The sequence below is a fragment of the Slackia faecicanis genome (assembly GCF_003725295.1).
GTDB classification, from domain to species: Bacteria; Actinomycetota; Coriobacteriia; order Coriobacteriales; family Eggerthellaceae; genus Slackia; species Slackia faecicanis.
In genome coordinates, this window is record NZ_QICB01000002.1 from 346,030 (window position 1) to 456,624 (window position 110,595).

The following is a 110,595-nucleotide window of genomic DNA, read 5'->3' on the forward strand; positions in this document are numbered from 1 at the left end:
TCAGCATATTCAACCCGATGGCGAGCAGGAGCAGGCTTCCCGCACAGACCATCTCGTTAATCACCGCATCGGTCAGAAACGGCGCCAAAAGACTCGCTCCCAAGCTCAACGCCGCTTCGTAGGCGAATACGGCGAGTCCGGAGAACGGCACGCCCACGCCGAGCGTCGTGGCCATCACCATGACGACCACCATATCGATGACCGCCTTGGCGAACAGCGTGGAATGGTCAAGCTGCAACCCGCTTTGCAGCGAGCCGAGCACCGCCATAGAACCGATGCAGATGAACAGCGACGACGAAATGAAGCCGTCGGAAAAATTCCCGAGCGCCGTCGAGCCTTGGAACGCATGGTCGATCTTCGCCTGCACCCAATCGCCGAAACGGTGGATCCACGCATCGATGTCGATAAGAAAGCCGACCAAGCCGCCGATGACGATCGATAGGACCGTCACCACCACATCGCCCCCCTTGACCATGCCTTGCACAGCCACCAAGATGACGCACAAGCCCAAGCCTTTCATCAAGAAATCGCCCAGGTCGTTCGGCATGCGGCGCTTGAACAGCAGGCCGAGCACGCCGCCGAAAACGGTGGCGACTCCGTTGACGAGCGATCCCAGAATGATCATGCGCGTCCCTTTCAACCGATATCGCAAGACCCGGCGAGCGAATGCGCTTCGCCCGTCGCACGCGGCGGATAGACGAAGCCGCGCATGCAAAAGGCGCGGCAACGAACCGCGCCTTGAATATTCTACTCTTCGATGCCGGCTTCGGACTTCTTCGAACGCGACGACACCTTGCGCTTGACCACCTTGGGCTCGTCGAACGTCGCTGCGATTTCCTTATCGAGCTTGGTCAGGATGGGCAGCGTGCCCAAAAGGATGCCGCCGATCGACACGACCACGCCCGCGATGATGAACCAATTCGCCACGCCGGTGAATTCGGCGCAAGCGCCCGCGAGGGCCAGGCCGATCGGCGAGGAAAGCGCCGACACCGTGGTGAACAGGCCCATGACGCGGCCCATTTTCTCAGGCGGAACGCGCTTCTGGAGCACCGCGAGAAGCGGGCCGTTGAAAAACGCCTCGATAACGCCGGAAACGCCGGTCAGGATGACGAAAAAGATGAACATGTCCGGCGTGAGCAGGCCCGTCAGCACCAAGATGATGCCCGCGAAAAAGCCCGACAGCGCGACCAGGCGCAGCAGACGATGGCCGCCGCCCCAGACGAACAGGATGCCCATGCCGACGAGCGAGGTGACGCCGTAGGCGGCCTCGACCACCGAAGCCATGTAGCCGTCGCCGTTGAACTGGTCGTACGTCATAAGCGGGAAGAGCGAGTTGATACCCGCATACATGGCCATGACGCCCATGACGATGGCGGCCATGACCAGCAGGCCGCGGTCGGCGTTCAGCGTGGCGAAACCGGCCTTGAGGCTCTTGATGGGGTGACGGGCCTCGTCGCTGGTGTCGTGGAAATCGGGGATCTTCGCCGTGGCGATCGTGGCGACGGCCAACGCGCAGCCCAAGGCGTTCAGGAACAGCACCATCTGGAAGCCGATGACGGTGTACAGGAAGATGCCGAACACCGGGCCCACGATCAGGGCCATGGACCACAGGCTCTGATTGAGCGTGTTGATGCGCACCAGATGACGCTTGGGAACGAGCAGCGGCATGGTGGATTCCATGGCGGGAATATGGAACGCCTGGCCGACACTGCGCAAAGCGCTCATGACAAGCACCAGCTCGACCGACACATGGCCCATGAAGATGATCATGCCCATGAGCAACGCCATGGCGCCAACGAAGGCATCGGCGGCCATAAGCACGTACTTTCTGTTGAATCGGTCGGCTACCACGCCGCCGATCGGAGACAAAAGACCCTGCGGCAGCATGGAACACAGCGAGGCGATGGCCAGCATGAGCGCCGAATCGGTGGTCTCGGTGACGTACCACACGCCCGCATACATGGACGAATACGCCGTCAGAATCGAAAACGCCTGGCCGATCCAAATCGTGATGACGATTCGCTTCCAGTTCTGAGGAAGCCCCGGCTCCTTCGCTTTCGATACGTCCTTCTTTTTCTGCTCGGTTTCCTCCGCCGCCTGCTTCTCGATTGCGCTCATACGACCTTCCGTTTACGCTCGAATATCTCCTTTTACCTGATACTAGCAAGCGCCCGAAGACGCCGCCATATCGAATGGCCGGGCAGGCCGGCGATTCCAGATTCCCTTCATTTCGGCAAACGTGGAACATGCGCCATGAAGCGGCATTATGCGGAGAAACGAAAACGGGCTCGCCGCAGGTCCGCGCGCCTCCGCCCAAGGCCGGCGCAAGCCGTCGTCGAAAATCCCACAGCGCCGCCATCGCCCGCTGCGCACGTCCGCGCCCCAAAACGCAACCGCGCCGAAAGCCGACGGGTCCGAAGCCGCTGGCTCCGACGCCGACAGGCCAAAGCCACTGGCGAAAGCCGACGAAGCCGAAAGCCGTCTCGCACACCGTGCGGCCGCCGCGTCCGGAAGCGTCCGCCCCGACGGCGTGTCTTCAAACGTCACGCGCACTTTCGACCTGCAGCACGGCAGCGGCGCCATCTACGCCTTGCGCCCGCCGCCATATGCGCTTTTCCTGCCGGCCGCGAAAGCGCTTCCCTTGCGCGCCGTTTTCTTCAGATCGGCCAGAACGTCCTTTTCGGCCGTGCCCTCGATCTGGGAGCGAAGCTTGACCACCTGGTCGCGCAAGCGCGCGGCCTCTTCGAAATCCATGCTGGCGGAAGCCGCCGCCATGTCTTCTTCCATGCTGGCGATCACGCGCATGACCTCCGAGCGAGAAAGCTCGGCAAGGGTCTTGTTCACCTCTTCAGCCGACCCCACCTTCTCGCCATCGCCGTCCGACATGAAGCCCATGACGTCGTTGATCGCCTTGCGCACCGTTTGCGGCGTAATGCCGTGCTCTTCGTTGTATTGCATCTGCAAGGCACGACGGCGGCGCGTTTCGGAAATAGCGCGGTCCATGGAGTCGGTGACCTTGTCCGCATACATGATCACCTGGCCCGATGCATTGCGTGCCGCGCGGCCGATCGTCTGGATGAGGCTGCGATGGTTGCGCAAAAAGCCCTCTTTGTCGGCATCCAGAATGGCCACCAGGCTCACTTCGGGCAAGTCGAGACCCTCGCGCAGCAGGTTGATGCCCACCAGCACGTCGAATTCACCCCTGCGCAATGCGCTGAGAATCTCGACGCGTTCGAGCGTCGCGATGTCGGAATGCATATAGCGCGCACGGACGCCCTGGTCGAGCAGGTGGTCCGTCAGATCTTCCGCCATCTTCTTGGTCAGCGTCGTGATCAAGACGCGCTCATCGCGCGCGGCGCGCTCTTTCGACTCCTCGATGATGTCGTCGATCTGGCTTGCGATAGGCCGCACGATGATTTCGGGATCGAGCAGGCCCGTAGGACGGATGATCTGCTCCACCTGATTCTGGGTGACCTTCTCTTCGTAATCGCCCGGCGTGGCGGACACGTAGATGAACTGCGGAATGCGCTGCTCGAATTCGTCGAAGCGCAGCGGTCGGTTATCCAGGCAGCTGGGCAGGCGGAAGCCATGCTCGGCCAACGTGACCTTGCGGCTGCGGTCGCCCTCGTGCATGCCGCGGATCTGCGGCACGGTGACATGGCTTTCGTCGATGATGCACAGAAAATCGTCGGGGAAATAGTCGAGCAGCGTATAGGCGGGTTCTCCCGGGTTGCGACCGTCCAAGTGCCGCGAGTAGTTTTCGATGCCGCTGCAAAATCCCATGGTTTCGAGCATTTCAAGATCGTAGTTCACGCGCATTTCCAGGCGCTGGGCTTCGAGCAGCTTGCCTTCCTCTTTGAACTGCGCCAAACGGTCGCGCAGCTCTTCCTGAATGCTTTTGATGGCGCGATCCATCTTCGGCCGGGCCGTGACGTAGTGCGACGCAGGCCAAATGGGAAGCGCCTCGTACTCGTTGAGCACCTCGCCCGTCACGTTGTCTATCTCCTGGATGCTTTCTATCTCATCGCCCCAGAATTCCATGCGCACGGGGTTATCCGCATACGGAGGGAACACATCGAGCGCATCGCCGCGAACGCGGAACGTGCCGCGCTTGAGCTCGTAATCGTTGCGATCGTATTGAATGTCGATAAGCTCGTGGATCACATCGTCGCGCTCTGCCTCTTTCTCTTTGTCGAGAAACACCGCCATGCCCGCGTAATCCATCGGCGAGCCGATGCCGTAGATACAGCTGACCGACGCGACCACGATGATGTCGCGGCGCGACAAAAGGCTCGACGTGGCCGCATGACGCAGCTTCTCGACCTCCTCGTTGATCGAAGCGTCTTTCTCGATGAACGTGTCGGTGGAAGGAACATAGGCCTCGGGCTGGTAGTAATCGTAGTACGACACGAAATACACCACGGCATTGTGGGGGAAGAATTCCTTGAGCTCGGCCGCGAGCTGCGCGGCGAGCGTTTTGTTGGGGGCCATGACCAGCGTGGGCTTCTGCACGGCTTCGATCACCTTCGCCATGGTGAAGGTCTTGCCCGAGCCGGTGACGCCGAGCAGGTTCTGGTAACGCAGCCCGCGACGCACGCCGTCGGCCAAACCCTCGATCGCCTGAGGCTGGTCGCCCGCGGCCTCATAGGGGCTTTCCACGCGAAACGGCGTGGACGCCAGCCTTACCTCGGGAAGCTTGCCTTCCATGGAGGCGCCTTCTATGTTTTGAAGATGAGACGACATGCCTTTGCCCTTCGACTCGAAACGATGCGCGCCCGAAGCCTCGAGCACGCATCGACAGCGTATCACAATTTCATTTTTATGAACATATGTTCGTAAAAATAAGGTATGATGACAGCGTCGCGACAGCTCTTTGACAACCTGAAGCGAAACGCCGCCGAAGCCTCGGGCTACTCTTCGTTCGCCTTCCACGAGGGAATGTATCGGGCGATTTTCGCCATGCCCGCGATGCGACGGCCGTTCAAAACATCCACCAGCCCCTCCACCACCTCGATCGGCACGCCGCCCGACGTGAACGAACGCAACGGCATATCGGCTGCCATCTCGCTCATCAGGGTTTTCATATCGTCGCTCATAAGCTCGACCGTCTTCGCCATAAGAAGGTCCACGATGCGAAACGCCTGCCGCCCGATGAACGTGGCGCTCATATCGCTTACCGGAGAATCGATCGTGAACGGACGAAGGGGCCTGCGCGCAGGAAGCGACGGACCCATGATCTTCACGAACGCCTCGTCCGTGAAGCCCCCGGGCATGACATGCACGTACGAATCGGGAACGTCGGTCGAAACGGACATGTCGGCATTTCGCCCTTCCACGGAAAACGGCGCAGAGCGCTCGTCCAAAACCACGGTCGGCGCCAAACGCCTATCGCAGCTCGATGCGCAAAAGAGAAGCTCGTATGCCCCGGGTTCCACGCGCCAGCGATGCTCCGCCGCATCCCAGAAACGAAACGCCGCTTCATCGATGCGCATGGAAACGCGCCCTTTCTCTCCGGGAGCAAGGGCCGCCGATGCGAAAGCCGCCAGGCGGCGCACTTCGGAGAAACCGCGTCTCTCGACCGGCTGCACGTACAGCTGCACGATTTCGCGGCCCGAGCACGCCCCCGTGTTTTCCACCGCGCACGACGCCTCGAAACCGCCTTCGCAGGGCATCACGCACGGATCGGAATATGCAAACGACGTGTACGACAGCCCGAACCCGAAAGGATACGCAGGCTCGACCCCCGCAGCGTCGAAATACCTATACCCCGTGTAAATGCTTTCTCGATACAAAACCTCGCGGTTCATGTCGGGAAATCCCGTTCCGAGGGCCGTATCGTGCAAACAGACGGGCCATGTTTCGGCAAGCTTTCCCGAAGGGCATGCCCGGCCGAGCAGGATATCGACCGCCGCGCGGCCGCCCTGGCATCCCGACAAATACATCAGAAGCACCGCGGCAGGCTTGTCGCGCCATGGCATTTCCATGGGCGACCCCCCCTGCAGCACGACCACCGTGCGCGGGTTGGCGGCGCATACCGTCTCAATAAGCACGCGATGCCCCTTCGGCATAACCATAAGCTTGCGGTCGAACCCTTCCGATTCGAAGCGGTCGGGAAGGCCGGCGAACACCACGGCCACATCGCTTTTCGCGGCAACATGCGCCGCTTGGGCAAGCATGGCCTCGTCGGTATCGCCCGACACGGAATCGTAGCCGCGCGCATACGACACCTCGACGCCCGCATTGCCGAAGGCGCTCCACGAGTCGTCTAGATGAACGGGGTTGATCTTCGAAGACCCCGCCCCCTGATAGCGCGGAAGAAGCGCGAACGAGCCGATCACGGCCACCGACTCCGTGCCCCGCAGAGGAAGCGTTCCGTCGTTTTCAAGAAGCACCGCGCTCTCGCATGCCGCGCGATAGGCGATATCGGAGTGGTCTTCGTAATCGCACGTATACGCGATTTTGCGGCCGAGCGACGCCTTATGCGCCAGCTCCGCCACGTGTCGAACAGCGCTATCGAGGGCATCGGGAGAAAGCACTCCCTGCGCAAGGGCGGCCTGGAGCGCGCGGGCGTGATCAGGGCGCGGCCCCGGCATGCAAAGGTCCAAACCCGCCGCGACCGATGCGGCGCTTGAACTCATGGCTCCCCAGTCGGTGACCGTCAAGCCGTCGAAGCCCCATTCGTCGCGCAGCACGTCCCTCAAAAGCCACGGGTGCTCCGAGCAGTACACGCCGTTCAGACGGTTGTACCCCGTCATAACCGCCCATGGCTTCGCTTCGCGTATCACGCGCTCGAACGGAGCGAGATATATCTCGCGCAGGGCGCGCTCGTCTATCACCGAATCGCCCACCATGCGCGCATGTTCTTGATTATTGCCCGCGAAGTGCTTGACGCAAGCGCCGACGCCGCGGCTCTGGATGCCGCGCACCATCGCGGCGCCGAGCGCGCCGGCCAAAAACGGGTCTTCGCTGAAATATTCGAAATTCCTGCCGCACAGAGGGCTTCGCTTCATATTGACGCCAGGGCCCAAAACCACATCGACGCCCTGGTCGCGCGCTTCTTCGCCGATAGCGGCGCCCACTTCTTCGACGAGCGCCTCGTCAAAGGAACAGGCCAGTGCGCTCGCCGTGGGAAAGCAGGTCGCGGGAACGCTTTCGTGGATTCCCAGATGGTCTTCGCCCTTCTCCTGCTTGCGAAGCCCATGAGGGCCGTCCGAAAACACCACGGCAGGTACGCCGCACTCCTCGTTCGCGTGCGTCCTCCAGTGCGTCTCCCCCGCAAGCATGCCGACCTTCTCGGCCGCAGACAACGAGGATACGACGGCATCGATATTCATCTCGCCCCCGTTCCACGGGTCCTCGCGCTCGTCAGGCCCAAGCAACCCGTCGCGTTCTCATCAAATGTTCTTGGAGAAATTGTACCTGCTCGCGCTCGTAAAGCGAGCGGGCCGGCGATGCGTTGACGAACGGATGCGCGGCGTGCGCGAAAACAACGATCATCGAATGAAGGCATCCCATATGCGTTCGACGGCCGCACGCGCATCTTCGAAGGACGACGCGTTTTCCACCGCGTAGTCGGCGATCGACTCGCGCTGTTCGTCGGTGGCCTGACGCGCGATGCGAGCGCGCACGTCGGCCTCCGTCTGTTCGCCCCGAGCAAGAGCTCGCTCTATGCGCAGGTCTTCGGGAGCGCTCACCGCAACCACGGCATCGGCCCACGAAAACGCCGCGCGCGTCATATCGCCCGACGTCACTTCCACCACGACCGCGCCATGCGTTGCGCCCAATTCGTCGATGCGGCGAAAACACTCGTCCATGATCGCAGGATGAGTGATGGCATTGAGGGCCGCGGTGTGTTCGGGCGTATCGAATGCGGCGGCGGCCAAAGCAGAACGCACCACCGCTCCGTCGGAATCGAAGACCGCCGGACCGAACGCATTGCGCAGCGCCTCTTTCACCGCCGGCATGAACAACACGTCATGACCGATGTCGTCGAGCTTCACGACGCCCGCGCCCAAATCTTTGAACATTCCGCACACCGTCGACTTGCCGGAGCCGATGCCGCCGATCAAAACGATTTTCTTCATCCTTCGTCACCTCTCAGAAACACGACGCGCTCAAGCCGCCCGTCTCAGAGCGGCAACGCCTCATGACGCAATGCTTCGATCACGCCGGCGGCTACCACCGCATCGCCGTCGTACAAAACGGCATACTGGCCGGGCGCCGTGGTGGCCTGCGGCTCGTCGAGCACCACTTCGAGCGCCGAAACAAAGCCCGCGTTTTTCGAAATCGTCTCGCCCGGCAACGGCTCCATCGCCGCATCCGGAACCGTGGCGCGGCACGCGACGGCGGCCTGACGGTAGCGAAGCTTCACCGAGCACGCATACGAGCCGCCCGATGCAAGCGTTTCGAGAACACGCGAGGCGTGTTCGCCCTGCCATACAAGATCGGAAACGAGCACGCCGGCGATAGACGCGCCCGAAGCGAACGCCACCACCAATTCGTTGCCATGGGCCCGCTTATCCACCACGTAATACGGCTCGGGAGCGCCGCCTATATCGAGGCCCTTGCGCTGCCCGATGGTGTAGCGATGCAATCCCTTATGCCGCCCCACCACGCGGCCGTCGGCCGTCACGATGTTCCCTGGATCGCCAACAAGACCTCGATCGGCAAGAAAGTCCAGATGGGATCCCTGAATGAAGCAGATATCCTGGCTGTCCGACTTCGACGCCACAGGAAGACCCCACTGCGCCGCCAGCTCGCGCACGCGCGCCTTGCCCTCGGCGATAGAGCCCAAGGGAAGCACCAGGCGTGCAAGCTGCTCCTGCGAGAGCATAGAAAGCATGTACGACTGGTCTTTGGCGGCGAACGCAGAGCGGGCGACGGCCAAACGGTCGCCCCGACGGACGATACGGGCATAATGGCCCGTAGCGACGAATCGGCACCCCAGCCCATCGGCGGCCTCGACCAGCGACGGAATCTTGCACGAACGATTACACGCCACGCACGGGCTCGGCGTGCGCCCTTGCGCGTACTCGTCGACGAAAGGATCGACCACGGCACAAGCGAAGCGATCCGTGCAGTCTTTCACCACATGCGGCACACCAAGGCGCTCGGCCACCATGCGCGCATCCTCGACAGCTCGACATGTGTTCTCGTCATCGACGAACACGCAGGTCACGCCCACCACGTCGAAGCCCGCGTCCATCAGCAGGCGCGCGGCGACCGAGGAATCCACCCCGCCGCTCATGCCCAGCGCGACACGCGCGCCCGGCTGCATATCGATATGTTCTACGAATGAAATCACAGCGTCATTCTAGTCTACGGCGCGCCGCCTCAGCCCGCGCAAGCCATTTTCCCTCAAATGCACGGAACCGCGGAAACGAAAAAAGCGACCCCGAAGGGTCGCTTTTCATGAGCGAAGAATCATTCGCGCGAGAACGTGAAGTTACTCGGCGTCAGCAGCCTTCTCGGCCTTCTTCTTGGGCTGACGGGGCTCGGGAGCCTGGATGGACTCGTCGACCTCGATCTCGAAGCCCAGCTCGTCGGCGGCAGCCTTCATAGACAGGCTGATGCGACGACGGTCAGGGTTGATCTCCATGACCTTGACCTTGACCTCCTGGCCGACCTTGACGACCTGAGCCGGGGTGTCGATGTGCTTGGCAGCCATCTCGGAGATGTGCACCAGGCCCTCGACGTTGGAGCCGAGCTCGATGAAGGCGCCGAACGGAACGATCTTGGTGACCTTGCCGTCGACGATGGAGCCCACGGGGTAGGACTCGACGAGCTTCAGCCACGGATCCTCGGTGGTCTGCTTCAGGCCGAGCGAGATGCGCTCACGCTGCAAATCGACGTCGAGAACCTCGACCTCCACCTCGTCGCCGACCTTGACGACCTCGGAGGGATGGTTGACGTGGTTCCAAGAAAGCTCGGAGATGTGAACCAGACCGTCGATGCCGCCCAGGTCCACGAAGGCGCCGAAGTCCACGATGGAGGAAACGGTGCCCTTGAGGCGCATGCCCTTGGCGAGCTTGGAGAGGATTTCGGCGCGCTCGTTCTTGCGGCCCTCCTCCAGCAGCACGCGGCGGGACAGAACGACGTTGTTGCGGTTGCGATCCATCTCGATGACGCGGGCCTCGATCTCGGTGCCCAGGTACATATCCAGATCCTTGACGCGACGAAGGTCGACCAGGGAAGCAGGCAGGAAGCCGCGCAGACCGATGTCGAGGATGAGGCCGCCCTTGACGACTTCGATAACCTCGCCGGTAACAACCTCGCCGGCCTTGAACTTCTCTTCGACCTGGATCCAGGCGCGCTCGTACTCGGCACGCTTCTTGGACAGGATCAGACGACCGTCTTTATCTTCCTTCTGCAGGACGAGGGCCTCGATCTCGTCGCCGAGAGCGACGATATCGGAGGGATCGGCATCCTTGCGGATGGAGAGCTCGCGGGAAGGAATGACGCCTTCGCTCTTGAACCCGATGTCGAGCAGAACCTCGTCATGCTCGAGCTTCACGACAGTGCCCTTGACCAGATCGCCTTCGTCGAAGTCGGTCAGGGTGCCATCGATCATCTCGTTCATCAGGTCGTCGGAGATGTCCTCGAAGTCGATGACGGACGTGTTCTTGATTTCGGTCAAAACGGACCCCTTTCAAGCACGGGGACCCTTCGTCATGGTGGTTGAATTCAACATGTCTCGGGGGCCTACAGTTATCTACCCGCTCGCGGATTCGAGACGGGGCCGTCAGCCGTCGCTGACAAGCCGTTGCATTGTATCACAGGGCCCTTCCCCCACCGACATAAAACATGATCCGAAAAGGCGCGTTCCACGCTTTTTGCAAGAAACGGCACCGTTCGATCACGCATCCGGGCGTAGCCATCGTCCATGGAGCGTGGTTTCGGCGTCCGACGGCGCCGTCGAAACCGATAAGACGGCATCGAGGGCTCCGGCATGCAACATGTTTTTCCGGCATGCAACATGTTTTATTTCCATGGTAAAGGCAGCGGGAAACCCCGTGCGCGACGGCATGCTATGCTTTCTTCCCGTCGAATCCGACCGCGCAAAATCCATTCGTCGCGCAAAGGAGTATCATGGACGCATTGGTCTCTCAGATCATCGAAATAGCCTCCCAGGAGTGGGTGCGGGACATCTTCTGGACCGTAGTGCTGGCGGCTGCCACTTTCGGCGTATCGCACGTGGTGGTCAAAGGCTTGCGAGCGCTGCTTAATCGCGACAGCAATCCGCTGCCCTCGTCGAGCATCATCGTCAATATCGCCCGCGCCGTCATATGGATCATCGGCGGCAGCATCATCCTGGACTCCTGCTTCGGCATCAACCCCAACGCCTTGATCACGGCCCTGGGCGTCGGCGGTATCGCCATCTCGCTGGGCTTCCAGGACACGCTGTCCAACCTCATCGGCGGCATCCAGGTCACCTTCATGGGAATCGTTCGCCCCGGCGACAACATCGAAGTCGGCACCGAGACAGGCGTCGTTCAGGACGTCAGCTGGCGCCACACCACCATCACCAACGCACGCGGCGAAACGGTGATCATCCCCAATTCGATCATCTCGAAGACATCGCTCGTCCAGCTGCCGCCTGTAAACCAGATCAACATCCCCTTCGCCGTCGTCGGAGACAGGCCCATGGATGATGTGAAATCCGAACTGCTCGTCGCATCGAAAGCGGCGGCGGAAGAAGTGTCCCCCGTCACGCAAGACCCCAAAATCTTCTTCTCGGAAGTCACCGAATACGGCTTCAAGGGCAAAATCATCATGCGCGTCGAAGACGCCGCGAAAGCAGGACTTGCCGTCGACGCCGTGGTGCGCGCGATCGCCCCTCTGACGCGCTAGCCGACGCGCCGGCTCCGCCGCGTGCGACAACGAAGCTGACATCTACCTGACGTTTCGTCGACCCTTCTACCACGGTTCGCCATCCACGTCCGTTGCGCACGCTTCATGGCCCATAGTGAATCGAAGCCGACATCGAAACCGTCGGATGCCGTCCGCAGCGGCGGTCGGCACGCACGCACCGCATCACGAACGAAGGGGCCATGGATACCGTCTTCCGCTTCATCGAGAACTACAGCGACAACTTCGCCATCGCAATCGGCCTGTGGCCCATCGCGTCCTTCATGCTGACGCTGCCGATCCTGGCATACCTCTACCGCAGGGACGGGCGCATCAAAGCAGCATCGTTCGTCACAGTCTATCTGACCGTGCTCTACGTCCTGGCCCTCGGCTGCTTCACGCTCTATCCGCTTCCGCAAGGAGACGAAGGGCTCGGCATCACCTACGGGATCGCACCGCAGCTCAACCCGCTCGGCTTCATCGACGACCTGCGAAAGGACGGCATATCGGCCGTTCCGCAGATTCTTGCGAACATAGCGTTCTTCGTTCCTCTGGGATTCATCGCATCGCGCCTGTTGCGCCTGAGCCTTCCCAAATCGATCGTCATCGGCTTGCTCGCCTCGCTCGCGATCGAGTTCACGCAACTTACGGGCTTTTGGGGAATATACCCGTTCGCTTATCGCACATTCGATGTCGACGACCTTGTCTGGAACGCATCGGGCGCCGCGATCGGATGGCTGATAGCAGCCGCCGTCGCGCGTATCCTGCCTCCGGGATCGCTCGCCGAAGAAGACGACGTCTCCGACGACCCCGGCCTTGTACGCCGCTGCGTGGCTCTCTGACTCGACATGATACTGATGGGAATCGTCGTATCGGTCGGCAGCATGGTCGTTCGCTGCATCACCCTTGTCATCGGGTTCGACGATTTCTCCTCCGTCAATGATATGTGGCTGCCCTTGATAAACACCGGAGCGTTTTTGGCCATAGAAGGAGCCGTGCCTTGGCTGAGCGGCGGCCAGACCCCGGGAGGATGGTTCGTGCGCATGACCTGCGAAACATGCAAGCGGGCGCCCTTGCGCAGATTCGCCTTCTATCTGGCGCGACTCGCCACGATCGCCTGCATGCTCTGGTATTTTCCTCCGATAGCGCTCGTCCTGCTCGTGTTCTATGCGTTTAAAAAGAAAATGCCGCACGATTACATATGACGCATGTCAGCATCTACGATCTCATGACCATAAATGCTGACACGTTCGTGTCTGACAAAATGAAAATCAAAACTCTCTAACGTTCATTGTCGCCAACGCCTCGATAGCGTTCGACACATCGCCGCCTATACGATTCGTGCAGTATATATTGGGAAAATCTGCAACGAGATCGGCTTCGACGCCGTCGGTCAGCCTTCGTTTCCATATGTAAATCCTTGTTGTATCAAGTGCACGGAAAAAGTCGATGGAAAAGCACGATGTTTTTTCAGCATACATCGGAAGCAGCGTTCTATCGAAAGGTTTCATCGAAGACCGGTGCTGTCGAATCCTCTTCGCAATGTCATCACTTTTCCCAATATAAACTTGCTTGTATTCGTCAAGAACCATAATGTAATATCCTTCGACACCCTTATACTGTCCGAGGTCGTCAACGGAAACAAATTCCTTGTGTCTTCTTGATGAAATTATCTAGAGCCCTCTCGAAGGACGCTCGATCGAGGCGACCGAAGTACTCCATGTTCAAATCGTAGTTAGCAAGGCACAGTTTTCAATATTCCTGGCATCACTCTTGCCTGTATTCCCTTCCAGACGAATCGGTGTACGCGGCCATCTCCGCCAATGTAGGAAAAAACGGATTCGACGGCTTCGTGCTGATAGGCGCAAAGCCTTCCCTATTGAGCTTGAAGGAATATTTACATTTCACTAATTTCAAGCCAAAATGCTCCATGAAAATCCTTCCGAATTACGTACGAATGGCCCAGGGATATACGCATAAATAGATTCACAATCTCTACTGATGAGATTGTACGATTACGCAAAATGCAACAGCTAGTCGGACATCCTATAGCCGATGCCTACATGGGTCTGGATGTATTTCGGATGCGACGGATCGGCTTCGATTTTCTTGCGCAGCGTGGCCATGAACACGCGCAGGCTCGCCATGTCCGATGTCAACGCGCTGCCCCACACTTCTTTCAAAATGTAATTATGCGTGAGCACTTTGCCGGCATTGCGCGCCAATACGCAGAGCAGCTTGTATTCCATCGGCGTCAAATGCACCTCGTCGCCATCCACCGTCACGCGCGCGGCGGCATAGTCGATGCGCAAGCCGGCGTTGTCATAAACATTTTGTACGACCGCCGCACCGCCCGCATCCCGCCGCTGCACGCGACGCAGCGCAACACGAATGCGCGCGAGCAGCTCGTCGACCGAGAACGGCTTCACGATATAGTCGTCGGCACCGGCATCGAGCGCGGCCACCTTGTCGGCATCTTCCAAGCGCGCCGACACAACCAGAATAGCGACCTGCGACCACGAGCGGATTTTCGCGATCACTTCGGAGCCGTCCATGTCGGGCAAGCCCAGGTCGAGAATGACGAGATCGGGATTCGTCGAGGCCGCCGCCATAAGCCCCGCCGCGCCGCGGTCGACCGACTCGACGCGATAGCCCCGCAGATCGAGTGTCATCACGATCAAGTTGCGCACGGCGGGATCGTCTTCCACTACTAAAATGGAGAAACGTCCGTTTTCCGAAGCGTCGGCCACGACGAACCACTCCCTTTCCTCAATAACGGTTCCCTTCGCCCACGCCATGCATATCGGTCGCCGGCAGCGTGAACCAGAACACGCACCCATGCGGATGCGCGTCGCGCACGCCGATGTGCCCACCGTGGGCCTCGACGATCGACTTGCAAAGCGCAAGACCGAGCCCCATGCCGCGGCGGTGATCGCCCCGCTCATGCGTTCCATTGTAGAACATATCGAAGACATGTCCCTTTTCCGCATCGGGAACGCCGGGGCCATCGTCGGCCACATCGATGCGCAAGCCCGACGCGTGTCTGTGCGCCGAAACGGCGATGCAGCAGCCCTGCGGCGTGTAATTCACCGCGTTGCCAATCAGGTTGACGAGCACCTGCACGATCAGGGCGGCGTCCATGTCGGCAAGAAGGAGCTCGTCCCCGCAATCGACCGTTATCTCGTGACCTTGCGCATGACGCTCGCAATGACGCACAGCCTCTTCCACCGCGTCGGAAACGACCTCGGGCTGGATATGCATATCGAGCCTTCCCTCTTCGGCACGCGTGACCGCCAAGAGATTCTCCACCAGATCGACGAGCCACAGCGAATCGTCCCTGATGTCGCGGTATAGATGGTCCAGCCGATCGGCGCTGAGGCGTCCTGCGCTTTCGAGCAGCACCTCGGCATTGCCCGAAATGCTTGTGAGCGGAGTGCGCAAGTCATGGCTGACCGAACGAAGCAGATTCGAGCGAAGCGATTCGGTCTCCGCCTTCACCTTCATGGCCTGTGTCTCCTGAAACAGCCTGATGCGCTCCATGGTCTGGCCCGCTTCCTCCAAAATCGCTACAAGCAAGTTCTTCTCGAACGGCTCCACCTCGCCGCCATCCGCTATCGCAATCGCCGCCACGCCATGAACGCGGTCTTTACCGTGGATGGGCAGATACAAGCAGGACGAATCGGCAAGGGTATCGGTGGTCGCACCTGCCCGCTCGTCGTTGACGGCCACCCACGCGGCAACCGCCCGCTCCTTCTCGCTTGCCATATCAACAAGCACGCCACCCGAAGCGCCCGCAAGAACCCGACCGAACAAGACGGGGTCGCCAAGACGCGCCTGCGTGTCGACGTCATACACTGCCACCGGGCGTTCGAGCAGCTTAATCGCCTGATCGGCCGCGATTTCTCGACATTGCTCAACGGTGGTTGCACGCCGCAGGCGACGACTCGTGTCAATCAGCACCTCGGTGCGATACGCGCGACGCGCCGAGGCAGCAGCCTGCGTCTTCATACGCACGGTCAGAAGCGACATCACGAAACCACCAAGCGCCAGGCAAGCGAAAATCAACGGATAGCTCAACCCGTTGGCCATGAACGTGAAGCGCGGATAGGTGAAGAAGAAGTTGTAGGCGAACATCCCCAGCAAAGCAGCGGCCAAACTGTAAGTGACCGTATCGGCGAAACGAGCCACCACAAGGATCGAAAGCAGGAACAGCATCGGAACCACCGAAGTGGCGAGTCCCGCCTGGAACAGCGGTACAGCAACCGCACACGACAAGGTCGTAGCTCCGAGCGCAAGACAAACGTCGCGCAAGGAAAAACGCAGGATAGGCGACTGCGCCGAGGCCGCCACCTTGCGCGACGCATCGCGCTCAGGAACCACCGACACCGTAAGCCCCGGCGCAAAACGCATCAGCCGTGCGGCGAACGTCTCGCCACAGCCGAAGAAGCGCCGCGCGTTTCCAGCCGACCCCATGACCACGCGCTCAATGCCTGCGGCGGGTGCATACTGGGCGATCTGAACGGCGGCATCGTCACCCTGCACCGTGACCACATGTGCACCGAGTTCTTCAGCAAGCGCGACATTCGCACGGATGCGGCGCTCCTCCTCATCCCCGAAAGGACGCCCGTCGCAGGTCGGCTCTACCACTAAAGCCGTCAGATTTCCGTGAAATGCCTGCGCCATATTCGCCGCCGCACGAATCGCGCGAACATCTCCCGGACGGTCGCTCACGAAAAGCAGCACGTCCTCGCCTGCGCCGCATTGCCCCTCGCCCACGTCGAGGCCGGCGGCTCGAGGGTTGCGGTTCAGCCTGTCGGCTGTTCGGCGCAGGGCGATTTCGCGCAATGCAGCGAGATTTTTGCGCGAAAAGAAATTCGCCAGCGCGCGCGCCGCCGCATCGCTACGATAAATCTTTCCTGCGTTCAAGCGCTCGATCAAATCGTCGGGCTCGATATCGATCAACTCCACCGATGCGGCCTGATCGAAAATGCGGTCGGGCACGCGCTCGCGCACGGGCACCTGTGTGATGGCGGCCACCTTGTCATTGAGGCTTTCGAGATGCTGCACGTTCATCGTCGTATACACGTTGATACCTGCGCGCAGCAGTTCCTCGACATCCTGATAGCGTTTCTTATGACGGCTGTTGTCGGCGTTGGTATGAGCGAGCTCGTCCACGATGGCGATCTGCGGATGCCTAGCAAGGGCGGCATCGAGGTCGAATTCTCCCAGCACGACGCCTCGATGGTTCACCTGCTTGGCGGGGATGCATTCCAACCCGTCAAGCAAGGCGAGCGTCGCCGGGCGCTGATGCGGCTCGACATAGCCCACCACGATATCGAACCCCTGCGCCGCCGCATCGTGTGCCGCTTCGAGCATGGCGTAGGTCTTGCCCACGCCCGCCGCATAGCCGAAAAAGATTTTCAAGCGACCCGCCGTCTCGTCGTCGCTTTGCTCGTCTTGCTTGATGCGACGCAACAAATCGTCAGGGTCGCGTCTCATGCCGTCAAAATCCACCTGCACTCGCTTTCGTCGAAAACATGCGCCGATTCTACAGACAACCGTCACACGCTACAGAACCCCGTCGAGCATAAGGTTCACCGCAAGCACGTTCACCGCGGCATCACCAAGCACGCCGAACTGCGGTTGCTGCGTGCATTGCACAATGATCGCGCGAATCTCGTCTTGCGACCTGCCCGTCGTGCGCGCCAGACGCTCGACCTGGTATTCGGCCGCTGCGGGCGAGATATGCGGATCGAAGCCCGAACCCGAGCAGGTCACCAGATCGCTCGGCACGGGCGCATCGCCCTGTTCGGGATGAGCCGCACGCACCTTTTCAACGCGCTGGGCCACCGCATCGCCGAATTCGAACGCAGCAGGACTTTCGTTGGTCGGTCCCGCCCACAAGAGCACCGAGCCGTCTTCGTCCGTAAACGTCTCGGCGTTGTAGTTCTGCACGCGTCCCCACATATGCGCATCGTCGCGATACGTCTGGCCAACCAACATGCTGTAACGGTTGCCGTCTGTTCCCTCGACGAAACTGCCGTTCGCCTGATAGGGAAATACGACTTGCGCCACCAGCGTAACCGCTGCAGTATAGACAATACCGCATGCGGCACTTGCAAGCACGAACAGTCCCAAAGCCCGCACCCAATTCGCCATACTCTTCATCATCGGTCCCTTCCGTCTACGCCAGCCCGCATGCGACCAAAATCATGTCGATCGCCTTGATTGCCACAAACGGCAGCGCCACACCGCCCAGGCCGTACACGAGCAGATTGTGCTTGAGCAGCTGCGCACTCGATACCTCGCGATACCTCACGCCCTTAAGCGCCAAAGGAATGAGCACCACGATAATCAGCGCGTTGTAGATGATTGCTGACAGGATCGCCGACTCGGGACTTGCCAGCCGCATCACGTTGAGCGCGTCTAGCTGCGGATACAGGCCCACAAACAGCGCCGGAATAATGGCGAAATACTTCGCCAGGTCGTTGGCGATCGAGAACGTAGTGAGGCTTCCGCGCGTCATGAGCATCTGTTTACCGATGCGCACCACGTCGATGAGCTTGGTGGGGTTTGAATCGAGGTCCACCATGTTTCCCGCCTCTTTGGCGGCCTGCGTGCCCGAGTTCATGGCCACCGCCACGTCGGCCTGGGCGAGCGCAGGCGCGTCGTTGGTGCCGTCGCCGGTCATGGCAACCATGTGGCCCTCGGCCTGATACCGCCTGATTGCGTCGAGTTTGCTTTCGGGCGTCGCCTCGGCCAGAAAGTCGTCCACGCCCGCCTCGGCGGCGATTGCGGCGGCGGTCGTGGGGTTGTCGCCCGTAATCATGATGGTCTTGATGCCCATCTTGCGCAGGCTGGCGAAATTCTCCTTGATGCCCTGCTTCACGATGTCTTTCAAATAGACCACGCCGAGAATCGTATGGTCGCGCGCCACGAGCAGCGGCGTTCCGCCCGCGCGCGAAATCTCTTCGACAGCGCGACGGCAGGCGTCGCCGTACACGCCGCCGTACGATTCAACGTAGGCGCACACCGCATCGGCCGCGCCCTTGCGAATCTCGTGGCCGTCGAAGTCGACGCCGCTCATGCGCGTCTGGGCGGTAAAAGGAATGCTCGTCATGTTCGAGCCCTGCAAATCGCGGCCGCGGATGCCGAAACGCTCCTTCGCAAGCACCACGATCGAGCGACCTTCGGGCGTCTCGTCGGTCAGGCTTGCCAGCTGGGCCGCGTCGGCGAGCTCCTCTTCGGAGGCTCCGTCCACCGGCACGAACGCGCATGCCTGACGGTTGCCCAGCGTGATAGTGCCGGTCTTGTCGAGCATGAGGATATCCACATCGCCCGCCGCCTCAACGGCGCGCCCGCTCATGGCAAGCACGTTGGCGCGATTCAAACGGCTCATACCCGCGATGCCGATGGCCGAAAGCAGCGCGCCGATCGTGGTGGGGGCCAAGCAGACGAACAGGGCGACGAGATTGGTGATCGTGGTGGGGTTCGCCCTGCCCGCAAGCGTCGCGCCGAAATCGCTGAAGGTGAACAGCGCCAGAGTGACCAGCAGAAACACGATTGTCAACGCCACGAGCAGGATCTGCAGGGCGATTTCGTTGGGCGTGCGCTTGCGCGAGGCGGCCTCCACCATTGAAATCATCTGGTCCAAGAAGCTCTTGCCGCGCTCTTGCGTCACGCGCAGCACGAGCCAGTCGGAAAGCAGCGTAGTACCGCCCGTCACGCTCGAACGGTCGCCGCCCGACTCGCGGATCACCGGGGCCGATTCGCCCGTGATCGCCGACTCGTCGACCGACGCCGCCCCGACGATCACCTCGCCGTCGGCGGGAATCTGGTCGCCAGCGCGCACGAACACCACATCTTCGCGACCCAACTCGCTTGAAGAGACCTTCGTGCATTCGCGTTCGTAGAATGCCGAAGGGTCGGCCTCGTGGGTGCCGCGGGCTGCAAGGCAGTCGTTGAGCTTTTTGGCCACGACGTCCTTTTTCGCCGCGCGGAGGCTGTCGGCCTGCGCCTTGCCCCGGCCTTCAGCCAGCGATTCGGCGAAGTTGGCGAACAGCACCGTCAGCCACAGAGTCGCGGCGATCGCGCAGATGTATCCAGGACGAGAGTCGGAAACGCCGGCAAGGCTCAAGAAAAACAGCCCCGTTGTCAGGATGGCCGAAATATACACCATCAGCATGACGGGGTTTTTTGCCTGCTCGCGCGGATCGAGCTTCGAAAACGCCCCCGACACCGCGCGCATCGCCTGCGCGCGGGAGGCGTCGGATGATACGGAATCGGTTTGCACCTTGATCGATCCTTTCTTCTATAGAACCATCTGGAGCTGTTCGGCGATGGGACCGAGCGCCAGCGCGGGAAACATCGACAGCGCCGCTATCAACGCCACGATCAAAATCAACAAGAACACGAACATCGCATTCGACGTGGAAAGCGTGCCCGCCGAAGCCGCCACCTTCTGGCGCGCGGAAAGGCTTCCGGCCAAACACAGCGCCGCGGCCATGGGAACGAAGCGATTCGCGAGCATCTCAAGGCCGAGCACCGTATTAAGAAACGGCGTGTTGCAATCCATGCCCGCAAAGGCCGAGCCGTTGTTGCCGCCCGCCGACGTGGCCGCATAGAGCACTTCGGAAAAACCGTGCGGACCCGCGTTGGAAAGACTGGCGAACGTAGCCGGATCAAGACACATCGCCGCCGCGCCGACCAAGATGACCACGGGCGTGCAGATGGCGAGCACCACCGCCATGCGCATCTCCTTCGGCCCGATCTTCTTGCCCAGGTATTCCGGTGTACGCCCCACCATGAGCCCTGCGATGAACACGGTCAGAGTCACGAAGCCGATCATGGAATACAGACCGCACCCGATGCCGCCGAAGACGATTTCGCCCAGCTGCATGAGCAGCATCGGCACCATGCCGCCCATCGGAGTGAACGAATCGTGCATGGAATTCACCGATCCATTGGAAGCCGCCGTGGTAAACGCCGCCCACAACGCCGAATCGGTCACGCCGAAGCGCGTCTCCTTTCCTTCCATGTTGCCGCCCGACTGACCGTCGGAACCCATATACACTGCGCCGTCCTGCGCGAGCTGCGGCGTGCCTGCCATCTCGAAGGCCGCCACGGCGAACAGCGCCGCGAGAAAAATGACGAACATGGCGGAGAACACCGCCCGTCCTTGACGGCGATCGCCCACGAAGCGTCCGAACGAGAACACGAGCGCCACGGGAATCAAAAGCAGGCTCGCGCATTGCAGCAAATTCGTCAGCGGCGTGGGATTTTCCAGCGCACTCGCGGAATTGACGCCGTTGTAGCCGCCACCGTTGGTGCCGAGTTGCTTGATGGCCACCTGGCTCGCCTGCGGTCCCATGGGAACGACCATCTCGTCGACCGTTTCGACGGCAGCAGGGTCGTCCGCCGCGACTATTTCGCCGTCTTCGGTCACGCCCACCGGCTCCACGAGCTGCGTCGTTTCGTAGTCGGAGAGGTTCTGCGGCGAGCCTTGCGCCACGTCCACGATCGCAAGCACGAGCGAAAGCGGCAAAAGAATACCCAGTACGGCGCGCATGACGTCGACCCAAAACGACCCCAGCCCTTCGCTTTCCTGCGCGACAAGACCGCGGAACAGCGCGAACAGAACCGCCACCCCTACGGCGGGCGTAACGAAATTCTGCACCGTAAGCCCAATTGCCTGCGAGAAATAGCTCAGCGTGGATTCGCCCGCATACGACTGCCAGTTCGTGTTGCTCACAAAGCTCGCGGCAGTGTTGAAGGCCAGATCCCACGAGAGGCCATCAAAACCCTGCGGGTTGAAGGGCAGCACGCCCTGCAGCATCAGAATCGCCATCAGGCCCGCAAACGATACGGTCGAGAAGACCAAGGCGACGAAAAGATATTTCCTCCACCCCATCTGCTCGCCCGGATCGACGCCCAAAAGACGGCATGCGCCGCGCTCGATGGGGGCTGTCACCCGACTCAAAAGATGCCTCTCACCCGCCATCACCTTGTTGATATAGGCTGAAAGAGGAAGTGCGCATGCAAGAAGAAAAGCCACGTAAAGGGCATATTCGGCAATTTCATCGATCACCTTTCATCCCCTCCCTGCAACAATACGTAAAACAGGTAGAGGGTCGCGATCGCGCCTATCGCGCCGACGCATCCCGTCACGACGTCCATAGATGATCCGTTCCTTTCCTCGAATGCGGCCGCAGCCGCGATGATGCCTGCCTCGGATTCCCGCGAACCCGCACCGTACAGGCGGCGCTGCCGTTTTGGGAAACGAAGCCACGCCGGCGGGCATGGAGGCATATGCCGAGCGCCGGCTCGGTGCATACGATAGGAAAGTTCGAGTTAACGCGATGTTAGGAAAAGGACCACACGCATTAAGATTGCATTAAGACGCCGCGCGCTTTCATTCAAGCGCGTCCGAAACAAACGAAACCCGCATTCGCCGAAAAGGCCGAATCCGACCAGCCTGAAGACTAGAGCACGCCCGTCGCCGCATCGCCCAAGCTCATTACGCGCTTGCGCAGAGCGGGGCATGCCTTGAACACGAACGCCCTCCCCTCGTGCTCGCGCACGAGGCAGCCGCGTCGCTCCAATTCGAGAAAGTCGGCGCGCGCGGTGGCATAGGCGACGTCGAACGTCCTTTGATGAGGGCCGATGCGCAAAGCGGCATCGGGTTCTTTGCATAATGCCGAGATGATCGATTTCTGGCGATCGTTCATAGGGAAATCGAACATGGTGCCGATGCGGTCGTTCAGGCGCTTCAGACCGTCGATCGTCTCTTCGAGCCGGTCGATTTCGTTCAGATAGAACTTCGTGTACATGAAGAAATACGACGTGAAGTCGAATCCGAATCCGCGGTCTACCGACCAGCTCTCGAACACCGACTTCATCAAGGGCGTATTGAGGCTGCCGAACGGGTAATAGCCCACGGGAACCCAGCTGAGCACGGGAAAGCCCCACTTCGCCGCAAGCACGTTGCGCAGCAGGACGCCCACCAGCGAATTGAGGCACGGAAACACCTCGAAGTTCCAGAAGTACCATGTGATGTTGATGATGCGCTGGATGGGCCCGAAGCGACGTTCTTCGCCCTCTTCGAGCTGCGCAAGATGGCAGATCGCATCCAAGCACGCCTTGCTATCGGGCGGGGATATGCGATCGTCGATGGGGCAGAGCTTCTCACGTCGAGGAAGAAGGCTGACATCGACGCCGTCGACCAGACGATAGTACAAAGTCTCGATCAGCCCGTGCGTTATTTCTCGTACGCCGAGCGAATCCGCCTCCCTGCTTATCTCGATATAGTTTCCAATAACGCGGTCGAGGGGCGTGCGGGGCGTACGCCGTGCGGCGAAGATGTCGTGGATGCGCCCGTCCGAAACGTCGGCCCCTTCCGCTTCAAGAGCTCGGGCGAGCGTGCGCTCGATCGAGCGGGTCAGAAACGGCGAGCCTTTCAAGACGTCGATGTCTCGATCGAGCGGATAGCCCGCCTTGCAGCGAATCTCGAGCATCTTGGAATCGAAGGAGAGGGCGGTAGTGGTGACGAACCAGCAATCGGCGGTTCGATACGGTTCGTTCGGCATGAATACGGCCGCTTGCTTGCGAATAGCTGTCAGAAGCTTCCAGGTGCCATCTTTGTCATAGCCGTCGGGAAGCTCGTAATCATCCAGGTCGTCGTACAGAAGCAAGCCGCTATCCGACGCGGCGCGCAGGCGACGCAGGCGCTCGTCGTTCATGAGCGTCAGGATTTCGTTCTTGGCGCACTCCGATCTTTCCTGCATACACGCCTCCGATCGCATGTCCGCGCAACGGTCCGAACCGCACGCAACGCACGGCCCTTCCGGGCCGTATCCGAAGCTCCGCCGCACAGGTTCCACGCCATCGTGCACGAGCATCCCGCATCGACGGTGCATACGGGCTACTTTACTATCGATCCCCAACAAAAGCAGTATCGATTAAAATCATATTATCTATCAATTTATTAGATATTGATATTAAAACGAAATCATCTATAGTGAAATCATCGCAAGATTCGGTGTACGGAACACCGAAACCCCACGATAGTAGGGATGTTTGCCACACGGAATCAAGCGACCGCATCGACGAAGGACCGTATTGCGACCACGTTCCGCACAATCACGATGCGTATGGATCGCCTCCTTAAAACCGGGCATCCGGGTCATCGAGAACCCCTTCGAACCGCCGCGACACACGGTTCGAAGGGGTTCCTCATTTCTCCAGCCTTTACGCGACGGACGCGCATGAAGCTTCGTAACGAGCGGTCTGCGGCGAGCCGCCCAAACGATGGAACAAGCCTACTTCGGCGAAGGCCATCGCCCGATCGCGCGTGTCCTTATGAAAAAGCCGTCCGCCCCCGAAGGGACGGACGGCTGTCGTCCATCGCGATAACCTACACGGCCTTGGCCGCTTCGGCGTCTTCGCGCTCGAGCACCTTCTTCATGGCTTCGATCGCGCATTCGATTTGGCCGTCGTCGGGCTCGCGCGTGGTCAGGCGCTGCATCTGCATGCCCGGCCACAGGATGACCTTGACCAACGGATTCTCGGGGTGGCTGCCCGCCCACTTCACCGTGATCTCGTAGCTGATACCCGCGATCAGAGGCATCAGTAGAATGCGTACCGCAATGACAAGCGCCAGCTTGATCGGGCCGTCGGGCACGCCCCACGCCTCGATCAACGCGTTGAGGGGCGTCACCGTATACACCAGAATGGCGATGATCATGACCATGATCAGAAACGCGGTGCCGCAGCGCACATGCAGACGCGGGAAGCTGCGCGCGTTTTCGGGCGTCAGCTCCAGCCCGTGCTCGAAGCAATGGATGGTTTTGTGCTCCGCACCGTGATAGCCGAACATGCGCTTGATGTCTTCCATGCGGCCGATCAGCCAGATGTAGAACACGAAAATCGCCACGCGCACGATGCCGTCCACGATATTCCAAGCAAGCGTGTTGCTGTCGTATTCGCCCACCAGCAGGTTCGCGATGACGGCCGGCGCGATGATGAACAACGCCACGCCCAGCACCAGGCCGAGCACCATGGAAAACGCCATTTCCTTCTTACCGAACTCGAACGAGTCGTCCGCCTTTTCGTCGGAATCGTCGCCCGAGAAATCGACCGTGGAAAGCGCGGCGGCCTCTTCGGCGGGAACGCCCTGGTCGATGCCTTCGGCCGAAGGCGCTTCGGTGTCGGCTCCGGCTTCAGCCTTGGCGGCGTCGTCTTTCGCAGGCTCGCTCGAATCGGAGAACGCATGCAGCGCCGCCACCTCGAGGGCCTTGTAGCCGAGCACCAGGCTTTCGACGAAGGCGCGGCAGCCGCGCACGATCGGCCAGTACAGCCACTTGTTCTTCGAACGGCCGCTGGCGAGGTCGTGCTCTTCGACATAGATCGTGCCCGCGGGCTCGCGCACGGCGGCGGCCCAGTTGTACTTGCCGCGCATCATGACGCCTTCGATCAATGCCTGGCCGCCGACGTGCGTTTTCAGCGCGCCGTCTTCGGAAAACGCGCGCTTCAGATCGCTTTGTTTCTCACTCACTAGGAACGCACCACTTTCGGATACGGTTTTCCGCAGGTCATCTTTCCTTCGCTGCACTTGCCGCGCACGCACGACGGACCCGCGTCCAAGAACACGTACGGCGCCGTGGGACGGACGAGCTCGAGCATCTTCTGGGCGAGCTCGCGGATTTCCCACTGGGCGCGGTTGCAGCAACGCAGCTCGAAGAAGTGCAGCAGCTCGCGCACGTTCATCGTGACCACGATTTTGGTTTCAGCCGCGTTGGGAAGCAGGTAGCGCGCGTCTTCGGCGGGAATGCCCGCTTCGAGCAGCTTCGTGTACGCGGAAACCGCCGCTTCGATCGCCTCGTCGAACAAGGCGCTCGCCTCTTCGTTTTCGGCCACGGTGGCGGGCTTGACGGTCGCAAGGCCGTCTTTGAACTTCACGTAGCGCTGCGACTGCTGGTTGAAGCTGGCCAAACGGTGACGAACCAGCTGATGCGTGAGCGCGCGGGACACGCCATCGATCGCGAACGTGTAGCTCACATGCTCGAGCGTGGAGAAATGGCCGCTCTTCATGATGGTGGAAAGCACACTTTCCACACGCTCGGGCGGCATGGTTTCCATCAGTTCGGACGCGCCGACCGGCGCATAGCACAGGCGCGCGGCGGTTGCGATGGCGCGCTCGGGATCGGGAGTATGGTAAAGAAGCTCGACTTGCATCGGGCCCTCCTTTCTGTTCGAAACGCACCCATCATAGAAGAGCGCCGCGCGGGCGCTCCCCCAAGGCGATGCGTTTCTGTGGAAAGAACACGGGGCAGCGGCCGGAATGCGGTCGCTAACGCAGGTCTTCGATGCCTACCGACGCCAGATACTTTTTCCATTTCTCGAACGACTCGCGGCTGATGCCGTGTTCGAGCTGGCAGGCCTCGTAATTCGCCAGCTCGGGATCGACGCCGATCTTCTCAGTGAGGAAACGAAACAGCAGGTTATGGCGCAGCCACATGGCCGAGCCGTATGCGTAGCCCTCTTCGGTCATGGTGATGTCGCCGTAATACGGCTGCTCGACGTAGCCCTTTTCTTTCAGATTGGCCACGGCCTTGGAAACGGACGCCTTAGACACTCCGAGCTTCGTGGCCACGTCGACGGCGCGCACCGACCCTTTCGAATCACCCGCCAAATCGGCGATGACCTCGAGATAGTCCTCCAAAGAATGGCTGAGTTCGCCGTCCGTGCGCGTTTCGAGCATCGTTTCGGTCTGCATATCAGTCATCTTCGTTCTCCTTGGGCGGTTCATGGGCGGGACGGCCTTCGGTCTTCGGGCGGTCGCAGACGCAGCCCGTGTACGAGCACGTCGAGCAGCGCGGAAGACCGCTTTCAGGGCCTTTCCTCACGATGCGCGCCACGATGAGCAGCGCGCATGCGGCGACCAGCGCCAGAAAAACGAAACCCCACATCCTGACCCTCCTTGTTCAGCTGTCCACCATACCACAACGCCCGCCTGCGTCTTCACGCAAGCGGGCGCCGAAGCGGGCGGGGCCGTGGGCTAGAAAGCCTCGGGACCCTTCGCCGCCTTATCCATATCGGTCACCATCCGGTCGGCCGCCGCGCACGACGCGCACGACGAACATCCGCCGGAACAATGCTCCTTGCAGCCGCACATGCCCTTCTTGCGAAAGGAACGCACGGCCAGGCAGACGCACGCGACCACGATGGCCGAGACGATGGCCGTAGCCAGGTTCATGACGCCGCCTCCTTCCTTCGCGCGCCGCAGCCGCCAGGGCCCGGGCGCGATCCGTGATTACAGTATGCCCTACGCATCCGCCTCGGTCGCGCGGCGCGGGCTTTTCTTCTTCGAGAAATCAGGCATGGGTCGCAACAGCTGGAACAGCATGGCCGCAAGCACTGCGACGGCGGCGGCAGTGCCCAGCGTGAAGCCGCCTCCTGCGAACAGCGTGCCGAACTGATAGATCATGAGCGCGACCGCATAGGCGAACAAGGTCATGTAGCCGATTGCGAACCACGTCCACTTCGCCGACTGCATCTGACGGCGGATGGCGCCGATCGCGGCGAAGCACGGCGCGCACAGCAGGTTGAACGCGCAGAAGGCCATGATGGCGGGCGCGCTTCCCGAGAACATGGCGGCGAAGGCCTGCCACATCGACGCGTCCGTCTCGCCCGCATCGCCCAGGCTCGTGATGATACCCACCGTGGACACCACGTTCTCCTTGGCCACGAGGCCCGTGATCGAGGTCGCCACCGACTGCCAATCGCCGAATCCGAGCGGCGCGAACAGCGGGGCGATCAGGCTCGAGACCATGGCCATGAGGCTGTGGCCGATCGCGCCTTCCGCCTCCATATCGAGCAGGCCGAACGAACCGTCCTGGAACCCGAGGTTCAAAAGCGCCCAGATCACGATGGAGGCGAGGAAGATCACCGTGCCGGCCTTCACGAGGAAGCTCTTCACGCGCTCCCACGTTGCCATGAGCACCGTGCGCGCCGAAGGCAGATGGTACTGCGGAAGCTCCATGATGAACTGCGTGGCCTCGCCCGCGAACATACGGGTCTTGCGCAACATGATGCCCGACACCACGATGGCCGCGACGCCCATGAAGTAGAACAGGGGCGCGACCCACCACACGCCGTCGGTGACCTGGCCCGCAAGCGCGCCGAACACCAGGGCGATAATAGGCAGCTTCGCTCCGCACGGGATCATGGTGGTGGTCATGATGGTCATGCGGCGGTCGCGTTCGTTTTCGATGGTCTTGGTGGCCATGACGGCGGGCACGCCGCAGCCCGACGCGATCAGCATGGGGATGAAGCTTTTGCCCGAAAGGCCGAACTTGCGAAACACGCGGTCCATGATGAAGGCGACGCGCGCCATATAGCCGCAGCCTTCGAGGAAAGCGAGCATCAAGAAGAGCACGATCATCTGGGGCACGAAGCCGAGCACGGCGCCGACGCCCGCCACCACGCCGTCGAGGATCAGCGACTGCAGCCAGGGGGCGCAGCCGATCGCGGTCAGCCATGCGTCCAGATACACGGGAATGCCGGGCAGATAAAAGCCGAAAGCGGCAGGGTCGGGCTCTTCGACCGCCGCCGCGGCCTGGTAATCGGCGTAAGAGAGCGTCTCTTCGCGAACGCCGCCGTCCGATTCGACCTCGAACGGGGCCGTCGCGGCGAGAGAGCGCGCTTGATCGTCGAAAGCGGCCAGCGTATCCTGCGCTTCGGCATAGGCGTCCGCGGCCTCGACATCATCCGGGTCGTCGGGCGCCGGAACGGCCAGCGCGTCGAGCACTTCCTGCGCACGGGAAGAGGCGACGCCCTGCTCGTCGGCGCCGTACAGCGCGGTGACGTACGCCTCGACGCGGGCCTGGGCGTCGTCGTATTCGGCCACGGCCTCTTCGTACTGCGCCGCTCCCGCATAGAGCCATCCGTCGCCGAACACGCCGTCGTTGGCCCAGTCAGTGGCGATCGTGCCGACGGTCGAAACGGAAATGTAGTACACGAGCGTCATCACGAGCACGAAGATGGGCAGGCCCAACCAGCGATTGGTCACGACACGGTCGATCTTCTGCGTCGCGGTCATGCCTTTACGCGATTTCTTGGCCGCGCGGTCCACCAGATGGGCGATTGCGTCGTAGCGCTCGGCGGTCACGATGCTTTCGGCGTCGTCATCGAGGCGCTCTTCGAGGCTCGCGCGAACGGCGGCGGCCGTTTCGAGCGCCGCGGCGTCGGGGCTCAAAGCATCGATGGCGCGCTGCTCCCCCTCCAGAAGCTTGATGGCATACCACCGCGCAAGAGCGGCAGGCGCATTGTCCGCGATCGACGACTCGATGCGCTCGATCGCCTCTTCGACCGCCGCATCGAAGCGCATGCGGCATGCAGCGGGCTTGCCGTCGCGGGCGGCCGCGAGCGCGGCGTCCATCATCTCGGCCACGCCCGCACCCTTCAACGCGCTTATCTCCACCACGGGGCACCCGAGCTGCTCGGACACCTTCGCCACGTCGATCGCATCGCCGTTCTTCTTCACCAGATCGGTCATATTGAGCGCCACCACCACGGGAACGCCCAGTTCGAGCAGCTGGCTGGTCAGATACAGGTTACGTTCGAGATTCGTCGAATCCACCACGTCGACCACCACGTCGGGGCGCTCGCCGATCAGATATTCGCGGCTGACGACCTCTTCGGGCGAATACGGAGAGAGCGAGTAGATGCCCGGCAGGTCCGTGATAACCACGTCCTTGTCGCGCACGTACGTTCCCTGCTTTTTCTCCACCGTGACGCCCGGCCAGTTGCCGACGTACTGCGACGATCCCGTCAGGCTGTTGAACAGCGTCGTCTTGCCGCTGTTGGGATTTCCGGCAAGCGCAATTGCAATCGCCATGCTCGTCCTTCCTTAAAAGTTTTCCTTGGTTAACATAGTGACGAAAAAAGAGCCGCTTCCACGGCCCGGCCGTTGTTCACGACGCGCCCTTACGAAACGGCTTCGACCAGCACGTTTTCGGCTTCGCTTTTACGAAGGGAAAGTTCGTAGCCGCGCACGGACACCTCGATGGGATCGCCCAAAGGCGCGACCTTCCTCACGTAGATTTCAACCCCCTTCGTGATGCCCATATCCATGACGTGGCGCTTGACCGCGCCCTCTCCCGTCAGCTTGACCACGCGGGCGCTCGATCCGACCGCCACGTCGCGCAACGTCAGAGCCTGTTTCTGCTGCATGACATTCCCTTCTCTTTTCGAAAGACGCCGTCGCAGGCGTCGTATTCCCCTTCGAACGACCCGTCTGGGCCGCATGCGCACCACTGCGCCCGTCGGACGCGAAAAACGGCGGCGTGCATGTGCCGCCGAGCCCCTCGCGCGCGAAGGCGGCGCCGCACGCGACCCGTCGGGTGCGGCGAGCGCACGCCCCGCCCGGCGCGCCCGAAACGCCGGGCGCGCCAGATGTCGAAACCCGTCCGAGCATACAAAACGCGCTTCGACGAACGGGACGCTTCGGCAAGCCGGCCGGCTCGGCTACGCGCTCACCGACACCTTCATGGCCGCCTGGCGATCGAGCGCCACCTGGGACCCTTTGATTTCCACGATGAGGTTTCCTGCGGCTTCGCTGACCACCTTCACGCGTGCGCCTTCGACGAACCCGAGGGTTTCGAGATGGCGGCGCGCCTCTTCCGATCCGCGGACCGACACGACCGACGCATCGGCGTTCGGCCCGGCGAATGCGAGCGGAACCGCGGCACAAGACGGATGCGAAACCGATCCGCCGCCCGTACCGAGCGCGGATGCAGACGACTCGCGCACGGCCGGCGCGGGAGAAAACGCCGCGCAACCTTCGGCACGCGACGCATCCGACGCCCTTGCCGTGCCGAACAATCCCCTTGCGCGCAACGCAGCCGCTATCGCCATTTCACACCGTCCTTTATGTAAGCTTTGGATAACTTATGGAGAACATTACCACGCTTTCGCCGAAAAAGGAACCCAAAGGAAACTTTTTTAGCCGGACAGCCGACACGCCAGAAGGATGCCGCTGATTGCGAAGCGGAAGCCGCGAAAGGGCAGCCGCGGGAAGCGACGGCATGAACGCTCGTCCCGGACGAAACAGCGTCTCCCGAAGCCTCGGCGAACGATGCCCCAGCCGCGCGAGCGACACCGTCGCCCTTTCGACACGCGTTTCCTGGCGCTATTGCGCGCACAAAACGACGCTCGAACCCCGAGGAACGCGTATCTCGAACACGGCCGCAGCCTCGCACGACGCGTTCGAAGGCGTCTCGCTTCGGGAAACGACCGTGACCATCGGAACGGGCATGAACGAGGTCTTGCCGCCTTCGCCGCACACGCACGAAAGACACGGCGAAGACACCTCGCCCGGCAAAGACGAAGGCTCCGCCTCGCCGCGGCCCTCCCGCAATCCATCGGCATCGCACGCATCATCCGACGGCTTCGCAACGCGATCGGCGGCGGAAAAGACATCCGAAGCCTCGCCCCTTTCCGACAAAGCGGCGCGAGAGAAATCATGGAGGCATCCATAGCACACGGCCATATCGTCGAAGCATCGAGCTCCGCATACAGGGCATGTTTTCATCAGGCATTCCTTCCTTCGAACGGATTGGTTTCATGAACGGGCCCTTCTTCTGCGGACGGCCCTCGAAGCGTGCGGCCCGGCGGCGGACCGGCGAAAATGCAATCGCCCGGCTCGAACCAATCCCGCTCGCACGAGCGGCGTTCGATCGTCATCCGCGCATGAGGGCATCGAAGCCTTCTCGCCCGAGAAACGCGCCTATAGGCCTCCACCACCACGCCGCCCCCGTCGACGAAGGCGACGTCGATGGGGAACTTCATTCCGAACGTATGGATGTCGCGACAGGGAACGAGCACGACGCAGGCGCCGCACGAGGCGATCTTCGCACTCTTCATTCCGCGCAAACGCTGTCCGACCTTCGTCAGCACGACGAAATCGCAGCGGCCGTTCATACGACCACCCCCTTCCTATACGAGCTCACCGTGAATTCCACGTCATGCCTCAACTCGAACACGCCGGCCCCGAAAACGCGCACGCCCCTGAGAAACGGCGGAGAGAAGCGCGCCGAAGCCGTGTAGCGCACATGGCCCAAACTCGTTCTCTCGCACGTCACCTCGACCGATTCGTGTTCCATGCCCAAGCGCGCCTCGATGCGCTCGCGCACTTCCGCCGCCGCCTGGGGCTCCCATCCATCGTCGGCCTGCATGCGTATCGCATCGCGCGCGGCGCTGTCGAACGCCGCGCAATCACCCGCGAAAACAAGCGCGTTGACCAGGATGAACGTGACTATCGCGATAACGGGCGCCACGACGGCGAACTCGACGGCCATCTGCCCGTCGACGCCGGCCGAACGCGAACGGCCCGCTACGGACCCCCGACGCCCGCCGCATCGAGCACGGACGCCGAGCCCTTTCGCGGCGCGCCCTTGAGCGATGCGACCGCCGTGGCCACGGGACCGTCGCCCAAGGGAGCCACATGCTCGGTGTTCGCCACGAACGGCTTGGCCGCCTCGGTGTTCGCAGGCTCGATGCCCGCGGCCTCCAACATTGCGACCAACGCCTCCCGCGCCCACGACCCCAAACCCGTCGACCCGACGATCGGCATGGAATCCAGCAAGTCCTCCACTCCGGAACATAGCCCCTCCGTTCCCGTCGAATACGCCTTCACCAGCGACGACCACAAAGACAGAATCGCGGGTCCCGCATCGGAAAGCGGCGGTCCTATTTCATCGGCCACGCCGTCGAGCAACGACGAAAGCACGTCTTCCTCGGCGTCTTCGCCCAGCACGCTCGCCGAAACCGCCGCATAGGCCCCCTCATCGGACGCCTCGGACAGAAAAGGCGTCGGCGCCGATTCCTCGACGCTCAACGACAGCGCCGCCAGCGCGCCGTAGCGTCCGGGAGGATACGCCTCGATCCTGCAGCCGCCCAAATCGCCGATCGCATCGCGTATCCGGTCGAACACGCCATCCACCGCGTCTTTCGCGCTCGACTCGGCGGGAAGGGCGCGCTCCATCGCCTCGACGTATTCCCGCGCGGCTTCGGCGACTTTCCGATAGTGGTATTCGAAACCGTTCTCGATCGCCGACGACGCGGCGGCCACCTTGCCGAGCGACGCCGCATCGAAGCCGCACGTCGCACACACTCCGTATGCCCCCGCATCCTGCTGGGCGAGAGAGCCGCGCCCTTCGATGCCCGAAGCGGCGCCCGGACACCCGTCCCACGCATGCAGGCATCCGCCCGCCGCAGGATAGACAGCCTCGGTGTAGAGCTCGGTCTCTTTCATCTCCGCCGTGTTCTTCGGAAGAAGCGGAAAACGGATATCGGGAACCGACGCCCCGTCGTCGGCAGCCCTTCCCTTCACCACCTCGTCGGCGGCGAATTCGTAGAATCGCTTGCGCAACGCGCTGCGGGCCTGTTCCTCGACGCTGCCGTCGGCGGGGGCTTCGGTTGCGGCGCGATGCGGGTAATACGCCTGCGCGCGCTCGAGCGCCACCTTGAACGACCACGCGTTCACGCTGTGATAGAGCGGATTTTCGGAAGGCGGAAGGCCCGCCACCGTATCGGCGCGTTCGTACATGCAATACCCGGGAGCATTGCCGCAATCGTGATCGAAGCCTTTCTCGAGCGCAGCCTGGGCATCGCTTCGCGCCTGCTCGGATTCCTGCGCCGCAGCGGCGATGCCCTCGCTCGCATCGAGCGCCGCATCGGCCGCGCCTGCGGCGGACGACTCACCCACCTCGAGAGGCTCGCCCGTCTGCGGGACCAACTCGACAAGGCCGACCGCGCGCGCCCCGAGCGAATCCGCGTTCTCCTGCATGACGGCCTGCGCATGAACCTGAGCCGCTGCCGGCAAGGCGTCTTGGGCGGCGGAAAGCAGTTCCTTCGCCGTGCGCGCCATTTCGTCGCGCTTTTCGAGAATGCGCTTTCCCGTTCCTATCAACGCCTTGCCCGAAGCCGCCGTCGGCGGCGCGCAGCAGCATGCCGTTCCCACGCCGACCAGCGACAATCCCGTCAACGACATGCTCAGCAACGCCGAGTCGGCCATACGGACCGCTATGACGAATTCGGCCACTTCGTTTTGAGCCGCCAACGCCGCGGCATCGGCCGTCGCCTGCACGCCCGCCGCGCGTGACTGGTTGCGAACCGTCCAGACGCACGCGAACGCAAGGGCGCAGGCCGTCAGAAGGGCCACCGCCGTGCCGAACGTCGTGAATCCGTCGCGACGCGCGAATCCGTCCGTCACGAAACGCCGCTTCTTTTCAGCAGGTCCGTCGCCCATAACGCCCCCTTCCGCAATCAGACCTTCTCGTCCCAACGTCGTATCCACGCCTCGGGGTCGCATCCGCGCTCCGAATTCGAAAGCCATGCGTCTTTCGTTTCGGCGACGCACGACGCCTCTTGGCGATACAGCCCGCGGCCGTCGAGCATGCCCGCGAAACCCATGGCCGCGCCCAGCAACGGAAGGGGCTTGAGCGAATGCCCGATCGACACCGATACCGTTTCGTCGGCCTGCGTTCCCGCGAATTCGACGGTCCATTCCCCTGCATGGAACGCGTCGATGGCGGGCACGGCTTCAAGACGGCGCTCGATATACGCTCGCACCTCGACATCGCTTTGCGACCCCCTCGTCTCGAGCAGGCGGCACCCCTGCGAAGCCGCCGCCTCCATGACTGCCCTGTCGTAGAGCACGATCGCCGGCTGCAGCAGCACCAAGAACAACATCAGCAGGACGGGAGCCAGAAACGCCGCCTCGACGCTCGCCTGGCCCGGCGAAGGCGCGCACGCCGCCGTCGCCTGTCGGCGCAGAGGCGCGCAGGAGCCGCCTGCGCCCCTTTTCCTAGAACAGCACAAGGTCGGACACTCCCCTCATGAGCCTATGCGTCAACGACTCCGTCGCATACGCGGCGAACCCGCCTTCGGAAAGAAACCGCCACAGCGCGCCGAGGGCGATGACCACCGCTATGAACGCAGCGGTGACCAGCGCATATTCGACCGTTCCTTGGCCCTTCGCCGCGCAAGGGCGCCCTGGATGCCCGCACGGAACCGCGTTACAGCCCGTTGATTCCGTTCGCGATCGCATTCCACAGCTCCTCGATCTTGGGCCTGAACAACGTGATCGCGACGATGGCGATCACGACGAGAACACAGGTGGTCTAGTGATAGCTAAAAAGAGCCGCCCGTGAAGGGCGGCTCTTTTCTCTGCTGTTCGATTAATTCTGCTACCAGCCCAGCTCGTCGGCTATCTCGTCAACGGCGTCGGCGTACCGTTCGAGCAGCCCCCTTGCCTCGGGGTTCAGCGTCGTCGCACACAGCTCGGGGCACGATTCGGCCTCGTCTTCGCCGTCAATCGCCACGCCGTCGAGGTCATGGTACGAGACGACGGCCGAAAGGCCCTGCTCCTCGAACTCGCACGGGTTATCGGCGACGAACTCGGCGACGGCCGCGCGGGCCTCTTCGAGGTCGTGGCCGTCGTACACGACATCTGGATCCGCATACGGATTGACGTCCATTTCCCTGATGTCGCCGTCGACCAGGCGAAGCACGCGCTCGCGCGCCGTCACGACGTACGCGACGCCGCCGCCGTGGTACACGTTGTCGCGGTCGTCAGGATAGGCCCACGCGACATCGAAGCCCATGCTTTCGAGGCGGTCGGCGACGGCGATGGCGTTCGCGTTCGCCACGCCGAACGGCCCCTCGTCGCGGCCGAACTCGTCGAACTGCTCCTGGGTCCTGTAATAGGTGAGCTGGACCGCGCCGCGCTCGCCGTATCGGAGCGCGACATCTTCGGCCTGCTTCACGACCGCCCTGCGGGCGCCCTCGACGGCTTCGAGAAACGCCCACGCGTCGGCGGGGGCGTCGCCCCAGTCGGGGTTCTCCCATCGCTTGACGGTCTTGATGTTGACGCCGCACGCGTCGGCGACGTCGCATTGCATGAGGCCGCACCTCTCGCGCCTCGCCCTGAACTCTGCGGACATGCCCATCTAGTTCTCCTTCCATTCGTCGGCCCACCACCACACGATGATCGAGCCGGCCTTGGCCATCTCGTAAACGTAGGTCTGCTCGCCGTGGACGATGCGCACGATCGGCTCGCCCTTGCGGTTGACGACGGTTTCGCACTCTTCGGGATGCAGCTCGGCGTAATGGAGCACGCTGCGGCGCTCGTAGCCGCGCTCTGCGGCCCATGCCGCCTCTGCGGCGGCTTTCGCCTCGGCCGCTTCGATGGCGGCGCGGCGTTCGGCCTCTGCGCGTTCGCGCTCGGCGCGGCGGGCGGCGTCTCGCGCCTCGACCTGCTCGTCTGTCATGGGCGGGAACGCCTCGTCTGCGGCATCTTCGTCGATGCCGTAGAAGTCGGTGCAGTTGCAAAACTTGGAAGTATGATGCCAGCTCTTGTACTCGACGAAGCGGTCGAACAGCTCGGCCTTGGTGCCCTTCGGCACGGCGAATACGAGGTCGTACTCGTCGCAGTAGCTTTCGAGAGCGGCGAGGATGGCCTTCTTGGTCCACTTGCTCTTCGGCATCTCGCCGTCATGGTAGGCTGCGACGGCGTTCTTGCTCATCGACCAGCCGGAATAGCCCGAGTTCATATCGAAACCCATTTCATGCCCCCTTGGCTCGGATCTTCAAAGGGCCTCATGCCCTTACCTGACAGCCTTAGTATATGCCCCCTTGGGGGGCATAGTCAATAGTTTTTTGCTTGACTTTATGGGGGATATGCCATATAGTTAAGCCACCGAAGAAAGGAGTCGGCATGAAAATCACGGTCAAGAGACACAATAATTCGGACCGAAAGAAATTCGGCCTCGATCCGTTCTGGATCGTAGTCGGCGAGTTCGACGGAGAGCTGCCGCCCGAGCGCATCGGATGGTGCGACTGGGACGACCACTTCGTCGTCGAGCTCCCCGAAGGGTGGGGCATCGCTGAGAACAAATACGGGGAAATCCTGGTGCAGGGGCCGTCGGGCGCATTGTGCGACATGGCCGGCACCGAGACGACCCTGACGATCTGCGAGGGGCGCGGCGTCGAGCTTAAGTATCGCGCCGGCGAGGACGGCAAGACCCGCCGCATATAGAAAAGGGAGGGCCGAAGCCCTCCCCCGGCAGCGGCTTCTCGATGCCCTATCAACGCGGCCGGGGCCGCGACGTTTCGCGCATGTTAAGCAAACTATTTCAATCCACGGCCGATCAACGGCCGACAAGCCGCCGGGCGCTGCCTCCCGACACGGGAGACTATACCACCGAAAGGGGGCGCGATGAAAGACGGCGATGCGCAGAAGCGCGCCACGGCCAAGTACAGGGCGGCGAACGTAGCCACGGTGAATGTTAGGTTCTATCCAGCCGACCGCGACGTGTTCGACTGGATGACTGCGAACGGGTACCGCGGGTCATGGGTCCGCGACCTGATTCGCAGAGAGTACGAGCGCGACACAGAAGCCAGCGGCCGCCAATAGGGCGCGTCCATGAATACGACGCAAGGAGGAACACCCCATGGTCACGGATGCTCAAAAAAGGGCGAGCGCGAAATACCAGCGCGAGAAGATGAAGCAGGTGAGCGTCAAATTCTCGCCGAACGAATCCGATATTTACGAATGGGTAAAGTCGCAGGATGGATCGGCTTCGGGGTACCTGAAGAGACTCGCAGAAGAAGACATGAGAAGAAATACTGTATAGTTATACTCTATACAATGCCGTTGATATAGGGTATAATTATATCAACGGCCAAGGGAAAGGAGCCTGGCCATGGACGAGAAGGAGTTCGAGGAAATGACCAAAGAAGAGATGCAGCGGTTCTTGATCATGGAAGCCGCCGACGGAAGGACGAAGGAAGAGGCGATGCAGCGGCTTCTTGACCTGCTCGGCCTGAAGTGGCCAGAAGACACGAAAAACTAGAAAAGACGGGGGGCGCACGCAGCGCCCCCCGTCTTCGTAGTGTACCCGGCTCCCCGGTTAGTTTATAGACGCGTCCGGAAACGTTCCGGACGCGTCTAGATTTCGTCTGGCTTTTGTCCGGATTGCGTCAACAACGCCTCGATGCGCTCAAGGCGCGCCGCCATGTCAGCCTGCTTGGCTGCGATCCACTTGACGTGCTCGTGCGTCGTGAGGTTCATCCCCCGCCCGCTCGGGTCGTCCGTTCGCAGCACCTCGCGGCTCGCGTTGTGCAGCGCGTTGAAGCAGTTGTCGCTGTCTCCGTATCGGTATCCCCACACATCGGCAGGTGCAGCCATGCCATCCCCTTTCGCTTCGATGCCGAACGCGGCGAGTATGCCGCGCGCCAGCTCGTCGGTACGCTCGTTGAACTTCGCGAGGTCGCCCGGGTTGCTGATGAAGCAGCATTCGAGCAGCCTGTAGCTTATCCCGTTCGCGGCGGCGTCGTTCATGTTCTTCAGGTCGCTTCGCGGCCTTATCTTCTGCGCCCTGCCGGGGAACATCCACGAGACGAACTCCGCGAGCGCGGCGTCGTACGCGTCGGGCGCGAAGCCCTGCTTGATCTCGACGTGGCCTCCCCGCGCCCCGGCCCCCGCGCTGTCCATGTGCAGCTCGAGCACCTGCGCGCCCGCCGGAACGTGCGCGCGGTTCATCCATCCGCTCGCGTACCAGTTCACGTCGATGTTCCCCACGACCACGGAATCGCCTCCGAGGGCCTTGATGCGCGCGGCGAGGTGGCGCACGCGCTCGGCCTCGGTGTAGCCGCCGCCCACCGCGCCGCTATCCCCCGCGCCGTGCCCCGCGACCAGGAGCAGCATCATCGCTGCCCCTTCGCGGCGGCGAGGCTGCTTGCGCCGATCAAGACGGCCACGCACGTGCCCATGATGCCCAGCGTCGCGCTCACCTCGTTGGCGAGCGGAAGGCCCCAGACCGCCGCGAGCGCCTGGTACACCCACGAAAGCGTGGGCAAGGCGGCGAGGCCGACCCATTTGAGGGCCGTGTACACCTCGCCCGGGAGCCAGTACGCCGGCGCCTGCGTGATGTCGGTTTCTTCGTCCATGATGGACCTCCTAACGAAAAGCGGGAGCGCGAACGCCCCCGCCGTGCCTACTCTCGGGCCTTGGCTATGTCGATGATCTCGGCCACGCCCGCCTCGATGCGCGTGGTGCGCTCGTCGATCGCGCTCACGCGCTGGCCCATGTGCGCCGAATTGGCCCGGCTCGTGTCCAGCGCGGCGTTCAAGGCCGTGGTCTGAGCCGTCAGCGCCTCGATGGCGCGCGTCTGGCCCGCCTGTATCTCCAGCTGCCTTTCGGTGAGCCTGATGCGGTCGCGCGCCTGCGCATCCTCGTCGGCCTGCGATTTGACGTCCAGCTCCAGCCTGCGCTTGTCGATCTCCGAAGCCGCGCGCTTCGCGTCCCGCCACACCGGCAGCACGTACTTGCCGACCACGAACGCCAGCGCCACGATGCCCGCCACGCCGACCACCCATTCGCCGGACGAGTGGGCCACGGACTGGCCGACCGAGGCCCAGAACTCGCTGCCCGGCTCCATTTACGCCGCCTGGTCGGCCGCGAGCATGCGTTCGACTTCCGACTTCCACAAGCTCGGCACCTGCTCGATTTTCCACGTGCCGGCCTTAACGAGCGTGTAGTAAAGCTTTGCCATTTCGCTTCCTCCTTGTTCGACTATTTCGCTTCCAACGCGGCCACGCGCTCCTGCAGCGCCGCCACGGTGGCTCCAAGTTCCGCGACCGACTCCATGCCGGTCGCCGTCATGACGCCCAGCTCGGCGGCGGCGTTCGCCACCGTGCCGGCCGTCTCGCCGAGGTCTGCCAGGGCGAGCGTGGCGGTCGTGGCCGATTCGTTCGCGCTGTCGGCGGCGTCCTGCGCGTCCTTCGCCGCCTTCTTCGCGTCCGCCGCGCACGCCGCCGCCGTGGACACGTTGACTTCGAGCGCCCGGATGGCGTCGGCGGTGGACTCGTCCAGCTTGCGCACGCAGCGAAGCTTCACGTGCTCGCCCTGCAGGGACACGCTCGCGGCGGCGTAGCCCTCGAAGCGCACCACTTCCTTGCCCCCGGCGGTCACCACCAGCGGGGACTTGGCGAGGTCGAGCGCGGCGTCAAGCGTCGTGCCCGAAAGCACGAACTCGCATTCGTCCGCGCGCTCGGCGTAGCTGATCAGGTTGGTTCCGTTCAGCAGCATGTTTTCCTCCTTAGATTCCAGCGGCCTGCTTGAACTGCTCGTATGTCGCGCCCCAGGTGATTTCCGTCATGGGGCCGTCGGCGATGTCGGCATTCCATCCGTCGGGCTTCTTCGCGGCCTCGCAGAACACTTTCGCAGACGTGTTCGCCCTGCTCATGGACGTGGACACCAGCGGAGCCGTGCCGGTTCTCGCCAGCGTGGACGGCACCCACATGTACAGCGTCCCCGCCGAATCGGTCATGTACGTCTTCGCGATCGAGCCTCCGCCCGACCACGACGAGCAGCCCGTCAGGTCGAAGGCCATGGACACGTTCGCGCGCCCGATGCCGACGACGACGCCGCTGTTGCATTTGACGTCGCCCGCGAAGCGCACGACCAGCTTCCCGCCGTTCTGGATGTTCTTTCCGAGCACGCCGTCGTTCGTCTGGTGCGCGAAATGCGTGACGCCGCCGGGTCCTCCGAACGACACCTCGCGCAGGTCGGGGCATCCGTTGAAGATGTCCGACCCCTTGAACGTGCAGCCGCCGGGGAACGACGCGAAGCGGACGGCGGTGCAGTTCGCGAAACAGTAGCTTTTGAACGTCGCGCCCGGCTCGATTTCGATGGCCGCAAGAGATTCGCAGTAGTTGAACGCGTGCGATTCCACCGTGGCGGTCGAAGGTATGGGCGCCTTCGCTAGGGCCTTGCAGTTGGAAAACGCGCTTGAACCGATCGTCTCCACGTCGGGCATATCCACTTCGCGCAGCGTCGCGCAGCCGTCGAACGCCAGTTGCTCGATGACCTTGACGCCCGGAAGCACGGCCCTGACTGCCCTGTCGGATATGCCTTTCGGCCACACCTCGCGCTCGATTCGCTGGCCGACGCCCTGCGCGGCCGACGTCGCCCCCGTGCCCCCGCACTCCGGCGGCAGCGCGCCGAGCGTGTCGCCGAGGCCCATGCGCCGCCTAATCATGCGCAGCACGTCGCCGTCCTCCAGCATCGCCTTGATGTTCTGGGCGGACGCGATGAAGCGCCCCCCCCCGTGGCTTTTTCTGGCATGTTGACCTCCTTAGATTTCGACGATTGACACCTTGAGGTTGTTCAGTTTTATTTCGTGGCCGAAGTTGACTTCGTAATACGCGGTCGATTTCCCGCACACCAGGATCTTCAGGCCGCTTTCGTCGATCGGCACGTTCCCCGCAAAGCTCGCGAAAAACGATGAGCTTTCTTTGGACGTATTGCCGAAGTCGATTTTCGCGCCGCCGACCGAAAGCCCGCCGAACCACGCGATATCGCTCGATTGGCCTTCGACCCTGTTGGCGCTTCCCGACATTTCGACGGACACGGCGTATACGCCGGGCACGTCCGGCACTATCGCGCCGCCTTTCAGCGAGAACCCGACCGACGGGAACTTGCCCGCGATTCCCACGGCCGCCTCGGCGCTCATGCCCGAGCTTTCCGCGATCCTCGCCGACGCCTCCCCCGCCTTCAGCATGCCGGTCTTCCGGGCATGCGCCCCGACTATCGCCCTCAGATTCCCGGCCGAAACCGGCTCGTTTCCCGTGAGCATATGCGCCCCCTTCCCGAGGGCGCGCGGCCCTCTATTTCGTTCTCTCTATGCAGTACCCGGCCCTCAACTCGACCTCGGAGTAGTAAGAGCCGGATCCCGAAGACGTCTTGTAGAAATAGACGAACTCTATCTTGTCGCCTATTTTGAGATGCGCCCTGTATCCGACAGAGGCCGTCTTCGTCTTGTTCGGCGTGCTGCCCTCCGCCTTGCTCGCGAAAATCGACGCGATGGGAATCTCCGCAACGACGGAGCCGCGGGTGATGCGCATCGTCGCGTCCGCCCTCGCGTTGCCGTCAGAATTACCAAGCAGGCCGAGGCACGCCGTCGCCGTTATCGAGTAATCGCCCTCGACGCTGCATGCCAACGCGTTTTGAGACGCGGCGAAGTCAGACCCCCCCCCGAGGTTCGATATCGTTGCGGCGCCGGTCATCGTGACGTCTCCTTTCTGGCTTCCCGCCGCGCTGCCCGACGTGATGGACAGCACGCGGCCCATGCCGCCGAGCGCGGCCTTCAGGTTCCCCGCGCTGACAGGCTCGTTTCCGGTCAACATACGCCCTCCTTATTTCAATCCAAGGTATTCCAACAGCTCCGCATCGGTCGGATACTGCAATACCAGTCTCTTGATTCCATCCGCGTCCGTGCAGCCCGTGCCGCCGTTGGCGACGGGCAACGCGCCCAGGGTGTCTCCCAGGCCCATGTTCTTGCGCATGAACTTCAGGCCGGCCGGCTGCGTCACCAGCGCCTTGACGTTTGACGCGGCCGACGGCCGCTTGTTCTCGCCCGCCATTACGCGCCACCTCCCGTCACGTACGCGATAAATTCGGCATCGCTCATCCAGGCCGCATCGTACTTGTCGTGGCTGACGAAGCCGCCCGGCTTATCCTTCTTGCCGTCCAGGTAGCCGTCGAATATCGCGCCCAACTCGCCTTGCAAGGCCTGGTGCACCAGGTCGGCCGCATCGTTGGCGTTCTTCGCGGCGGCTTCGGCCTTTGCCACGGCGGCGTCGTTCTTCGCCGTGCGGTCGGCCTCGGCCTTGGCGAACTCGTCGCGGCACCATTTCAGCATCGCTTCGATTTCGCTGCTGTAGGCCTCGGCGACCGCGTTCTTGTCCCCTTGGGCGTTCGGCAGAATCACGACCGCGAACGCCTGCGTGGTCGCGTAGAGCGTCGCGCTCGTCGCCTCCGCGCCGGCCTTGTCTTTCAGCGCGAAGTACGCCACGCCGGCCACGCCGGTCTCCGTGGCGGCGGCTTCGGGCAGCACGTAATCGAGCGACGTCCCCGCCGCGCCCTTCACCTCGTCGGACAAGAGCGCGCCGCGCGGGTGCCGCATCTCGAACATGACGCGGTACCCGGACAGGTCCACCGGCTCGCCGTTGTCGTACATATCGACGTGCAGCGTGGTCGCGTTGCGCTCGCCTTGGCGGATGTATACGGCCTGCGTCTCGCAGGGTTCCTTAGACAGGTCGAGATACAGATTCACCGCGTTCATGCCGCCCCCTCGCTGACCGCGACCGCTATGTCGTGCGTCGTCGCAACCGTCTCGCCCTTCGATACCTCGACGTATCCGAAGAAACGCCCCGGCTCGGAGAAACAGGGCATCGGCCACGACGCCACGCACCCCTCGACCGAGCACGGCGACTCTACGGCCGATTCGCCGTACGGCGCGACGAAACGGGCGGAGGAGCCCGTGAGGTCCACGGGCTCGCCCATGTCCAGAACCGTCGCGGATACGACGCGTCCCGCCTCTCCGACCCTGGCCGCGATCGGCCCGGCCTCCGGGAGCGATTTGTCGAAATCGACGAAAAGCACCGCTACACCCCCTTCAATGCAAGTTCCCTGTCGTCCAGGAATATCTTTCCCTTCTCGACCTTCAAGACGGAGCCGCCTATCGACAGCTGGCCGTCCGTGAGCATCTTCCCGATGTCGCTCGCCTTCTTGTCGGCGTTTGTCGCCTTCTCGTCGGCGGCGGCAGCGAGGCTAGCCGCGCTCTCGGCGGCTCCGACGGCCGGCGCCACGGCGGACACCTGGCGGTAGATCCTCGTCAGCACGTCCGGAAGCACCGACGCGACGGTTCCGAAGGAGCACTCCTTCGTCTCGCCCGTAAGCAGGTCGCGCCGCAGCTCGCCGACGCGCGCCTCTATCCTCAGCTCGGGGACGAACTCGCGGTCGACCACCTGAACGGAATCGCCGAGCCTCACGCCGCGCATCTGCATCGCCGGCACTCCCTTGACCTTGTACGACACCGACGGCGCGGAGTGCGTCGCGAGGTATTCGCGCGTCTTTTTCTCAAGCTCCGCCTTGTCCTTGATCTGCGAGTCCTCGAAAGACCCCTCGGAGTGGACCCTGCCGCCCTTGCCGTCGGACTGGCCCCATCTGTTCTTCTGCTCTTCCGTGCCCTCGACGTACACCCACAGGCGGTTCTTCACGCCGTCCGTCTCGCCGTCGAGGCTGCACCCGTACCCGTAGCAGGCCGTTATGACGTCGTCCGATAGGATGGTCTTCTCGATGCCCTCGATGTCGCGTCCATACTCGAAGCGCACGCCGCGCGATGCGCCGACGCGCTTCACCAGGCTCACCGAGCGCATGTTCACGCCCGTGTGCGTCACGCCGACGTCGGCGCGTATCTCGCATCCCCAGGTGCCGGCTATCTCCAGAATCGCCTTGTACACGTCGGTCTGCTCGAGCACGAGGTCGCGCCGCCCGAAATCGTCCACCTCGCCGACGCCCCACACCGTCCCCTCGAGGACGTGCGACAGGGCCTCGGCGGCGGTCACGTTCTTCATCGAGAAAAGGCGTATCTTCCTGTACCTGAGCCATTGCAGCGACGATTCGCAGACGTAGGCCATCGTCTGGCCGTCGGAGTGCTCCTGGTCGAGCTCGTTGACCACGTGCTCGTGCCATTCGCCGTCGTTCCACAGGATGCGGTCGCCCTTGGAGAGCGGCACGTTCGCGGACACGTCAAGCTCGTCGGTGCTGTTGACCTGCTGTCTGTGCACGGCCGCGGACGCGTCCGCGAGGTCGTGCTGGTAGCCGCCCCATCGGTCGAAGACCATGAACCTCACAGCCAAAGCTCCCTCCATTCGACGGAGAACGGGACGGCGCACCTGACCTCGTGCACGCCGGGCTCCCATTCGGCGTAGTCGTCGAGCGCGTCGAGCATCGCTGGCCTATCGCCCACGGAGCAGGAGTGCGCCGCGCAGTCTATGACCGCCTCGCCGCTGCCGCCGCCGATCAGGCGCATGGTCGCGCCGTCCGATTCGACGGACAGACCGGAGCCGTTCGCCTGCGCCCTGATAACGGGCCTGGCCGGGAGCGTGCCGCCCACGTTGACGAGCATGGGAGCGCCGGCCTTGCCCTTCCTCTCCCTGAGCGCCCCGTAGGTCACGGGGTCGGCGCAGAAGAACGAGAGCGTGCCCGTCGCGCTCCACGCGATGCGCTCGAGGTCGGTGGAGCCGTCTAGGACGGCCATGTTGTACAGGTCGGGCGCGTCGGGGAGCACGAGCTTGCAGGGCGATCGGCGGAACAGCCGCCTTTGCAGCATCCTCCGCGCCCTCTCGAACCCCTCGCGCGTGCCCATTTCCTCGAACGGCCTGTAGATTCTCACGTCGACGTCGATGGTGAGGGCCTCGAGCCTCACGGACGATATGCGCGAGCCGTCGCCCGACCTGTCGTCGGCTCTCACGTCCACGTCGGCCATGACCGGGCGGCGTATGCCCTCGATCATGAGGTCGTCCGAGAAGTCGTGCCCGTCGTAGATCATCGAACTCATGCCAGGCCCTCCGCCCTCATCTTCTTGTCGTTGTTCCTGTTCATCGCGCGCTGCAGCGCGTCGATGTCGCGGTCGTCGCGCACGGTGATGTTGTACACGTCGCCGTCGTAGTGCCTGTAGCCGGCGTCCTTTCCGTACCCGCCGGCGACCTGCGCCCCGAGCCTGAACCCGTAGCCGCCCGCCGGGGCGAAGCCTAGGGCGGTGCCTTCGGCCGCTCCCACGACGCCCTCGGCAACGCCCTCCATGGCCGCGACCGCGTACTTGCCGTCGCGCTCGATGCCGACGGCCATGCCGGCCGGGAGCATCGCGCCGACCTCGTCGCGCATGACCTTCGAGGGAGACGCGATGGCCGCTTCGGCCTGCGCCGCCGCGATGGCGGCCCTCACGACCGACGCAGCGGCCGACGCTATGGCGTCGATACGGCTGCTGATGCCGGCGGCGATTCCGTTCGACGCCATGGCTCCGACGTCGAAGAACGCGGCCTCGAACGAGCCGGCCGCGTCCAGGCCGCTCTCCATCGCGGCCGACACTCCGGCATTGACCGGCCCGGCGTTCGCGGCGAAGCCCTCGCCCATCTTGGCGGCGAGGGTCGAGACGGCTACGGCCGCGCTCTCGGCGACCGTCCCGCTCGCGATGGCCTGCGATATGGCCTGGCCCATCGGCTCCGCAAGTGCTTCGGAGTTCTCGGCGAGAAGCATCACGCCCTCGTCTAGCGCCTGTCCCATGGATTCGGCTATCTGGTCCTTGCCCGCCTTGATGCCCTCGACGAGCGAGTTGACAACCTTGTCGCCGGGCGATAGCGCCTGGAACTGCTCGAGCGCCGACTGCTGCCCCTCGAACATGGACTCGTTGAACAGCTTCACGTAGTCGGCTATCTGGTCGGCAGACTTCCCGGCCATGTCGGCCATGACCTGCCCCCATTTGTCGAAGCCGCCCTCGTATACGGCCTTCCTGAAGGCCTCGCTGTCGATGCTCTCGGGGATCTTCGCGAAGACGCTCTGCAGGTTCTCGGAATACGCCTTGGATTCGGCCATGTTCAGGCGCATGTTCCTCTCCCACTCGTCGAGGGAGGTCTTGCCGTGCTTGGTCATCTGGTCGAAGCCGTTCGACACGTCGGCAACGAACCCCTGCACGCCCGACACGAAGTCGTCCATGGTCACGTTCATGCCGCGAATGTCGCTCGCGCACTGCTCGATCGAGTAGCCCGCCATCTCGAACGCCTTGGAAAGCCCGGCGTCCGAATAGACGGCCTCCTTGACGTCGAGGCACGTCTCGCGGAAGTCGAGCAGCCAGTCCTGCGGCTTGGTGGTGTCGAGGTACTTGAGCGAATTGACGTAGAGCGACCGCTGGTTGATCTCCTGCTCGCGCTCGGCCCTGGCGAGGTCGTCGAAGCAGTCGACCATCTTCTGGACTTCCTGCTCGCTCATGTCGGCCATCTGCGCGACCGCCTCGCGGTAGTCCTCGCCGCCCTCCACGATGCGGTCGACGAACGCCTTGCTGTACTTCACGCCCGTCTTGGCGAACAGCTTGGAGAGCGAGCCGCTCCAGCTCTCGGCCGCGGACATGTCGTTCACGAGGTCGTCCTTGAGCTTGTACATCGAGTTCCACTCGCGCATCTCGGCGACCGTGGAGCCGATGCTGTCCCTGAGCGCGGAGAACTCGTCGTCGGCCTCCTCCGCGCCGCTCGAGACCTTTCCGAGCCTGTCGGCGTACTCGTCGAGCGTGTATCCCGCAGCCTCGAGCTTCTTCATGGAGTCATACACGCCTCCGAGCTCGGGGCGCGTCTTCTCGATGGCCACGACGGACTGCGCGAACGGCCCCCAAAGGGCCTCGGCGAGCTCCGTCGATACCTTCTTCGCCTCATGCGACCTCTCGCGGTATCCCGCGATCATGTCGTCGACGTACTTCTGGAACTCGGCGTCGGCGTCTTCCGCCGCCTGCTCGACGGCGGGAGCCGATTCCTGGAAGCCCGACGCGAGGCCGTCGCTGTAGTCGACCGCGGCGTGGTATCCGTGCTCCCAGGCGCTCTCGCTGACGGCCTTGCCGATTCTGTCCATCGCCTCTAGCGGGGCGCCGGCGTTGCTCTCCATGCCCTCGGCGAATCCGCCAATGAGGGCGGCACCGGAGTACGTGGTGTAGCCGCGTCCCGAGAACGGGCCCTTCTTTGCGGGCGAGAACGGGAAGTAGGCGCGGAGCTGCGCCATGCCCGACTGCGCCGCCGCGATGGCCTGCGAGAAGCCAGACCTGATGCCGGCCGCGAACCCTCCGATGAGGGCGCGGCCGGACGGCACGAGCATGCCCGAGAGGTTTCCGAGCGCGCCGCGTATCCTGCCAGGAAGGGCCGACACGACGGCGACGGCTTGATTCGCCCCCGCCTTGATCGCGTTGACGAACATCTGCATCGCCAGCACGGACTGCTGTGACATCTCGCGCGTGAACGCGGCCATTGCCGCCTGCACGGCGACCACGAGGGCCGCGAACGCCGCAGAAGCGGCCGCGACGAACGCCGCGACGGATGCGGTCGCCGCCGCCATCCCGGCGGAGACGGACGCTGACGCGGCCGCGAACGCCGCCGCCATGGCAGCCGCGGAGACGGATGCCGACGCGAACGATGCCGCGAGGACGGCGGCGGAGGCGGCGGCTACCGCGAATCCCGAAGCGGCCTGGGCCGAAGCGGCCGACGCCGCGAGCAGCGACGGGGCCGAGGCGGCGAGGACGGGTGCGGCCGATGCCGCCGCCGAAGCGAGGGCCGAGAGCCCGGACGCGGCCGCGGGGGACGCGGCGGCGACGACCATGAGGCCCGATGCGAGCATCATCGTCCCCGCTGCCGACGCCGTGACGCCGGCGGCTGCGGCGACGGCCGCGGCGGCGTAGGCTGCGAGGGCGGGAGCGCCGGCCGTGAGCCCTCCGAGCGCGGCGACCGCTGCGGCCGCGAACGCCGTAAGGCCCGCTGCCGCGCCAGGAGCGGCCGAGGCGATCGTCGGAAGGGCCGACGCCATCGCGGTCATTCCCGTCGCGGCGACCATCACGCCGGCCGCGAGCATCATCGTGGCTGCGGCGAGCACCGCCATACCCGCGCCGAGGAGCGTAACTCCCGCGGCCGCGACGGTGACGGCCGCGCCGAACACGACCATGCCGGCGGCGGCGACGACAAGGCCGGCTCCCAGCACCGCGATTCCCGCTCCGGCGACGAGCGACCCCGCGCCGAGGACGGCCATGCCAGCGGCGAGGACCGCCAGGGACGCGCCGGCCGCGGCCCCCGACGCCGCTATGGCGGGGAGAAACGCCGACACGACCGCGCATCCCGCGCCCGCCACCATAAGGGCCGCTCCGAACAGCGCGACAGCGGCCGCTGCCGCAACGACGGCGACGGCTACGGCCGCGACGCCGACGGCCGCTGCAGCCATTCCCACTCCGAGAACGGCCACGGCCGCTCCGGCGAGAAGCGCGCCGGGGGCGAACGCCAGGAGCCCCGCCCCGAGCGCGGCCATCCCGACCGCCGCAGACGCTCCGTGCTCCGATATGACGGGGAGCTGAGCCGCCAGGAGGGACATGCCTGCGCACGCGAGGCCGATTCCGGCACCGACCATGAGCACGGCCGCGCCGAACGCGGCGATTCCGACCGCGCCCGCCGTGAGCGCGGGGCCGACGGCCGACGCGCCCCATGCGAGCGCCCCTATCGCCGCGACCAGGCCGACCATCGCGAACACCGCCCCTGGGCCCGCTGCGGCGAGCTGGATCGCGGAGAACGCGAGCAGCGTCAATCCTCCGGCGGCGAGCAGGACGCCCGCGCCGACGAGGGCGACCGCGCCGCCCAGCGCGATGATCTGCGTCGCGCTCATGGAAGCCGCGCCTCCGACCTTGCCCATCGCGGAAGTCGCGGGCTCCGCCATGGCGGGGAGCCCTCCGAGGGCGTCGGAGAACGACGAGACGAACCCGGCCACGCCCTGCACGACCCTGAACGCGAGGAACCCGGCCGCGAGCGCAGCGACGAACGGCGCGGCGTTGGCGGCGTTGTCCTTGAGCCACGCCATCGCGTCCTTCACCGCGTCTATGACGGGCCTGGCGGCGTCGAGCGCGGCCTTGAGCGCGTCCGCCGCGGCTATCGCCGGGTCCGTGCCGGCGGGAACGCCGAGTATCGCGCCGACGATGCCGCCTATCGCGGCCCCCGCGTCAGAAGCCGCCTGGGAGATTCCCGCGAGCGCGTCTGCGAGCTCCTGCGACGCGCCGTTGAGCTCCATCCTGGCCTTGAACGTCTCGATGCCGTCGGCAACGGCCCCGAACGCCTCCGTTATTCGGGACTTCGCGCCGTCGATCACGGCCACGATGTTCTCCGCGCCTAGGGCCTGGATGATTCCGGCCACGCCCTTCGTGACGGCGTTCTTGGCGTTGGCCATGGCCGTCCCGATGCCGGCCGCGCCCGTCTCGGCCTGCTGCTGGAAGCTCGCGAACCCTTCGCCGCCCTCCGCGTCGAGCCGCACGAGGGTGTCGAGGAAGTCCTGCATCGACGCGTTGCCGTTCTTCAGGGCCTCGTAAAGGTCCTGCTGCCCCGCGCTCGCGCCGAGCATCGACTTGGCCATCTGGTCCATCTGGCCGGGCATCGCCGTGCAGATCGAGCGCCATTCCTCGAGCTCGAATTTGCCCTTGGCCACGCCCTGCGAGAACTGCTCGAGGGCCGCGCCCTGGACCTCGACGGGGGCCGCGCCGGCGAGAACCGCGTCGTTGAACGCGAGCATGATGTCGGTCGCCCTGCCCACGTCCTTCACGGACGGCACGAGGCGCTGGACGCCCGAGGTCATGTCGTCGAGCTTGGTCGGGAGCCCCGACAGGCGGTCGCTCATCTTCTGCGAGGCCTCGGCCGCCGCGTCGAACGAGTACCCGAGGCCTTCCATGACCTTGGGGAAGTTGTTCAACGTGTCGACGCGCGACACCGCCGAGTCGATCGACGACGAGATGGCGGACGCCGCCTTGGAGAACGCCCCCGCGGCGATGTTGCCGACGGCAGACGCGACCGCCGCCGACTTGGCCCTGAATCCTTCGAGCGCGGCCGCGCTCCCCTTCACGCCTTTGTTGAAGTTGGAGCCGTCGAAGGTAGCCTTCGCGCTCAGGGTGTAGTCGGCCATCCCGCCACCTCGCTATTCAGTTTTCATATTCGGTTGTGATGCGCGGGGCCTGCGCCCCATCCCCGCGAACGCCGCCTTGAGGGCGTCGAACTCCTTCTTCGCGACGGGCGGCTCGCGCCTCTCCCCCGCCGCCTTCTTCCACAGTTGCGCCGCCTTGCGGCCCTTCTTCCTCATGACGTTCGCGACCGCGACCTCGACGGCCTGCTGGAGCAGTTCCGACTCCCGCACGGTGCGCGTCTCGAGCTCCTTCCTGACGAACGCGAGCTCGACGGGCGTGAGACTCCCGTACTGTTCGGGGGTCCATCCGAGACGGGCGGCGAAATAGGCGTAATCCGCCTCGTTCCGGAACATCGCCGAGGCCTTGGCCCTTTCGGGCGAGAGCCGACCCGGCACGAAGTACTCGTAGCGGGTCAGCTCCCTCAGGGCCTCTATGCGCTCTGCGTCTTGAAGAAAAAACCGCAGTCTCGCTCGAGCGCGGCCGCGACGGTCTGGAACACCGCGAGGTATCCGTTCTCGTCGATCAGGTTCTCGGCCATTGCGCGGCCTTGCTGCGGGGAGACGTAGCCGCCGCCCTCCACCATGAGGCCGTAGGCCACGAGGTCGCGCAGCTCGGCGAGGCCGAAGCTGCCGCCGTTCTGCGCGAAGCTCGCCATTACGGGGCGATGGCTCGCCTCGTACATCTCAATGCGCTTGAAGGAGTACTTCACCTCGTAGGTCTTGCCGTTTGCCTCGAACTGGGTGCTGATGTCTTCCACTGTCGGTCCTTTCTTGCGTGTGGTCTAGCGCGAACGTCTGTTCCCTTTAGCCTTCCATGAGGGCGAGGGTGTTCGTGATGCTGATGGTCGCCTTCTCGACGTCGGAAGGCTGCGCGGTCTCGCGGCACCAGCACTCGCCCGTGCCCTCGAACTCGACGGACACGGTGGCGTTGTCGTCGCTGGGCGCCTCGAGCTCGTCGCTGGATACCAGGGCGAGGCCCTTGCGGATGGGCACGTACTTCATGCCGTTCTCGATCGCGGTGCGCTCGTAGATGCCGACGCAAAGCGGCGTGCCTTCCTTGAGGGCGGTCACGATCGCCTTGCGGCCCTCGTCATCGGGGACCCAGAGGCCGTCGGTGGACGCGGACCAGGACTTGACGCCAGCGTATCGGACGGCCCAGTCGCCCGTGCCGTCCTTGGTCTGCGTCTCGCTGTTCTCGGCCTCGATGCTCCACGAGAGGCCCTGCTGGCCCGCCACGGCGAGCAGCGTCTTGCCGTCCTTCGCGAACAGGGCGAGGATGATGCTCTTGCCGTGCACCGCCTTGGCGGTGGTGGCGTCGAAGTTGCAACCTACCTTGAGGTCGCCGGTGGTCTGTTCGGGCATTTCTTGTCCTTTCTCACTTGCAGCGGTATCCGTAGCACACGAGGAACCTGTAGGCGAGGACGGCGTGGCCCTCGCCCGATTCGTCGCGCTTGAGCGCCCTCACGCCCTCGCACTCCTGGCCGTAGAGCAGGAACGGCGCGGGAAGGACCAAGTCCTCCGTCATGGCCTCCTGCAGCGCCTTGACCATGGCGAGGACGGGGGCGCTCGAATACGGCTCCGTCTCGCGCGATACGCAGTGGATCTTCACGCTTACCGCGTCGATGAACATGGTTTTAGTGTTTTCCGGCTCCACGGCGTCGAGCTCGACGCTGTAGAGCGGGGACGGCACGTTGTCGGGGAAGTCGTAGCACCTGATCCCCGTGCGCTCCGTCACGTGGTCGATGAGCAGGCCTAGGAACTCGCCTATGTCCAGCCGTTCGAGCATCATCCGAACCTCTCAATCTGCGCGACCAGGTCTTTCTTGAAGATGCGGCGCTGTTTCCTCACGTTGGCGTCCAGGAACCTCTGCCCCTGCACGTATCCGCCGCCCCTCGTGCGGTGGCCGTACTCGACGTGCGGCGCGTACTCCATCGAGTAGCCCGCCTCGGAATCCTCGCCGGCTGGGACCATGGCCAGCGACTTCTTCAGGTCGCCCGTATCCACGGGGGTGCCGCCCTCCGACTTGCCGCGCTCGTACACCTGCGCGATGTTCTTCTCGCACACGGCGTCGAAGCGCACGGAGGACAGGCGGCGCAGGGCGGCAGACAGCTCGGCCACGCCGTGAACCTCAAGCCCCATCCCTCATGCACCTCCCCACCGTGAGCGCGGCCATGGAGCCGCCGCGCGTGAATCGCACGACCTCGTACACCGAGCCGCCGACCCCGACGGCCGCGACCCCTTCGAGCAGCTCCGGGGCGGCTGGGGTGACGAACGTGCGCCGCGCCTCGTCGTAGCGGTTGCCGTCGCCGCCGCCGTCCTTCGGCGCCCACGGCGCGGCCCTCACGAGGACGCTCTCGCCCGTAGGTTCCAGCCGCGTGACGGGATTGCGCGTCGCGTCCTTGCCGACCTCGACGCGACGGTACGTCGCGGCCTTGTACCACTTCACGCCGATCACCTGAAGAACTTGATTCCGGGGCGGCTCGCCGCCTTCTTCATCTGCGCTATGTCGTCCGAATACGCGGCCAGCACGTCGTCGACGAACGAGCTCGACATCGAGCCGCCGTCTGCCGCCGATTCCGACGTGCTGCCCTCGAAGCCTCGCAGCCTCAGGGCCTTGACGGCCGCGTCGACGGCGATCGACCCCGCCTCGGAAGGGAGGTCGCTCGTCCCGACCTTGAGCGCCAGCCTGTCGAGGACGGTCGCGAGCATCTCCTCGATCACGGGGTCCTCGGGGACGTGCTCGCCGTCGAGGTACCTGACCCTTACCCTCCCGACGAGGGCCGACGCGTCCATTCCTAGCCCTCGGCCGCGGCGGATACGGTCGCGATGAGGTGGCCGTAGGGGTTCGGCATGACGGGGACGAACACGGCGCTCGCCTTGGTCCAGGTCGCGACGGGGTCGGGAGTGTCCCAGGTGGTGACGGTGACGAACTGCTGCTGTCGCTTCTCGTCGAACGCGCCGCCCTGCTCGGCCTCCTCGGGGGTCACGCCCCACAGGCCCGCGCCGACCGCGCCGTCCATGCCGAGGGAGGTCATGACGAACGCGCCCTCGGGGAAGAAACGGCGCTGCTCGATGGCGGTGCCGTCCTTCGTGGACGCCAGCATCCCGTATCGCTGCTCGTTGGTCTGCAGGGTCACGCCGAACTGCGATGCGAACAGGGCGTTCACCTGGTCGACGGTCGGCAGGGTTCCCTCGCCCGCCGTGCCGAAGATGGCCTTCTGCACGGCCTTGTTGGTCATGATGGACAGCATCACGGCCTCCGTGGTGATGGCGACGGTGGGGGCGCTGCCGTTGGCCACGAGGGCCAGTCGCCACTTGCGCACGTCGCCGAGGATGTCGGCCTCGGGCTTGCTCCAGTCGCTCTTCACGACGTTCTCGGCGGGCACGCCGTAGTCGACCTCGAAGTCCAGGCCGTTCTCGCGCACGGTCAGCTTGCCGGTCGCGAGGGCCTGCATCTTGGCCAGCTCCGCGCGGGTCACGACGCGCTCGGCCATGCGGGCCACGTCGTCGAAGATGTAGCGGCGCAGGTAGTCGTCCTGCATCTGCATGCCGCGCGTCATTCGCGCCATGTTCTCGGAGAGGTTGATCTTCTCCTTGATCAGCAGCTCCTCGACGCTGACCTTCTCGAACGGGATGCGGGAGCCGATAGCGGCCTCGGTGTCCCACGCGTGGACCTTGGCCACGGCGGGGAGGTTGCCGTTCGCGACGAAGCGCGTGTATTCCTGCTCGATGTACTGGGTCTTGCGGTCGGGGAACAGCGCGCTGCCCATGTAGTTTCGGGCGACCGCGAAATGCTGCGAGAAGTCGAGCAGCTCGCGCTCGGTCACGAGGTTGGAGAGAGTCTTCATATCCGTCCTTTCTTACACCAGGTAGAGGCCCTGCTTGGCGAGCGTGTCCTTCGCCTTGGCGGCTTCGGCGGACACCTTGGAGGCCTTCACGCGGCCCTGAACGACGACGGCCACGGGGTACGCGCCGTAGTCCTTCATGTCGTAGTCCTCAAGGACCACGCCGACGGGAGCCGCCGCCTTGGTCTGCTTGTAATAGTCCTTGCCCGGCACGGGGTCCTTGTCGGCGCTCTTGACGAACTCGCCGTCGACGATCTCGAACCAGCCCTCGGTGTTCGGGTGCTTGCTCACCGTGTCGCTCTGCTTGGCGTAGGTGTCGTCCTTGAACAGCGTTCCTGCCTTGAGCACCTTGGTGCCCGAATCGGCGATTTCCTGGGTCGCCTGCCTCGTCTTCACCACGAGGCCGACTTCGGACTCGAGGACGTTCTCGCTCGAGCCGTACTTCTCGGTCTTGTTGAAGGCCATCTATTTCCCTCCGTTCATGCTCTTGCTGTATTTCTCCGCGAACTCCGCGCCGAACGACGCGCCGCCCTTGCCCTGATCGGCTTTCGGGGGCTCGCGTCGGAGCTGCTTCTGCACGGCCTCGTTGACCGCCTTGGGCCAAATCTCCTTGATTCGGGAGATTGCCGCGCCCGTCGCGTCAGCGTCGGAGCTGACGAACATCGAGAGCAGGTCGTCGCCGAGCACGATGTCGGCCGCCTCGAGCTCTCGTCGCGCGATGGCCGTCTGCTGGGCGAGGTCGCGCTCGGCCTCCAGGGCCTCCTTCTCGGCCTTGAGCTTCTCGGCCTCGTACTTCGCCCTCTGCAGCTCGGTCATGTCCTCGAGCTTCTGCGCCTCAGTCTTCTTCGCCGCCGCCTCGTCCTCGACCTGCTTGCGCACGTCGCGCTCGATCTTGGCCCTGTCGCGGGCGAGGCGCTTCTTCACGATCTCGTCCACGTCGGCGTCGGTGTACTTCCTCGCTTCGCCCTGCTGCCCGGCCTGCTGCTCCTGGCTCTCGCCATGCTGCTGGCCTTCGCCCTGCTGCTGCTCCGCGGCATCGGTCTGCTGGTCTTGCATCGCATCCTCCGTATCCATAGGTTTTTCGCGTGTCCCATGCCTGCACGCTCCGTAGCTTTTAGCGGGTTCCACGCCTGCCCGTTCCGTGGCTTTTAACGTCTTCAACGCTCGGACGCATGAAAAAAGGCACCCCGTCGGATGCCTGGTTTCAACTATGGCGCGGGCGCCGGGACTCGAACCCGGACGCGCGGCTTAGGAGGCCGCTGCGCTATCCGTTGCGCCACGCCCGCATGCTTCGACTACGCCCCAGCCGCCTCGGCGGTGAGCACGTCGCCCTCGTGGGTGATGATCGATTCGAGCTGGGCCGCTTCGAGCATCGCGGAGAAGCGGAACTCCTCGCTCCCGTCCTTCTCGACGATGATCGTCGGCACCTGCCTCACGGGGATCAGCGCGTCGGCCTTGGCGAAACGCGCGTCCCATTCGGGATGCACCTCGACGCAGCCGGGGTACTTCTCCGAGAGCGGGTCCATCACCTCGCGCTTGTACCGCCTGCACGGCGGGCAGTTCTTGTCGCCCAGGTATACGAGCCTCCTCACAGGCCCCCTCCTTTCGCAGCTTTCGCGATGGGCGGGGTCACGGCGTCGCCGCCGTGCCGCGCCACGTATCCGTCTATCCACTCGTCCCAGTCGGCGACGGCCGGGACGTGGCTGCACCTGCACCAGGGATGCAGGGGCGGGAAGTTCACGCCCGGCACCGCCTCGTCGAGCCTTATCGGGTCGCTCTCCTGCTTGTCCTCCAGGGCCTTGCACACGGGGCACGCCCTCGAATCGGCGCAGACGATGCGGCACTCGTCGAAGTCGGCGGCGAACACCTTGCGCTGCGCCTCGTTGAGCAGGAACGTCCCCTCGGTGAACGCCAGGCGGCGGGCGTCGCGAACGGACACGCCGACGAAACGCTCGCACAGGTCGGCGGCTATCCTCTTGAATCCGTCACCCCTCGCCACGGCCTTGGCGAAGTCGTCGTTCAGGTACGCGGCCAGCTTCTCGCGGTTCGCCCAGATGCGCTCGCTGTAGCTCTCCCCCTTGGCCCACGCCGCGCCCACCGTGTCGGACACGACCGGCGCGTTGATCGCGTAGAAGTCGGAGCCGAATCCCAACGCCTCGACGGCGAGGTTCGCGGCCCTTCGCGCCTGCTCCCTGAAGTGCGCATCCAGCTCCTGCTGCTCGATCGCGCCGACCTCTAGCTGCTGTATCCTGATGGCCGTCTGCATGGCCTCCAGGCGGTCGAGCATGTAGACCGTCTCGCGCACGGGGAGGAGGTGCGCCCACTGCGGGTGCTTCGCCGCGAAGTCGTCCATGCGCTCCATGAGCAGCCGCCTGTCGGCGTCGGAGAGCGATTGCAGCAGCGTCCTGTACTCGATCACCGCGCCCTCGCCGTATTCGGCGTAATAGGCCGCTATGTCGCGCTCCAGACGCGCCGCCTCCCTCTCGTAGACCTCGGCGAGACGGGCGTTCAGCCGCGCCTCGTCGCGCTCCAGCTGCTCGAGAAGCGCCCTCTGCCTGCGCGACCAGTAGCCGCTAGCCGGCGAGGACGGCATGCACGATCTCCTCCTTCGTCGCGCCCTTCGGCACGTCGATGCCGCTCTCCTCGGCGAGGGCGCGGAGCTCCTTGACGGTCATGCGGCGCAGGGCGTCGCCGCCGTCTTCGGGCGCTTCGGCGGGTTCCTGCTCGTCGGCGGGTTTCTCCTCGCCGCTCGCCGTTCCTTCGGCGTTGGGCTCGCCGTCCCTGACGGTCAGGAAGGTCGCGTCCGCCCAGCCGTCGGCAAGGCGGCACCAGCCGCCGACCACCTCGAAGCACTGCTCGGAGCCGGGCTCCATCAGGCGCGCGACGGGCGCGGAATACGCCGGCTCCGTCCTCACGTTGAGCCTCTTGCCCTCGTCCTTCGGCTCGTATGCTGCGATCATCGCTCGTCCTCCTTCTCGGCCGCGCCGATTCTCTCCTTCGGGTACGCGTCGGCGTCGGATCCGACGGCCCTCTCCTTGTCTCTCTTCTTGCGCTCCATCTCGGCGGCGGGGTCGTCCACGCACGACAGGAGCGCCAGCTGCGTCTCCTCGGAGACGATGCCCGACAGGCTCCCCGCCACGCTCGCCTCGGCGGCGATGTCCTCGGGCATGTTGCGGCGCATCGTGACCTCGGCGTCTTCCCAGTCGGAGCCCTCGAACGGCTTGTCGGGGTAGTTCGCCAGCAGCCTCAGGCGCTCCTGCACGCCGCGCACGAACTTGCGCTCCTTGTTCCGCGCGAGGTTGCTCATGGGCATCATGCGCATCTTGAGCGCCGTGCCCGACGCGGTGGAGAACGACTCGTCCGTGATGTCGGGCACCATCGCCATCTTGAATATCAGCATCTCGAGGCGGTTGATGAGGTTCTCCTGCGTCGCGTCGGCGTCGGGCTTGGCCATGAAGTACGCCTTAACGGCCGAGCCGTCGTTGTTGTACAGGTTTATGAGCTTGTACTCGCGCAGGTCCTTCTTGAAGTCGTCGGGCAGCTCCGTGCCCTCGATGATCATGTAGGCGTCGGAGAAGTAGTCCACGTCGTTGGCCTTCTCCGAGAGCGCGTTGTTGTACGCCTCGATCAGGTTGAGAACGCCCTCGTACAGGCCGCGCCGCTCGGTGTTCTGCTCGAAGCACACGGCCGGCACGTCTCCGAAGTAGTGCGGGGCCGTCCCCGTGACCTCGATGCCGTCGCCTCCGTCGGCGAAGTCGTAGACGTTCGCGGCGTCCGACCAGCTGCCTACGACGCGGCCCTCCTCGTCGTAGGCGTAGCGGACGAAGGCCACCTTGCGCTTGAGCACCGAGTCGTCGTAGACCATGAACGCCGACAGCGGCGGGAGCGCGACGCTGCGCGGCCTTCCCTCGTCGTCCTGGTACAGCATCTCGTAGGCCTCGCCGAACTTCGCCGCCATCTTGGAGAGGTCGGCGTCGGCGTCGTCCTGGTGGTTTCGCCTCGCGTACGCCTTGAGGTAGGCGTCCTTGGCGGGGTCGGCGTGCCTCACCTCGATGGGGACGCCGATGAAGTAGCCCTCGAACGTCTCGGTGATGTCGTAGGCCATGTCGGCGGCGAGGCGGTTGTCGGGCTTGTAGTCGGGCTTCGCCGCGCGTCCGAAGATGCCGTAGCGCGTCTCGTAGGCGGCGGCGAGGCGTTCGAGCCTCGGAAGGTGGGACTCCCTGTGCTCGTCGATCAGGCGGCGCAGGAGCGTCGCGTCGAGGGCCGTCCCCGAGGGGATGCGGAACTCGTCGGTGACGGGCTCGGCCTTCGCCTGGTCGTAGTAGAAGCTGTGGAACTCGTGCATCACAATCCCTCTTTGAAAAGCTTGAAGCCGGGCCGCGACGCGTAGGCCCTCAAGGCCGAGGCCATGGAGTCGGGCATGTCGTCGTGCGCGGCGTTCTCGTTGTAGTCCAGCACCTCGTTCGCCGCGTCCGCGTCGAGCGGGTACTCGTCGCAGTCGAGCAGACGCAGGCGCGGCCATTCGGCCTTGAGGTGCGTCGAAATCTTGATGAACTTGTTCGTGTTCTCGGAGTATCCGACGCACGGATGGCCGCTCGCCAGGATCTTCTTGCGCAGGTACCCCTTGTCGGCGTTCGTCTCCACCCATACCGAGCCGACGCGCAGGGCCTTGCACGTCCGCAGTATCTCGGGCAGGCAGTCGTCCACGTGGCGTCCTCGCCACAGCCTGATGTAGGCCCTCCACTCGCCATCCTTCATGGACAGGCACGTGAAGGCGGTGCCGTCGGCCCCTCCGTACGCCGCGTCGACGTGGGCGATGCCCTCGGCCAGGTCGGACGGGTCGGAGAAGTAGCGCGGCTCGGAGAACATGGCCTCCTCGTCGGCGATGTGCTTGAGCTTGTAGTTCGCCGCGAACAGCGACACGCTCATGCTCGCCTCGATGCCCGCGAGCTCCTCGCGCGATATGAGCCCCGTGCTGTAGCAGTCCCACCGCTCGATGTCGGGCATCAGCGAGAAGGCGTCGTCCTTGTGCCACGGCGTGCCCGTGTTGTAGATGCGGCCCCCTCGGTTCCTGATGTTCTGCAGCTCCTGGTAGATGAGCTTGATGCGCTCGCGCTCCGCTCCCGACACCCTGTCCTTGACGTTGATGATGTCGTCGGTGAACACGCGGTCGGCGTGCTTGCCCGTGAGGGAGCCGCCGCATCCCAGGCCGACGAGCTGCGCCGCGCCGGAGACGCCCTGCCGCAGGTTCGTCGACACCTCGGAGTACGTCGCCTTCGGAAGGTCGAGGTCGACCCCGTACAGCTCCTTCACCATCGCCCTGAAGTACCCAGACCTCAGGATCGAAGCCGTGGCGGTGAGCACCTCGGCCACGTCGGCGTCGGTCTTGCGCATGAATATGACGCGCTCGGACGGGAACAGCACCATGATGAACGCGAACGCGATCGACAGGCACGTCGTCTTGTAGGAGCCGCGATGGGCCTGGAGCGTGTGGTCGCCCTCGCCGAACACCATGTCGCGTATCCAGCGGTTGTGCAGGTCGGTCAGCTTGTCGTATCCGATGGCGACGGCGATGTCGCGCGGGCATCGGTACACCAGGTCGACGAGGGCCTGTTTATCGCCGGCCATCGTCTTTCGCCTTCGCCGCCGCGACCATCCTCTTGATGTCCGCCGCCGCTGCCGACACGTCCTCCGAGACCTCGACCTTCTCGACGGGCTTCTCCCCGGCGGTGTCGCGCAGGAACGTGAGCGCGGCCACGTCGCCCTTCTTTGCCTTCTTCGCGACAGCGAGCACCGCGGCCTGGCCTACGGTGAGGTTCGCGTCGGGGAAGTCCTCGAAGGCGATGCCGCATATCTCGTCGACGTCGCCCCTCTCGCAGGGCATGTCGAGCACGATGCGGGCTATCTCCTGCATCTGACGCCTTTCTTTCCTCTTAGCGGCCGATGCCTTCCCTGCCTTGCTCGCGTTCGCTCGGCGCTGGCTCGGCGTTAGGTCCTCGCTCCTCACGAGGTTCTGCTCGTTCGCCAACCCTGCTCGCCTCCCGTCGTTCACATCCTGTCCATGGGGCTGCCGTGGTTCCTGAAGCACCACATGACGCCCTCGTACTCAATCCCTGCGGGGCGATTCGCAGGCCTGACCGCGTCCGGGTCTATGCCGAGGGCTACGCAGAACGCGCGTCCGACAACCCTGCCCCTGTGCTCGATCGCCTTCCTTACCAGGTATCGACGCTCGACCATGCTCGCTCCAATCAATCGTCCTCGAATCTCAGCCCCATGAATGCGAGGCGCCTGTGCAGTTCCGGAAGCGACCCGTAGTCCGCGGAGCCGTACACGAGGGCATGGACTATCGCCGTGTCCATCATGTACTGCCACTGCTTAGCGTCCCATCTGTCCGTGCATCGGTCGCCGCGCCACGCGTTGAACCATTCGACGGTCTCGGGAGGCCAATCGGTGTTGCCGGGAAGCGTAGGCTTGTCCCTCTTCTGCAGCCTCTGCGCCATAGCGCCTCGCTCTCATGATCGTGCCCGCCTAGTAGGCGGAGCGGCCGGACGAACGGCCGCGCAAACGGTTGATGCCGCTGCGAACGGCCCCTGCGACTCGGCGCGCTGCGCCGGACACTCGCTGACGGATGTTCATGCTTCCTCCTTTCGGAAAAGAAAAGGACCTCTTGCGAGGTCCTTAGGCCGGTATTCTATATCGGGTCGGCTTACGCCGATGTCCCCTTTTCTATGCGCGCCAGGACGGCGGATCCGTCCATATACAGGTCTCCGTATTTCGCCAGGGCGAAGTCCCTGATGAACTCCTCGACGTCGTTGCTGTCCCTGAAAATGGCGACGATGTGGTACGCGCTGTCCCACACGTTCTCGTATCGATCCCTCCTGGAGTTCACCTCGAAAGCGTCGAGAAGCGCCTGGGCCTCGGCGAAGCAGTCGGCTTCGAGGTCGTCCGTTTGGACGAGGCCCGCGAACGGATCGGGGAACCTCTCGCCCTTCGGCACCTTTGGCTTGAACTGGCGCATCCTTGACACGCCTACGCGCGACTCGAACTCATCTCGGAGCCTGTCGCCGAAGCAGAACCCGTCTTCGTCCGCCCCGGATATTTCCGCGAACCTCGAACGCTCGCCGTCGTCGTGGAAGCAGAAGCAGATCCAGAATCCCGTATCGACGGCGAGCTTGTACCGCTCCTCCTCGCGCTTCTCGCGGTCGCGATACTCTCGCTGGTGATCGGTCAACACGACCTGATCCTTGGCGCCCTTGCTCCCCGGCTTCTCGAACTTAAAGCCCATAGTGTTCCCACCTAAGCTCGTCCGCCTTGATGAACGGATACCATTTCCTGACAATCTCGAAGTCTTCCGGCCTGTTCTCACGCAGCGGTTTCATGAACCGCATGTCCAGGCCGTCGAACGACCTGCCGAACAGTTCGTAGTCGGGAGGAAGACCTATCCCGCGCTCTGCGATAGCGTCCATGCATTCCTTCTTGGTCCAGTCGGCAATGACGGAAGCTTTGCGCGTGGTCTTCTTCATGAGACCGTGGCGCGTGAGCGACGCCCTTCTGTACGGGTTGTCGCACGCGCGTACGCCGTCGCATTCCCAAGTGTCAGGCGGAAGCCCCAAGTCCTCCAAGATAAGAGGACGTTCGTCCTCGTACGTCATTTCGACGAGGCCGGCGGCGTCGATGATGCCGCAATGATCGGGTGACTGGTACACGCAGTTATTGAGCGTCCTGAACCATCGCGGATGCGGGTACTGGTGTATCCGGACGCCAAAAACCGCCTCTATCTTCGCGATGCTCTCCTCGACCATCGGAAGCCTCGGAATGCTCCAGAAGTAGACTGGAACGACCTCGATGCCGTCGCGTTCGAGTGCGATCCATGCCGCAAGGGAATCCTTGCCTAGAGAGCACGCAAGGACGACCGGCCTGCCCTCCGCTTTTAGCGCCTGCCTGACTTCAGCCGAAGTAGGCTGGCCCTTTATTACTGTAGTCACGCGAATACCCCCTGCAAACGCCATTGACTAAGGCGATTTTCGGCATGCATGTACTGGTAGAAGGTCTTTGACCTTCTATTTCCAAATACACCATACCAAGTAACTTTTTACCCTTTTTTACCTTGAGATTATCCATTACTTCGCCACATCGTCTCCTATGACGAACGCCGAATCTGGGGCTTCGCCCTCAGGGAGCAGTGCGAGGTCGTAGCCGCAAACCTTCGCCATTTTGGCCATCGTGTCGCACCTGGGGACGCTTCCGCGGCTGATCGCGCTGTTCACGTACGCATCAGGCTTGCCGAGCTCTCTGCCGATCCTATACAGCGGTATGTCGGATGCCTTGGCGGCCTCCCTTAATGCTTGGTATGCCTCCATCTGGTCACCTCCTTTCAATCACTATGCTTCAGTATATATTGCAATTGCATATTATGCAAATGTGAACATTGTATGAAGAGATAATTTACTATTGCATAGTGTTTGCTATTGCATATACTTTACTTATGCGAAGTCAAACGAAAGGAGCGGCGATGAGCAGCTTTGTATGCAGCGACTACACGGTCTTGGCGATCGTGGAGGGCATGAGGAACCACGGAATCATCGAGAAGACCCGAAGGGACTCGATCGACATGGCGGAGGCCCTCAGGGTTGTTAACGAGCACATGACCTATAGGAGGTGGTGTGTCGGAGACAGGAACCACACCCCCGTGACGGCCGATGTGAGGCCTTACAGCGACGGAGAGGTCCTTGCGGCGATCCAATGCTATCTCTACCAGATCGAGACGGGCGAGGCGATGGATTTCGACTTCATCACGATCGTTTCGGCGGTGAAGATGCTCCGGGGAAAGATTCTCGAGGGCGACGGTTTCCGAAAAGGCAAGGACGGCTACCAGGAGTTCGTGGACGACGGATACGGCGGCTACTGGCAGAACATTGCAGAAGTCTACGAATGGGACCTCACCGAGTAGCACAGATATGGAAGGAGGGGCTTCGGCCCCTCCGGGAAGGCGGGAGACATGGAGCGGAAGAGCATCATCGACAAGATTAAGAAGCTTCGAGAGCACTCCGTAGAGCGGGGCGCCACGGAGGCTGAGGCTATCGCGTTCGCCTTGAAGGCGCAGAAGCTCATCGCCGACAACGGCATCGAGGAATGGGAGCTCGAAGGCGGGGAGCCCGACGAAGTGGCAAGGGTGTACGCCGAAACGAAGATCAGGAGGGCGTGGCTGAGGCTCCTGTTCTCGGTAGTGGCAAAGAACTTCAGATGCAGGCCGGTGCTGACGACGACGGCGGACGGCAAGCGGGACATTCCTACGTTCCTCGGACACAGGAGCGACGCAGAGGCAGCTGCGATCGTGTTCACCCACCTGCTCGAGGTGGGCCACAAGCTCGGGAAGAGGCACGAAGACGACTTCTACACAGACCCCGACGCATACGAGAACTTCGTGAGGGGGTTCGTGTGCGGCGTGGCGATGGAGCTCGAGAAGCAGGCGGAAGCACTCATGCTCACGGTCCCGCAGGACGTCGAGGACCACGTTCGCAAAATGCCCCTCAGGAATGCACCTGCACCGAGGAGGATCAGGGAGAATGCGGCAAGCATGGCGAGGGGATGCGAGGCGGGGCAGGACGCCGTGAGGGCACGCAGGATCGCCGGCTAGGACAGGCCACAGGGGCCGGATGCCATCCGGCCCCATGGACGAAGGGAGCGAAGAAATGCAGAAGCTTGTAACGAAGGCCATCGAGGGCAAGGCCCCAGCGTTGTACGAAACCGACATCGAGGGAAGGGATCCATTCGAGGCGGTCGCCGTGGCCCACTACTTCAGCGTCTTCAACGGGTGGGACTGGTACATGACGGAGTACGACCCTGCCAGCCGCATGGCGTACGGATTCGTCAACGGCCTCGAAGGCGAGTTCGGGTACTTCAGCATCGCGGAGTTCGAGCAGGCGAACAAGGCGGCGGGATTCGAGCTCATAGAGCGCGATGCGTACTGGAGACCGAGGAGACTGTCGGACATAGACCGCATAGGATAACGAAAGCAACAAGGGGGGGCTATTGCCCCCCTTGTTTCGGTTACAGCAGATCGTAGGCAATGTCCAGGCCGCGCTTTAGGTTCTCGTACTCGGTCTTCCTCGAGCACCCTTCCTTCTCTGCGGCCTCCTTTACGGTGAGGCCCGAGACGTATACGTCCCTGAGAGCCCTGCCGGCCCTCGGGTCCAACTCCTGCACTTCGCTGATGAGTCCTTCGACCTCCTTGAACCTATCGGACAGTTCGGCAGTGAACCCGCCTATATCGTCGATCGCGGAGTCCATGCGCAGCATCGCTCCGAGCATCCTGTCGCGCTGCTCGCCGCCCATGGAAAACGTCCCTATCGAGGCCGATATGGACGACCTTGCGGCCTCGGCCTTCTCCAGGAACACGAAAGCGGAGTCGAGGCGGTCGGACGCCGTGCGAAACGACCTCAGGTACCTGCTCACAAGCGTCTGCTCGTCGCTAAGGATCATCTTCATGCGTACCACCTTCCGTCGAACCTGTAGGCCCCGCGCTCGTACGGGACCTCGACAGCCTTGGCATCGAACTCGGACACGGGCATCGACTTCCTGCCCGATTCCTCCTTGTACGCGAGCCATTCGCCCACGGGGAGCAGGAACATCCTGTGGGGCGCCCTGTAGCCGTCCCTGTCGTAGAACTCCACGGCGAGGAACCCGTGGCATCTCGGCCCCATGGCGTCGAACTCGGCCAGCGATTCCTCCTGGTGCTCCTTGACGTTGTAGAAGTCGAGGCGCGGCCTGTTGGACGCCTTGCACTCCACGAGGTACGAATCCTCCCCCGTGGCCACGAGGAAGTCGGCCTCCGTCTCGCTGCCGATCAGCCTGCCGCCGCGCGGCTGCACGCTGTTCGGGATCCTCAGCACGAACCCGTGCGGCTCCATGGCCTCGCGGAACTTCTTCTCGAAACGCTTGCCCGCTCCGTTTCCGTTCATCGTCCCCCTTCCGTCATGGCGATCCGCTCGCCTATCCAGCGCATGACCGGAACAGCCATGGAGTTCCCGCACGCCTTGTAGCGCGGCGTGTCCGGGCACGCCTTGCACCACTTGCGAAGCCTCGTGCGCAGCTTCTTGCGCTCGGCCTCGTCCATGTCCTCCCTCGCCATCCTCTCGAACAGCGCGTCGGGATCGGCCCCCGTCAGGTCGGTGTGGCCGTCCGGGAAGCCCTGCAGGCGCTCGCACTCGACGGGCATCAGGCGGCGAACCTCGTAGGCCGCTCCGCCCATGATCGGAGCCGACCCGCCGACCTTCAGCGCGCCGCACATGTCCACGTCGCACGCCGCCTTGGCGTTGTCGTCGCCCAGGCAGACGGGCGCGAACACCGTCTGCGTCTGGCTCGTCGAAAGCGTGGCGCTCATGTCGTCCTGGACGAGAGCGCCCTTGCCGCCGCCCTCGCAGCCGCATCGGACCTGGAGCGTCTTCGCTACTGCGCCGCCCTCGCCCGCAGGGCCTCGTCCAGCTCGCGCGGCAAGCTCTTGCCTCTTTTCGCGGCTCGACGGAGTATCCCAGCGCAGGCCGTCGGGCTCAAAGAGTATTCGGGCGGCACGTCGCGGGTCACCAAGGCATCCGACAAGAAAGACACGCTCGCGTCGCTGGGCCACGCCGAAGAACTGCGCGTCCAGTACTCTCCATGCCAGGCCGTACCCGAGCGCATCCATCTCGGACAGCAGCTGTCGGAAAGCCTCCCCGTCCTCGCTCGTGAACGCTCCCGGGACGTTTTCCCACACGAAGCATCCAGGCATGATGCATTGAACAGCGCGTATATACTCAAACATGAGGCCGGATTCTCCTGCCAGACCTTCCCGGTTCCCCGCGACGCTGAAAGACTGGCAGGGACTTCCCCCAACCACGACGTCGGGCTTTCGTTTTCCTCTCGCATACTCGCTCCAATCGACTTTGGTTATGTCTCCAAGGTTCGGCACGTCCGGCCATCTGTGGGCCAGCACGGCCGAGGGGAACGCGTCCACCTCGCAGAACGCCACGGGCTCCCAGCCGAGCGGCTCCCACGCGACGGACGCGGCCTCGATGCCGCTGAAAAGCGACAGGTATCTCATAGCTTCGCCTCGCTTCCGTACAATCCTCGATAATGCTCCGGCAGCACGTCGCGCCACTCGACGGCGAGGCCGGCGTGTGCGAGGCGCACCCGGAACTCCTCCAGCCCGTCGTACACGTCCAGCACGCGGCCGGGGTCGAACTCCTCGCGCTCGAGCATGATCTCGCTCAGATGCTTCGCGACGTAGAACAGGTCTACGGCGACCTGCTCCAGCGTGTCGGCGGCGAGGGCTTCGGCCAGGCGCTCGCGTGCCTTGCGCTCTTCCTCCTCGCGCCTGATCAATGCGGCTATGTCCCGCCGCTTCGTCACCTTCATCGCCGCCGCCTTTCCAGCACCCACGCGGCGAGGGCGAGGGCGGCGCAGCAGAACAGCCACACCGCCGCGCCCACTACCGCAGCGGCCGCGAACATGGCAACCGCGCCGACGGCGGCGCCTACGTCCGTCATGCCTCGCCGCCTTCCGTCGCGTACCTCAGGTAGTCGGCGGCTTTCGCGAGGTCGGCGTCGCCGCCCTTGTAGCCCTCGCGCCACACGTACTTGAGCACGCAGCCCTTGCAGTAGCCCCGGAACTCGTCCGGCGTTAGCGCGGCGCGCATCGCGTCTATGCACTCGATGCCGCCGTGGTCGTATCGGCGCGCATCGTCCACGGGCGCGGCGGGCGGCTCGTCTTCGGGCGACCACGACCAGCCGCAAGCGGGGCATACGGCGACGTGCGGGTCGGCTTCGGCGTAGTAGACCTCAACCGGCTCGCCGCAGCGTTGGCAGAAGTCGGGGAACTGGGCGTGCTTCATCGCTCCACCACCTTCGCGCCGCAGTTCGGGCAGTACCGTATCGGGATGGGGCCGCACAGATCGGTTATCGCGTCGCGCAGCGCGAAAGCGCCGCAGCGGCCGCACCTGAAGGCCGACGTGCCTTCATCGCAACATGCCCTCTCGGGCTCCGGCTCGATTAGGTCGGCCAGCTCCATGACGCTCACGGGGTCGTAGCCGTCGATGCATTCGCCCATGTAGAGACCGAGAGCGTCCTCGACAAGCTCCTTGTCAACCTCTCGATGGCTTGACAGCACGCGCAGCCTCGCCGCCACCTCGCGGCGTTCTTCGTTCGTCGGCTTCATCGGCGCCCCCTTTCTTCGCATTCCACCGTGAACCCCGGCGCGGTCGGCGGCGCCTTCGTGATCGCCGCCCACGTCGTGTAGCTCGCCACCTCGGCCGCCTTGTCGGGCGTCACGCCCTCGGCCTTGGCCTCGCGCAGCAGCGCCATGAACAGCGCGTGCGCCTCGCGAGCCTCCGGCGTCTCGAATTCGCCGCGCTCGATGTCCTCGAAACGCCTGACGCTCGCTTCGAGCCTGTCCATGCGCTCTTTCAGCTTCTGCTCGTGCCTCTTGACCGCGTTCTCCACGTATTCGAAGCGTCGGTCCATGCCGGCGCCGAACTCGTTGACGATTCGCTCCGCCGAATCTGTGTGCGAGCATATGGCCTTGTATTTCTCATCGACGCTGTCCTTGTACGCGTCGATCAGGCTCACGCCGTCGGTCGCGGCGTACTCGATGCATCTGAGCACCGCGCGGGCGGCGGGTCGCGCCCCGGCCCTGGTTCCGCCGCGCTTCACCTGCTCGTCGGCGAACGCGTCGGCGAGTTTGTCAACGGCGTTTCGCACCTCGTTGCCCTTCGCCTCGGCATCTTCCTTGGTGCCTCCGGCGGACACGATGCGCGCCACGATGCCCTTCACGGCCTCTTCGTAGTAGTCGTTCTCGTTCGGCGGGATCTTCATTCCTCGTACCTCCCTCTCTCCTCGTTCCTCACTTCCGCCTCCTTCACGGCGCGCGCGAGGTCGTACACCCCGAGCGCCGCCGCGAGGTTGGCGCACGCCGTCACGCAGTCGGCCAGCTCGCCGACCAGCATGTCGCGGATGCCCTCGTCGCGCACGCCGCTCCACTGCTCCCAGGCGCTGAACACCTCGGCGGCTTCCTCGACCACTTTCACGGCCTGCGCCTTGTCCGGCAGCACGCCCGGGAACGCGCGGACGGTTCCGACGTTCACACGCATTTCGCATCCTCCTTACGCATAGGCCACCGCGCATCCTTTCACGCGGTCGTATCCTTCTTTCAGCCGCATGCTCAGGTAGCTTTGCGAGCATCCGACGACGGCGGCGGCGTCCATGAGCCGCGCGTAGCGCACGCCGTCCACCATGACGGGGCGGGTGTGATACTTCGCCGGGTCCATGGGCTTTCGCTCCGTCTTCGCCGGCTCCGGCTTCATGGCCTTGTCGGCGTATTCGACCGTGCGCCCGCCGTAGTCGCGCCGGCCGCTTCGCAGCTCGGACGCGAAATACGTCCGGCTGTACCCCAGCGCGGCGGCTGCGTCCGCGATGCTCTCGTGGCGCACGCCGTCCACCAGCACCGCGCACTTGTGGCCTGGATTGTTCGTCCTCATGGGCGGCGGCTGAACGTCGGCGGCGTAGCGCACCGAGCGGCCGTTGACCTCGGCCGCGCCATCGCGAAGCGACTTCGCCAGCTTGGTCTTGCTCACGCCTACCGCGGGCGCGGCGGCGGCTATGCTCTCGTATTCGACGCTTCCGACCAGCACGGCGCGCTTCTTCCACCCGCGCGCGAGCGACGCGCGGTAGCCCTCGCGCTCTCGGCCGCGCCTCTCCTGGTCGCCGTGCAGCGGCTCCGGCTTCGTCGCGCACGGCTCGCCGGTTCGCGGGTCGAAGTAGGACACGCGCACCGGGCCGGACGTCGCGCCGGAGTGCGCGTCGAGCACAACGCGGCTCGGCTGCAGATACGCGCCGCTCATCGGCGCTCACCTCGATGGCAGAAGCCGTCGGCCTCGGTCGCGAACCAGCCCGCGCCGCCGTGCACCGCGCACGACAGGCCGCGCGGCGTGACGCGGGCGTGGGCGCAGTCGGCGCAGCGCACGGTGGCGGCGGGCGGGGTCATGGGGCGCTCGGCCGGCTCTCCGAAGCCGCCGCTGTACACGTACTCGCGGCACTCGTCGAACAGCGTCCAGCCGGCCTTGTCGATTCGCACGGCCCATACGAACTCGTCGCAGTCGATGCCCTGAACCTCGTCCCCCAGGCTCACCGGCTCGCCGTCGGCGAAGCGCGGCCACTGAACGCCATCCGGCATCAGGTGCGCGGCCATCGCGTCGGCCACGCGCTCGGCGCACGCGTCGCACTCGTCCCCGCCGCATTCGAAGCAGTCCGGGTGCCCGATGCCGAGCAGGTCGGCGGCTTCGGCGCAGTAGTGCGGGTCGCAGCCCTGCACGGCGGAGCGAAGCGCCCTCTCTACGTTATCCATCGTTCCATCCTTTCTCGCGGCTTCTAAGCCGCCGTTTCCTTCGCTGTCGATAATCGGGGCGCGCGCGGCTTTCGCGGCCGTCACGCGCCGCCGTGTAGGCTCTCGGCTATATTCGGCGCATGCCCACGCCGTGAATGTCCACCCACGCCGGCTTGCTCGCGCGGCGAACCAGCGCGGCCGACCGAGCGCGTTGCTTCTGCGCGCCCTGCGCGAGCGCCCTCCGGCGCACGCACGCCTTGCACATGCACCGCTTCATGGCCGGCCCCGCGTCCACGGCCCGCCGTCCACGCTGCACTCCACGACGCCGGCGCCGTAGGCGTTCCACTGGTTCACCGGGCTCGTCACGCGGCGACGTATGTCGCGGCGCAGGCGGTATTCCAGCCGGCCGACCTCGGCGGCGTGCGCGCAGCGGCCGCAGAGCGTCACGTCGAGGTCGCCGAAGGCCACCTGGCGCAGCGCGTCGGAGCCGCCGCAGTGGCGGCACGCCGGCGTTCGGTCGGTCAGCGGGGCGAGGCCGCGCGTCGTCATTCCTCGTCCTCGGAGACGGCGCGGGTGATCCTCGCCAGGCCCATGGAGAGCTCGGCGCGCGAGACTTCGCCCGCATCGAACCCGGAAGCGACGGACAGCATCGCCCTCGCCCCGTGGCGGAACATCTCGACGAAGGCCTCGGACGCGTCGGTCCTGCAATGCGAGGCCGTCTCGTCAACGACCTCGCCGACGGCCTCGTACGCCGCGATCAGGGCGGGGACGTCCTCCCCGGCCTCGCCGACGCGCTGCACGACGATTCTCCTGCCGTCGCGCTGAAGCTCGTAAGCCTCAGGGTGGCGGGCCATGTCGGCTATGTGGCGCGGGCAGCTCTCGTCGTTGCTGACGGCGTACAGCGGGCACATCGAGCAGTCCTCCGACGCGCTGCAACGCGCGAGCGCGGCCATGATGGCCATCTCCACCTCGCCGTCGGTCATGCCCTTCTTCTCGTCGTTCATCCTCTTGCCTCCTTGCGCCCGTAGGGCGAATCGATCACGTATCTTCCGAAGCCGAACAGCCCGGCCTCGTTGGGGTCGCGGCCCTCGAGCAGCGTCCCGTCGAGCCACAGCCGCTCGAACTCGGGGGAATCCCACTCCCACGAGGCCTTGACGGCCCCGGCATGAAACAGGCCGTGGCATCCTGTGGCGTTGCCGCATCCGCAGACCGCCAGAAGCGGTGCGCGGAGCGTGAAGTCGCCCTTCGGCGTGGACAGCCGGAACCTCCCGCCGCCCATGCCCTTCGGCGGGCAGTGGTGGGCCTCCGTGGCGGGACGGCCGCACACGACGCACGCCGCCCCGTCGAGAAGCTCGTGGCGGTCGCCCGACCCCAGGTACCTCGCGCCGACGCACGGCTTGCCCAGGAGGGCGAACGCCTCTGCGCTCCGCCCCTTCAGCGTCCTAGCGTCCATCCATCGCCACCGCCTTCGCGCCCTGGTAGACACGGCGCATGATCGCGTCCACCTGCTCGTAGTCGGCCCCTTCGGCCATGAGGCGGCGCGGGAGCGTCTGCGGCGTGTACTGCGTCGTGAACACGGTCGGCTTCATCCTTCCGTAGCGGAAGTCGAGAAGCGCGAACAGCTTCTCGAGCGCGTCGGCCGTGGGGCGCTCTTTGCCCAAATCGTCGACGCACAGCACGGACACCGAGCGATAGCGGGAAAGCGCCGTCTCCTCGGTGCCCTCGCCCGCCCCGTAGGTCGAGCGGACGGCCCTGAGGACGTCGCCGAACGTGGCGAACAGCACGGGCTTCGACTTCGCGGCGATCTGCAGGGCGGCGCACGCCTCGCGGGTCTTGCCGCATCCCGCCTCGCCGTAGAGCACGAGGTTCGACGGCTCCCCGTTCGCGGCCCCTTCGGCCCATGCGGCCGTCTCGGGCATCGACGGGGCGCAGTTCGCGAACCGCCTCGGCATATCCGAGCGCAGGATCCTTCGGGCCGTCACGTCGGCCTTCCTCCTCGCGGCCTCCTCGTCGGCCGCGGCGAACGCCTCGGGCGGCAGCGAGTCTCGGATGGCCATGGCCATGGCCACGACGTCACCACTCGCGGAAAACGGGCGCTTCATCGGCCTTCGCCTCCTTCCTCTCGTCGAGGCGGCGGCGAACCCATCGCCTGACCGCCGCCTTCCAATCCTTCATCGGAGCGTTCCCGACCTTCCAGCCCTTCGAGGCGTAGAAGTCGACGAACGATTCCGCGTCGAAGAGAGCGGGGTCGATGGGCGGCTCGTGGCCGTCGCAGTAGGCCTTCGCGTACTCCTCGGCCTCGGCGGTGGAAGGGGCGCGGAAACGCGCCCTCTGCCCTTCCTGCTCTCCTTTAATTCCTATTCCTAATTCCTCTTCCTTATTCCCTAGGCCGTTTGCTAGCTGGTTTGCTACGCAGTTTGCTTGCGGCTTTGGTTCCGTTTTTGCTAGCGCGTTTGCTTCGCCGTTTGCTAGGCGGTTTGCTAGAGCGTTTGCTTCCGTTTTCGCTTGGCGGTTCGCTTTGCTCTTGCCGCCCGACGAGCCTGATTCGGCGCGCGCCCTGCTCTTCTCGAGGACGGGGCGCACGGATGTCAGGATCGCCTCCTGCACGTCGTTCCTCGGCTCGGGCTCCTCCCCCGTCGCGAGGAACCGGACGATCATCCCCAGGAGCTCGTCGCCGTCGCGCTTGTTCCTGAGCCTCAGCGGCCCCTCGACGAGTGAATCGAGAATCTGCAACGCCCCTCCCTAGAACGGGATGTCCTCGTCGTACACGCTCTGGACGGCCGCGGCCTGCGGCTGCTGGGGGGCCGCCTGGGGCGCGTACTGCTGCGCGGGCATCGGCTGCGGGGCGTACTGCTGCTGCATCGGCTGCATCGGCTGCGGGGCGTATCCCTGGCCGTACGCAGGGGCCTCCTGAGGCTGCTGCTGCGCCTGGGACATGACCTCCACCTCGTCGGCCACGACCTCGAGCTTGCTGCGCTTCTGCCCGTCCTTCTCCCAGCTCGAGTAGCGCAGGGAGCCGGAGAGCGCGACCTTCATGCCCTTGGCGAGGAACCTCGCGAGGCCTTCGGCGCGCTTGCCGAACACGGTGCAGTCGACGAAGTTCGGGTGGTCCTCCCATTCGCCCGTCTGCTGGTTCTTGCGGCGGTCGTTGGACGCGATGCCGAACGTCAGCACGCACATGCCGCCCGCGGTCTGCCTGAGCTCGGGGTCGCGGGTGATGTTCCCCGAGATGTTCACGCTGTTGATGTTGCCCATGTCCTATTCCTTCCCCCGCACGAACTCCATGCGGGCTATCTCCTCGGGCGTCGCCACGTCGATGCCCTGGCTTTCGCATTCCTCGCGCATGCCCTCTATGAGCCGCGCGAACTCGGCCGACTCCATGGAGCTCGACCCCTTGTACGCCTTGACGGTGCGTCGCTCCTCGCCGCCGATCCAGTCCGTCCCCAGGTCGTCGTAGTACTTGAAGTAGCAGCCGACCGGAACCTCGGGCGAGAGCGTCACGAGGTCGCAGACCCCGTACTCCCTGAGCATGTTCAGGTGGACTTCCGAATCGGACATGCGCAGCGCCCTCGCCAGGCGGTTGAGCATCGCCCAGTAGTAGGCGTTCTGCGTGAGGGTCCTCTTCCTCGCGACCTTCTTGCACTCGTAGGTCTTGGACGGGTCCTGGTTCGACAGCCACGCCATGCACTCGTAGGCGTTGCCCCTCATCGGACGAACTCGCGGCATCCGCAGGGACAGGCGCTCGCCGCCAGCTGCTGCTCGTCCTGGAACGTGTAGCGCGTCCCGCACGACCTGCACGCAGCCACGAACGGGCCCTGCTGCCTGTTGTCCCCGGCGTCGGCGTCGCTCGTGTCGTCGATGGAGAACAGGTTCCCGAGCGCGCGCTTGCCGGCGTAGCTCGCGGCCGTGCCGGTTATCTGCGACGCGTCCATGCCCTTCTTCTCCTTCGGCTCCCGCGCCCAGCCGCACGCGGAGGCCTCCTTGCCCGTCTCGACGTCGGTCACCGTGGCGGTCGACTTCGCGTAGACCCATCCGTCGGCCACGTTCACGACTTCGTCGTCGCACATGAGCAGCAATCCCTTCTCGAGGCATATCGGCTTCGCGGCCTCGAGGATGTCCTCCTTGCTGCGGTAGGAGAACCCGCCGAACTTGTTGTACTGGCCCTTCTCGACCTTGAGCAGCGCCTGCACGTCGAGCAGCTTCTTGGCGATAGAGCTATCCACGGCTTCCTCCAAACTCGCGCTCGCACACCTCGGCGAGGGTGCCCATCTTGAACGTGCCGGTGATTCCCACCAGGCCGCACAGCATGCCGAGCGCCCTCATCTGCTCGACGGTCGCGGAATCGACCACGACGACGCAGGGGACGGGCAGCTTCTCGGACGGCCCCGAGGCGATGGCCATGGCCTTCCGAACCGTCTCGGCCGTCTGATCCGCGACCGTCGGCGCCGGCTGCGCGGGGACTAGCGGAACAGGAGCCGGCATCGGCGCCGGCTGCGGAGGCATCGGCGCCGGTTCGACGGGGGCTTGCTCAGGCTCTCCGTACAGCTCGCTCTTCATGCCGTCGAGGCGTCGCTTGTCCTCTTCGAGCTTCTTCGCCCACGCGACCGCATGGCCGAGGTCGAGCGACTGGAAGAAACGCAGCTCGGCCTGCTCCTGGAACGCCAGCCCCATGTCCTTCAGGGCCTCCCAGTCGGCCGCGACCTTGCGCACGCGCCCCTCGAGCTCTTCCTTGCACTTGGGAAGGGGCGCGGTCTTGTTGAGCCACTTCGGGTCGGCCAGCCCCTCGTAGGGGACCATCTCGGCGAGTATTCCGGCCATCGCCTCGTAGTGCTCGCGCAGCTCGGCCTCCTTCTTGTCGCGCCGCGCCTGGTCGGCCTCCTTCTCGACGGCCTGAAGCCTCGCCGCCGCCTCCTTGATGCGGTCGCGCGTCGCGTTTGCGCGGGCCTCGAAGGCGTCGAGGGGGCGCAGGTACTCGGCCTTGACGGCCTTGCGCCGCTCGTCGACCTGCTTCGCGAGGCCGTTGAGGTACTTGCGCTCGCGCATGCACTGCTCCACGTCCTCGGCCGATTCGGCCGACGGCTCCCAGCCGTCGTACTCGGCCAGGATCTCGTCAACCTTGGCGTCGAGCGCGTCGAAGTTCGCCTCGATCGAGCCGGCCAGGAAGCTGACGGCGATGCCGTCCGATTCCTCGATCACCTCGGCCTCGACGGCCTGCGGGGCGTCCTCCCCCGCCTTTTCGAGGGCGGCGACGACGTCGGCCTTCTTCGCCCCCTTGGGAATGTCGACCCCCGCGGCCTCCGCTTCTTCGCGGAGCTGCGCGACGGTCATCTTCGCGTAGTCCATGTCCATCACCTTCCGTCGGGCTTCTCGCCCGGTTTCAATTCAGGGAGATAGCTGACGGGCAGCAGCCCGTAGCAGTCGATGTCGCTGTCTCGGAACCTCAGGGGGTCGCCGACCAGCGACGGGTCGAACAGGGCGGCGTATCGGCTTATCCCCGCCCACAGGGTGTTGTCGAAGGCGTACTCGCCGCCGACGTCGATGCCCCTGTCTACGCAGAACGCAGCCACCCGGTCGCGCACACGGCCGCATCTGCGGCCCTGCATCGCCTTGACGTAGCCGACGATCTCGAAGAACGCCGAGGGGTTCGATTCCATCCACCCCCTCGTGCGGATCGCCATCGTGCGGCCCGATGCCAGGCGCTCGCCGCTCACCGTGTAGCGGCGGACGTGCGGGCTCTCGATCGTCGGCCTCATCGCCGCGCCGCCATCGCGAAGAACTCGACGCCGAACGCGTCGAAGGAACGCCACGCGCTCCGTTCGCCCTCGTGCGCCTCGACCTCGGAGCCGACCGCCTCGGCCATCGCGTCGAACAGCGCGTCGCTGTCGAGCGAGTGGAAATGGCGCCTCGACCCCCGGCCCAGCATGTCGCGCTCCGCCGCGTCGAGCTCTATCCTCGCCTCTGCGAGCCTGCGCACCTTGTCGGCCGTCACATCCATGTCAGCACCCAGCCTTTCGCGGCGAACAGCACGACGAAGATGCCGACGACGAAGCAGGCCGCCTGTGCTACCATTTCGGGAGTGACCTCGCGCAGAAGCGGGTCGCTCTTAGCGAACGCGCGGGCCGCCGCCAAGCAAGACCGCGCGTTCCTTCCTCTCTCTTTCATCTATAACCAGCCTTTCAAACGGGCCCCTCACTTCTGAGAGGCGAATGTCTCTCGCCGCCGTGAGAACCACGTCGGCCTTCTCGAACTCGAACTCCCATCGTCCTTTGCGGAATACAACGGGGTCGTTCTCTTCGGGTCTTCGGCCCATGCGACCACCTAGACCTTCGCTTTCAGCGCCTCGGGCAAGCAGTCTTTGAAGTCCTCGATCTCGAGGTCGAGTTCTGCGCACAGGGCCACGAACTCGTAAGACTTGATGTTTCGAGCGCCGTAGAGGCTTCGATGAAGCAGCACGGGGTCCATCTCGACGCGCCTGCTCAGCTCGGCGACGGTGATGCCGCGACGTTTCACGGCGCGGTCGATCACTTCAAAATCTTTGCTTCGCATGTCTCTCCTTTCTCTTTCGGATACATTTTGTAGCCATCACGAATTATAGCTACAGTGTGTAGCCATGACAATATCAAATTGTTAAAAAGTAACGAAATGTAGCTTTTGCCTGATGAATTAGCTATAATGGGAACTACATAAAGTAGTGGAAGGGTTGCCATGAACCAGAAGGAATACATCGGCAAGACGATTCGCCGATACAGGGAAGACCGGCTCGGAGTTTCTGCCGATCGCCTGGGCGAGATGCTCGAGCCGCCAAAGAGCGGGAAGACGGTGCTGTCTTGGGAGCGAGGGCGCACCGAGCCCGACGGGAACACCCTCATTCAGCTGTGCGTGATATTCGGGGCGAAGATCGGCGACTTCTACTACAAGCCCGCCGACTATTTCCTCGTATCGCTCGACGGCGAAGAAGACGACGGATGGACGGAGGCGCCGCTCCTCGGGTCCGTCGCCGCCGGCGTCCCGCTCGAAATGGTTCCGACCGACACGCCGTGCCCCGCCCCTGCGGCGATCAGATCGAGGTTCCCCAAGGGGTTCTTCCTGAAGATCAAGGGCGAATCCGTGAACCGCGTCCTATGCAACGGCTCGTATGCCTACATCAACCCAACGAGCGAGGTGGTCGACGGCAAGCTCTACGCCGTCGCGGTCAACGGGGACGAGGCAACCGTCAAGCGCGTCCATAGGCTCGAGAACGGCATCAAGCTCCGCCCCGACTCGAACGACCCGACGTTCCGAGACATGATCTTCGACTACAACGACCCGGAGACGAAAACGGTGACTGTTATCGGGCGCGTCGTCTGGTGCATGTTCCCGTTCGACTACGACTTCTAAGGAGGAGAGCGTGAGGTCCCTTAAATCGGCTTTCAGAAAATGGCGCAAGATGGAGGACGAAGACCGCGAGAAGTTCGCCAACCAGCTCGTCGATGCCATGGTGAAGCAACTAGCGGGAAGACCGCCGAGCGAGGAGGAGTTGCGCGAAATAGAGGAGCGCAAGAGGATCGAGGAGGAGGGGCTCCGCATCCGGCGCGAGAGGCTGTCCGAGGCAGGCGTCGACGTCGCCATGTTCACCGAGGAAAAAGTCGAGAAAGACGCCGCCTCGATGCTCGCGAAGTTCATTCCCCAGGTCGTCGGCCTTCCCGTGGACACAAGCTCGAAACACATCGGCATCGACTTCAAGAACATGACGAAGACGGGCAAGGTTCCTAAGAACGTCGCCAGTGCGGCCTTTCGCATGTCCTGGCCGATCGGCGCACGGCTCGACGGGACGATCGTGGCGAATCTCACGTACACGAGCGACGGCGGAATGAACCTTGTCGACATGCACGTATGGGCGGCGCAGTGCGGGATGAGCGTATCGGTTAGGCTTATCGACGGAGAGCGTCAGATCGTATACGTCGTGCTGACGGAGGTAGACACCGGGGTGAAGACGACGATGTATTCGCGCGATGCGGGGGATTCAAACCCCGACGAAGCCGTGACGAAATCCTTCGCGTCGATCAAAGAAAGGATCGCTGCAAATGAATAGCGCAAAAGCAAGCGGGTTCTCCGAGGTCCCGATTCTGACGGCCAGGCAGGCCGTCGAATACGCCGAGGCTTCGAGCGGGAGGCCGTGCGTGATGGACGTCGGCGGCCTCAAGCGCGACATCGCGAAGGCGTTCGAGGCGCACGGCTGGAGCGAGCGGGCCGCCGAAGACGCCGCCCGCGACTGCGTTAGGGCCGTCCTTGTCGGACGATGAGAAGGGAATAAAAGAAGAACCCCGCCCGGTGCTTGGCGGCAGAGGGGGCGGGGTTCGTCGATTCAGGGCGCACAAACGTCCCGACAGGGGTGATTATACATGGGCTATTACCTGATGTACCTCAGGAAGTCCCGAGCCGACGCCGAGAAGGAGCGCGTCGGGAAATACGAGACGCTGGCCGTCCACGAACGGGCGCTCACCGAGCTGGCGAGGCACGAGGGGTACCGCGTCGAGGAAGTGTACCGCGAGCTGGTGAGCGGCGAGAGCATCGAGGCGCGCACCGAGTTCAAGCGCCTCATGGAGCGCATATCCGACCCCGAGTGCGACGGCGTTATCGTCCACGCGATCGACCGCCTCGGGCGCGGCGACCCCATGGAATACGGCTGGATCCTGTCCTCGTTCAAATGGACGCACACGAGGATAGTGACGCCTGGCAGGGTCTACGACCCGGACGACCCGTCAGACGCGCAGCACCTCAAGCTGCAGATGTTCGTCGGAAACATCGAGCTGGAGCACATCCGCGAGCGCATGAAGGCCGGCAGCGTCATGTCGGCGGAGCGCGGCAACTACCTAGGGTCGAAGCCGCCGTACGGGTACGACAAGGTGCTCGGGCGTCCCGAGATAACCCCGTCCGAGACGGAGGCCCCCGTGGTGCGGATGATGTTCGAGATGGCCGCTTCGGGCAGCAACAAGGGCGCGATAGCCCGCAGGCTCAACGATTCCGGGGTCAGGGCGAGAGGCGGCGGAACCTGGTCGCCGTCGCGCATCGGCGCGATCCTGTCGAACCCCGTGTACAAGGGCATCATCCGCTACGGGTACCGAAGGAGCCGGGTCGTCTCGCGAGACGGCCTGAAGTTCGTGAAGAAGACCGTAACGAGCGCCGAGGGCGAGTACGTGGTATCCGAAGGGAAGCACGAGCCGCTGGTCGACGCCGAGACGTGGGAGAAGGCGCAGGCCGCTTTCGAGGCCGTCCCCGTGAGACGCGACAGGACACTGAAGAACCCGCTGGCTGGCGTCGTGTTCTGCGGCAAATGCGGCCGGGCCATGACGCGCCAGCTCGTCCGCAACAAGTACGGCGGCGAGTATCCCAGGCTCCATCACGCGTACAACACGGGATGCAGGTGCCGCAGCGCGTCCGTGGCCGACGTGGTGGACGCGCTGTGCTCCGCGCTCGAAGCGGTCGCCGAGGACGTCGAGACGGGGGCGCGCCCCGTCGGGTCCGACCCGCGCGAGGTCGCCGCGATAGAAAGGGCGCTCGCGGACGAGGAGCGCAGGCTGGACAAGCTCCTGGAGCTGTTCTACGCCGAGGCCATCACCGTGTCCGAGTTCAAGTCGAGGCGCGACGCATCGGAGGAATCGGCCGGGCGCATGAGGTCGAGGCTCGCGGAGCTTGCCGCCCGCGACGTCGACGCGGACGAGTTCGCCTACACCGTGCGCGATGCCGTCGGTATCCTTCGCGACGAAGGGGCCGACGCGGCCGCGAAGAACGACGCCGTGCGCTCCGTGGTCGAGCGGGTCGATTACTGGCGGGAGGACACGCGCGGCGGGAGGATCAGGCTCCGGGTCGAGCTGAAGGGCATTGATTAGCTATCTTCGATGCACCTGTACTCCGACCAGAATGGCGTACTCGGTCGTGCCCTGCCCGCTTCGGCATGCCGCCTTCGCATGCATGCGCGCCATCGAAGAGCGCGCCGCGCAGCCCGCGCGCCCGACCGCATTGCGCGCCCGCTCCATCAGGCCGTGCGAGCCCCGCGCATTCGGCCGCGCCGCGCAACCGAGCAATCCTTCGCCGTTCTTCCACATCATGGCAAACCCCTTTCTCTTCATTGCAAGACCGTCCTATAGAAACTCCAGCAGGATCGGCCCCATGACCACGATCAACATCGCCGGCAAGATAAGCCCCGCCGTAGGAAGGAGCATCTTCACCGGCGCCTTCGCCACCAGCTCCTCCATCTTTGCCCGATAGCATCCGCGCGCCTCGCTCGCCATGACTTCCAGCATGCGCGACATCGGATTTCCGTAGCGCATGCAGCGCGTCGTGTTGTTCACGAACGTCGTCAGCGACGCCACGTCCATTTCGTCGGCGAGCTTCCGAAGGGCTTCGTCGCGCGTCTCCATGCCGCTCTCCCACGAACGGCAGGCACGGCGGCACGCCATGGCGAGCTCGTCATCGAAGCGCGAGCAGTACAGCGAAAACGCGCTTTCGAACGAAAGTCCCGCACGCATCCCCAGCGCCACCGCGTCCACCATTTCGGGAACGTGCCGCTCGACCAAAAGCTTCTCTGCCGCTTTTTTCTTGCGAGCGAACAGAGAAAACGCTGCCTCTTCCGTATCCAGCCTCCTGGAGGCGTCCGCGGAAAACGCCGCAAGGGCCTTAGATCGCGCGCGGCGTCCCTTGCACCGCTCGTCCGCGGCTTCTCGCAGCCACAGCCACAGACACGATCCCGCGACGGCCGCGCTCAGCCCGATGAAAACGACCATGCCGCCCTCCCTTCGATCTATACGGCCACCGACAGCATCTTGCGTATCAGCAGCACGCCCGCCACCTGCATGCATGCGGCCAAGACGAGCAGCGCCATGCCGCGCGCGTCAGCGAAAAACGGGTCGAGGAACCCTGGGCTCGCCATCGAAAGCACCGCGAGCAAAAACAGCGGCAGGACGCCTACCATCTGAGCCGATAGGCGGGCCTGGGCCGTCTGGACGCGCAGCGAGCGGCGCAAATCAAGTCCGCGCACGATCGAATCCTCGGCCGCATGGAGCACGGGCGTCGCATTGCCGCCGCAGGAATACTGCACGTCCAACGCCATGGCCACGAAGCCGAGCTCGTCCAGCCCCGCGTTGCGATGAAACCGCGCCAGCGCCTCGTGCATCGGAAAGCCCAGTTCGATATCGCGCGTCACCTGCAGAAACGATTCCTTCAAAGGCTGATCGACCTCGTGAGCGACCTCAGCGAACGACTGGGGAAGCGAAAGGCCCGCATGCAGGCACGCCTCCATGCAGCGAAGCGCGTCGGGGACCTGCTCGCGGATCTTCTCCCGCTCCTTCGCGCCGCCCTGCGACACGACGAGCACCGCGGCGGCGACTAGGCAGGCCGGCACCAAGACCGCCGACGCAAGCGACTTGAACACGATGGCCGAAGCCGCCGACGAAGCGATGCAGCCAGCGATGCACAGCGACATCGCGCTTTCGGCCGACGCATCCCACCCCCGCCTTCCAAGCAGGCCCGCGGCATCGGACGCGACCCTGCGCGCACGTCGGCTTCTCATCGCGAGGCGCGTGCACTCCGAAAAGCACGCAACGCCGTTGCGCACGTAATGGCGCAGCAGAAGCCCGAGCGACTCCCGAAGGTCGCGCCCCTTCCCCTCCCGCGGATCCGAAACTCCGGCGACGGCTGCGGAATAAGCCCGCGAGACGCCCCGATACAGAGAAGAGCCCACGCCCGCAGCGCAGCAGAACCCGCCGACGCACGAGACTCCTAAAAGCATGCCGCCTTCCATCGCGCCACCTCCCATTCGTCGACAAACCCCTGCTCGCATGCCTCATCGAGCCACGCGGGACACGATTCCCACACCCCTCGCCCCGCGGACGAGCGGCGGCGATACACATCGCGTATCCTGCACGCCTCGGTTTCGCCGCGCTCGACCGAGGCGATGGAGCTGACGAAGCGCCCGCCGTCGCGCCCGCGAGACACCTGCACCACCACGTCGAGCGCCGAGGCGATATTGCCCTCGATCACCTCGACGGGCAGGTCCATGCCGTATCGGACCATGGTCACCAGGCGCATCACCATATCGGCGGGCGAATTGGCATGCAGCGTGGTGAGCGACCCGTCATGGCCGGTGTTCATAGCCGACAGCATGTCGAGCGCTTCTGCTCCGCGGCATTCGCCCACGATGATTCGATCGGGACGCATGCGAAGCGCATTGCGTACCAAGTCGCGGATCGTGACTTCGCCCACCCCTTCGGCATTGCACGCGCGCGCCTCCATGCGCACGACGTGAGGATGCTCCGTGAACCTCAGTTCGGCCGAATCCTCGATCGTCACGATGCGCTCCCGCGGGTCGATCGCGCACGAAAGCGCATTCAACATGGTGGTCTTGCCGCTGCCCGTGCCGCCGCACACCGCCATGTTCTTGCGCGAAACCACCGCCCACCTCAAAAGCGCCGCGACGGCGGCATCGAACGACCCGCGCCGCTGCATCTCTTCGAGCCGCATGGCATGTTCGGTGAACTTTCGGATCGTGACCGCCGGCCCGTCGAGAGAAATGGGCGGTATCACCACGTTCACGCGATGACCGTTCGGCAGGCGCGCATCCACCATGGGACTGCTCTCGTCGACGCGACGGCCCAGCGGAGCAAGGATCCTGTCGATAAGCGAGCGCAGCTGAGCGGCGTTGGCGAACAGCGCTCCGTGCGGCTCGATCACACCGCGGCGCTCGACAAAAACCGCATCGATCCCGTTCACCATGATTTCGGTCACGCTCTCATCTTCGACCAGAGGCTGAAGGGGTCCGAGTCCGAACACGATATCGAGCAGCTCGCGGGCAAGACGTTCTTTCGACTCGCGCGGGCGGGCGACCCATTTCGATGTCGCGAACACCGCGCGCATAGCGCTTTTCAGCTCGCTGCGCGCGCGGCGAGGATTGTCGATGGCCAACGAGGCGAGCGTGTCGCCCGCGATGATGGCGCCGACCTCGTCCTTCAGCTCGTCGAGCATCCAGGCGTCGGCGTCGAGCGACGCCCGAGAACCCTCGACCTGCGCGGCATCGACGCGCTCCATCAGGGTCATCATCTGCCTCCTCGTCCGAACAGCGACCTGCGGCGCTTCGGCTCGTCGCCCGCGCCGCGCACGACCTCCCCGCGGCGACCCGGCAATATCTCGGCAAGAAGGGAGCGCGCATCGGCCACGAAAGCGTTCTTCGAATTCACGAGCTCCCCCGGATACCCCGCGCCGAGAAGCTCGTCCACATCCCTTCCCCCGTCGGCCAGCTCCTGCGCCCTGGCGCCGCGCAGGGCGCAGGAAACATCGACCGCCGAAAGCAAGCTTGATTTATCGTGCCTGTTCACCGCGAAGGCGAAGCCCGTCGTGGCCACGCCCAGGCGCGTGCACAGCTCTACGGCGTGCACGGTCGCCCGCAACGAAGACGGCCTGCTGTCCATAAGGAACACCACCGCATCGGCCGTTTCGAGGATGCCCGCGTGGCCGTCGGTCCAAAGCGACCCCGTATTCACCACCACCAGGTCGAACGACTTGCGCAACGCCGCCGTCAACGCGGGCGTCGCGCCGGCGACGAGCTCCGACATCTCCACCCGGCGGGGAGCGGCCAGAAGAAACGGCCCATCGCCCGCAGACGACACCGTATCCGACAAAAGCGATGGATTGCCTATCGCGTCCTCTATCCTCAACGGATTAGCTATGCCGAGCAGATAATCAAGGTCGCCGAACTGGAAATCAGCATCGAAGACGGCCGTGCGCAGCCCGGCCCTATTCCCCAGCAGCGCGAAAACCGCCGACAGCGTACTCTTGCCGCATCCACCCGTTCCCGACACCACGGCAACCACGGTTGCGGGCCCCTCGACCGTCGGCGACCCCGGCACCGAAAAGGACGGGCTGACCACGATATCCAGCCCGCTGCAATCGCGCTTTTCAGGGCGAAGGGCAAGCGGCGGCGGCTCTTTCATCACCGACGCAGCAGCAGCCGAAGCGCTGGAGGAAGGAGCAGCCGATATGGGCGAACGATCAGACCCCCGAAGGTCGAAAGGCGCTGAAGTGGATGTCGGAGAAACGGCCGGCTCGATATCAAAATCGGCTTCGAGGTCGTAATCATCCTGATAAAGCTCGCGCGACACGCTCGGCGGCATGCCCGCTCCTGCAGACACGGCACGAAAAGCACCTGCAGAAACGCCCGTCTCGCGCTTCGCTTCATTGCAAGAAAGCCCGTCGGAATCCGCCGGTGCGCCACGCTCGCAACCAGGGTGCACAGCATCGTTTTTTTGCGGATCGGCCGCTCTGCGTTCGATCGCTTTCCGCTCTGCTCCACGCTGTGAGTCCGCTGCAGATACGATGCCCTCATAGCGCTTCGCGAGCATCGCGCTCGACCTCAAGCCGTCAATCCCGGCAGTCACGGCCCTACTCGCTAACGAGCCGCTCTGCTCGTCGGTCACCAAATAGACCCTCTTCCCGGGATCGTCGCGCTTGATGGCCGCCGCCACGTTGATCGCTTCCATGTCTTCGCACGAAACCACCCACGCTTCGTCTATATCGCACGAAGCCTTCGCCAAGGCGCGGCATTGCTCGGCCCGTGACTCCACGAGCACGAATGGCGAAGGCTCGACACTGCCATCCGGGTTCCGCCATGGCGCAGCAGCCGAATGCGCACGTGTATCGATGCAGATCAGCAGACGCTTACTCATCGTTTCCCTCCTCCTTCGCCCCTTCCTTGCGATTCTCAGACGAAGACGCTGCTTCTTTCACCGAACCGCCAGAATCAGGCGGCTTCGCTTCATCGTTCGCGGAACCTGAAACGTCTTCCTTCGCGGCCGTACGCGAATCGCCCGAAGACGATGCCGCCTTCGAACCGCCGCTCGCCGCCAGGCTTTCGGACGGAAGAGAGAAGTACAGCTCGCTTTTCTGCGAAGCCGCGATGACCTCTTCGACCATCGAAGGCTCCAACGCAAGAGTCACCCACGTCACATCCGATTTCCTATTCGTTTCCTCGTCTACGGATGTCGTGCTTGTGGAAAGAACCAGAACGCGCGATGCCAAAAGATCGGTCGAAGAGCCGGAAACGGAATACACATCGACTTTCGATCCGGGGCGCAGCGAACCGCCGACGGCAGTGACCGCCTTAGACGGAACGCTGATGGCGCACTTTCCATCAGGAACCTGAAGCGCCACTTCCTCGCGCTCGTCGAACCGATGGCGCACGACGACCTCGCCTGCATAAATAGGGCTTGTCGCGGGAAGAGCGGCAATTTCGGCATGATCGGATATCGCATCGTCGGGAACAAGCTCGCTCAGCCAAAGGCGTTTCTCGGCGTTCGTCGTGTCGAGCATGTCGCCGACCGCCACGTCTTCAGTGGCGACCAGAATCTCGACCTGTTCTCCGCCGTAACGGGCAAGCGCCTCCGCTCGCTCCTGGTCGACATCGGCTCGAAGATCGGCAGCATACGCGAGTATGCCCGCGACGCAAAGAACGCCGCACAACGCTCCGACCGCCAAGTGAACACGACGCCGCATCGCAATCCCTTCATCCAACAATGTGAACCGGCATGATGCGCCGGATGCCTTGCACCGAATACAAGCCACGTCACGAACGATTCCCCGTTCGCGAACACCTTCATGATGAAGTACGGACACGGCTGCTTTTTAGAAGGCTTCTTTGCGGCATCAGGCTGAAATCGCCGCTCTACTCAGGCCGAAACCTTGCCCGATTCCGTCCACGTTCCGCGAACGTCGAAACACCGCCTGGTTTCATCTGCAACCTGACGCATAAACGCATACCCACGTCGCGACATGGCCGACATCGTCCGCAATCTCTAATCGCCCGCTCTGTCGGAGTGCGCTTGTCGTTCGGGCACAAAAAAAGCCGAAGCTCAATGCTTCGGCTTTCAGATTCCTATGGTGGGCGATGAGGGATTTGAACCCCCGGCCTTGTGCTTGTAAGGCACCTGCGCTCCCGCTGCGCCAATCGCCCATGGAACCGAAATTATCCCATATTCGAAACCCTTTGTCACTCTCTAATATTGAAGTCTTTCCCACCCGCATATAAGACAATCCTTCAGCAGGTCGATGCAAACGAAAGAAGGCCCTGGACGAATCCAGGGCCTTCTCAGCGTGCAAGAAAAATCCTACAAGATCATCATCGCAGCCGTGACAACCACGAGACAGATAACGGCAAGAACAACCAGAAGCTTCCAAACCCACTTCAGCCACGTGCCGTACTGAACATGAGCAACAGCGAGGCCGCCCATGATGGCGCCGCACGTCGGGGTGAACAGGTTCACCAGACCGTTGGCAGAGCTGAAGATCATAACCATGGTTTCGACGGAGAAACCGAGGTTGGCAGCCAACGGGCCCATGATAGGCATCGACACCGTAGCCATGCCCGAGCTCGACGGAACCAGGAAGGACAGAACCACGTACAGGAACCACGAAGCCGGCGCGAAGATGAAGGCGGAAACGCCCTCGAGCGCATTGGAGGCATTCAGCAGAATCCAGTCGGACATGCCCGTTTCAGCCATCAGGATGGAGATGCCGCGGGCAAGAGCAATGATCATGACAACGCTCATCATGTCAGCGCAGCCGTCGATAAACGCCTTGACCGTCTCGGACTCGGAAAGACCGCCCACGAAAGCGATGATCAAAGCGAGAACGAAGAACCAGCAGGCGGCTTCGACGAAGTACCACTGGCCAAGCGGGAGACCGGTGATGACCTCAGACCAACCGAGGAAGAGGGTGATGCCGAAGTCTTCCCACGGAATGAAGCCGATGACCATGATGACGAACGCCAAGCCGAAGACGATCAGGGCGCCTTTCTGACGACCGGTCAGAACGACTTCGCCCTCGCCTTCGTCTTTGCCGAAGTGCTTCTTCTCATCTTCCTGCTCCTGCAGGGACAGAATCGTCGAGCCGCGGTCTTTCTTGACCTTGGCCGCATACTTCATGACGTAGATGATGGACACGGCGAGGGTGGCGATCCAGAGAATGGCGCCGAGCAGGATAATCGTGCCCTGGTTGACCTCGATGCCCGCATCGACCAAAGACGAAACCGCAGCGCCGACCGCGAACGGATTGACCGTGGAGCCGATAACGCCGCAGCCGGCGCCCAGCAAAACCACGGCAGAACCGACCATGGCATCGAAACCGGCCGCATACATCGTGGCCGCAAGCAGCACGTAGAACGGAACGGTCTCTTCGCACATGCCGTACGTGGTGCCGCCGATAGAGAACAGAATCATCAGGATGGGAATGAGAACGAGCTCATTGCCGTGAAGCTTCTTCACCAAAGCGGCAATGCCGTTGTCAAGAGCGCCCGTCTTGGTCATGACGCCCAGGAAGCCGCCGAGAATCATGACGAAGAAGCAGACTTCAAGCGCACCGCCCGGGAACGTAGCCGGATTGACAGCCCCTTCGACGACATCCGTAGGAGCGCCAGTGAAGCCGTAGATAGGTGCGGTCAGGATATTCGAGAGAGATGCACCCGTGACGGTGCCGCCAGTCGCTGCGGCCGCAATCCAAGAAATCACAGCCAGAACGACCAACAAAATGAGAAGGATACTAAAAGAGCTGATAGGATCCTTTTTCTTTTTAACTTTGTCAGCCATGATATTCCCCTTTCAAGCGGGTATCCATGCGTTATGGCTCTTTCATCCATAACGCATGGAATCCCGCCGGAGGCACCCCTACCCCCGACGGGATTTTGTACCCTAAAAATTTAGGCGGTGATAACCGTACCGGTCTCACCAGCGAGCGCCTCTTTCGCGCGCTCGAGAGACGTGATGAGGGCCTTGCCTTCCGGATTGGCCTTCACGAAGGAGAGGCAAGCCTCGACCTTGGGCAGCATGGAGCCCTTGGCGAACTGACCCTCCTCCATGTACTTCTCAGCCTCGGCGACCGTCATGGAAGCAAGCTCTTCCTGGTCGGGCTTGTTGAAGTTGATGCAGACGCGGTCGACGGCGGTCAGGATGACCAGCATGTCGGCCTTAGCCTCGCCTGCGAGCAGGGCAGCGGAACGGTCCTTGTCGATAACGGCAGGAACGCCCTTGTAGCCGCCGTCCTCCTCGACGACGGGGATGCCGCCGCCACCAGTGGAGATGACGCACATACCAGCATCGACGAGGTTGTTGATCAGCGGCAGCTCGACAATGCGAACCGGTGCCGGAGAAGCAACGACCCAACGCCAACCACGGCCAGAGTCCTCGACGTACTTGTTGCCAGTCTCCTCCATGAGCTTGGCGGCCTCTTCCTCGGTGAAGAAAGCGCCGACGGGCTTGGTGGGATCCTGGAACGCAGGGTCGGCAGCGTCGACGACCGTCTGGGTGACGATAGAGGCGCAAGCCTTGTCCATGCCGCGACGAGCGAACTCGCGCTGCATAGCCTGCTGCAGGTGGTAGCCGATGTAACCCTGGCTCATAGCGCCGCACTCAGGGAAGGGGATGGACGGGGTGCCGCCCACCTTCGTGGCAGAGTTGTCGGTAGCGACCTTGATCATACCGACCTGGGGGCCATTGCCGTGGGTGACGATGACATCGAAGCCCTCTTCGATGAGGTCGACGATGGGAGCAGCCGTGTTGTGAACCAGCTCGAGCTGCTCTTCGGGGGTATTGCCCAGGGCGTTGCCGCCCAGGGCAATCACGAGACGCTTGTTAGCCATTTCAAATACCCCCGTGTTCTTACTTCAAGGTAGCGTACATGACGGCCTTGATGGTGTGCATGCGGTTCTCGGCCTCGTCGAAGACCTTGGACTGCTTGGACTCGAAGACCTCGTCCTCGACTTCCATCTCGGTGATGCCGAACTGCTCGGCCTTCTCGGCACCGATGGTGGTGTTGGTGTCGTGGAAGGCAGGGAGGCAGTGCAGGAAGATAGCCTCGGGCTTGGCCATGGCCATGACTTCCTTGGTGACGCGGTAGGCCTTCAGGCGCTCGATGCGCTCAGCCCAGACCTCGTCGGGCTCGCCCATGGAAACCCAAACGTCGGTGTAGATGACGTCGGCGCCGGTGCAGGCTTCCTTGACGTCCTCGGTAAGGGTGATGGTGCAGCCGTTCTCGGCAGCGATCGGCTTGCAAGCCTCGAGCACGTCGTCGGCCGGCATGTCGTCCTTAGGACCGCAGGCGACGAAGTTCATGCCCAGCTTGGAGCAGATGACCATGAGGGAGCGAGCAACGTTGTTCTTGCAGTCGCCCATGAACACCAGGGTGCGGCCCTTGATGTCGTAGTTAAAGTTCTCCTGAACGGTCAGGATGTCGGCGAGCATCTGGGTGGGATGCCACTCGGTGGTCAGGCCGTTCCAGACGGGAACGCCTGCATTGGCGCCGAGGTCCTCGACGTCGGTCTGAGCGAAGCCACGGAACTCGATGCCGTCATAGAAGCGACCGAGAACGCGAGCGGTGTCCTCGATGGACTCCTTCTTGCCCATCTGGGAGCTGCCCGGATCGAGGTAGGTCACGCCCATGCCGAGGTCCATAGCGCCGACTTCGAAAGCGCAACGGGTACGGGTGGAAGTCTTCTGGAAGAGCAGAACGATGTTCTTGCCCTCGAGGTAACGGTGGGGCACGCCTGCACGCTTCATGTCCTTGAAGTTCTTGGACAGCTTGAGCAGGTAGTCGATCTCCTCAGTGGAGAAGTCGAGAAGCCTCAGGAAGTTGCGACCGCTGAGATTGACACCCATGTTGTTATCCTTTCTTCCTAGAAACCAAACCCATATTGGTCTCTAAATGGCAATGAAGAACAGAAGAGATGCGGCCCCGCTTGAAACGGGCGGGGCCGCGAAAATGCTTAGAGATCCTCGCGCTGGAAGGGCATGCTCATGCAACGCGGGCCGCCACGACCACGGGACAGCTCGGCAGAGGGCATGACCAGAAGGTTGAGGCCTTCCTTGTAGAGAACGTCGTTGGTGACGTTGTTGCGCTGGTACACCACGATGGTGCCCGGCTCGACGCACAGCGTGTTGGAACCGTCATTCCACTGCTCGCGAGCAGCAGCAATCGGGTCGCCGCCACCGCAGGGGATGAGCTTGATGCCGTCAACGCCGGTAGCGTACTCGAGAATCTTCTCGAGGGAGTCGGTGTGCTCCTTGATATCGACCTCGCCGGGGGTAGCGCCCTTGGTCAGTTCGAAGACGCGCAGGGTACCCATGATGGCGGGATGGATGGTGAACTTGTCGACGTCGATCTGGGTGAAGACCGTGTCGAGGTGCATGAATGCACGGCAGTTCGGGATATCGAACGCGAAAATCTTCTCGATCTCGCAGCCCTCGGTCTTCCAGAAGATGTTCTGGGCGAGGATATCGATAGCAGCAGCCTGCGTACGCTGGGAAATACCGACAGCCAGAGCCTTGTTGCTGAGGTTCAGGATGTCGCCACCCTCGATGTGGGAAGCAGCGTCGCGCTGGAACCACAGCGGGGTGTCGGCGTACTCGGGGTGATACTTGAAGATGTACTTGCCGTACAGGGTCTCGCGGTTACGCGTGACAGCATACATACGGTTCAGGCTGACGCCGTTGCCAACGCAGGCGAACGGGTCACGGGTGAAGTACAGGTTGGGCATCGGGTCGATGATCAGGTCGCTCTCTTTGTCGCTGTGAGCGCTGACCATGTCGTCGAGGGTAGCGGAAGAAGCGTGGGGCAGGTCGATCTCGCTCTTGGCGACGCCAGCCATGGTCTTCTTCACGAACTCGAAGTCATCCTCGATGGAGTTGAGGTAATCGCGGACGATAGCAGGCATAGCCTGGCCCTTGATACCGGCCTCCTCGATGTACTCGTTGAGGAACTCCTCGCGAGCACCCGGATGAGCCTTGAAAGCCTCGGCAACGAGCTGCTCGAGGTAGAGAACCTCGGTGCCCTGCTCGCGCAGAATTTCAGCGAAACGGTCGTGCTCGGCCTGAGCAACCTCCAGGAACGGCACGTCGTCGAACAGCAGACGCTCGAGCTCGTCAGGAGGAAGGTTCAGCAGCTCGTCGCCAGGACGATGCAGGCAAACCTTCTTCAGCTTACCGATTTCGCTCGTTACATGAATACCCTTCATGTGAGCCTCCTTTTTCCTCTCTCTTGTCGGTCTTCCCAAATCCGACTAACCCATCATCGCCGCCGGGAAAGAAAAATGCAAGCTGTTTTTTTATTATTCTGACCTGGGTAAACTCAATTTCTTGCATCTTCTTTTCAATTTATCCAAAACCTCGTCCGTTTTTAGGTCGATACCGGATAAATTCGCGCTAATTTGAATCACATTTTTTTCACTACCGGGTTTCCGGCGATGATTTCGAGCTGAAAACAGGCCCGGATTCGATGTCTTATGCAAAAACGACGCTATTGAATGAATATATGCATTGATTTCCCGCTCAAAAACGACCTCAATCGACGATTATTTAATAATTTGCATCGAATAATACTTTTGAATCAAATTCAATCATTAATTTGCATAAGTTCTTTTATTAATGCAATATCAAAATGTAAACTACCGCTAATTTTTTACTGTATGTCGACATGACGAGTAGGAAAAAATGCAGGCGGACCATGAAACGGCCCCAACGGAGCGACAAGAGATCGAATCGCGCATAAAAGAGATTCAACACTGCGTCAACATCATGTTGTTCTCCCGTAATATTCATTATACTGCATATATTGAGAAAATAACTCAGCATCGACGCAAAGACTGCGGCATAGGCGCCGTACGGTGTCGAATCGCACCGCATGCAGGCTCCGGATCGGGCGCTCCGCACCGCCTCTCCGCATCCGCCACGCAGGCGCACCAGGCTCTCTCCCACCGAAGAGAAACATCGCAGGGAGGCGCGAAGGATTCTGCGCACCCACGCACCGCAAGCCCTCTCCCGCCCTTGTGAAACGAAGCGCGCGGAACGCCTGCGATGCCGAGAAGGGCCGCAGCATCTCGCCTGCATCCATGGTATCGCGCACCGGGTTCCGTCGACGCGCAGGCGCCTTCCACCCTTCGCTTTCGAAGGCGAGCGGCGGCGAGTCGATGGAGCAAACGCGCCCGCAACGCATCCCGAATGCAATCAAGGCCGAGCGTCTGGAATCGAGCACGCCCTCCACCCTTCAAACCGTCCTCTTCGATGGCCATCGAAGAGGACGGTTTGAAACATAGCCCGACGACGACGTGGACGGCCTGTCCGCAGCCACGTCGGAGGGGTCGGGGCGGCAAAGCGCTCTCCGGGCGAATACGGCGCCGGCGTAGTCCGGGAGGAGCTTCACATGTCCACGAGCTACAGGCGACGAATGGTCCGGCGGGATACGCTTTTTGAAACATAACCCCGAATTGGCGACAAGGACCCTGCCCGGTCCGCTCAGCCCCAACTTAGCCTGAAAATAAAAAAAGCCCCGATAAAGACAAAGGGTTCTGTTCCCCTCCTATTAACAGAACCCTCATCCTTACCGAAGCTTGTCGCCTCTGTAATGCACAATTAATTGTAACGCTTCATATGCCGAAAAGAAACTACCGATTCTCCAAACATATCCGAGAAAACGCTGCTCAATGCCGCGAAAGACCCGAATCCGAGCAGAAACCCCTCGAAACGAAGCGAGAAACGCGCCCCGGCGGCCTTTCCTTGAGCGGGAAACCTACAACGGCCGACGCGATTCGATGGCGCGCCCCAGAGTGATTTCATCCGCGAATTCCAGATCGCCGCCCACAGGAAGACCGCTCGCCAAACGCGTCACTTCGATTCCCAGAGGCTTAATGAGGCGGGCCAGATAGGCCGCCGTGGTCTCTCCTTCAACGTTGGGATTCGTGGCCAGAACGACCTCGCGCACCGTTTCATCGGTAAGACGTTTCAGCAGCTCGGCGATATGCAGGTCGTCGGGGCCGACGCCGTCCATAGGTGACAACACGCCGCCAAGCACGTGGTAAACGCCCGAAAACGCCGCCGTACGCTCGATCGCGGCGATATCGCGCGGCTCGCTTACCACGCAGATCGCCGACTCGTCGCGCTTATGGGACGCGCACACCTCGCACAGATCGCCTTCGGCGTAATTGAAGCAGCGCGAGCAGAAATGCACGGTGTTTTTCACCTCGACGATGGCGTCGGCAAGGCGCAACACGGTTTCGCGGTCGGAGTTGAGCATCCAATACGCGATACGCTGCGCGCTTTTCGGGCCGATTCCCGGCATGCGCTCGAGCTCGTCAAGCAGCTTCTGAATAGCAGGAGCCGATTCCACGAAGCGCCCGCTACATCAAACCGGGGATGTTCATACCGCCGGTGGCAGCATTGATGCGCTGGGAACCCTGGGCCGAAACGGCGCGCAGAGCCTCGTTGACGGCAGCGGTGACGACGTCCTGAAGCATTTCGACGTCATCGGGGTCGACGGCGGAAGGATCGATGACGATGGACTGGATCGTCATGTCGCCCTGGGCGACGACCTTCACCATGCCGCCGCCGGCCGTGGCCTCGGCGGTCATGGTCTTGATTTCTTCCTGCGCCTTGGCAAGTTCGACCTGCATCTTCTGAGCCTGACGCATCATTGCCTTCATATCCATGACGATTCTCCTTTTTCTCTGAAAGCCGCCCCGCTCATGCGGAACGGACGCGCAACCGTATGCGCATATATATAGGTAGAAAGACTAACACAACGACCCGCAGGCTCGCATCGACTGCACGAAAGCGCCAGGCGCACGCGAGGCGAACGTCTCGCGCCCCTTCGGGGTGAGTTTTGCGTTAGGATGCTGTTCCACGGGAGGGCTCCTTCGCTATGAATCTAGGCAATTCACAGCATGCGGGAACCCTCCCTATTTGTCACCGGCGGATGTAAACAACGTCTTGGCACTTAACAACTAGCGCTCCTCTTTCACATCCTCGAACGACACGCCGAACGAACCGAAGATGTCGGCGACGTCCATCGCGTCGGCCGCCGACGCCGCCTGGGGCTCGGGCTCGGGCGCAGGACGGGCATTGCCGCCGATGCCCGCGGGCATGGGGCGCGACGCGAACGGATTGGGACGCGCGGGAACCGCAGGCTGCGGTTCCCCGACCTGCGAAGCGTCGCTCGACACCGGCGTGAAGTCCCGGTCGATTGCCGCAGCAGACATGGAGGCAGAAGGCTGCTGACGCTGCTCGGGCGAGCCGGGCATGCCCTCCGCGTTCGGCGCGGGAGCGACCGGGACGGGCTCGGGCTCGGCGACCGTCCTCTTCGGCTTCGAAGCCTTCTTCGCGGCGGGTTTCTTGCCGACGTCGACGCCGGGCCAACCCACGGGAACGATCATATTCTTGTTTCGCTTCTTCGGGGCAGGCATGGAATCGAACCCGATCTTCTTGCCGATCGCGTAAGGATCGACAGGTTCGGGCCCTTCGACCGAAAAATCGTATTCCTGCTCGGCATCCGAGTCGGCCGTCTCGAGCGAAAACGGCGGCGCGGCGGGAGGCACGGACGCGACCGAAGGGGCCGCTCCTGCTGCAGGCGCAGCCGCGACCTGAGAGGGCGCAGGGGCCGCAGCCGAAACCGGAGCCGGAGCCGCAGGCGCAACCGCAGGCGTCGCCGCGGCCGCAGGCGCCGCTGCAGGGGAAGGCGCAACCGAGGGCGCAGACGCAGCCGTCGCCGAAGCGGATTCGGCTACCGGAATCGCGGCACCGTTCGCATCGACCGCAGCTTGCGGAGCCCTTGCGGACACGACGTTCGCCGCGGAAGACGCGTCACGCGCAGGCGCCTGGACCTTGCCGCCCGCCTGGCGGCCGGCGCCCTGCGCATAAGGCTGCCCGGAAGCATCGTTTGCGGGAGACGCCGCGTAATCGTCCCACGGCGCGTAGGATTCCACATCGGCATCGGAATACGGAACCGCATCGCCGTCGTCGTACGGAACCACGTCCTCGGGCTCGTATGCGGGAGCTTCGATCGAAGCGGCCGGCGCCGCGGCGGGCTGCTGCGCGGGCGCGGCGGCGCGCATGGCCGCGGCACGGGCCATAGCCGCACGGGCGGGCGAGGACGAACCTTCGCCCTGCGTGATGGAGAACGGAACGGGCGCCCCGAAAGCCCCCTCCAAAGCCGCCGCGATGGCGGCCGAGATGTCGGGCTTCTGCGCGGCCGAATACGCGAAGGTGTTTTCGCGGGCGAACTCGATGAACAGGCCCTCTCCCCCGTCTTGGGCCACCACGCGCGCAGACAGCATCAACGCGCCGTATGCCGCGCGGCGCTGCTTCAGGTCGGCGACCGCCGCCTGCCAACCGCGCTGCAACGCGGAAGGATCGACGATCTTCGCACGAACCCCGTCGGGCAGCGGACCTGCGGCGGCACGCTGCGCGCTCGACGACGCGGCCGGGTTCTCAGCGGGAGCCGCGGCAGAAGGCGCGCTTTCGACGCGGGCGGAAGCCTTGGCGGCACGGCGCTGCTCCATTTGGGCGCGAAACGCCGCGGACTTGTCAGCCGCCGAAGAACCCTGGGCAGACGCGGCGGCCGCTGCGGGCGCGGGAGCCGCGAAACGATATCCGCTCGCCACGGCGGGAATCGTCGCGGGAGACGCAGCAGGCACGGGCGCGGGAGCCTTTTCTCCGTCCTTGCGCGGCGAAGCAGGAACGGCAGCCGAGGCGGCGGCCGAAGCAGGCGCGACCGCGGCCGCACCCGAAGCCAGGGCAGCCTCGAGCGTCGCCACCCGCGCCGCAAGGGCGTCGAGCGTCAGATCGCTTTCGGGACGGACCATGCGCGTGAGGGCTATTTCGAACGAAAGACGCGGGTTGACCGAAGAACGCAGCTCGGCGCTCAAATCGCCCAGAACGCGCAGGACATAGGCCAGCCGATCGGAACCGAACGCGGCGGCCTGCTTCGCCATGGCGGGACGCGCCGCCTGGGGCGCATCGAGCGCGAGGGCGCCGTCGGTCAGGACGAGAACGTAGAGGTCGCGCACGTATCCGGCAAGGTCGCGCGCGAATCGGGCCAGGTCGGCGCCCGTTTCGACATATTCGGAAAGCCACGTGAAGCATGCGGCGGCATCGCGGGCGGCGATCGCGTCCACGACCGTCGACATGTCGTCGGTATCGATGGGTCCAAGCACGCTCTGTGCCACTTCCACGGTAACTTTTCCGCCGCCGAACGCGATCAGCTGCTCGAGCGCGGTCAACGCGTCGCGCATGCCGCCCTGGGCGCGATGGGCCACCAGATCGAGCGCGTCGCCTTCGAATTCGACGCCCTCGGCCACGCAAACGGCTCCCAGGCGCGAAACGATCTCATCGTTGGAAAGACGATGGAAGTCGAAACGCTGGCAGCGGGAATGGATGGTTTCGGGGACGCGCTGAGGATCGGTGGTGCACAGCACGAACACCACGTGGCTCGGGGGTTCCTCGAGCGTTTTGAGCAGCGCATTGAACGCCGCCGTGGACAGCATGTGGACCTCGTCGATGATGTATATCTTGTAACGGCCGCGTGTGGGGGCGTACTGGACGCGCCCGATGATTTCCTCGCGCACGTTTTCGACGCCAGTACGGCTTGCCGCGTCGAGCTCGCTGACGTCGGGATGCAGGCCCTCGGCGATAGCCGTGCACTGCTCGCACGTTCCGTCGGGCGAAGGCGTGGGGCCGCCATCGCACAGCAAGGCCTTCGCCAGAAGACGCGCCGTGGTGGTTTTACCCGTGCCGCGCGGACCGCAGAACAGATACGCGTGGCTCACCTTGTCGGATTCGATGGCGTTTTTCAGCGTGCGCTCGATATGGGTCTGACCGACGACGTCCTCGAACGTCTGGGGGCGATACTTCCTATACAGTGCTTCCGACATGGCGCCTCGTCTCCGCTTCCTCGCGGCCGACAATCCGGCCGCATTACCAATTTCAGCCATTATAGAAGAAGGCGGATTACGCCGCGCATATCCCACAGAACGGGTGGAAGCGCAGACGCGTCGGCGGCTTCGGGCGCAGAGCCTATGCAACGCACGAAAAAAGCCCCGCACGAGGCGGGGCTGGAAGGTCTGGAGCGGACAACGGGGCTCGAACCCGCGACCCCAACCTTGGCAAGGTTGTGCTCTACCAACTGAGCCATGTCCGCATTTGTGAAGCGAGGCGGTATTGTACCGGATCGAAGGCTATTCCGCCTGAGATTTTTTCTTTTTTCGCGCGTTCAGGCCTGCCTTCACCGCGCCGATGATCGCAGGCGCCACCGAAACGGCGACGATGCCCAACACGATGAGCTCGAAGTGCTCCTGAACGAAGGCGATGCCGCCGAAGAAGTAGCCCACCAGCACGAACGATGTGACCCAGGCGAAACCGCCGATGGCATTGAACAGCGTGAACTTGCCGAAATTCATATGGCCCGTGCCCGCGATGAACGGCGCGAACGTGCGGAAGAACGGCATGAAGCGCGTGATGACGATCGTAAGGCCGCCGTATTTCGCGAAGAAGTGGTCGAGCTTGGCCATGCGCTCGGGCGTGAGGGCCTTGACCTTGCCCGAATCGATGATGCGCGAACCGAAGAAACGCGCGATCCAGTAGTTCGAAGTATTGCCCAGGATGGCTGCCGCATAGAACACGAACAGTGTGGCCCACACGTTCAGTCCGCCGCCATCGGCCGAGAACACGCCTGCCGCGAACAGCAGCGAGTCGCCGGGAAGGAACGGGAAGAACACGAGGCCCGTTTCGACGAACACGATCAAGAACAACGGGCTGTACACCCACAAAGGACCGAGCGCGATGATCCAGCCCGCGATGGCGGCGCGAGGATCGGAGAGCAGGTCGAGGAAGAACTGGATGATTTCCATAAAAGCCTTTCGAATGGGCGGGCGAACCGCACGACAACGAGACAACCGCGAAAAAAGGCCGTACACAAGACGGCCTGAGACATCCCGATTCGTGCAGCGCCTTTCCGGCGTCGTGCGCAAGGCGAGAGGTCTCAGGCCGTCGCGGCGTCGACATATGCGCCGGCGAAAGCCGGCTCAGTTGCCGCGGATAGGCATGGGCGCTCGTCAGCGGGCCCTTATGGCTGCTTCCTCCCGGACCTGACCAGGTTCGAACCATGGCGCCGCCCAGGCCCATCCGCGGCACTGGTTTGCGACATCGGAAGTATACCCGAAATAGACGAAACGAAAGCGCGCGTCACGAAACCGTCATTTGTGGAGGATTTTTTCTCACGCCGACCGCGGCGTATTCCCGTCGCCGCAAATCGAACGGAGCCCTGCCGCGCTCCCCCGCCGGAAAACGAACGGGGCCGGAAGGCGTGCGCCCCCGACCCCGCTGTTGAAATCCTGCGTTCTATCGCGCTTTCGGCGAAACGCCGCCCGCACGATGCGCCTAACCGATGCCGCCGTAGAAGATACCCAGCACGATGACGACGGCGGTGATGCCCACGAACAAGTACTTCGTCATGGGCTCGAACCATGCGCCGATCTTTTTCTCGCGGCCGATCTGCGCCTGCCCCTTGGCGAAGTGCTTCGGGCAGACCCAGAAGAACATGATCGCGGCCAGAAGCGCACCCAACGGAATGGCATAGATGGAAACGGCATCCATCCACGCGCTCACCGCGTCGCCGCTTTCGATGAACACTCCCACGCCGAACGCGACCGCAGCCACGATAGCCACGGCGCCCCAGCGCGGAAGATGCAGCTGCTCCTGCAACGCCTCGATCGGCGTTTCGAACAGGTTCACCAAGCTGGTGATCGCCGCGCAGGCGACGGCCAGGAAGAACACGAAGCAGAAGATGCCGCCCGCGGGCATTTCCTGGAACACCTGGGGAAGCGCGATGAACATCAGCGGAGGGCCGGACTGCGTATCCAGGCCGAATGCGAACACGGCGGGGACCACGATCATGGCGGAAAGCACCGCGGCGAGCGTGGAGAAGACCACGACGTTTTTGGCGGAAGAAACCACGTCGACGTCTTTTTTCAAGTAGCTGCCGTACACAAGCGTGCCGCTGCCCGCCAGCGACAGGCCGAAAAACGCCTGCCCGAGGGCGAACACCCACGTCTGCGGATTCGCAAGGGCGCTCCAGTCGGGAACGAACAGATACTTATAGCCTTCGAAGGCGCCAGGCAGCATGGCCACGCGCACCAGCATGATCACGAACAGCACGAAGAACAGCGGCATCATGATCTTGTTGAGGCGCTCGATGCCGCGGGAGATGCCCAGCAGCATGACGGCAAAGGTGATGACAAGCGCCGCGGCATGGTATCCGACGCTGCCGAAATCGCTGGCCAGGCCGCCGAAATAGGCTCCCATGTCGGGCACCTGCAAAAGCGTGCCCGTACCCGAGGCCAGCAGGTACTTCAAAAACCAGCCGAGCACGACCGAATAGCCGATCGCGATGCCGAGCGATCCGAGCGTGGGAACGGCGCCGATGATCTTGCCCAACGGGCCGGAGTGCTTGACGCCGCGCATTTCAAGCGCCTTGGAAAACGCGCCCATGGGGCCGGTACCCATAGCGCGACCGAAAGCCATCTCGCCGATAACGCCGGTCAAGCCGAGCAGCACGACGAAAATCAGATACGGGATGAGAAACGCCGCACCGCCCATTTCGGCAACGCGGTACGGGAAAAGCCAGATGGCGCTCATACCGACGGCCGAACCGATGCAGGCGATGATGAACGCCGTGCGCGACGTGAACGAATCGCGCGAAGAGGATGATGTTGCCATGCGTTGAATTCCTTCCATAGAGCCCCGATGGTTCGGGGAAGATCCGCCCTTGCGGGCTCGAAAAAGGGCCCCGGTCGCCCGGAGCCCTTCGTTCATTCGATGAGAAAACGTGACGAAAGCTCTCGATCGACCGATCGGTTACAAGCCACGCCACCACCATGCCCGAGAAGAAGCGATCGAAGAGAACACATTGGATGCCTGGTTCATTACGACTCCTTTCGGACGGTCATGCGCCGGACTGTCCGGCTACGCTCTGTGGAATGGAAGCGACGTTCGCTGTGTCGCTTTTCCGTATGGCGGCACTTTATCACAAGATAGTGACTGAGTGCGCGGCAAATGCCCATATTGTCGAGCGCGAAGACGAACGGATTGCGAAACGCCGCCGTTCCTATGCAACGCCCGGCCGCCGCACGCTTCCGTGTGACGAAAGTAACAGGACGATAGCGCATTAGCACTCTTGCTTGCAGAGTGCTAAACGGGAGCCTATAGTGCATCTTGTAAACAGAAACGACGAGCGGATGCGAGCATATCCCGCAACGAGAAAACCCTTACGAGAAGGCATCCGCCCCACAGACAGGAGATGACCATGATGCTGGTTCCCGCACGCAAAAACGATTTCTTCGCCGACTTCCTGAGCGACCCCTTCGACGTGTTCGGCGGCCGCCCGCAAGCAAAGCAAGCCATGCCCGCCATGATGAAGACCGACATCCTGGAAACCGAAAAGGCCTACGAATTCGACATCGACCTTCCCGGCTTCAAGAAGGAAAACGTCCACGCGGAGCTGCAGGACGGCTACCTCACCATTCAGGCGAGCATCGAATCTGAAGCCCAGGAAAAAGGGGAAAACGGCACGTACCTGCGCAAAGAGCGCTTTACCGGCAGCTGCCGCCGCAGCTTCTATGTGGGCGAGGATATTTCCGAAGACGACATCCGCGCCAAGTTCGAAGACGGCATCCTGCGTATCGTCGTTCCGAAGAAGGAACTTCCCGCCCCCGAAGACGCCAAAAGGCTCATCTCCATCGAAGGCTAGACGAGTCCATCCGCCTTCCCCGCCCTATATTGCACCAAACGGAAAAGGAGCCGGTCGGCTCCTTTTCCTTACATACGCGTGTCGACAAGGCGAACGCATGGTCCCGGCCGAACTCAGGACCATGCGCCGGACAATCGCCGCGATGCTCGCGGACGGCTTGCCTCGACCTGTAAAAGACGGCCGTTACAGGCCGCTTTCGAGAATGCGGTCGACCAGATATCCCTCACGCACGCCGTTGCTGCAGACATGCAAGCTCTCCGCATCGAAATCGTCGAACAGCTCCGTCAGAATGGCAAGGCCGCACGCGATGGTATGCACGCGCTCGGGCGCGATGTGCAGCACGGCGTCCAAAAACGCGCGGCGACGCTCGAATATGTCTTCGACCAGGCGGTGCACGTCGTCGTGCGTCATATCCTTATCGGACGCGCCCCCGCCCAGATGCGCGTTCACCTGGGCCAGCGCACGAATGCTGCCGCCGACGCCGAACAAGCGGCGCACGCGATATTCGGCCATGCCGTGCGCGTCCGCTTCGAGCAGCGCGTGCACTTCGCCCTGGATCGCCGCGAACTCGTCTTCGGTCGGCATGATGTCGGAAACATAGCGGCGATACGAAGAAAGCGAGCCCAGCGGCAGACTCGCGCGCATGACGTCTTTGGAGTCGGCGATCAGCGTGACCTCGGACGAACCGCCGCCGATATCCACCAGCACGCCGTTGGCCAGCGCGTCTTTCGACGACGCGCCGACGAAGCCCAGATGCGCCTCGTCCTCTTCGGACAGAAGCGCGATCGTGCAATCGGCCCTGTCTTCGATCGCCGCGATCGCCTGCTCGCTATTGTCGATATTGCGCAGCACCGCCGTGGCGAACACGTCGACGCGCACCGGCTTGAGATACGACGCGCGCTTCAGGCATTTCTTCACGCACTCCGCCGCGACCTCGATGCCCTCGTCCGTCAGCACGCCGTCGGACACGTACGCCGCCAAGCCCGCCATGCTCTTGCGGTTCAGGATCGTCTTGAATTTCTTGCCGTCGGCGGAAACATCGTACACGCACAGGCGAACCGTGTTCGATCCAACGTCGATGACGCCGTAGTTCATAAACGCGACCTCGCTATCTCAGAAGAAAAGCCCGCGAGGCGAGCTTTTCGTTTCAATACGATCATCTCAGTATAGCCGGCCGCGCAGCCGATGCAGGCGGCGTATGTAAAGCCCGCGTCAAATCATGCGGCGCGAAACGGCCGGAGCAATGCGACGCCTTTATCGCTGCAGGCCGCGCAGAAGCTCGATTTCCTTCGCATAGCCCGGCAGCTCGTTCGGCGTTTCCAGGATGAACGGCAGGTCGCGCAGCGCCGGATGGTTCACGATGCGCTCGAAGGCCTCGATGCCGATGTATCCCTCGCCGATGACCTCGTGGCGGTCTTTATGCGCCCCGCACGGATTCTTGCTGTCGTTGATATGCACGGCGCGCAGGCGGTCGATGCCGAGCACGCGGTCGAATTCCTCCAACACGCCGTCGAGGTCGTTGACGATATCGTAGCCCGCATCGTGGACATGGCACGTGTCCAGGCACACGCCCATATGGTCGGACAGCTCGACGCGGTCGATGATCGCGGCGAGCTCTTCGAAACTGCGGCCGACCTCGGTCCCCTTGCCCGCCATGGTTTCGAGCAGCACCGTGGTGGTCTGCTCGGGAGCGAGCACCTCGTTGAGCACCTCGGCGATCATGGCGATGCCCGCCTCGGCGCCCTGTTTGACGTGGCTTCCCGGATGGAAGTTGTAATAGCTATGCGGCGTGAACTCCATGCGACGCAAGTCGTCGGCCATGGCTTCGCGCGCGAACTGCCTGGCGTGCGGCTTGTCCGAACAGCAATTCAGCGTATACGGGGCATGCGCGACCAGCGTGCCGAACGATTCGGCCTCCATCCACGCCTTCAGCTCGGCGGCATCTTCGGGATCGATCGCCTTCGCCGAACCCCCGCGCGGGTTGCGCGTGAAAAACGCGAACGTGTTCGCCCCGATCGACGAGGCGGTCTTGCCCATGGCGAGAAAACCCTTCGACGAAGAAAGGTGGCATCCGATAGTAAGCATGGCGCATCCGTCCTTCCACGGTGTAATGGCACCTCTGACGTAACATTGATCGCCTGGCATTATAGCGAAGCGAACGAGCGCCGCCGTATGAAGGCGCCGAGCTTCACACGGCGGCGAAAAACCGGAGCCCGCGCGGCATCGGCCCTCGTGCGGCGACGGCTCGACGCGACCCTTCGCCGCACGGCCCGCGCGCCGCCTATCTGTGGCGAAGCCGTGCGCGAGCACCACCCAACCTGACGGTTCGTTGACGAACGCGCCACGCAGCCGCAACGATCCGCGCGGGCCGCTTGAAGCGCGAAGCGGCGGCGTTCATAGTGGATGCATCGACGAAAGGACGAATCATGAAAGCGACGAATTCCCCCGTATCCGAAGCGTACGTCATCGAACGCGACGGCTCGAAGACCGCCGTGCCCATCGGATTCGCCGACGAAAAGCCGCGCGGCCGCCGCGCGAACCCCTCCGCAGGCCCTTACGGCGCGCAAACCGCATCGGGCCCCGGCTTCGCGGGACGCGCCTGCTATTCGAACGGCCAGGCGGCCGCCATGCCGCGCCGAGGCCTGCACCTGGGACGACGCGCCCTGGGCGTGCTTTTCGTCCTGATCGGCCTACCCATGCTGATCTTGCCGGGACCCGGCTTGGCCCTGGTCGGCCTGGGCCTGCTCATGATCGCCATGCCGTAACCGCCGCGCCCTGGCATCCTGGCCGCCCTTCGCCGATCCCCTCCTTGCGACGCTATCGTGGCGCGCCGCATAAACGAAAAGAACCCGCTGTCGAAAAGCGGGTTCTTTTACATTCTCGGGATATGCGCCGACGCGAGCGTCGGCATGCGATGCGCGGCTACAGCGTGCGCAGCGCGACCTCCTTGAGCTGGCGGGTGGTGACCTCGTTGGGCGCGCCCGTCATGGGGTCGGATGCCGAAGACGTCTTCGGGAAGGCGATGACGTCGCGGATGGACTGCTTGCCGGCGAGCAGCATGACCAGACGGTCGAGGCCCAGGGCGATGCCGCCGTGCGGCGGAGCGCCGAGCTCGAGCGCGTGGATCAGGTGGCCGAACTTCTCGTCGATTTCGGCGTCGGTCAGGCCGCAGCGACGAAGCACGCGGCGCTGGAGCTCCTCGGTATGGATGCGGATGGTGCCGCCGCCGCACTCGAAGCCATCCATGACCAGGTCGTAAGAGTAGCTTCCGCACTCGAGCGGAGCCTCTTCGATCTTGTACTGCTCCTCGGGAGGAACCATGGTGAACGGGTGATGCTCTGCGGCGTACTTCTTCTCGTCCTCGTCGTAGCGGAACATGGGGAAGTTGACGACCCACAGAAGCGCATGGCCTTCGCGCGGGATGTCGAGAGCCTCGGCCATGTGCAAACGCAGGGCGGAAAGCACGGCGTTGGCCACGTCGGCGGTGTCGGCCGCGAACAGCACGAGGTCGCCCGGCTCGACATTCAGGGCTTCCTTCATCTTGGCGTAGGTCTCGTCGTCGAAGAACTTGATGATGGGGCTCTTCTCGGCGCCGTCGGTGGTGTAGGCGATCCAGGCCATGCCCTTCGCTCCGTTGGCGGAAGCGATGTTGGCCAGCTTGTCGATTTCGCCGCGGCTCCAGTCGCCTGCGCCCTTGGCGTTGATGGCCTTGACCACGCCGCCGGCCTCGACGGCCTTGGCGAACACGCCGAAGCCGCAGCCGCGCACGATTTCGGTCAGGTTGACGAGCTTCATGTCGAAGCGGACGTCGGGACGGTCGCAGCCGTAGTACTCCATGGCGTCGGCGTACTGCATGCGCTGCAGCGGGAACTCGTGCTCGACGCCTGCGGCGGCCAGCACTTCGCTCATGACGCCTTCCATCATGTCCATGACGTCTTCGCCCTGGACGAAGGACATCTCGATGTCGACCTGGGTGAACTCAGGCTGACGGTCGGCGCGCAGGTCCTCGTCGCGGAAGCAGCGGGCGATCTGGTAGTAGCGCTCGATGCCGCCGCACATGAGCATCTGCTTGAACTGCTGGGGGCTCTGCGGCAGCGCGTAGAACTTGCCCGGGTTGGGACGGGAAGGAACAATGTAGTCGCGGGCGCCTTCGGGAGTGGAGTTCGCCAGGATGGGCGTCTCGACCTCGATGAAGCCGCGCTCGTTGAGCGCGGAGCGCATGGCCTGGGCCACGGTGTGGCGCAGCTTGATCGCGTTGAACATCTCGGGGCGGCGAAGGTCCATGTAACGCCACTTCATACGGGTGGTCTCATCGGTCTCGATGCCGTCTTCGATCGAGAACGGAGGCGTCACGGAGGTGTTGAGCACCTTCACGGCGCTGGCGAGCACTTCGATTTCGCCCGTCGCCATGTTGGGGTTGACCGTGCCCTCGGCGCGGGCGCGCACCTTGCCGGAAACCTCGATCACGTACTCGCGGCCCAGATGCTCGGCGACGGAGAAGTCCTCCGCGCTGACGCAATCGGGGTCGATGACGACCTGGGTATAGCCCTCGCGGTCGCGCAGGTCGATGAAGATCAGGCCGCCGTGGTCGCGGTTGTGCCACACCCAGCCGGTGAGGGTGACCTGGGAATCCACGTCGGATGCACGCAGCTGGCCGCACGTGTGGTCATGCATGCAATATTCGTTAGCGAAATCGGTCATGTGCTTTCTTACTCCTTATCGTCATTCTCGAAAGAGAACACAGCATCAATATTGACGGGCGTCGAGCCGCTGCCGACGAGCTGGCCGCCGAACTGGGACAGCAGACGCTTGGCGGCGTCGATGTCGACCAGCTTCTCGGTGTGCTTCTGCATGCTGCGGATGCGCGCCTTGCCCTGGGCGAGCTCGTCGGGGCCCAGGATGACCACGACGCGCGCGCCGATCTTGTCGGCCATCTTGAACTGGCTCTTCAGGCTTTTGCCCTGGTGGTCCATCTCGACGCAGAGGCCGGCGTCGCGCGCGGCGCACACCAGGTCGAACGCCGCGGGGCGCACGGACTGGTCGACGCAGGCGATGTAGCCGTCGACGCGCTTGGAGCCTTCGCTCAAGGCGCCGGCCGCTTCCAGCGCGAGCACCATGCGCTCGAAGCCGAGCGCGAATCCGAGACCCGGCGTCGGGCGGCCGCCCACCGTTTCGGCGAGGCCGTCGTAGCGCCCGCCGCCACCGATGGCGCTCTGCGAGCCCATGCCCTCGGTGACCTGCACCTCGAACACCGTGCGCGTGTAATAGTCGAGGCCGCGCACCAGCGTGGGGTCTTCGACGTACGAGATTCCCGCCGCATCGAGCAGCGCCTTCACGCTTTCATAGTGGGCGCGGCAATCGTCGCACAGGTGGTCGACGATCTTCGGCGCGGCCTCCATGACGTGCGCGCAGTTCTCGTTCTTGCAATCGAAGGCGCGCAGCGGGTTGGTGTCGGCGCGACGGCGGCACTCCTCGCACATCTCGTCTTCGTGGGCGAGGATGAATTCGCGGACGCTTTCGCGATAGGCGGGACGGCAGGCGTCGTCGCCCATCGAGTTGATGAGCAGGCGCATGTTCTTAGCGGGCACGCCCATGACCTCGAAGAAGCGCATGAGCATGATGATCATCTCGGCATCGGCGGTGGGCTCGGAAGCGCCCAAGCATTCGACGCCGATCTGGTGGAACTGGCGCAGGCGGCCCTTCTGGGGACGCTCGGCGCGAAACATCGGGCCCGCGTAGAACAGCTTCGCGGGCGCGGCGCCCTGCTCGACCAGGTTGTGCTGCACCACCGCGCGCACGACGCCCGCCGTGCCTTCGGGACGCAGCGAAAGCTTCTGCTTCGCCTTGAGGCCGGCGTCGGAGCCGGCGGCCAGGGCGCGCTTGTAGTTCTCGCCGCTGCGGACGACGAACATCTCCTTGCCCACGACGTCGGTCGCTTCGCCGATGCCGTGCGTGAACACCTCGGTCAGCTCGAACAGAGGCGTATCGATCGGCTCGTAGCCATACGTGGAGAACAGCTTCGCCGCGGTGTCGGTCGTCGTGCGCCACAGGCGCGCGACGGCGGGGAGCATATCGGCGGTTCCCTCGGGTGCGTTGTAGGGCATGGTAATCCTTTGCGACGTGGCGTTATTCGTAACGCGATATTTTATCACCACCGCGGCTTCGAACGAAACCGCATCGGGCGCAAACGCGAAAGAAGCAAAACGGCCCCTGGAGCGCCAGGCCTGGCACCGGCCCCCGGGGCAAGCAAGCCTCCCGCCCCGGGCTTCGCCTTCGACCCGAAAAGCGGGGCGGCCCGCAAGCCGCCCCGCTTCGGCGCGGTGGAAAACGCGGCCGCCCGCTACAGCAGCTCGACGAACTCCCAAGGGCGCTTCGATGCGCGCAGCACGCTTTCGCCGCCGAACGCGCAGGCCGCGCCGTCGGCCGCGATGCGGTCGAGCACCTCGGCGTATGCGCGCAGCTTCTCGGGCGTCGCGGCCAGCTTCTCTTCGCGCAGGCGTTCGCGGTAGTCCTCGGGCTTGCCGGAGAACAGCGCCACGTCCTGGCGACGGGCCGTCTGGCGCGGCTTGACCGGCGCGTCATGCGAGGCCACCGTGCTGACGACATAGCCTTCCATCTCGTCTTCGGCGGGCGCGAAGCGCGCAAGCCATGCGCCCGCTTCGTCATAGCGGGCGATCGTGGCGTCGACGCCCGGGTCCCTGAACGAATAGAAGCGGCCGAACCTGTCGGGGCCGATGCGGAATCCGACGCCGTAGGCGCCGCCTTTCACGCGCACCTCGTTCCACAGGTAATCGAACGAAAGCGCGTTGGACAGCACCGCCCAGGCTCCGTCGTAGGCGACCGTCTCATGCACGTCGGCGCCCTTCGCCACGTAGCACACGTCGCCCGGCACGATGAACGCTTCCTGTTTGGCCTTCGGCTCGGGCACGTGGTCGCCGAACGAGAAGCGGCAACGCAGGCCGTCGCCCGGGGCCGTCTGCCCTGACAGTCCGAAATCGCCCGCGATTTCCCAAAAGCGCTCCAGGTCGGCCGTCGAGCCCGTGAAGCTCGCCGCCATGCCGTCCTTCGTGAAAATGCGGTCGCGCACGTCGGCCAGGCGTTTCTGCAGCTCTTCGAATCGCTCGTCGAAATGATCGATCAACTCGCACAGGAACCGGTAGAAATCGACGCCGCCCATCTGCTCTTTGATCACGCCCGACTTGAACAGATACGACGACAGGCGGTTCATCGCGCGCACGTGGCCCTCGCCCATGAACGACTGCTCCATGGAAATGCGGCGCTGCACCAGGATGTCGCGGATCTTGCCCGCGTCGTCGAAGGCCGTGCTCGCCCAGACCTCGCGCGGAATGCGGGCGAGATGCTCGAGCTCTTCGGACAGGGCGCTCGCCGACGCGACCATCTTGAGCGAGAGCTTCGAGGGGTCGGAATCGGACGAATAGGCCTCGGCGAAAAAGCGCAGCGAGCCCAGGTGCGTGCGCATGTGCACGTCGAGCTCGGCCGCGCTGCGCTGCGCGGTGCCGAGGCGGCCCAGCAGCATGCCCAGCAGCGTGACGTAGGGCAGGTCGTCGAACGCAAGCCCGTCCATGTCGAAATACAGCGACAGATAATCGATATGGCGCGTGGGCAAGTCGTGATGAAGGCATGGCACCGGCGTGTCGAGCAGCACGTCGAAGGCCGGGTCGGGCACGGCGGCGCCGATGTCGCTCACCCGCAGGCGCGGAAGCGTCGCCGTGGCTTCGGGCGCGTCGGGCGTCTCCTGCATCAGGCGCAGCGCGGCCACGTCGTCGCGCACGGCCTGGCGGCGGGCGTCGTTCATGGCGGCAAGCGTCTCGGCGAGCTCGGCCTCTTCCTCGGATGCGGCGCCGTCTTCGCCCGGCACCAGATCGACGAGCGCCTTATGGCCGCTTTCGCATACCAGCGCGGCCAGCACGTCTTCGAAATAGCGGCCGTCGAGGCCCGCGCGCATATGGGCGAGCGCGTCTTCATAGCGCAGATACGTGGTGGGCATGGCGTCGTCGTAGAGCCACCCAGCCAGCGCATTCATGGCCAAAGGCACGCCGTCAGCCATTCCGCGGTCGCGTTCGCGCAGGTCGAAGGCCATTTGCGCAAGGGATGCCTCCAACACGTCGCGCGGAATGCCGTCGCGCACCAGGCGCGCCGCTTCGCGTTCGACCGCTTCCATGAACGCCTGCGCCTTGCCCGCTTCGGCGTTTTTCAGCTGGAACAGCGCAACGGGCTGCGCCTGGGAATCGATCAGGTATGCCGTGACGTCGCCGCCCAGGCCCTCGTCGAGCAGCGCGCGCTTCATCGGCGATTCGTTACCGCCCATCAACGCGTCCATCAGCACGTCGCACGCCAGCACGCGTTCGAAATCGCGCGCCTCGCCCACCACGTAGCCCAGGCCGACGCAGGCGTTTTCGGGAGCCGTGTCCATGGTCGCCGTGACGTCGGTGGCGACGCGCGGCGCCTGCACGCCGATTTCGTTGGGAACACCTTCGACGCGCGGACGCTCGACCGACAGATAGCGCTCGTCCAAAAACGACAGCATGCGCTCGGCGTCGACGTTGCCGTAGAGCACGATATAGGCGTTGTCGAGGCGGTAATGGCGCGCGTGCGTGTCGAGGAACTGCTCGTAGGTCAGCTGCGGAATGGCGCGCGGATGGCCGCCCGATTCGAAGGCGTAGCACGTGTCCGGGAACAGCGCCGCATTCACCGCGTGGTAGAGCACGCTTTCGGGGTCGGACAGCGCGCCTTTCATCTCGTTGAACACCACGCCGTTATAGCGCAGGCGCGGCTCGGGCGCTGCAGCGTCGAGCTCTTCGGCGCCTTCTTCGTCGAGCTCGTAATGCCAGCCCTCCTGCTCGAAAATGGCGCGCTTCCCATAGATCGCGGGGTTGAGCACCGCGTCCATATACACGTCGGTCAGGTTCATCAGGTCCTGGTCGTTGGTGCTTGCCACCGGGTACATGGTTTTATCGGGGAACGTGAGCGCGTTGAGGAAGGTCTGCATCGAGGTTTTCAGCAGGTCGACGAACGGCTCTTTGACGGGGAATTTCTCGGAGCCGCACAGCACGGAGTGCTCCAGGATGTGAAAGACGCCCGTGTCGTCGGCGGGCGGCGTCTTGAACGCGATGGAAAACGCCTTGTTCTCGTCGGCGTTCTGCAGGAAAAGCAGGCGAGCGCCGCTTTTCTCATGGCGCATGACGTGCGCCGATCCGTCGATTTCCGAAAGCGGCTCCGACGATTCCACGACGAAGCCGTGCGTGCGGGCGCCGGCTTGGAAATCATGGCTTGAAAGCATGGTGGCTCCTATCGATAAGGGTATCGCGATGGATTATAGACCAAGCGGAAACGGCCGCATCGCGCCTGCACAGCATGTGCGCAGCGCCGGGGCAGCGCGTTTTCAACGCGACGGCCACATACGGCGCCCGCACGCGCACGCGGCTATACAATGGGGCCGAAGCAGGGTGTCGACAGGAGGGCTCTTATGGATATCGCCGTATTCGATGAACACGCCGCGCCGTTTTCGGCCGAAGTCACGCTCGAGGCCGCCGAGACGGACGCCTTGACGACCTGCGCCCTGGCACGGCTCGCCCGCATTCTCAAATGCGCCGAAAGCGATGCGCGCACGCGGGCGGCGCAGCTGCTTACGGCGCGCGAGATGGAAACCTATCTGCGCGAAAGCGTCATGAACCGCGCGGGCGACCGGGCCCTTGCCGAAGCCTGCCCCCCGTTCGTCGGGGAGCCGAAAACCGAGGCGCTGACCGATTTCTTCGAAGGCGCGCCGTTTTCGTTCCGCATCACGGTGCACCCCGTTCCCGCCATGGACCTGGATATGGAAACGCCGATCGCGCGACGCGCGAAAAAGCGCGCATCCGCGCGCGGCGGCGAGCGGACGAATGCGCAAGGATCGGAAGGGTGCGACGAAGCCGCGAAGGCGTCCGAAACGCCGGCCGACGAAAGCCGGCCCGGCCCTTCGGACGACGAAGCCGCAGCGCGCGAGGGAGATTCGCCCCTGCCCCGCGACGTCGAAGGCAGAACCGACGAAGAATTCGTGGCGGAAACGCTGCGCGCGCGCCTGAACGGCACCGTGCCCGATGCGCTCGTGGACGACGCCTTTTCGCGCAAAAAGGAAGAATTCATGGCCGAGCTGGCCGAAAGCGGCATTACCTATCGCGAATACCGCATCGCGAACCGCGTAAAGCCGCAGGATGTGAAAGACGCGCTTGCCGACGAGGCCTTCGACGACCTCACGCGCGACATCGCGCTCGATACCGTTTTCATGAAACAGGGCCTCGAAACGACCGTCGAAGACGAAACGGCCGTGCTGGCGGACATGGCACCCGGCCGCGAAGCATCGCTTCGCGGCGAGCT

Annotated in this window: 125 protein-coding genes, 3 tRNA genes and 1 other RNA gene (2 of these 129 cut by a window edge); 17 read left to right on the forward strand and 112 right to left on the reverse strand. The window is 63.7% G+C overall.

All coding sequences use genetic code 11. The features are described from left to right. The 7 genes from DMP07_RS04050 to rpsA form a co-directional block, all read right to left on the reverse strand. On the reverse strand, positions 1-625 hold the 5' portion of the coding sequence (locus tag DMP07_RS04050) for a DUF554 domain-containing protein (protein WP_123197860.1). Its footprint begins 98 nt before the window's first position; 625 of the gene's 723 nt are visible here — the first part of the coding sequence; it begins with the start codon at positions 623-625; its stop codon lies off the left edge, out of view. 122 nt (positions 626-747) lie between these two features. Further along, the gene (locus DMP07_RS04055) at positions 748-2,118 is read right to left on the reverse strand and encodes an MFS transporter (RefSeq protein WP_123197861.1); all 1,371 of its coding nucleotides are present in this window, start codon (positions 2,116-2,118) and stop codon (positions 748-750) included. Positions 2,119-2,583: 465 nt separating this feature from the next. After that, on the reverse strand, positions 2,584-4,743 hold the full coding sequence (gene uvrB, locus DMP07_RS04060) for an excinuclease ABC subunit UvrB (RefSeq protein ID WP_123198044.1): 2,160 nt from the start codon (positions 4,741-4,743) through the stop codon (positions 2,584-2,586). Positions 4,744-4,910: 167 nt separating this feature from the next. Beyond that, on the reverse strand, positions 4,911-7,334 hold the full coding sequence (locus tag DMP07_RS04065) for a glycoside hydrolase family 3 N-terminal domain-containing protein (protein ID WP_123197862.1): 2,424 nt from the start codon (positions 7,332-7,334) through the stop codon (positions 4,911-4,913). Between the two features lie 159 nt (positions 7,335-7,493). Next, entirely contained in the window at positions 7,494-8,084 is a 591-nt protein-coding gene (gene coaE, locus DMP07_RS04070) for a dephospho-CoA kinase (protein ID WP_123197863.1), read from the reverse strand. A gap of 44 nt (positions 8,085-8,128) precedes the next feature. Further along, on the reverse strand, positions 8,129-9,304 hold the full coding sequence (gene mnmA / locus DMP07_RS04075) for a tRNA 2-thiouridine(34) synthase MnmA (RefSeq protein WP_244594852.1): 1,176 nt from the start codon (positions 9,302-9,304) through the stop codon (positions 8,129-8,131). A gap of 141 nt (positions 9,305-9,445) precedes the next feature. Beyond that, entirely contained in the window at positions 9,446-10,636 is a 1,191-nt protein-coding gene (gene rpsA / locus DMP07_RS04080) for a 30S ribosomal protein S1 (protein ID WP_123197864.1), read from the reverse strand. Positions 10,637-11,088: 452 nt separating this feature from the next. Between rpsA and DMP07_RS04085 the strand changes: the two genes are divergently transcribed. The 3 genes from DMP07_RS04085 (at position 11,089) to DMP07_RS08900 (ending at position 13,052) form a co-directional block, all read left to right on the forward strand. Next, complete coding sequence (locus DMP07_RS04085) at positions 11,089-11,850, forward strand: mechanosensitive ion channel family protein (RefSeq protein WP_123197865.1); 762 nt, start codon at positions 11,089-11,091, stop codon at positions 11,848-11,850. Positions 11,851-12,050: 200 nt separating this feature from the next. Continuing rightward, the gene (locus DMP07_RS08895; RefSeq protein WP_211324502.1) at positions 12,051-12,689 is read left to right on the forward strand and encodes a VanZ family protein; all 639 of its coding nucleotides are present in this window, start codon (positions 12,051-12,053) and stop codon (positions 12,687-12,689) included. Positions 12,690-12,695: 6 nt separating this feature from the next. Next, entirely contained in the window at positions 12,696-13,052 is a 357-nt protein-coding gene (locus DMP07_RS08900) for a hypothetical protein (protein ID WP_211324503.1), read from the forward strand. 66 nt (positions 13,053-13,118) lie between these two features. Here the strand turns inward: DMP07_RS08900 and DMP07_RS04095 are convergent, their stop codons facing one another. From DMP07_RS04095 to DMP07_RS04205, 23 genes are all read right to left on the reverse strand, one after another. Further along, positions 13,119-13,439: a GIY-YIG nuclease family protein gene (locus DMP07_RS04095; RefSeq protein ID WP_123197866.1), complete on the reverse strand. Its 321-nt coding sequence runs from the start codon at positions 13,437-13,439 to the stop codon at positions 13,119-13,121. Positions 13,440-13,880: 441 nt separating this feature from the next. Next, on the reverse strand, positions 13,881-14,597 hold the full coding sequence (locus DMP07_RS04100; protein ID WP_244594853.1) for a response regulator: 717 nt from the start codon (positions 14,595-14,597) through the stop codon (positions 13,881-13,883). 19 nt (positions 14,598-14,616) lie between these two features. Beyond that, positions 14,617-17,361 carry a sensor histidine kinase gene (locus DMP07_RS04105; RefSeq protein WP_123197868.1) on the reverse strand — a complete coding sequence of 915 codons (2,745 nt, stop codon included), beginning with the start codon at positions 17,359-17,361 and terminating at the stop codon, positions 14,617-14,619. A 54-nt stretch (positions 17,362-17,415) separates the two neighbouring features. Beyond that, positions 17,416-18,018, reverse strand: a complete 603-nt coding sequence (locus DMP07_RS04110) for a potassium-transporting ATPase subunit C (RefSeq protein WP_244594854.1) — start codon at positions 18,016-18,018, stop codon at positions 17,416-17,418. A 13-nt stretch (positions 18,019-18,031) separates the two neighbouring features. Next, positions 18,032-20,095, reverse strand: a complete 2,064-nt coding sequence (gene kdpB / locus DMP07_RS04115; protein WP_211324510.1) for a potassium-transporting ATPase subunit KdpB — start codon at positions 20,093-20,095, stop codon at positions 18,032-18,034. A 63-nt stretch (positions 20,096-20,158) separates the two neighbouring features. Further along, positions 20,159-21,934, reverse strand: coding sequence for a potassium-transporting ATPase subunit KdpA (kdpA, locus tag DMP07_RS04120; protein ID WP_123197870.1), 1,776 nt, complete (start codon positions 21,932-21,934; stop codon positions 20,159-20,161). Between the two features lie 394 nt (positions 21,935-22,328). Further along, positions 22,329-23,630 carry a hypothetical protein gene (locus tag DMP07_RS04125; protein ID WP_123197871.1) on the reverse strand — a complete coding sequence of 434 codons (1,302 nt, stop codon included), beginning with the start codon at positions 23,628-23,630 and terminating at the stop codon, positions 22,329-22,331. A gap of 629 nt (positions 23,631-24,259) precedes the next feature. Continuing rightward, positions 24,260-25,399 carry a DUF1385 domain-containing protein gene (locus tag DMP07_RS04130; protein ID WP_123197872.1) on the reverse strand — a complete coding sequence of 380 codons (1,140 nt, stop codon included), beginning with the start codon at positions 25,397-25,399 and terminating at the stop codon, positions 24,260-24,262. Continuing rightward, positions 25,399-26,079 carry an FAD-dependent thymidylate synthase gene (thyX, locus tag DMP07_RS04135; RefSeq protein ID WP_123197873.1) on the reverse strand — a complete coding sequence of 227 codons (681 nt, stop codon included), beginning with the start codon at positions 26,077-26,079 and terminating at the stop codon, positions 25,399-25,401. The genes DMP07_RS04130 and thyX overlap by 1 nt, the downstream gene beginning before the upstream one ends. A 115-nt stretch (positions 26,080-26,194) precedes the next feature. Continuing rightward, positions 26,195-26,629: a metal-dependent transcriptional regulator gene (locus DMP07_RS04140; RefSeq protein ID WP_123197874.1), complete on the reverse strand. Its 435-nt coding sequence runs from the start codon at positions 26,627-26,629 to the stop codon at positions 26,195-26,197. Further along, positions 26,622-26,813 carry a hypothetical protein gene (locus DMP07_RS04145; protein WP_123197875.1) on the reverse strand — a complete coding sequence of 64 codons (192 nt, stop codon included), beginning with the start codon at positions 26,811-26,813 and terminating at the stop codon, positions 26,622-26,624. Before DMP07_RS04145 ends, DMP07_RS04140 begins: the two co-directional genes overlap by 8 nt. 89 nt (positions 26,814-26,902) lie before the next feature. Beyond that, positions 26,903-27,100: a FeoB-associated Cys-rich membrane protein gene (locus DMP07_RS04150; protein ID WP_123197876.1), complete on the reverse strand. Its 198-nt coding sequence runs from the start codon at positions 27,098-27,100 to the stop codon at positions 26,903-26,905. Between the two features lie 69 nt (positions 27,101-27,169). After that, entirely contained in the window at positions 27,170-29,743 is a 2,574-nt protein-coding gene (feoB, locus tag DMP07_RS04155) for a ferrous iron transporter B (protein WP_123197877.1), read from the reverse strand. Between the two features lie 89 nt (positions 29,744-29,832). Next, positions 29,833-30,078 (reverse strand): FeoA family protein, encoded by a 246-nt coding sequence (locus DMP07_RS04160; protein ID WP_123197878.1) that lies wholly within the window; start codon positions 30,076-30,078, stop codon positions 29,833-29,835. A gap of 294 nt (positions 30,079-30,372) precedes the next feature. Further along, entirely contained in the window at positions 30,373-30,762 is a 390-nt protein-coding gene (locus DMP07_RS04165; RefSeq protein ID WP_123197879.1) for a FeoA family protein, read from the reverse strand. A gap of 274 nt (positions 30,763-31,036) precedes the next feature. Continuing rightward, positions 31,037-31,438: a hypothetical protein gene (locus DMP07_RS04170; RefSeq protein WP_123197880.1), complete on the reverse strand. Its 402-nt coding sequence runs from the start codon at positions 31,436-31,438 to the stop codon at positions 31,037-31,039. Continuing rightward, entirely contained in the window at positions 31,438-31,827 is a 390-nt protein-coding gene (locus DMP07_RS04175; protein WP_123197881.1) for a DUF192 domain-containing protein, read from the reverse strand. Before DMP07_RS04175 ends, DMP07_RS04170 begins: the two co-directional genes overlap by 1 nt. After that, positions 31,824-32,204, reverse strand: a complete 381-nt coding sequence (locus DMP07_RS04180; RefSeq protein WP_123197882.1) for a hypothetical protein — start codon at positions 32,202-32,204, stop codon at positions 31,824-31,826. Before DMP07_RS04180 ends, DMP07_RS04175 begins: the two co-directional genes overlap by 4 nt. Positions 32,205-32,239: 35 nt before the next feature. Beyond that, on the reverse strand, positions 32,240-34,156 hold the full coding sequence (locus DMP07_RS04185; RefSeq protein WP_244594855.1) for a hypothetical protein: 1,917 nt from the start codon (positions 34,154-34,156) through the stop codon (positions 32,240-32,242). Positions 34,157-34,173: 17 nt separating this feature from the next. Then, a complete protein-coding gene (locus tag DMP07_RS04190; RefSeq protein ID WP_244594856.1) occupies positions 34,174-34,728 on the reverse strand; it encodes a TadE/TadG family type IV pilus assembly protein in 555 nt (184 codons plus the stop codon). Then, positions 34,715-34,957, reverse strand: coding sequence for a hypothetical protein (locus DMP07_RS08795; protein WP_123197883.1), 243 nt, complete (start codon positions 34,955-34,957; stop codon positions 34,715-34,717). Before DMP07_RS08795 ends, DMP07_RS04190 begins: the two co-directional genes overlap by 14 nt. A 139-nt stretch (positions 34,958-35,096) precedes the next feature. Further along, the gene (locus DMP07_RS04200; RefSeq protein WP_123197884.1) at positions 35,097-35,858 is read right to left on the reverse strand and encodes a helix-turn-helix domain-containing protein; all 762 of its coding nucleotides are present in this window, start codon (positions 35,856-35,858) and stop codon (positions 35,097-35,099) included. Further along, a complete protein-coding gene (locus tag DMP07_RS04205) occupies positions 35,859-36,473 on the reverse strand; it encodes a hypothetical protein (RefSeq protein WP_123197885.1) in 615 nt (204 codons plus the stop codon). A gap of 152 nt (positions 36,474-36,625) precedes the next feature. Here DMP07_RS04205 and DMP07_RS04210 point away from each other — a divergent pair, with 152 nt between their 5' ends. From DMP07_RS04210 to DMP07_RS08800, 4 genes are all read left to right on the forward strand, one after another. Next, on the forward strand, positions 36,626-36,946 hold the full coding sequence (locus DMP07_RS04210; protein ID WP_123197886.1) for a hypothetical protein: 321 nt from the start codon (positions 36,626-36,628) through the stop codon (positions 36,944-36,946). A gap of 180 nt (positions 36,947-37,126) precedes the next feature. Beyond that, on the forward strand, positions 37,127-37,324 hold the full coding sequence (locus DMP07_RS04215; RefSeq protein WP_123197887.1) for a hypothetical protein: 198 nt from the start codon (positions 37,127-37,129) through the stop codon (positions 37,322-37,324). A gap of 37 nt (positions 37,325-37,361) precedes the next feature. Then, entirely contained in the window at positions 37,362-37,544 is a 183-nt protein-coding gene (locus DMP07_RS04220) for a hypothetical protein (protein ID WP_123197888.1), read from the forward strand. Positions 37,545-37,613: 69 nt separating this feature from the next. Further along, positions 37,614-37,763, forward strand: coding sequence for a hypothetical protein (locus DMP07_RS08800; protein ID WP_162843073.1), 150 nt, complete (start codon positions 37,614-37,616; stop codon positions 37,761-37,763). A gap of 95 nt (positions 37,764-37,858) precedes the next feature. On the opposite strand, the gene DMP07_RS04225 is transcribed toward DMP07_RS08800, so the two are convergent. The 35 genes from DMP07_RS04225 to DMP07_RS04395 form a co-directional block, all read right to left on the reverse strand. Then, a complete protein-coding gene (locus tag DMP07_RS04225; RefSeq protein ID WP_123197889.1) occupies positions 37,859-38,620 on the reverse strand; it encodes an N-acetylmuramoyl-L-alanine amidase in 762 nt (253 codons plus the stop codon). After that, positions 38,617-38,859 (reverse strand): phage holin family protein, encoded by a 243-nt coding sequence (locus tag DMP07_RS04230; RefSeq protein WP_123197890.1) that lies wholly within the window; start codon positions 38,857-38,859, stop codon positions 38,617-38,619. Before DMP07_RS04230 ends, DMP07_RS04225 begins: the two co-directional genes overlap by 4 nt. 47 nt (positions 38,860-38,906) lie before the next feature. Then, positions 38,907-39,350, reverse strand: coding sequence for a hypothetical protein (locus tag DMP07_RS04235; RefSeq protein ID WP_123197891.1), 444 nt, complete (start codon positions 39,348-39,350; stop codon positions 38,907-38,909). Continuing rightward, the gene (locus DMP07_RS09045) at positions 39,351-39,464 is read right to left on the reverse strand and encodes a CD1375 family protein (RefSeq protein WP_280176185.1); all 114 of its coding nucleotides are present in this window, start codon (positions 39,462-39,464) and stop codon (positions 39,351-39,353) included. A gap of 20 nt (positions 39,465-39,484) precedes the next feature. After that, positions 39,485-40,000, reverse strand: a complete 516-nt coding sequence (locus tag DMP07_RS04240; protein WP_123197892.1) for a hypothetical protein — start codon at positions 39,998-40,000, stop codon at positions 39,485-39,487. A gap of 10 nt (positions 40,001-40,010) precedes the next feature. After that, a complete protein-coding gene (locus DMP07_RS04245; protein WP_123197893.1) occupies positions 40,011-40,979 on the reverse strand; it encodes a leucine-rich repeat domain-containing protein in 969 nt (322 codons plus the stop codon). A gap of 69 nt (positions 40,980-41,048) precedes the next feature. Further along, the gene (locus tag DMP07_RS04250) at positions 41,049-41,474 is read right to left on the reverse strand and encodes a hypothetical protein (protein WP_148039639.1); all 426 of its coding nucleotides are present in this window, start codon (positions 41,472-41,474) and stop codon (positions 41,049-41,051) included. A 106-nt stretch (positions 41,475-41,580) separates the two neighbouring features. Beyond that, positions 41,581-42,099: a hypothetical protein gene (locus DMP07_RS04255; protein ID WP_123197895.1), complete on the reverse strand. Its 519-nt coding sequence runs from the start codon at positions 42,097-42,099 to the stop codon at positions 41,581-41,583. Between the two features lie 9 nt (positions 42,100-42,108). Next, a complete protein-coding gene (locus DMP07_RS04260) occupies positions 42,109-42,336 on the reverse strand; it encodes a hypothetical protein (protein ID WP_123197896.1) in 228 nt (75 codons plus the stop codon). Next, on the reverse strand, positions 42,336-43,037 hold the full coding sequence (locus DMP07_RS04265; RefSeq protein ID WP_123197897.1) for a BppU family phage baseplate upper protein: 702 nt from the start codon (positions 43,035-43,037) through the stop codon (positions 42,336-42,338). The genes DMP07_RS04260 and DMP07_RS04265 overlap by 1 nt, the downstream gene beginning before the upstream one ends. Further along, complete coding sequence (locus tag DMP07_RS04270) at positions 43,034-43,357, reverse strand: hypothetical protein (protein WP_123197898.1); 324 nt, start codon at positions 43,355-43,357, stop codon at positions 43,034-43,036. The genes DMP07_RS04265 and DMP07_RS04270 overlap by 4 nt, the downstream gene beginning before the upstream one ends. Before the next feature lie 2 nt (positions 43,358-43,359). Next, positions 43,360-44,610 (reverse strand): phage tail spike protein, encoded by a 1,251-nt coding sequence (locus tag DMP07_RS04275; protein ID WP_244594867.1) that lies wholly within the window; start codon positions 44,608-44,610, stop codon positions 43,360-43,362. Next, the gene (locus tag DMP07_RS04280) at positions 44,607-45,317 is read right to left on the reverse strand and encodes a distal tail protein Dit (RefSeq protein ID WP_123197900.1); all 711 of its coding nucleotides are present in this window, start codon (positions 45,315-45,317) and stop codon (positions 44,607-44,609) included. Before DMP07_RS04280 ends, DMP07_RS04275 begins: the two co-directional genes overlap by 4 nt. Further along, on the reverse strand, positions 45,314-50,440 hold the full coding sequence (locus DMP07_RS04285; protein WP_123197901.1) for a tape measure protein: 5,127 nt from the start codon (positions 50,438-50,440) through the stop codon (positions 45,314-45,316). Before DMP07_RS04285 ends, DMP07_RS04280 begins: the two co-directional genes overlap by 4 nt. A 12-nt stretch (positions 50,441-50,452) precedes the next feature. Then, positions 50,453-50,791, reverse strand: a complete 339-nt coding sequence (locus DMP07_RS04290) for a hypothetical protein (protein WP_123197902.1) — start codon at positions 50,789-50,791, stop codon at positions 50,453-50,455. 77 nt (positions 50,792-50,868) lie between these two features. Next, positions 50,869-51,195 carry a hypothetical protein gene (locus tag DMP07_RS04295; protein ID WP_123197903.1) on the reverse strand — a complete coding sequence of 109 codons (327 nt, stop codon included), beginning with the start codon at positions 51,193-51,195 and terminating at the stop codon, positions 50,869-50,871. 46 nt (positions 51,196-51,241) lie between these two features. Further along, entirely contained in the window at positions 51,242-51,799 is a 558-nt protein-coding gene (locus DMP07_RS04300) for a phage major tail protein, TP901-1 family (RefSeq protein ID WP_123197904.1), read from the reverse strand. 13 nt (positions 51,800-51,812) lie between these two features. Further along, the gene (locus tag DMP07_RS04305; RefSeq protein ID WP_123197905.1) at positions 51,813-52,226 is read right to left on the reverse strand and encodes a DUF5072 family protein; all 414 of its coding nucleotides are present in this window, start codon (positions 52,224-52,226) and stop codon (positions 51,813-51,815) included. Continuing rightward, on the reverse strand, positions 52,223-52,576 hold the full coding sequence (locus DMP07_RS04310) for an HK97 gp10 family phage protein (RefSeq protein WP_123197906.1): 354 nt from the start codon (positions 52,574-52,576) through the stop codon (positions 52,223-52,225). Before DMP07_RS04310 ends, DMP07_RS04305 begins: the two co-directional genes overlap by 4 nt. Continuing rightward, complete coding sequence (locus tag DMP07_RS04315; RefSeq protein WP_123197907.1) at positions 52,566-52,892, reverse strand: hypothetical protein; 327 nt, start codon at positions 52,890-52,892, stop codon at positions 52,566-52,568. Before DMP07_RS04315 ends, DMP07_RS04310 begins: the two co-directional genes overlap by 11 nt. Next, positions 52,889-53,230, reverse strand: coding sequence for a hypothetical protein (locus DMP07_RS04320; RefSeq protein ID WP_123197908.1), 342 nt, complete (start codon positions 53,228-53,230; stop codon positions 52,889-52,891). Before DMP07_RS04320 ends, DMP07_RS04315 begins: the two co-directional genes overlap by 4 nt. A gap of 2 nt (positions 53,231-53,232) precedes the next feature. Continuing rightward, entirely contained in the window at positions 53,233-54,285 is a 1,053-nt protein-coding gene (locus DMP07_RS04325; RefSeq protein ID WP_123197909.1) for a major capsid protein, read from the reverse strand. A 12-nt stretch (positions 54,286-54,297) separates the two neighbouring features. Next, on the reverse strand, positions 54,298-54,747 hold the full coding sequence (locus tag DMP07_RS04330; protein WP_123197910.1) for a hypothetical protein: 450 nt from the start codon (positions 54,745-54,747) through the stop codon (positions 54,298-54,300). Further along, on the reverse strand, positions 54,748-55,338 hold the full coding sequence (locus tag DMP07_RS04335) for a DUF4355 domain-containing protein (protein ID WP_161957019.1): 591 nt from the start codon (positions 55,336-55,338) through the stop codon (positions 54,748-54,750). 155 nt (positions 55,339-55,493) lie between these two features. Continuing rightward, positions 55,494-55,568: transfer RNA gene (locus tag DMP07_RS04340), tRNA-Arg, on the reverse strand. 9 nt (positions 55,569-55,577) lie between these two features. Further along, on the reverse strand, positions 55,578-55,874 hold the full coding sequence (locus DMP07_RS04345) for a YbbN family protein (RefSeq protein WP_123197912.1): 297 nt from the start codon (positions 55,872-55,874) through the stop codon (positions 55,578-55,580). Beyond that, on the reverse strand, positions 55,871-56,875 hold the full coding sequence (locus DMP07_RS04350; RefSeq protein WP_123197913.1) for a minor capsid protein: 1,005 nt from the start codon (positions 56,873-56,875) through the stop codon (positions 55,871-55,873). The genes DMP07_RS04345 and DMP07_RS04350 overlap by 4 nt, the downstream gene beginning before the upstream one ends. Next, positions 56,856-57,242 (reverse strand): Rho termination factor N-terminal domain-containing protein, encoded by a 387-nt coding sequence (locus tag DMP07_RS04355; protein ID WP_123197914.1) that lies wholly within the window; start codon positions 57,240-57,242, stop codon positions 56,856-56,858. The genes DMP07_RS04350 and DMP07_RS04355 overlap by 20 nt, the downstream gene beginning before the upstream one ends. Further along, the gene (locus tag DMP07_RS04360; protein WP_244594868.1) at positions 57,239-58,627 is read right to left on the reverse strand and encodes a phage portal protein; all 1,389 of its coding nucleotides are present in this window, start codon (positions 58,625-58,627) and stop codon (positions 57,239-57,241) included. Before DMP07_RS04360 ends, DMP07_RS04355 begins: the two co-directional genes overlap by 4 nt. Then, positions 58,627-59,910, reverse strand: a complete 1,284-nt coding sequence (locus tag DMP07_RS04365) for a hypothetical protein (protein ID WP_123197916.1) — start codon at positions 59,908-59,910, stop codon at positions 58,627-58,629. The genes DMP07_RS04360 and DMP07_RS04365 overlap by 1 nt, the downstream gene beginning before the upstream one ends. After that, positions 59,897-60,310: a hypothetical protein gene (locus DMP07_RS04370; RefSeq protein WP_148039641.1), complete on the reverse strand. Its 414-nt coding sequence runs from the start codon at positions 60,308-60,310 to the stop codon at positions 59,897-59,899. The genes DMP07_RS04365 and DMP07_RS04370 overlap by 14 nt, the downstream gene beginning before the upstream one ends. Positions 60,311-60,530: 220 nt before the next feature. Continuing rightward, positions 60,531-60,782 (reverse strand): hypothetical protein, encoded by a 252-nt coding sequence (locus tag DMP07_RS04380; RefSeq protein WP_123197919.1) that lies wholly within the window; start codon positions 60,780-60,782, stop codon positions 60,531-60,533. A gap of 206 nt (positions 60,783-60,988) precedes the next feature. Then, a complete protein-coding gene (locus tag DMP07_RS04385; protein WP_123197920.1) occupies positions 60,989-61,567 on the reverse strand; it encodes a hypothetical protein in 579 nt (192 codons plus the stop codon). Further along, positions 61,557-62,267, reverse strand: a complete 711-nt coding sequence (locus tag DMP07_RS04390) for a phosphoadenosine phosphosulfate reductase (protein ID WP_148039642.1) — start codon at positions 62,265-62,267, stop codon at positions 61,557-61,559. The genes DMP07_RS04385 and DMP07_RS04390 overlap by 11 nt, the downstream gene beginning before the upstream one ends. Positions 62,268-62,402: 135 nt before the next feature. Next, the gene (locus DMP07_RS04395) at positions 62,403-62,642 is read right to left on the reverse strand and encodes a hypothetical protein (RefSeq protein ID WP_123197922.1); all 240 of its coding nucleotides are present in this window, start codon (positions 62,640-62,642) and stop codon (positions 62,403-62,405) included. Positions 62,643-62,794: 152 nt separating this feature from the next. Between DMP07_RS04395 and DMP07_RS04400 the strand changes: the two genes are divergently transcribed. From DMP07_RS04400 to DMP07_RS04410, 3 genes are read left to right on the forward strand one after another with little or no spacing between them, the layout of a single operon-like run. Continuing rightward, positions 62,795-63,232 (forward strand): hypothetical protein, encoded by a 438-nt coding sequence (locus tag DMP07_RS04400; protein WP_123197923.1) that lies wholly within the window; start codon positions 62,795-62,797, stop codon positions 63,230-63,232. A 48-nt stretch (positions 63,233-63,280) separates the two neighbouring features. Then, the gene (locus tag DMP07_RS04405; protein ID WP_123197924.1) at positions 63,281-63,919 is read left to right on the forward strand and encodes a DUF2786 domain-containing protein; all 639 of its coding nucleotides are present in this window, start codon (positions 63,281-63,283) and stop codon (positions 63,917-63,919) included. A gap of 55 nt (positions 63,920-63,974) precedes the next feature. Continuing rightward, positions 63,975-64,292 (forward strand): DUF2958 domain-containing protein, encoded by a 318-nt coding sequence (locus DMP07_RS04410; protein ID WP_161957021.1) that lies wholly within the window; start codon positions 63,975-63,977, stop codon positions 64,290-64,292. 40 nt (positions 64,293-64,332) lie between these two features. Here the strand turns inward: DMP07_RS04410 and DMP07_RS04415 are convergent, their stop codons facing one another. From DMP07_RS04415 to DMP07_RS04525, 24 genes are all read right to left on the reverse strand, one after another. Beyond that, positions 64,333-64,770 (reverse strand): hypothetical protein, encoded by a 438-nt coding sequence (locus DMP07_RS04415; RefSeq protein ID WP_123197926.1) that lies wholly within the window; start codon positions 64,768-64,770, stop codon positions 64,333-64,335. Further along, positions 64,767-65,243, reverse strand: coding sequence for a Holliday junction resolvase RecU (locus DMP07_RS04420; RefSeq protein ID WP_123197927.1), 477 nt, complete (start codon positions 65,241-65,243; stop codon positions 64,767-64,769). Before DMP07_RS04420 ends, DMP07_RS04415 begins: the two co-directional genes overlap by 4 nt. Then, positions 65,240-66,361 carry a DNA cytosine methyltransferase gene (locus tag DMP07_RS04425; protein WP_123197928.1) on the reverse strand — a complete coding sequence of 374 codons (1,122 nt, stop codon included), beginning with the start codon at positions 66,359-66,361 and terminating at the stop codon, positions 65,240-65,242. Before DMP07_RS04425 ends, DMP07_RS04420 begins: the two co-directional genes overlap by 4 nt. Next, positions 66,358-66,675: a hypothetical protein gene (locus tag DMP07_RS04430; RefSeq protein ID WP_123197929.1), complete on the reverse strand. Its 318-nt coding sequence runs from the start codon at positions 66,673-66,675 to the stop codon at positions 66,358-66,360. The genes DMP07_RS04425 and DMP07_RS04430 overlap by 4 nt, the downstream gene beginning before the upstream one ends. Beyond that, positions 66,672-66,806, reverse strand: coding sequence for a hypothetical protein (locus tag DMP07_RS09050; RefSeq protein WP_280176186.1), 135 nt, complete (start codon positions 66,804-66,806; stop codon positions 66,672-66,674). The genes DMP07_RS04430 and DMP07_RS09050 overlap by 4 nt, the downstream gene beginning before the upstream one ends. Then, positions 66,803-67,150: a DUF3310 domain-containing protein gene (locus tag DMP07_RS04435; protein ID WP_123197930.1), complete on the reverse strand. Its 348-nt coding sequence runs from the start codon at positions 67,148-67,150 to the stop codon at positions 66,803-66,805. Before DMP07_RS04435 ends, DMP07_RS09050 begins: the two co-directional genes overlap by 4 nt. Further along, positions 67,147-67,473 carry a hypothetical protein gene (locus tag DMP07_RS04440; protein ID WP_123197931.1) on the reverse strand — a complete coding sequence of 109 codons (327 nt, stop codon included), beginning with the start codon at positions 67,471-67,473 and terminating at the stop codon, positions 67,147-67,149. Before DMP07_RS04440 ends, DMP07_RS04435 begins: the two co-directional genes overlap by 4 nt. Beyond that, the gene (locus tag DMP07_RS04445; protein WP_123197932.1) at positions 67,470-68,129 is read right to left on the reverse strand and encodes a hypothetical protein; all 660 of its coding nucleotides are present in this window, start codon (positions 68,127-68,129) and stop codon (positions 67,470-67,472) included. Before DMP07_RS04445 ends, DMP07_RS04440 begins: the two co-directional genes overlap by 4 nt. Further along, positions 68,126-68,404: a nucleoside triphosphate pyrophosphohydrolase family protein gene (locus DMP07_RS04450; RefSeq protein WP_123197933.1), complete on the reverse strand. Its 279-nt coding sequence runs from the start codon at positions 68,402-68,404 to the stop codon at positions 68,126-68,128. The genes DMP07_RS04445 and DMP07_RS04450 overlap by 4 nt, the downstream gene beginning before the upstream one ends. Positions 68,405-68,416: 12 nt before the next feature. Next, positions 68,417-69,154, reverse strand: a complete 738-nt coding sequence (locus DMP07_RS04455) for a hypothetical protein (protein WP_123197934.1) — start codon at positions 69,152-69,154, stop codon at positions 68,417-68,419. Then, positions 69,151-69,657, reverse strand: a complete 507-nt coding sequence (locus DMP07_RS04460) for a hypothetical protein (RefSeq protein WP_123197935.1) — start codon at positions 69,655-69,657, stop codon at positions 69,151-69,153. Before DMP07_RS04460 ends, DMP07_RS04455 begins: the two co-directional genes overlap by 4 nt. A 252-nt stretch (positions 69,658-69,909) precedes the next feature. Beyond that, complete coding sequence (locus DMP07_RS04465; RefSeq protein ID WP_123197936.1) at positions 69,910-70,185, reverse strand: hypothetical protein; 276 nt, start codon at positions 70,183-70,185, stop codon at positions 69,910-69,912. After that, positions 70,182-70,640, reverse strand: coding sequence for a hypothetical protein (locus DMP07_RS04470; protein ID WP_123197937.1), 459 nt, complete (start codon positions 70,638-70,640; stop codon positions 70,182-70,184). Before DMP07_RS04470 ends, DMP07_RS04465 begins: the two co-directional genes overlap by 4 nt. Beyond that, positions 70,637-71,089: a hypothetical protein gene (locus DMP07_RS04475; RefSeq protein ID WP_123197938.1), complete on the reverse strand. Its 453-nt coding sequence runs from the start codon at positions 71,087-71,089 to the stop codon at positions 70,637-70,639. Before DMP07_RS04475 ends, DMP07_RS04470 begins: the two co-directional genes overlap by 4 nt. Beyond that, positions 71,079-71,738: an ATP-binding protein gene (locus DMP07_RS04480; RefSeq protein WP_123197939.1), complete on the reverse strand. Its 660-nt coding sequence runs from the start codon at positions 71,736-71,738 to the stop codon at positions 71,079-71,081. The genes DMP07_RS04475 and DMP07_RS04480 overlap by 11 nt, the downstream gene beginning before the upstream one ends. After that, positions 71,710-72,369, reverse strand: coding sequence for a hypothetical protein (locus DMP07_RS04485; RefSeq protein ID WP_123197940.1), 660 nt, complete (start codon positions 72,367-72,369; stop codon positions 71,710-71,712). Before DMP07_RS04485 ends, DMP07_RS04480 begins: the two co-directional genes overlap by 29 nt. Positions 72,370-72,378: 9 nt before the next feature. Beyond that, complete coding sequence (locus DMP07_RS04490) at positions 72,379-72,891, reverse strand: single-stranded DNA-binding protein (protein ID WP_123197941.1); 513 nt, start codon at positions 72,889-72,891, stop codon at positions 72,379-72,381. A 3-nt stretch (positions 72,892-72,894) separates the two neighbouring features. Continuing rightward, on the reverse strand, positions 72,895-73,344 hold the full coding sequence (locus DMP07_RS04495; protein ID WP_148039643.1) for a NinB/YbcN family protein: 450 nt from the start codon (positions 73,342-73,344) through the stop codon (positions 72,895-72,897). Continuing rightward, positions 73,341-73,859 (reverse strand): ERF family protein, encoded by a 519-nt coding sequence (locus DMP07_RS04500; RefSeq protein ID WP_161957022.1) that lies wholly within the window; start codon positions 73,857-73,859, stop codon positions 73,341-73,343. Before DMP07_RS04500 ends, DMP07_RS04495 begins: the two co-directional genes overlap by 4 nt. Continuing rightward, a complete protein-coding gene (locus tag DMP07_RS04505; RefSeq protein WP_148039644.1) occupies positions 73,852-74,979 on the reverse strand; it encodes a DUF1351 domain-containing protein in 1,128 nt (375 codons plus the stop codon). The genes DMP07_RS04500 and DMP07_RS04505 overlap by 8 nt, the downstream gene beginning before the upstream one ends. Before the next feature lie 5 nt (positions 74,980-74,984). Continuing rightward, positions 74,985-75,389 (reverse strand): hypothetical protein, encoded by a 405-nt coding sequence (locus tag DMP07_RS04510; protein WP_123197945.1) that lies wholly within the window; start codon positions 75,387-75,389, stop codon positions 74,985-74,987. Further along, positions 75,386-75,631 (reverse strand): hypothetical protein, encoded by a 246-nt coding sequence (locus tag DMP07_RS04515; protein ID WP_123197946.1) that lies wholly within the window; start codon positions 75,629-75,631, stop codon positions 75,386-75,388. The genes DMP07_RS04510 and DMP07_RS04515 overlap by 4 nt, the downstream gene beginning before the upstream one ends. Next, positions 75,622-75,765 carry a hypothetical protein gene (locus DMP07_RS08760; protein WP_161957023.1) on the reverse strand — a complete coding sequence of 48 codons (144 nt, stop codon included), beginning with the start codon at positions 75,763-75,765 and terminating at the stop codon, positions 75,622-75,624. Before DMP07_RS08760 ends, DMP07_RS04515 begins: the two co-directional genes overlap by 10 nt. Before the next feature lie 189 nt (positions 75,766-75,954). After that, positions 75,955-76,182 carry a helix-turn-helix domain-containing protein gene (locus DMP07_RS04525; RefSeq protein WP_123197948.1) on the reverse strand — a complete coding sequence of 76 codons (228 nt, stop codon included), beginning with the start codon at positions 76,180-76,182 and terminating at the stop codon, positions 75,955-75,957. Between the two features lie 159 nt (positions 76,183-76,341). On the opposite strand from DMP07_RS04525, the gene DMP07_RS04530 reads away from it, so the two are divergent. From DMP07_RS04530 to DMP07_RS04545, 4 genes are all read left to right on the forward strand, one after another. Next, positions 76,342-77,013: an XRE family transcriptional regulator gene (locus tag DMP07_RS04530; protein WP_123197949.1), complete on the forward strand. Its 672-nt coding sequence runs from the start codon at positions 76,342-76,344 to the stop codon at positions 77,011-77,013. Positions 77,014-77,062: 49 nt separating this feature from the next. Continuing rightward, positions 77,063-77,707, forward strand: coding sequence for a hypothetical protein (locus DMP07_RS04535; RefSeq protein WP_123197950.1), 645 nt, complete (start codon positions 77,063-77,065; stop codon positions 77,705-77,707). Further along, positions 77,700-77,918, forward strand: coding sequence for a hypothetical protein (locus DMP07_RS04540; RefSeq protein WP_123197951.1), 219 nt, complete (start codon positions 77,700-77,702; stop codon positions 77,916-77,918). The genes DMP07_RS04535 and DMP07_RS04540 overlap by 8 nt, the downstream gene beginning before the upstream one ends. Before the next feature lie 99 nt (positions 77,919-78,017). After that, entirely contained in the window at positions 78,018-79,505 is a 1,488-nt protein-coding gene (locus tag DMP07_RS04545; protein WP_123197952.1) for a recombinase family protein, read from the forward strand. On the opposite strand, the gene DMP07_RS04550 is transcribed toward DMP07_RS04545, so the two are convergent. From DMP07_RS04550 to DMP07_RS04635, 18 genes are all read right to left on the reverse strand, one after another. After that, a complete protein-coding gene (locus tag DMP07_RS04550; RefSeq protein WP_123197953.1) occupies positions 79,506-79,724 on the reverse strand; it encodes a hypothetical protein in 219 nt (72 codons plus the stop codon). A gap of 33 nt (positions 79,725-79,757) precedes the next feature. After that, positions 79,758-80,399 carry a type II secretion system F family protein gene (locus tag DMP07_RS04555; RefSeq protein ID WP_161957024.1) on the reverse strand — a complete coding sequence of 214 codons (642 nt, stop codon included), beginning with the start codon at positions 80,397-80,399 and terminating at the stop codon, positions 79,758-79,760. Between the two features lie 17 nt (positions 80,400-80,416). Further along, positions 80,417-81,184 carry a type II secretion system F family protein gene (locus DMP07_RS04560; RefSeq protein WP_161957025.1) on the reverse strand — a complete coding sequence of 256 codons (768 nt, stop codon included), beginning with the start codon at positions 81,182-81,184 and terminating at the stop codon, positions 80,417-80,419. A gap of 209 nt (positions 81,185-81,393) precedes the next feature. Beyond that, the gene (locus tag DMP07_RS04565) at positions 81,394-82,710 is read right to left on the reverse strand and encodes a TadA family conjugal transfer-associated ATPase (RefSeq protein ID WP_244594857.1); all 1,317 of its coding nucleotides are present in this window, start codon (positions 82,708-82,710) and stop codon (positions 81,394-81,396) included. Further along, on the reverse strand, positions 82,707-84,332 hold the full coding sequence (locus DMP07_RS08905; RefSeq protein WP_123197956.1) for a CpaE/TadZ family protein: 1,626 nt from the start codon (positions 84,330-84,332) through the stop codon (positions 82,707-82,709). Before DMP07_RS08905 ends, DMP07_RS04565 begins: the two co-directional genes overlap by 4 nt. Continuing rightward, the gene (gene cpaB / locus DMP07_RS04575) at positions 84,325-85,158 is read right to left on the reverse strand and encodes a Flp pilus assembly protein CpaB (RefSeq protein WP_123197957.1); all 834 of its coding nucleotides are present in this window, start codon (positions 85,156-85,158) and stop codon (positions 84,325-84,327) included. Before cpaB ends, DMP07_RS08905 begins: the two co-directional genes overlap by 8 nt. Positions 85,159-85,540: 382 nt before the next feature. After that, positions 85,541-85,615, reverse strand: a tRNA-Val gene (locus DMP07_RS04580). Between the two features lie 154 nt (positions 85,616-85,769). Further along, positions 85,770-87,245: a YfcC family protein gene (locus DMP07_RS04585; protein WP_123197958.1), complete on the reverse strand. Its 1,476-nt coding sequence runs from the start codon at positions 87,243-87,245 to the stop codon at positions 85,770-85,772. A gap of 110 nt (positions 87,246-87,355) precedes the next feature. Continuing rightward, positions 87,356-88,294, reverse strand: coding sequence for a carbamate kinase (arcC, locus tag DMP07_RS04590; protein WP_123197959.1), 939 nt, complete (start codon positions 88,292-88,294; stop codon positions 87,356-87,358). A 19-nt stretch (positions 88,295-88,313) separates the two neighbouring features. Then, positions 88,314-89,309: an ornithine carbamoyltransferase gene (gene argF / locus DMP07_RS04595; protein ID WP_123197960.1), complete on the reverse strand. Its 996-nt coding sequence runs from the start codon at positions 89,307-89,309 to the stop codon at positions 88,314-88,316. A 107-nt stretch (positions 89,310-89,416) separates the two neighbouring features. Further along, entirely contained in the window at positions 89,417-90,664 is a 1,248-nt protein-coding gene (gene arcA / locus DMP07_RS04600; RefSeq protein WP_123197961.1) for an arginine deiminase, read from the reverse strand. A 1,550-nt stretch (positions 90,665-92,214) separates the two neighbouring features. Then, the gene (gene recR / locus DMP07_RS04605) at positions 92,215-92,811 is read right to left on the reverse strand and encodes a recombination mediator RecR (RefSeq protein WP_123197962.1); all 597 of its coding nucleotides are present in this window, start codon (positions 92,809-92,811) and stop codon (positions 92,215-92,217) included. A 10-nt stretch (positions 92,812-92,821) separates the two neighbouring features. Further along, on the reverse strand, positions 92,822-93,130 hold the full coding sequence (locus DMP07_RS04610; protein ID WP_211324504.1) for a YbaB/EbfC family nucleoid-associated protein: 309 nt from the start codon (positions 93,128-93,130) through the stop codon (positions 92,822-92,824). Between the two features lie 294 nt (positions 93,131-93,424). Beyond that, on the reverse strand, positions 93,425-96,349 hold the full coding sequence (dnaX, locus tag DMP07_RS04615; RefSeq protein WP_123197964.1) for a DNA polymerase III subunit gamma/tau: 2,925 nt from the start codon (positions 96,347-96,349) through the stop codon (positions 93,425-93,427). 190 nt (positions 96,350-96,539) lie between these two features. After that, positions 96,540-96,615 (reverse strand) — tRNA-Gly (locus DMP07_RS04620). Positions 96,616-96,652: 37 nt separating this feature from the next. After that, a complete protein-coding gene (locus tag DMP07_RS04625; RefSeq protein WP_123197965.1) occupies positions 96,653-97,324 on the reverse strand; it encodes a VTT domain-containing protein in 672 nt (223 codons plus the stop codon). Between the two features lie 182 nt (positions 97,325-97,506). Continuing rightward, an RNA gene (gene ffs / locus DMP07_RS04630) (signal recognition particle sRNA small type) lies at positions 97,507-97,600 on the reverse strand. Between the two features lie 253 nt (positions 97,601-97,853). Further along, a complete protein-coding gene (locus tag DMP07_RS04635) occupies positions 97,854-99,191 on the reverse strand; it encodes a sodium-dependent transporter (protein WP_123197966.1) in 1,338 nt (445 codons plus the stop codon). Positions 99,192-99,777: 586 nt separating this feature from the next. Between DMP07_RS04635 and DMP07_RS04640 the strand changes: the two genes are divergently transcribed. After that, the gene (locus tag DMP07_RS04640) at positions 99,778-100,221 is read left to right on the forward strand and encodes an Hsp20/alpha crystallin family protein (RefSeq protein WP_123197967.1); all 444 of its coding nucleotides are present in this window, start codon (positions 99,778-99,780) and stop codon (positions 100,219-100,221) included. Positions 100,222-100,404: 183 nt separating this feature from the next. On the opposite strand, the gene DMP07_RS04645 is transcribed toward DMP07_RS04640, so the two are convergent. Continuing rightward, positions 100,405-101,316, reverse strand: a complete 912-nt coding sequence (locus DMP07_RS04645) for a Ppx/GppA phosphatase family protein (protein WP_123197968.1) — start codon at positions 101,314-101,316, stop codon at positions 100,405-100,407. Positions 101,317-101,475: 159 nt separating this feature from the next. Continuing rightward, on the reverse strand, positions 101,476-102,306 hold the full coding sequence (locus DMP07_RS04650) for a deoxyribonuclease IV (protein ID WP_123197969.1): 831 nt from the start codon (positions 102,304-102,306) through the stop codon (positions 101,476-101,478). Between the two features lie 341 nt (positions 102,307-102,647). Here DMP07_RS04650 and DMP07_RS04655 point away from each other — a divergent pair, with 341 nt between their 5' ends. Next, complete coding sequence (locus DMP07_RS04655) at positions 102,648-102,986, forward strand: hypothetical protein (protein WP_123197970.1); 339 nt, start codon at positions 102,648-102,650, stop codon at positions 102,984-102,986. A gap of 157 nt (positions 102,987-103,143) precedes the next feature. Here the strand turns inward: DMP07_RS04655 and aspS are convergent, their stop codons facing one another. The 3 genes from aspS to DMP07_RS04670 form a co-directional block, all read right to left on the reverse strand. Further along, positions 103,144-104,922: an aspartate--tRNA ligase gene (gene aspS, locus DMP07_RS04660; RefSeq protein WP_123197971.1), complete on the reverse strand. Its 1,779-nt coding sequence runs from the start codon at positions 104,920-104,922 to the stop codon at positions 103,144-103,146. Between the two features lie 8 nt (positions 104,923-104,930). Continuing rightward, complete coding sequence (hisS, locus tag DMP07_RS04665; RefSeq protein ID WP_123197972.1) at positions 104,931-106,325, reverse strand: histidine--tRNA ligase; 1,395 nt, start codon at positions 106,323-106,325, stop codon at positions 104,931-104,933. Positions 106,326-106,561: 236 nt separating this feature from the next. Further along, positions 106,562-109,522: an insulinase family protein gene (locus DMP07_RS04670; protein ID WP_123197973.1), complete on the reverse strand. Its 2,961-nt coding sequence runs from the start codon at positions 109,520-109,522 to the stop codon at positions 106,562-106,564. Between the two features lie 186 nt (positions 109,523-109,708). Between DMP07_RS04670 and DMP07_RS04675 the strand changes: the two genes are divergently transcribed. Further along, positions 109,709-110,595, forward strand: the 5' portion of a protein-coding gene (locus DMP07_RS04675) for a SurA N-terminal domain-containing protein (protein ID WP_161957026.1). It continues 91 nt past the right edge of the window; 887 of the gene's 978 nt are visible here — the first part of the coding sequence; its start codon is at positions 109,709-109,711; its stop codon lies off the right edge, out of view.

Coding starts and splice junctions, on each gene's coding strand:
- DMP07_RS04055 (WP_123197861.1), bottom strand. CDS start 2,118: ATGAGCGCAATCGAGAAGCAGGCGGCGGAGGAAACCGAGCAGAAAAAG.
- uvrB (WP_123198044.1), bottom strand. CDS start 4,743: ATGTCGTCTCATCTTCAAAACATAGAAGGCGCCTCCATGGAAGGCAAG.
- DMP07_RS04065 (WP_123197862.1), bottom strand. CDS start 7,334: ATGAATATCGATGCCGTCGTATCCTCGTTGTCTGCGGCCGAGAAGGTC.
- coaE (WP_123197863.1), bottom strand. CDS start 8,084: ATGAAGAAAATCGTTTTGATCGGCGGCATCGGCTCCGGCAAGTCGACG.
- DMP07_RS04085 (WP_123197865.1), top strand. CDS start 11,089: ATGGACGCATTGGTCTCTCAGATCATCGAAATAGCCTCCCAGGAGTGG.
- DMP07_RS08895 (WP_211324502.1), top strand. CDS start 12,051: ATGGATACCGTCTTCCGCTTCATCGAGAACTACAGCGACAACTTCGCC.
- DMP07_RS08900 (WP_211324503.1), top strand. CDS start 12,696: ATGATACTGATGGGAATCGTCGTATCGGTCGGCAGCATGGTCGTTCGC.
- DMP07_RS04095 (WP_123197866.1), bottom strand. CDS start 13,439: ATGGTTCTTGACGAATACAAGCAAGTTTATATTGGGAAAAGTGATGAC.
- DMP07_RS04110 (WP_244594854.1), bottom strand. CDS start 18,018: ATGATGAAGAGTATGGCGAATTGGGTGCGGGCTTTGGGACTGTTCGTG.
- kdpB (WP_211324510.1), bottom strand. CDS start 20,095: ATGCGCGCGGTGTCGGGGGCGTTTTCGAAGCTCGATCCGCGCGAGCAG.
- DMP07_RS04125 (WP_123197871.1), bottom strand. CDS start 23,630: ATGCAGGAAAGATCGGAGTGCGCCAAGAACGAAATCCTGACGCTCATG.
- thyX (WP_123197873.1), bottom strand. CDS start 26,079: ATGCAAGTCGAGCTTCTTTACCATACTCCCGATCCCGAGCGCGCCATC.
- DMP07_RS04140 (WP_123197874.1), bottom strand. CDS start 26,629: ATGACTGATATGCAGACCGAAACGATGCTCGAAACGCGCACGGACGGC.
- DMP07_RS04145 (WP_123197875.1), bottom strand. CDS start 26,813: ATGTGGGGTTTCGTTTTTCTGGCGCTGGTCGCCGCATGCGCGCTGCTC.
- DMP07_RS04150 (WP_123197876.1), bottom strand. CDS start 27,100: ATGAACCTGGCTACGGCCATCGTCTCGGCCATCGTGGTCGCGTGCGTC.
- feoB (WP_123197877.1), bottom strand. CDS start 29,743: ATGGCGATTGCAATTGCGCTTGCCGGAAATCCCAACAGCGGCAAGACG.
- DMP07_RS04160 (WP_123197878.1), bottom strand. CDS start 30,078: ATGCAGCAGAAACAGGCTCTGACGTTGCGCGACGTGGCGGTCGGATCG.
- DMP07_RS04165 (WP_123197879.1), bottom strand. CDS start 30,762: ATGGCGATAGCGGCTGCGTTGCGCGCAAGGGGATTGTTCGGCACGGCA.
- DMP07_RS04170 (WP_123197880.1), bottom strand. CDS start 31,438: ATGAAAACATGCCCTGTATGCGGAGCTCGATGCTTCGACGATATGGCC.
- DMP07_RS04175 (WP_123197881.1), bottom strand. CDS start 31,827: ATGAACGGCCGCTGCGATTTCGTCGTGCTGACGAAGGTCGGACAGCGT.
- DMP07_RS04180 (WP_123197882.1), bottom strand. CDS start 32,204: ATGGCCGTCGAGTTCGCCGTCGTGGCGCCCGTTATCGCGATAGTCACG.
- DMP07_RS04185 (WP_244594855.1), bottom strand. CDS start 34,156: ATGGGCGACGGACCTGCTGAAAAGAAGCGGCGTTTCGTGACGGACGGA.
- DMP07_RS08795 (WP_123197883.1), bottom strand. CDS start 34,957: ATGCGATCGCGAACGGAATCAACGGGCTGTAACGCGGTTCCGTGCGGG.
- DMP07_RS04200 (WP_123197884.1), bottom strand. CDS start 35,858: ATGGGCATGTCCGCAGAGTTCAGGGCGAGGCGCGAGAGGTGCGGCCTC.
- DMP07_RS04205 (WP_123197885.1), bottom strand. CDS start 36,473: ATGGGTTTCGATATGAACTCGGGCTATTCCGGCTGGTCGATGAGCAAG.
- DMP07_RS04210 (WP_123197886.1), top strand. CDS start 36,626: ATGAAAATCACGGTCAAGAGACACAATAATTCGGACCGAAAGAAATTC.
- DMP07_RS04215 (WP_123197887.1), top strand. CDS start 37,127: ATGAAAGACGGCGATGCGCAGAAGCGCGCCACGGCCAAGTACAGGGCG.
- DMP07_RS04220 (WP_123197888.1), top strand. CDS start 37,362: ATGGTCACGGATGCTCAAAAAAGGGCGAGCGCGAAATACCAGCGCGAG.
- DMP07_RS08800 (WP_162843073.1), top strand. CDS start 37,614: ATGGACGAGAAGGAGTTCGAGGAAATGACCAAAGAAGAGATGCAGCGG.
- DMP07_RS04225 (WP_123197889.1), bottom strand. CDS start 38,620: ATGATGCTGCTCCTGGTCGCGGGGCACGGCGCGGGGGATAGCGGCGCG.
- DMP07_RS04230 (WP_123197890.1), bottom strand. CDS start 38,859: ATGGACGAAGAAACCGACATCACGCAGGCGCCGGCGTACTGGCTCCCG.
- DMP07_RS04235 (WP_123197891.1), bottom strand. CDS start 39,350: ATGGAGCCGGGCAGCGAGTTCTGGGCCTCGGTCGGCCAGTCCGTGGCC.
- DMP07_RS09045 (WP_280176185.1), bottom strand. CDS start 39,464: ATGGCAAAGCTTTACTACACGCTCGTTAAGGCCGGCACGTGGAAAATC.
- DMP07_RS04240 (WP_123197892.1), bottom strand. CDS start 40,000: ATGCTGCTGAACGGAACCAACCTGATCAGCTACGCCGAGCGCGCGGAC.
- DMP07_RS04245 (WP_123197893.1), bottom strand. CDS start 40,979: ATGCTGGAGGACGGCGACGTGCTGCGCATGATTAGGCGGCGCATGGGC.
- DMP07_RS04250 (WP_148039639.1), bottom strand. CDS start 41,474: ATGCTGAAGGCGGGGGAGGCGTCGGCGAGGATCGCGGAAAGCTCGGGC.
- DMP07_RS04255 (WP_123197895.1), bottom strand. CDS start 42,099: ATGTTGACCGGAAACGAGCCTGTCAGCGCGGGGAACCTGAAGGCCGCG.
- DMP07_RS04260 (WP_123197896.1), bottom strand. CDS start 42,336: ATGGCGGGCGAGAACAAGCGGCCGTCGGCCGCGTCAAACGTCAAGGCG.
- DMP07_RS04265 (WP_123197897.1), bottom strand. CDS start 43,037: ATGAACGCGGTGAATCTGTATCTCGACCTGTCTAAGGAACCCTGCGAG.
- DMP07_RS04280 (WP_123197900.1), bottom strand. CDS start 45,317: ATGAGTTCGATGATCTACGACGGGCACGACTTCTCGGACGACCTCATG.
- DMP07_RS04285 (WP_123197901.1), bottom strand. CDS start 50,440: ATGGCCGACTACACCCTGAGCGCGAAGGCTACCTTCGACGGCTCCAAC.
- DMP07_RS04290 (WP_123197902.1), bottom strand. CDS start 50,791: ATGTTCCGGAACGAGGCGGATTACGCCTATTTCGCCGCCCGTCTCGGA.
- DMP07_RS04300 (WP_123197904.1), bottom strand. CDS start 51,799: ATGCCCGAACAGACCACCGGCGACCTCAAGGTAGGTTGCAACTTCGAC.
- DMP07_RS04305 (WP_123197905.1), bottom strand. CDS start 52,226: ATGATGCTCGAACGGCTGGACATAGGCGAGTTCCTAGGCCTGCTCATC.
- DMP07_RS04310 (WP_123197906.1), bottom strand. CDS start 52,576: ATGGGGCTTGAGGTTCACGGCGTGGCCGAGCTGTCTGCCGCCCTGCGC.
- DMP07_RS04320 (WP_123197908.1), bottom strand. CDS start 53,230: ATGGACGCGTCGGCCCTCGTCGGGAGGGTAAGGGTCAGGTACCTCGAC.
- DMP07_RS04325 (WP_123197909.1), bottom strand. CDS start 54,285: ATGAAGACTCTCTCCAACCTCGTGACCGAGCGCGAGCTGCTCGACTTC.
- DMP07_RS04330 (WP_123197910.1), bottom strand. CDS start 54,747: ATGGCCTTCAACAAGACCGAGAAGTACGGCTCGAGCGAGAACGTCCTC.
- DMP07_RS04335 (WP_161957019.1), bottom strand. CDS start 55,338: ATGCAAGACCAGCAGACCGATGCCGCGGAGCAGCAGCAGGGCGAAGGC.
- DMP07_RS04350 (WP_123197913.1), bottom strand. CDS start 56,875: ATGCCGTCCTCGCCGGCTAGCGGCTACTGGTCGCGCAGGCAGAGGGCG.
- DMP07_RS04355 (WP_123197914.1), bottom strand. CDS start 57,242: ATGATCGCAGCATACGAGCCGAAGGACGAGGGCAAGAGGCTCAACGTG.
- DMP07_RS04360 (WP_244594868.1), bottom strand. CDS start 58,627: ATGCACGAGTTCCACAGCTTCTACTACGACCAGGCGAAGGCCGAGCCC.
- DMP07_RS04365 (WP_123197916.1), bottom strand. CDS start 59,910: ATGGCCGGCGATAAACAGGCCCTCGTCGACCTGGTGTACCGATGCCCG.
- DMP07_RS04380 (WP_123197919.1), bottom strand. CDS start 60,782: ATGGCGCAGAGGCTGCAGAAGAGGGACAAGCCTACGCTTCCCGGCAAC.
- DMP07_RS04385 (WP_123197920.1), bottom strand. CDS start 61,567: ATGGGCTTTAAGTTCGAGAAGCCGGGGAGCAAGGGCGCCAAGGATCAG.
- DMP07_RS04395 (WP_123197922.1), bottom strand. CDS start 62,642: ATGGAGGCATACCAAGCATTAAGGGAGGCCGCCAAGGCATCCGACATA.
- DMP07_RS04400 (WP_123197923.1), top strand. CDS start 62,795: ATGAGCAGCTTTGTATGCAGCGACTACACGGTCTTGGCGATCGTGGAG.
- DMP07_RS04405 (WP_123197924.1), top strand. CDS start 63,281: ATGGAGCGGAAGAGCATCATCGACAAGATTAAGAAGCTTCGAGAGCAC.
- DMP07_RS04410 (WP_161957021.1), top strand. CDS start 63,975: ATGCAGAAGCTTGTAACGAAGGCCATCGAGGGCAAGGCCCCAGCGTTG.
- DMP07_RS04415 (WP_123197926.1), bottom strand. CDS start 64,770: ATGAAGATGATCCTTAGCGACGAGCAGACGCTTGTGAGCAGGTACCTG.
- DMP07_RS04420 (WP_123197927.1), bottom strand. CDS start 65,243: ATGAACGGAAACGGAGCGGGCAAGCGTTTCGAGAAGAAGTTCCGCGAG.
- DMP07_RS04425 (WP_123197928.1), bottom strand. CDS start 66,361: ATGAGATACCTGTCGCTTTTCAGCGGCATCGAGGCCGCGTCCGTCGCG.
- DMP07_RS04430 (WP_123197929.1), bottom strand. CDS start 66,675: ATGAAGGTGACGAAGCGGCGGGACATAGCCGCATTGATCAGGCGCGAG.
- DMP07_RS09050 (WP_280176186.1), bottom strand. CDS start 66,806: ATGACGGACGTAGGCGCCGCCGTCGGCGCGGTTGCCATGTTCGCGGCC.
- DMP07_RS04435 (WP_123197930.1), bottom strand. CDS start 67,150: ATGAAGCACGCCCAGTTCCCCGACTTCTGCCAACGCTGCGGCGAGCCG.
- DMP07_RS04440 (WP_123197931.1), bottom strand. CDS start 67,473: ATGAAGCCGACGAACGAAGAACGCCGCGAGGTGGCGGCGAGGCTGCGC.
- DMP07_RS04445 (WP_123197932.1), bottom strand. CDS start 68,129: ATGAAGATCCCGCCGAACGAGAACGACTACTACGAAGAGGCCGTGAAG.
- DMP07_RS04450 (WP_123197933.1), bottom strand. CDS start 68,404: ATGCGTGTGAACGTCGGAACCGTCCGCGCGTTCCCGGGCGTGCTGCCG.
- DMP07_RS04455 (WP_123197934.1), bottom strand. CDS start 69,154: ATGAGCGGCGCGTATCTGCAGCCGAGCCGCGTTGTGCTCGACGCGCAC.
- DMP07_RS04460 (WP_123197935.1), bottom strand. CDS start 69,657: ATGGATAACGTAGAGAGGGCGCTTCGCTCCGCCGTGCAGGGCTGCGAC.
- DMP07_RS04465 (WP_123197936.1), bottom strand. CDS start 70,185: ATGACGACGCGCGGCCTCGCCCCGCTGACCGACCGAACGCCGGCGTGC.
- DMP07_RS04470 (WP_123197937.1), bottom strand. CDS start 70,640: ATGAACGACGAGAAGAAGGGCATGACCGACGGCGAGGTGGAGATGGCC.
- DMP07_RS04475 (WP_123197938.1), bottom strand. CDS start 71,089: ATGGACGCTAGGACGCTGAAGGGGCGGAGCGCAGAGGCGTTCGCCCTC.
- DMP07_RS04480 (WP_123197939.1), bottom strand. CDS start 71,738: ATGAAGCGCCCGTTTTCCGCGAGTGGTGACGTCGTGGCCATGGCCATG.
- DMP07_RS04490 (WP_123197941.1), bottom strand. CDS start 72,891: ATGGGCAACATCAACAGCGTGAACATCTCGGGGAACATCACCCGCGAC.
- DMP07_RS04495 (WP_148039643.1), bottom strand. CDS start 73,344: ATGAGGGGCAACGCCTACGAGTGCATGGCGTGGCTGTCGAACCAGGAC.
- DMP07_RS04505 (WP_148039644.1), bottom strand. CDS start 74,979: ATGGACTACGCGAAGATGACCGTCGCGCAGCTCCGCGAAGAAGCGGAG.
- DMP07_RS04510 (WP_123197945.1), bottom strand. CDS start 75,389: ATGAGGCCGACGATCGAGAGCCCGCACGTCCGCCGCTACACGGTGAGC.
- DMP07_RS04515 (WP_123197946.1), bottom strand. CDS start 75,631: ATGGATGTGACGGCCGACAAGGTGCGCAGGCTCGCAGAGGCGAGGATA.
- DMP07_RS04525 (WP_123197948.1), bottom strand. CDS start 76,182: ATGCGAAGCAAAGATTTTGAAGTGATCGACCGCGCCGTGAAACGTCGC.
- DMP07_RS04530 (WP_123197949.1), top strand. CDS start 76,342: ATGAACCAGAAGGAATACATCGGCAAGACGATTCGCCGATACAGGGAA.
- DMP07_RS04535 (WP_123197950.1), top strand. CDS start 77,063: ATGGAGGACGAAGACCGCGAGAAGTTCGCCAACCAGCTCGTCGATGCC.
- DMP07_RS04540 (WP_123197951.1), top strand. CDS start 77,700: ATGAATAGCGCAAAAGCAAGCGGGTTCTCCGAGGTCCCGATTCTGACG.
- DMP07_RS04545 (WP_123197952.1), top strand. CDS start 78,018: ATGGGCTATTACCTGATGTACCTCAGGAAGTCCCGAGCCGACGCCGAG.
- DMP07_RS04550 (WP_123197953.1), bottom strand. CDS start 79,724: ATGATGTGGAAGAACGGCGAAGGATTGCTCGGTTGCGCGGCGCGGCCG.
- DMP07_RS04555 (WP_161957024.1), bottom strand. CDS start 80,399: ATGGTCGTTTTCATCGGGCTGAGCGCGGCCGTCGCGGGATCGTGTCTG.
- DMP07_RS04560 (WP_161957025.1), bottom strand. CDS start 81,184: ATGAGAAGCCGACGTGCGCGCAGGGTCGCGTCCGATGCCGCGGGCCTG.
- DMP07_RS04565 (WP_244594857.1), bottom strand. CDS start 82,710: ATGATGACCCTGATGGAGCGCGTCGATGCCGCGCAGGTCGAGGGTTCT.
- DMP07_RS08905 (WP_123197956.1), bottom strand. CDS start 84,332: ATGAGTAAGCGTCTGCTGATCTGCATCGATACACGTGCGCATTCGGCT.
- cpaB (WP_123197957.1), bottom strand. CDS start 85,158: ATGCGGCGTCGTGTTCACTTGGCGGTCGGAGCGTTGTGCGGCGTTCTT.
- DMP07_RS04585 (WP_123197958.1), bottom strand. CDS start 87,245: ATGGCTGACAAAGTTAAAAAGAAAAAGGATCCTATCAGCTCTTTTAGT.
- arcC (WP_123197959.1), bottom strand. CDS start 88,294: ATGGCTAACAAGCGTCTCGTGATTGCCCTGGGCGGCAACGCCCTGGGC.
- argF (WP_123197960.1), bottom strand. CDS start 89,309: ATGGGTGTCAATCTCAGCGGTCGCAACTTCCTGAGGCTTCTCGACTTC.
- arcA (WP_123197961.1), bottom strand. CDS start 90,664: ATGAAGGGTATTCATGTAACGAGCGAAATCGGTAAGCTGAAGAAGGTT.
- DMP07_RS04610 (WP_211324504.1), bottom strand. CDS start 93,130: ATGGATATGAAGGCAATGATGCGTCAGGCTCAGAAGATGCAGGTCGAA.
- dnaX (WP_123197964.1), bottom strand. CDS start 96,349: ATGTCGGAAGCACTGTATAGGAAGTATCGCCCCCAGACGTTCGAGGAC.
- DMP07_RS04625 (WP_123197965.1), bottom strand. CDS start 97,324: ATGGAAATCATCCAGTTCTTCCTCGACCTGCTCTCCGATCCTCGCGCC.
- DMP07_RS04635 (WP_123197966.1), bottom strand. CDS start 99,191: ATGGCAACATCATCCTCTTCGCGCGATTCGTTCACGTCGCGCACGGCG.
- DMP07_RS04640 (WP_123197967.1), top strand. CDS start 99,778: ATGATGCTGGTTCCCGCACGCAAAAACGATTTCTTCGCCGACTTCCTG.
- DMP07_RS04645 (WP_123197968.1), bottom strand. CDS start 101,316: ATGAACTACGGCGTCATCGACGTTGGATCGAACACGGTTCGCCTGTGC.
- DMP07_RS04650 (WP_123197969.1), bottom strand. CDS start 102,306: ATGCTTACTATCGGATGCCACCTTTCTTCGTCGAAGGGTTTTCTCGCC.
- DMP07_RS04655 (WP_123197970.1), top strand. CDS start 102,648: ATGAAAGCGACGAATTCCCCCGTATCCGAAGCGTACGTCATCGAACGC.
- aspS (WP_123197971.1), bottom strand. CDS start 104,922: ATGACCGATTTCGCTAACGAATATTGCATGCATGACCACACGTGCGGC.
- hisS (WP_123197972.1), bottom strand. CDS start 106,325: ATGCCCTACAACGCACCCGAGGGAACCGCCGATATGCTCCCCGCCGTC.
- DMP07_RS04670 (WP_123197973.1), bottom strand. CDS start 109,522: ATGCTTTCAAGCCATGATTTCCAAGCCGGCGCCCGCACGCACGGCTTC.